Origin of the sequence: Streptomyces sp. NPDC091682, assembly GCF_044756625.1 — a bacterium.
Taxonomy (GTDB): domain Bacteria; phylum Actinomycetota; class Actinomycetes; order Streptomycetales; family Streptomycetaceae; genus Streptomyces.
Genome location: NZ_JBIVTH010000003.1, coordinates 283,009 through 395,815, shown reverse-complemented (window position 1 = coordinate 395,815; position 112,807 = coordinate 283,009). Strand labels below are relative to the sequence as shown.

General features: G+C 73.2%; 101 protein-coding genes, 2 tRNA genes and 1 pseudogene (2 of these 104 running past the window's edge). 48 read left to right on the top strand and 56 right to left on the bottom strand.

Features of this window, described 5'->3' with window-relative positions:
- On the bottom strand, nt 1-1,353 hold the 5' portion of the coding sequence (locus tag ACIQK6_RS09860; RefSeq protein ID WP_329098257.1) for an FAD-dependent oxidoreductase. It extends 30 nt beyond the left edge of the window; only the first 1,353 of its 1,383 coding nucleotides appear in the window; it begins with the start codon at nt 1,351-1,353; the stop codon falls past the left edge of the window.
- Nucleotides 1,354-1,412: 59 nt separating this feature from the next.
- Nucleotides 1,413-2,414: a DUF4349 domain-containing protein gene (locus ACIQK6_RS09855; RefSeq protein ID WP_402694631.1), complete on the bottom strand. Its 1,002-nt coding sequence runs from the start codon at nt 2,412-2,414 to the stop codon at nt 1,413-1,415.
- 154 nt (nt 2,415-2,568) lie between these two features.
- Between ACIQK6_RS09855 and hemG the strand changes: the two genes are divergently transcribed.
- On the top strand, nt 2,569-4,053 hold the full coding sequence (hemG, locus tag ACIQK6_RS09850; protein ID WP_402694676.1) for a protoporphyrinogen oxidase: 1,485 nt from the start codon (nt 2,569-2,571) through the stop codon (nt 4,051-4,053).
- 4 nt (nt 4,054-4,057) lie between these two features.
- A complete protein-coding gene (hemQ, locus tag ACIQK6_RS09845) occupies nt 4,058-4,771 on the top strand; it encodes a hydrogen peroxide-dependent heme synthase (protein ID WP_329098254.1) in 714 nt (237 codons plus the stop codon).
- Nucleotides 4,772-5,114: 343 nt separating this feature from the next.
- Here the strand turns inward: hemQ and ACIQK6_RS09840 are convergent, their stop codons facing one another.
- From ACIQK6_RS09840 to ACIQK6_RS09830, 3 genes are all read right to left on the bottom strand, one after another.
- Nucleotides 5,115-6,185, bottom strand: coding sequence for a TIGR04222 domain-containing membrane protein (locus ACIQK6_RS09840; protein ID WP_329098251.1), 1,071 nt, complete (start codon nt 6,183-6,185; stop codon nt 5,115-5,117).
- The gene (locus tag ACIQK6_RS09835) at nt 6,182-7,537 is read right to left on the bottom strand and encodes a DUF692 domain-containing protein (RefSeq protein ID WP_329098250.1); all 1,356 of its coding nucleotides are present in this window, start codon (nt 7,535-7,537) and stop codon (nt 6,182-6,184) included. Before ACIQK6_RS09835 ends, ACIQK6_RS09840 begins: the two co-directional genes overlap by 4 nt.
- Before the next feature lie 119 nt (nt 7,538-7,656).
- Nucleotides 7,657-8,409, bottom strand: coding sequence for an aminoacyl-tRNA hydrolase (locus ACIQK6_RS09830; protein ID WP_329098248.1), 753 nt, complete (start codon nt 8,407-8,409; stop codon nt 7,657-7,659).
- 71 nt (nt 8,410-8,480) lie between these two features.
- Between ACIQK6_RS09830 and ACIQK6_RS09825 the strand changes: the two genes are divergently transcribed.
- Genes ACIQK6_RS09825 through ACIQK6_RS09815 form a run of 3 tightly spaced genes read left to right on the top strand, consistent with a single transcriptional unit; the run spans nt 8,481 to nt 10,608 of the window.
- Nucleotides 8,481-9,155 (top strand): AIM24 family protein, encoded by a 675-nt coding sequence (locus ACIQK6_RS09825; protein WP_327382691.1) that lies wholly within the window; start codon nt 8,481-8,483, stop codon nt 9,153-9,155.
- On the top strand, nt 9,152-9,961 hold the full coding sequence (locus ACIQK6_RS09820; RefSeq protein ID WP_329107549.1) for an ATP-binding cassette domain-containing protein: 810 nt from the start codon (nt 9,152-9,154) through the stop codon (nt 9,959-9,961). The genes ACIQK6_RS09825 and ACIQK6_RS09820 overlap by 4 nt, the downstream gene beginning before the upstream one ends.
- Nucleotides 9,958-10,608, top strand: coding sequence for an ABC transporter (locus ACIQK6_RS09815; protein ID WP_402694630.1), 651 nt, complete (start codon nt 9,958-9,960; stop codon nt 10,606-10,608). The genes ACIQK6_RS09820 and ACIQK6_RS09815 overlap by 4 nt, the downstream gene beginning before the upstream one ends.
- A gap of 55 nt (nt 10,609-10,663) precedes the next feature.
- On the opposite strand, the gene ACIQK6_RS09810 is transcribed toward ACIQK6_RS09815, so the two are convergent.
- Nucleotides 10,664-11,425: a hypothetical protein gene (locus tag ACIQK6_RS09810; protein WP_329098243.1), complete on the bottom strand. Its 762-nt coding sequence runs from the start codon at nt 11,423-11,425 to the stop codon at nt 10,664-10,666.
- A gap of 93 nt (nt 11,426-11,518) precedes the next feature.
- Complete coding sequence (locus tag ACIQK6_RS09805) at nt 11,519-11,917, bottom strand: VOC family protein (RefSeq protein ID WP_329098241.1); 399 nt, start codon at nt 11,915-11,917, stop codon at nt 11,519-11,521.
- Nucleotides 11,918-12,010: 93 nt separating this feature from the next.
- On the opposite strand from ACIQK6_RS09805, the gene ACIQK6_RS09800 reads away from it, so the two are divergent.
- A complete protein-coding gene (locus ACIQK6_RS09800; protein WP_402694629.1) occupies nt 12,011-13,021 on the top strand; it encodes a helix-turn-helix transcriptional regulator in 1,011 nt (336 codons plus the stop codon).
- 16 nt (nt 13,022-13,037) lie between these two features.
- On the opposite strand, the gene ACIQK6_RS09795 is transcribed toward ACIQK6_RS09800, so the two are convergent.
- The 4 genes from ACIQK6_RS09795 to ACIQK6_RS09780 form a co-directional block, all read right to left on the bottom strand.
- On the bottom strand, nt 13,038-14,024 hold the full coding sequence (locus ACIQK6_RS09795) for a hypothetical protein (protein WP_329098237.1): 987 nt from the start codon (nt 14,022-14,024) through the stop codon (nt 13,038-13,040).
- Nucleotides 14,021-15,298 carry an MFS transporter gene (locus tag ACIQK6_RS09790; RefSeq protein WP_402694628.1) on the bottom strand — a complete coding sequence of 426 codons (1,278 nt, stop codon included), beginning with the start codon at nt 15,296-15,298 and terminating at the stop codon, nt 14,021-14,023. The genes ACIQK6_RS09795 and ACIQK6_RS09790 overlap by 4 nt, the downstream gene beginning before the upstream one ends.
- Nucleotides 15,298-16,665, bottom strand: a complete 1,368-nt coding sequence (locus tag ACIQK6_RS09785) for a discoidin domain-containing protein (protein ID WP_329098232.1) — start codon at nt 16,663-16,665, stop codon at nt 15,298-15,300. The genes ACIQK6_RS09790 and ACIQK6_RS09785 overlap by 1 nt, the downstream gene beginning before the upstream one ends.
- A gap of 237 nt (nt 16,666-16,902) precedes the next feature.
- On the bottom strand, nt 16,903-17,820 hold the full coding sequence (locus ACIQK6_RS09780; protein WP_329098230.1) for a polysaccharide deacetylase family protein: 918 nt from the start codon (nt 17,818-17,820) through the stop codon (nt 16,903-16,905).
- 269 nt (nt 17,821-18,089) lie between these two features.
- On the opposite strand from ACIQK6_RS09780, the gene ACIQK6_RS09775 reads away from it, so the two are divergent.
- Nucleotides 18,090-18,929, top strand: a complete 840-nt coding sequence (locus ACIQK6_RS09775; protein WP_329098228.1) for a hypothetical protein — start codon at nt 18,090-18,092, stop codon at nt 18,927-18,929.
- Between the two features lie 22 nt (nt 18,930-18,951).
- On the opposite strand, the gene ACIQK6_RS09770 is transcribed toward ACIQK6_RS09775, so the two are convergent.
- A complete protein-coding gene (locus ACIQK6_RS09770; protein WP_329098226.1) occupies nt 18,952-20,358 on the bottom strand; it encodes an alkaline phosphatase PhoX in 1,407 nt (468 codons plus the stop codon).
- The gene (locus tag ACIQK6_RS09765; protein ID WP_329098224.1) at nt 20,358-20,918 is read right to left on the bottom strand and encodes a hypothetical protein; all 561 of its coding nucleotides are present in this window, start codon (nt 20,916-20,918) and stop codon (nt 20,358-20,360) included. Before ACIQK6_RS09765 ends, ACIQK6_RS09770 begins: the two co-directional genes overlap by 1 nt.
- Before the next feature lie 259 nt (nt 20,919-21,177).
- Between ACIQK6_RS09765 and ACIQK6_RS09760 the strand changes: the two genes are divergently transcribed.
- Nucleotides 21,178-22,491 (top strand): cytochrome P450, encoded by a 1,314-nt coding sequence (locus tag ACIQK6_RS09760; protein WP_329098222.1) that lies wholly within the window; start codon nt 21,178-21,180, stop codon nt 22,489-22,491.
- Between the two features lie 27 nt (nt 22,492-22,518).
- A complete protein-coding gene (locus ACIQK6_RS09755; protein WP_329098220.1) occupies nt 22,519-23,640 on the top strand; it encodes an amidohydrolase family protein in 1,122 nt (373 codons plus the stop codon).
- Between the two features lie 112 nt (nt 23,641-23,752).
- On the opposite strand, the gene ACIQK6_RS09750 is transcribed toward ACIQK6_RS09755, so the two are convergent.
- Together ACIQK6_RS09750 and zapE are read right to left on the bottom strand one after the other, a co-directional pair.
- Nucleotides 23,753-24,178 (bottom strand): OsmC family protein, encoded by a 426-nt coding sequence (locus ACIQK6_RS09750; protein ID WP_329098218.1) that lies wholly within the window; start codon nt 24,176-24,178, stop codon nt 23,753-23,755.
- Between the two features lie 62 nt (nt 24,179-24,240).
- Nucleotides 24,241-25,296 carry a cell division protein ZapE gene (gene zapE / locus ACIQK6_RS09745; protein ID WP_402694675.1) on the bottom strand — a complete coding sequence of 352 codons (1,056 nt, stop codon included), beginning with the start codon at nt 25,294-25,296 and terminating at the stop codon, nt 24,241-24,243.
- A gap of 84 nt (nt 25,297-25,380) precedes the next feature.
- Here zapE and ACIQK6_RS09740 point away from each other — a divergent pair, with 84 nt between their 5' ends.
- The 4 genes from ACIQK6_RS09740 (at nt 25,381) to msrB (ending at nt 28,669) form a co-directional block, all read left to right on the top strand.
- A complete protein-coding gene (locus tag ACIQK6_RS09740) occupies nt 25,381-26,163 on the top strand; it encodes a pyrimidine reductase family protein (RefSeq protein WP_329098213.1) in 783 nt (260 codons plus the stop codon).
- A gap of 148 nt (nt 26,164-26,311) precedes the next feature.
- On the top strand, nt 26,312-26,779 hold the full coding sequence (locus tag ACIQK6_RS09735; protein WP_402694627.1) for an indole-3-glycerol phosphate synthase: 468 nt from the start codon (nt 26,312-26,314) through the stop codon (nt 26,777-26,779).
- Nucleotides 26,780-26,840: 61 nt separating this feature from the next.
- Nucleotides 26,841-28,238 carry a UDP-N-acetylmuramate--L-alanine ligase gene (gene murC, locus ACIQK6_RS09730; protein WP_329098209.1) on the top strand — a complete coding sequence of 466 codons (1,398 nt, stop codon included), beginning with the start codon at nt 26,841-26,843 and terminating at the stop codon, nt 28,236-28,238.
- A gap of 23 nt (nt 28,239-28,261) precedes the next feature.
- On the top strand, nt 28,262-28,669 hold the full coding sequence (gene msrB / locus ACIQK6_RS09725) for a peptide-methionine (R)-S-oxide reductase MsrB (protein WP_329098207.1): 408 nt from the start codon (nt 28,262-28,264) through the stop codon (nt 28,667-28,669).
- Between the two features lie 96 nt (nt 28,670-28,765).
- Here msrB and ACIQK6_RS09720 read toward each other — a convergent pair whose 3' ends face one another.
- The 4 genes from ACIQK6_RS09720 to ACIQK6_RS09705 form a co-directional block, all read right to left on the bottom strand.
- Complete coding sequence (locus ACIQK6_RS09720) at nt 28,766-30,055, bottom strand: MFS transporter (RefSeq protein WP_329098205.1); 1,290 nt, start codon at nt 30,053-30,055, stop codon at nt 28,766-28,768.
- A gap of 3 nt (nt 30,056-30,058) precedes the next feature.
- A complete protein-coding gene (locus ACIQK6_RS09715; RefSeq protein ID WP_402694626.1) occupies nt 30,059-30,577 on the bottom strand; it encodes a DUF5825 family protein in 519 nt (172 codons plus the stop codon).
- Nucleotides 30,574-32,463, bottom strand: a complete 1,890-nt coding sequence (locus tag ACIQK6_RS09710) for a RiPP maturation radical SAM C-methyltransferase (RefSeq protein WP_329098201.1) — start codon at nt 32,461-32,463, stop codon at nt 30,574-30,576. Before ACIQK6_RS09710 ends, ACIQK6_RS09715 begins: the two co-directional genes overlap by 4 nt.
- Before the next feature lie 115 nt (nt 32,464-32,578).
- A complete protein-coding gene (locus ACIQK6_RS09705; RefSeq protein WP_329098199.1) occupies nt 32,579-32,701 on the bottom strand; it encodes a hypothetical protein in 123 nt (40 codons plus the stop codon).
- 309 nt (nt 32,702-33,010) lie between these two features.
- Between ACIQK6_RS09705 and ACIQK6_RS09700 the strand changes: the two genes are divergently transcribed.
- Together ACIQK6_RS09700 and ACIQK6_RS09695 are read left to right on the top strand one after the other, a co-directional pair.
- Entirely contained in the window at nt 33,011-37,441 is a 4,431-nt protein-coding gene (locus ACIQK6_RS09700) for an Hsp70 family protein (protein WP_402694625.1), read from the top strand.
- The gene (locus tag ACIQK6_RS09695; RefSeq protein ID WP_329098192.1) at nt 37,438-38,811 is read left to right on the top strand and encodes a serine/threonine-protein kinase; all 1,374 of its coding nucleotides are present in this window, start codon (nt 37,438-37,440) and stop codon (nt 38,809-38,811) included. The genes ACIQK6_RS09700 and ACIQK6_RS09695 overlap by 4 nt, the downstream gene beginning before the upstream one ends.
- Nucleotides 38,812-38,840: 29 nt before the next feature.
- On the opposite strand, the gene ACIQK6_RS09690 is transcribed toward ACIQK6_RS09695, so the two are convergent.
- The 4 genes from ACIQK6_RS09690 to ACIQK6_RS09675 all read right to left on the bottom strand — a co-directional run bounded on the left by ACIQK6_RS09690 (nt 38,841) and on the right by ACIQK6_RS09675 (nt 41,609).
- Complete coding sequence (locus tag ACIQK6_RS09690; RefSeq protein WP_402694624.1) at nt 38,841-39,575, bottom strand: hypothetical protein; 735 nt, start codon at nt 39,573-39,575, stop codon at nt 38,841-38,843.
- 25 nt (nt 39,576-39,600) lie between these two features.
- On the bottom strand, nt 39,601-40,131 hold the full coding sequence (locus ACIQK6_RS09685) for a hypothetical protein (RefSeq protein ID WP_329098187.1): 531 nt from the start codon (nt 40,129-40,131) through the stop codon (nt 39,601-39,603).
- Nucleotides 40,101-40,173 (bottom strand) — tRNA-Ala (locus ACIQK6_RS09680). Before ACIQK6_RS09680 ends, ACIQK6_RS09685 begins: the two co-directional genes overlap by 31 nt.
- Nucleotides 40,174-40,235: 62 nt before the next feature.
- Complete coding sequence (locus ACIQK6_RS09675) at nt 40,236-41,609, bottom strand: hypothetical protein (RefSeq protein WP_402694623.1); 1,374 nt, start codon at nt 41,607-41,609, stop codon at nt 40,236-40,238.
- Nucleotides 41,610-41,847: 238 nt separating this feature from the next.
- On the opposite strand from ACIQK6_RS09675, the gene ACIQK6_RS09670 reads away from it, so the two are divergent.
- The 4 genes from ACIQK6_RS09670 to ACIQK6_RS09655 are packed head-to-tail and all read left to right on the top strand — an operon-like array spanning nt 41,848 to nt 45,620.
- On the top strand, nt 41,848-44,247 hold the full coding sequence (locus tag ACIQK6_RS09670) for a nitrate- and nitrite sensing domain-containing protein (protein ID WP_402694622.1): 2,400 nt from the start codon (nt 41,848-41,850) through the stop codon (nt 44,245-44,247).
- Entirely contained in the window at nt 44,244-44,660 is a 417-nt protein-coding gene (locus tag ACIQK6_RS09665) for a roadblock/LC7 domain-containing protein (RefSeq protein WP_202199133.1), read from the top strand. The genes ACIQK6_RS09670 and ACIQK6_RS09665 overlap by 4 nt, the downstream gene beginning before the upstream one ends.
- Nucleotides 44,660-45,034 carry a DUF742 domain-containing protein gene (locus tag ACIQK6_RS09660; protein ID WP_329098179.1) on the top strand — a complete coding sequence of 125 codons (375 nt, stop codon included), beginning with the start codon at nt 44,660-44,662 and terminating at the stop codon, nt 45,032-45,034. The genes ACIQK6_RS09665 and ACIQK6_RS09660 overlap by 1 nt, the downstream gene beginning before the upstream one ends.
- On the top strand, nt 45,021-45,620 hold the full coding sequence (locus tag ACIQK6_RS09655; RefSeq protein WP_329098177.1) for an ATP/GTP-binding protein: 600 nt from the start codon (nt 45,021-45,023) through the stop codon (nt 45,618-45,620). Before ACIQK6_RS09660 ends, ACIQK6_RS09655 begins: the two co-directional genes overlap by 14 nt.
- Here the strand turns inward: ACIQK6_RS09655 and ACIQK6_RS09650 are convergent.
- From ACIQK6_RS09650 to ACIQK6_RS09620, 7 genes are all read right to left on the bottom strand, one after another.
- On the bottom strand, nt 45,610-46,530 hold the full coding sequence (locus ACIQK6_RS09650; RefSeq protein ID WP_329098175.1) for an NAD(P)-dependent oxidoreductase: 921 nt from the start codon (nt 46,528-46,530) through the stop codon (nt 45,610-45,612). The genes ACIQK6_RS09655 and ACIQK6_RS09650 overlap by 11 nt on opposite strands.
- Nucleotides 46,527-47,696, bottom strand: coding sequence for a cytochrome P450 (locus ACIQK6_RS09645; protein WP_329098173.1), 1,170 nt, complete (start codon nt 47,694-47,696; stop codon nt 46,527-46,529). The genes ACIQK6_RS09650 and ACIQK6_RS09645 overlap by 4 nt, the downstream gene beginning before the upstream one ends.
- Before the next feature lie 116 nt (nt 47,697-47,812).
- The gene (locus ACIQK6_RS09640; protein WP_329098171.1) at nt 47,813-49,306 is read right to left on the bottom strand and encodes a class I adenylate-forming enzyme family protein; all 1,494 of its coding nucleotides are present in this window, start codon (nt 49,304-49,306) and stop codon (nt 47,813-47,815) included.
- Nucleotides 49,306-50,061, bottom strand: a complete 756-nt coding sequence (locus ACIQK6_RS09635; protein ID WP_329098169.1) for a glycosyltransferase family A protein — start codon at nt 50,059-50,061, stop codon at nt 49,306-49,308. The genes ACIQK6_RS09640 and ACIQK6_RS09635 overlap by 1 nt, the downstream gene beginning before the upstream one ends.
- Nucleotides 50,058-51,092 carry a 3-oxoacyl-ACP synthase III family protein gene (locus tag ACIQK6_RS09630; protein ID WP_402694621.1) on the bottom strand — a complete coding sequence of 345 codons (1,035 nt, stop codon included), beginning with the start codon at nt 51,090-51,092 and terminating at the stop codon, nt 50,058-50,060. Before ACIQK6_RS09630 ends, ACIQK6_RS09635 begins: the two co-directional genes overlap by 4 nt.
- 126 nt (nt 51,093-51,218) lie before the next feature.
- Entirely contained in the window at nt 51,219-51,425 is a 207-nt protein-coding gene (locus ACIQK6_RS09625; protein WP_329098165.1) for a hypothetical protein, read from the bottom strand.
- A 4-nt stretch (nt 51,426-51,429) separates the two neighbouring features.
- Nucleotides 51,430-53,859: a GTPase-associated protein 1-related protein gene (locus ACIQK6_RS09620; RefSeq protein WP_329098163.1), complete on the bottom strand. Its 2,430-nt coding sequence runs from the start codon at nt 53,857-53,859 to the stop codon at nt 51,430-51,432.
- 301 nt (nt 53,860-54,160) lie between these two features.
- Here ACIQK6_RS09620 and ACIQK6_RS09615 point away from each other — a divergent pair, with 301 nt between their 5' ends.
- Nucleotides 54,161-54,295, top strand: coding sequence for a hypothetical protein (locus ACIQK6_RS09615; protein ID WP_402694620.1), 135 nt, complete (start codon nt 54,161-54,163; stop codon nt 54,293-54,295).
- 342 nt (nt 54,296-54,637) lie between these two features.
- Nucleotides 54,638-56,698, top strand: coding sequence for a phosphocholine-specific phospholipase C (locus ACIQK6_RS09610; protein WP_329098160.1), 2,061 nt, complete (start codon nt 54,638-54,640; stop codon nt 56,696-56,698).
- On the opposite strand, the gene ACIQK6_RS09605 is transcribed toward ACIQK6_RS09610, so the two are convergent.
- Nucleotides 56,685-57,392, bottom strand: coding sequence for a hypothetical protein (locus ACIQK6_RS09605; RefSeq protein ID WP_329098158.1), 708 nt, complete (start codon nt 57,390-57,392; stop codon nt 56,685-56,687). The two genes, ACIQK6_RS09610 and ACIQK6_RS09605, sit on opposite strands and share 14 nt — an antisense overlap.
- 72 nt (nt 57,393-57,464) lie before the next feature.
- Here ACIQK6_RS09605 and ACIQK6_RS09600 point away from each other — a divergent pair, with 72 nt between their 5' ends.
- Nucleotides 57,465-58,220 (top strand): alpha/beta hydrolase, encoded by a 756-nt coding sequence (locus ACIQK6_RS09600; RefSeq protein ID WP_329098157.1) that lies wholly within the window; start codon nt 57,465-57,467, stop codon nt 58,218-58,220.
- 72 nt (nt 58,221-58,292) lie between these two features.
- Here the strand turns inward: ACIQK6_RS09600 and ACIQK6_RS09595 are convergent.
- A tRNA-His gene (locus ACIQK6_RS09595) sits at nt 58,293-58,365 on the bottom strand.
- Between the two features lie 481 nt (nt 58,366-58,846).
- Complete coding sequence (locus ACIQK6_RS09590) at nt 58,847-59,005, bottom strand: hypothetical protein (RefSeq protein WP_329098156.1); 159 nt, start codon at nt 59,003-59,005, stop codon at nt 58,847-58,849.
- A gap of 681 nt (nt 59,006-59,686) precedes the next feature.
- On the opposite strand from ACIQK6_RS09590, the gene ACIQK6_RS09585 reads away from it, so the two are divergent.
- Complete coding sequence (locus ACIQK6_RS09585) at nt 59,687-59,911, top strand: hypothetical protein (protein WP_329098154.1); 225 nt, start codon at nt 59,687-59,689, stop codon at nt 59,909-59,911.
- The gene (locus tag ACIQK6_RS09580; protein ID WP_329098151.1) at nt 59,908-61,032 is read left to right on the top strand and encodes an aminopeptidase P family protein; all 1,125 of its coding nucleotides are present in this window, start codon (nt 59,908-59,910) and stop codon (nt 61,030-61,032) included. Before ACIQK6_RS09585 ends, ACIQK6_RS09580 begins: the two co-directional genes overlap by 4 nt.
- A gap of 3 nt (nt 61,033-61,035) precedes the next feature.
- Here ACIQK6_RS09580 and treZ read toward each other — a convergent pair whose 3' ends face one another.
- Nucleotides 61,036-62,781, bottom strand: coding sequence for a malto-oligosyltrehalose trehalohydrolase (gene treZ / locus ACIQK6_RS09575; protein WP_402694619.1), 1,746 nt, complete (start codon nt 62,779-62,781; stop codon nt 61,036-61,038).
- Nucleotides 62,782-62,891: 110 nt separating this feature from the next.
- On the opposite strand from treZ, the gene ACIQK6_RS09570 reads away from it, so the two are divergent.
- The 3 genes from ACIQK6_RS09570 to ACIQK6_RS09560 all read left to right on the top strand — a co-directional run bounded on the left by ACIQK6_RS09570 (nt 62,892) and on the right by ACIQK6_RS09560 (nt 64,978).
- Nucleotides 62,892-63,455, top strand: a complete 564-nt coding sequence (locus ACIQK6_RS09570; protein WP_329098149.1) for a DUF1707 and FHA domain-containing protein — start codon at nt 62,892-62,894, stop codon at nt 63,453-63,455.
- A 61-nt stretch (nt 63,456-63,516) separates the two neighbouring features.
- The gene (locus tag ACIQK6_RS09565) at nt 63,517-64,029 is read left to right on the top strand and encodes a GNAT family N-acetyltransferase (protein WP_329098147.1); all 513 of its coding nucleotides are present in this window, start codon (nt 63,517-63,519) and stop codon (nt 64,027-64,029) included.
- Nucleotides 64,030-64,132: 103 nt separating this feature from the next.
- On the top strand, nt 64,133-64,978 hold the full coding sequence (locus tag ACIQK6_RS09560; RefSeq protein ID WP_329098145.1) for a 2OG-Fe(II) oxygenase: 846 nt from the start codon (nt 64,133-64,135) through the stop codon (nt 64,976-64,978).
- Nucleotides 64,979-65,013: 35 nt separating this feature from the next.
- On the opposite strand, the gene ACIQK6_RS09555 is transcribed toward ACIQK6_RS09560, so the two are convergent.
- The 3 genes and pseudogenes from ACIQK6_RS09555 to treY form a co-directional block, all read right to left on the bottom strand.
- The gene (locus ACIQK6_RS09555) at nt 65,014-66,333 is read right to left on the bottom strand and encodes a M14 family zinc carboxypeptidase (protein ID WP_402694618.1); all 1,320 of its coding nucleotides are present in this window, start codon (nt 66,331-66,333) and stop codon (nt 65,014-65,016) included.
- A 103-nt stretch (nt 66,334-66,436) separates the two neighbouring features.
- Nucleotides 66,437-66,778: pseudogene (locus ACIQK6_RS09550) on the bottom strand (dihydrolipoyl dehydrogenase); the annotation flags it as partial.
- 143 nt (nt 66,779-66,921) lie between these two features.
- Complete coding sequence (gene treY / locus ACIQK6_RS09545) at nt 66,922-69,192, bottom strand: malto-oligosyltrehalose synthase (protein WP_329098142.1); 2,271 nt, start codon at nt 69,190-69,192, stop codon at nt 66,922-66,924.
- A gap of 82 nt (nt 69,193-69,274) precedes the next feature.
- Between treY and ACIQK6_RS09540 the strand changes: the two genes are divergently transcribed.
- Nucleotides 69,275-70,579: an MFS transporter gene (locus ACIQK6_RS09540; RefSeq protein ID WP_329098140.1), complete on the top strand. Its 1,305-nt coding sequence runs from the start codon at nt 69,275-69,277 to the stop codon at nt 70,577-70,579.
- On the opposite strand, the gene glgX is transcribed toward ACIQK6_RS09540, so the two are convergent.
- A complete protein-coding gene (gene glgX / locus ACIQK6_RS09535) occupies nt 70,564-72,678 on the bottom strand; it encodes a glycogen debranching protein GlgX (RefSeq protein WP_402694617.1) in 2,115 nt (704 codons plus the stop codon). The genes ACIQK6_RS09540 and glgX overlap by 16 nt on opposite strands.
- 287 nt (nt 72,679-72,965) lie before the next feature.
- Between glgX and ACIQK6_RS09530 the strand changes: the two genes are divergently transcribed.
- From ACIQK6_RS09530 to ACIQK6_RS09515, 4 genes are all read left to right on the top strand, one after another.
- Nucleotides 72,966-74,243: an SAV2148 family HEPN domain-containing protein gene (locus ACIQK6_RS09530; protein WP_329098136.1), complete on the top strand. Its 1,278-nt coding sequence runs from the start codon at nt 72,966-72,968 to the stop codon at nt 74,241-74,243.
- 71 nt (nt 74,244-74,314) lie between these two features.
- Nucleotides 74,315-74,647, top strand: coding sequence for a hypothetical protein (locus ACIQK6_RS09525; RefSeq protein ID WP_329098133.1), 333 nt, complete (start codon nt 74,315-74,317; stop codon nt 74,645-74,647).
- A 113-nt stretch (nt 74,648-74,760) separates the two neighbouring features.
- Nucleotides 74,761-75,480 (top strand): 3'-5' exonuclease, encoded by a 720-nt coding sequence (locus ACIQK6_RS09520; protein ID WP_329107541.1) that lies wholly within the window; start codon nt 74,761-74,763, stop codon nt 75,478-75,480.
- Nucleotides 75,481-75,711: 231 nt separating this feature from the next.
- A complete protein-coding gene (locus ACIQK6_RS09515; protein WP_329098131.1) occupies nt 75,712-77,160 on the top strand; it encodes an acyltransferase in 1,449 nt (482 codons plus the stop codon).
- A 102-nt stretch (nt 77,161-77,262) separates the two neighbouring features.
- Here the strand turns inward: ACIQK6_RS09515 and ACIQK6_RS09510 are convergent, their stop codons facing one another.
- Nucleotides 77,263-78,126 carry a phosphotransferase enzyme family protein gene (locus ACIQK6_RS09510; RefSeq protein ID WP_402694616.1) on the bottom strand — a complete coding sequence of 288 codons (864 nt, stop codon included), beginning with the start codon at nt 78,124-78,126 and terminating at the stop codon, nt 77,263-77,265.
- An 84-nt stretch (nt 78,127-78,210) separates the two neighbouring features.
- Between ACIQK6_RS09510 and ACIQK6_RS09505 the strand changes: the two genes are divergently transcribed.
- From ACIQK6_RS09505 to ACIQK6_RS09465, 9 genes are all read left to right on the top strand, one after another.
- On the top strand, nt 78,211-80,406 hold the full coding sequence (locus ACIQK6_RS09505) for an FUSC family protein (protein ID WP_402694615.1): 2,196 nt from the start codon (nt 78,211-78,213) through the stop codon (nt 80,404-80,406).
- 51 nt (nt 80,407-80,457) lie between these two features.
- On the top strand, nt 80,458-81,660 hold the full coding sequence (gene mgt / locus ACIQK6_RS09500; protein ID WP_329098126.1) for a macrolide-inactivating glycosyltransferase: 1,203 nt from the start codon (nt 80,458-80,460) through the stop codon (nt 81,658-81,660).
- A gap of 29 nt (nt 81,661-81,689) precedes the next feature.
- Nucleotides 81,690-82,256 (top strand): DUF1697 domain-containing protein, encoded by a 567-nt coding sequence (locus ACIQK6_RS09495; protein WP_329098125.1) that lies wholly within the window; start codon nt 81,690-81,692, stop codon nt 82,254-82,256.
- A gap of 95 nt (nt 82,257-82,351) precedes the next feature.
- The gene (locus ACIQK6_RS09490) at nt 82,352-83,092 is read left to right on the top strand and encodes a DsbA family protein (protein WP_402694614.1); all 741 of its coding nucleotides are present in this window, start codon (nt 82,352-82,354) and stop codon (nt 83,090-83,092) included.
- A gap of 78 nt (nt 83,093-83,170) precedes the next feature.
- Nucleotides 83,171-84,172, top strand: a complete 1,002-nt coding sequence (locus tag ACIQK6_RS09485; protein WP_329098121.1) for a 2-dehydropantoate 2-reductase N-terminal domain-containing protein — start codon at nt 83,171-83,173, stop codon at nt 84,170-84,172.
- A gap of 408 nt (nt 84,173-84,580) precedes the next feature.
- The gene (locus ACIQK6_RS09480) at nt 84,581-85,408 is read left to right on the top strand and encodes an FAD binding domain-containing protein (protein WP_329098118.1); all 828 of its coding nucleotides are present in this window, start codon (nt 84,581-84,583) and stop codon (nt 85,406-85,408) included.
- Complete coding sequence (locus tag ACIQK6_RS09475; RefSeq protein WP_402694613.1) at nt 85,405-88,122, top strand: molybdopterin-dependent oxidoreductase; 2,718 nt, start codon at nt 85,405-85,407, stop codon at nt 88,120-88,122. Before ACIQK6_RS09480 ends, ACIQK6_RS09475 begins: the two co-directional genes overlap by 4 nt.
- A 4-nt stretch (nt 88,123-88,126) precedes the next feature.
- Nucleotides 88,127-89,098: an antibiotic biosynthesis monooxygenase gene (locus ACIQK6_RS09470; RefSeq protein WP_329098113.1), complete on the top strand. Its 972-nt coding sequence runs from the start codon at nt 88,127-88,129 to the stop codon at nt 89,096-89,098.
- Nucleotides 89,099-89,245: 147 nt separating this feature from the next.
- Complete coding sequence (locus tag ACIQK6_RS09465) at nt 89,246-90,010, top strand: low temperature requirement protein A (RefSeq protein ID WP_329098111.1); 765 nt, start codon at nt 89,246-89,248, stop codon at nt 90,008-90,010.
- Between the two features lies 1 nt (nt 90,011).
- Here the strand turns inward: ACIQK6_RS09465 and ACIQK6_RS09460 are convergent, their stop codons facing one another.
- The 14 genes from ACIQK6_RS09460 to ACIQK6_RS09395 all read right to left on the bottom strand — a co-directional run bounded on the left by ACIQK6_RS09460 (nt 90,012) and on the right by ACIQK6_RS09395 (nt 103,687).
- Nucleotides 90,012-90,770, bottom strand: a complete 759-nt coding sequence (locus tag ACIQK6_RS09460; RefSeq protein ID WP_329098109.1) for a sirohydrochlorin chelatase — start codon at nt 90,768-90,770, stop codon at nt 90,012-90,014.
- Nucleotides 90,771-90,775: 5 nt separating this feature from the next.
- Nucleotides 90,776-91,672, bottom strand: a complete 897-nt coding sequence (locus ACIQK6_RS09455) for an ABC transporter permease (protein ID WP_329098106.1) — start codon at nt 91,670-91,672, stop codon at nt 90,776-90,778.
- Nucleotides 91,659-92,453, bottom strand: coding sequence for an ABC transporter ATP-binding protein (locus tag ACIQK6_RS09450; RefSeq protein WP_329098104.1), 795 nt, complete (start codon nt 92,451-92,453; stop codon nt 91,659-91,661). The genes ACIQK6_RS09455 and ACIQK6_RS09450 overlap by 14 nt, the downstream gene beginning before the upstream one ends.
- A 34-nt stretch (nt 92,454-92,487) precedes the next feature.
- Entirely contained in the window at nt 92,488-93,621 is a 1,134-nt protein-coding gene (locus ACIQK6_RS09445; protein ID WP_402694612.1) for an ABC transporter substrate-binding protein, read from the bottom strand.
- Nucleotides 93,622-93,836: 215 nt separating this feature from the next.
- Nucleotides 93,837-95,186 (bottom strand): GTP-binding protein, encoded by a 1,350-nt coding sequence (locus ACIQK6_RS09440; RefSeq protein WP_329098100.1) that lies wholly within the window; start codon nt 95,184-95,186, stop codon nt 93,837-93,839.
- A 2-nt stretch (nt 95,187-95,188) separates the two neighbouring features.
- The gene (gene cysD / locus ACIQK6_RS09435; protein ID WP_329098098.1) at nt 95,189-96,127 is read right to left on the bottom strand and encodes a sulfate adenylyltransferase subunit CysD; all 939 of its coding nucleotides are present in this window, start codon (nt 96,125-96,127) and stop codon (nt 95,189-95,191) included.
- Nucleotides 96,124-96,669, bottom strand: coding sequence for an adenylyl-sulfate kinase (gene cysC, locus ACIQK6_RS09430; protein WP_402694611.1), 546 nt, complete (start codon nt 96,667-96,669; stop codon nt 96,124-96,126). The genes cysD and cysC overlap by 4 nt, the downstream gene beginning before the upstream one ends.
- A 47-nt stretch (nt 96,670-96,716) precedes the next feature.
- Nucleotides 96,717-97,445 carry a phosphoadenylyl-sulfate reductase gene (locus ACIQK6_RS09425; protein ID WP_329098094.1) on the bottom strand — a complete coding sequence of 243 codons (729 nt, stop codon included), beginning with the start codon at nt 97,443-97,445 and terminating at the stop codon, nt 96,717-96,719.
- Entirely contained in the window at nt 97,442-97,639 is a 198-nt protein-coding gene (locus ACIQK6_RS09420) for a hypothetical protein (protein WP_329098092.1), read from the bottom strand. The genes ACIQK6_RS09425 and ACIQK6_RS09420 overlap by 4 nt, the downstream gene beginning before the upstream one ends.
- The gene (locus tag ACIQK6_RS09415) at nt 97,636-99,342 is read right to left on the bottom strand and encodes a nitrite/sulfite reductase (RefSeq protein ID WP_329098090.1); all 1,707 of its coding nucleotides are present in this window, start codon (nt 99,340-99,342) and stop codon (nt 97,636-97,638) included. Before ACIQK6_RS09415 ends, ACIQK6_RS09420 begins: the two co-directional genes overlap by 4 nt.
- 214 nt (nt 99,343-99,556) lie before the next feature.
- The gene (locus tag ACIQK6_RS09410; protein WP_312847410.1) at nt 99,557-99,640 is read right to left on the bottom strand and encodes a putative leader peptide; all 84 of its coding nucleotides are present in this window, start codon (nt 99,638-99,640) and stop codon (nt 99,557-99,559) included.
- Between the two features lie 214 nt (nt 99,641-99,854).
- Nucleotides 99,855-100,418: a GNAT family N-acetyltransferase gene (locus ACIQK6_RS09405; RefSeq protein WP_329098088.1), complete on the bottom strand. Its 564-nt coding sequence runs from the start codon at nt 100,416-100,418 to the stop codon at nt 99,855-99,857.
- Nucleotides 100,419-100,423: 5 nt separating this feature from the next.
- The gene (locus ACIQK6_RS09400) at nt 100,424-101,686 is read right to left on the bottom strand and encodes a GAF domain-containing protein (RefSeq protein WP_329107539.1); all 1,263 of its coding nucleotides are present in this window, start codon (nt 101,684-101,686) and stop codon (nt 100,424-100,426) included.
- 357 nt (nt 101,687-102,043) lie between these two features.
- Nucleotides 102,044-103,687 (bottom strand): acyl-CoA dehydrogenase family protein, encoded by a 1,644-nt coding sequence (locus ACIQK6_RS09395; RefSeq protein WP_329098086.1) that lies wholly within the window; start codon nt 103,685-103,687, stop codon nt 102,044-102,046.
- Nucleotides 103,688-103,704: 17 nt separating this feature from the next.
- Here ACIQK6_RS09395 and ACIQK6_RS09390 point away from each other — a divergent pair, with 17 nt between their 5' ends.
- Nucleotides 103,705-104,820, top strand: a complete 1,116-nt coding sequence (locus tag ACIQK6_RS09390; protein WP_329098084.1) for a YihY/virulence factor BrkB family protein — start codon at nt 103,705-103,707, stop codon at nt 104,818-104,820.
- Between the two features lie 25 nt (nt 104,821-104,845).
- Here the strand turns inward: ACIQK6_RS09390 and ACIQK6_RS09385 are convergent, their stop codons facing one another.
- Nucleotides 104,846-105,679, bottom strand: coding sequence for a class I SAM-dependent methyltransferase (locus ACIQK6_RS09385; protein ID WP_329098082.1), 834 nt, complete (start codon nt 105,677-105,679; stop codon nt 104,846-104,848).
- Nucleotides 105,680-105,845: 166 nt separating this feature from the next.
- Here ACIQK6_RS09385 and ACIQK6_RS09380 point away from each other — a divergent pair, with 166 nt between their 5' ends.
- Entirely contained in the window at nt 105,846-106,583 is a 738-nt protein-coding gene (locus tag ACIQK6_RS09380) for a helix-turn-helix domain-containing protein (RefSeq protein WP_329098080.1), read from the top strand.
- Here ACIQK6_RS09380 and ACIQK6_RS09375 read toward each other — a convergent pair.
- Both ACIQK6_RS09375 and ACIQK6_RS09370 read right to left on the bottom strand, forming a co-directional pair.
- Nucleotides 106,514-106,915 (bottom strand): VOC family protein, encoded by a 402-nt coding sequence (locus ACIQK6_RS09375; RefSeq protein ID WP_327382610.1) that lies wholly within the window; start codon nt 106,913-106,915, stop codon nt 106,514-106,516. The genes ACIQK6_RS09380 and ACIQK6_RS09375 overlap by 70 nt on opposite strands.
- Before the next feature lie 88 nt (nt 106,916-107,003).
- Nucleotides 107,004-107,498 carry a hypothetical protein gene (locus ACIQK6_RS09370; RefSeq protein WP_329098077.1) on the bottom strand — a complete coding sequence of 165 codons (495 nt, stop codon included), beginning with the start codon at nt 107,496-107,498 and terminating at the stop codon, nt 107,004-107,006.
- Between the two features lie 176 nt (nt 107,499-107,674).
- Here ACIQK6_RS09370 and ACIQK6_RS09365 point away from each other — a divergent pair, with 176 nt between their 5' ends.
- The 5 genes from ACIQK6_RS09365 to ACIQK6_RS09345 form a co-directional block, all read left to right on the top strand.
- The gene (locus ACIQK6_RS09365) at nt 107,675-108,952 is read left to right on the top strand and encodes a sensor histidine kinase (protein WP_329098076.1); all 1,278 of its coding nucleotides are present in this window, start codon (nt 107,675-107,677) and stop codon (nt 108,950-108,952) included.
- On the top strand, nt 108,940-109,593 hold the full coding sequence (locus tag ACIQK6_RS09360; protein ID WP_329098074.1) for a response regulator transcription factor: 654 nt from the start codon (nt 108,940-108,942) through the stop codon (nt 109,591-109,593). The genes ACIQK6_RS09365 and ACIQK6_RS09360 overlap by 13 nt, the downstream gene beginning before the upstream one ends.
- On the top strand, nt 109,590-110,426 hold the full coding sequence (locus ACIQK6_RS09355) for a hypothetical protein (RefSeq protein ID WP_329098072.1): 837 nt from the start codon (nt 109,590-109,592) through the stop codon (nt 110,424-110,426). Before ACIQK6_RS09360 ends, ACIQK6_RS09355 begins: the two co-directional genes overlap by 4 nt.
- 146 nt (nt 110,427-110,572) lie before the next feature.
- On the top strand, nt 110,573-111,880 hold the full coding sequence (locus tag ACIQK6_RS09350) for a helix-turn-helix transcriptional regulator (RefSeq protein WP_329098071.1): 1,308 nt from the start codon (nt 110,573-110,575) through the stop codon (nt 111,878-111,880).
- Between the two features lie 302 nt (nt 111,881-112,182).
- Nucleotides 112,183-112,807, top strand: partial view of a toll/interleukin-1 receptor domain-containing protein gene (locus ACIQK6_RS09345; protein WP_329098069.1) — the 5' portion only. The gene runs 29 nt beyond the window's last position; only the first 625 of its 654 coding nucleotides appear in the window; it begins with the start codon at nt 112,183-112,185; the stop codon falls past the right edge of the window.

Genomic DNA, 112,807 nt, shown 5'->3' with positions numbered 1-112,807 from the left:
CGCCTTGCGGGCCGCCACCAGGACCGGGTCCCAGACCGGGGAGAACGGCGGGGCGTAGCCCAGGTCCAGGGAGACCATCTGGTCCACCGTCATGCCCGCCGTGAGGGCGACCGCCGCGATGTCCACCCGCTTCGCCGCGCCCGCGCCGCCGACGATCTGGACCCCCAGGAGCCGGCCCGTACGGCGCTCCGCCAGCATCTTCACCGTCATCTCCGCCGCGCCCGGGTAGTAGCCCGCCGTGTTGGTGGAGGTGATGGTGGCCGTCACGAACCGCAGGCCGGCCTCCAGCGCGTCCCGCTCGCGCAGCCCCGTGCGGGCGATCTCCAGGTCGCAGACCTTGCTGACCGCCGTGCCCACCACCCCGGGGAAGGTGGCGTAGCCACCGCCCACGCCCGCGCCGATGACCTGGCCGTGCTTGTTGGCGTGCGTGCCCAGCGGGATGTGCCGGGTGCGGCCCGCGACCAGGTCCAGGACCTCCACGCAGTCGCCGCCCGACCAGATGTTCTCGTGGCCCCGGACCCGCATCGAGAGGTCCGTGAGGATGCCGCCCGAGGGACCGAGCGGGAGGTCGGCCGCCCGGGCGAGCGCGGTGCGCGGTTCCACGCCGATGCCGAGCACGACCACGTCCGCCCCGTACTCCTCGCCCGCCGAGGTGGCCACCGCCCGGACCCTGCCCTCCTCATCGGTGAGGATCTTGGTCACCTCGGCGCGGGAGACCGTACGGATCCCCATCCGGTTCATCGCGCCGTGCACCAGGCCGCCCATGTCCGGGTCCAGCGTGGCCATCGGCTGCTCGCCCCGGTGCAGGACGGTGACCTCGTACCCCCGCGCCACCAGGGCCTCCGCCATCTCCACGCCGATGTAGCCCGCGCCCACCACGACCGCCCGGCGGCCCTCGGTGCGCCGCAGGGTGTCCATCAGGCGCTGGCCGTCGTCCAGGCTCTGGATCCCGTGGACCCCGTGCGCGCCGATGCCGGGGAGCCGGGGGCGGACGGGGCGGGCGCCCGTCGCCAGGACCAGCTTGTCGTAGTCCGTCCAAGATTCGGATCCGGTGTCCAGATCGCGGGACCGGACCCGGGAGCCGGCGAGGTCGAGCTCCACGACCTCCGTACGCATGCGCAGATCGATGTCCCGGGCCCGGTGCTCCTCCGGGGTACGGGCGATCAGGTCGTCGCGCTCGGCGACCTGACCGCCGACCCAGTACGGGATCCCGCACGCCGAGTAGGAGGTGAAGTGCCCGCGCTCGAAGGCGACGATCTCCAGTTCCGCCGCGGCCCTCAGCCTGCGGGCCTGTGACGCGGCGGACATCCCCGCCGCGTCACCGCCCACCACCACCAGTCGTTCCGTCGCCATCGTCCGTACCGCCCCTTCACCACCATCGGATGGTGAACACGCTACGGCCGAACGCGCGTTCAGTCCTGCACGTCGGCCTCGGCGTCCGGAGCCGTCCGGGCCGCCGGCACCGTCGCCCGCCACGGCACCGGGGCCGTCTTCGCCGGCGCCGGCCGCCACCGCCGGTACAGCCGGACCAGCAGCAGCACCACCGCGGCCGTCAGCGCGAACGGCAGCACCGCGCCCACCGCCACCGTCAGGTAGCGCACGACCTTGGTGAAGACGTCCCAGCCCCCGCCCAGGGCCCCCAGGAAGGTGGGCTCCTTCTTCTCCTTCTTCTCGGCCGCCGGCTTCACGGCCGGCTCCGAGACCTCCAGCGTGATCGTGCCCAGCGAAGTCTGGTCCTTCAACGCCGTCTGCTGCGCCAGCAGCGACTCCAGGTCGGACTGGCGGCGCGACAGCTCGCTCTCCAGCATCACCACCTCGCTCAGCGCCGAGGCCTTGCCCATCATTTCCCGCACCCGCGCCACGCTGGCCTGCTGCGAGGCGACCCGGCTGCCGATGTCGGCGACCTTCTCCGTGACGTCCTGCGCCTCGACCTTGCGGTGCAGGAGCTTCCCGCTGCCCTCCATCTCGCCGAGCACGGCGTCGTAGCGCTCGCCCGGCACCCGCAGCGTCAGCGTCGAGGTCATCCGACCGTCCCCGCCGCGCTTGGTGGACTCGTTGCCGACGTAGCCGCCCGCTCCATCGGCGGCCGTGCGGGCCGCGGCGAGCGTCTTTTGGACGTCCGCCGTCTCGATGCCGAGCGTCGCCGTCCGGATCACGTTCGGGCGGACCACGGCCGGCGGCGCGGCGTTCTTGCTCGCGGAGGAGGCCGAGGAGCCCGCGGCACCCGCGGACCCGGCCGGCGCCGGGGCCGCCGCGGCGCCCTCCGGGGCCTTGCCGTCGGCGGCGGGAGCCACCGCCGCCTTGTCGGTCGCGGAGCCCTGGCCGCTCGCGCCGCAGCCGGTGAGCGCGAGCGCCCCGGCCAGTGCGAGGGCGGCCAGGGCCGCCGCGGAACGGTGTCTGTCGAAACTGCGCATCGCTGCAAACCCCCGAGGATCGGCTGGTGTTGCCGGTTCGACGTCCAGAGTCCCGTCGCGGGTTTCGAATCCACGGTCCCGGGGTGATCCCGATGCGGTCACGGTCCGGCCTCGGAGATCGGTCTGAGACGATGTGTCCATGCACGAAGCGGACATGCGTACGGATCGGCCGGGCCCTTCGACCCGGTCCACCGGATCCCAGCGGCACGCCGTCGTCATCGGCGGCGGCATCGCGGGCCTCGCGGCGGCCCACCGGCTGCTCGCCGAAGGCGTCCGCGTCACCCTGCTGGAGGCCGGACCCCGGCTCGGCGGCAAGCTGTACGCCGGTGAGCTCGCCGGAGCCCGCGTCGACCTCGGCGCCGAATCCATGCTCGCCCGCCGCCCCGAAGCCGTGGCCCTGGCCGAGGCCGTCGGCCTCCGCGACGCCGTGCAGGCACCCGCCACCGCCACCGCCCACCTGTGGACCCGCGGCGCACTGCGGCCCATGCCGCGCGGCCACATCATGGGCGTCCCCGGCGACCTGGGACCGCTCGCCGCCTCCGGAGTGCTCTCCGCCGAGGGACTGGCCCGCATCGAAGCCGAGCGGACGCTGGCACCCACCGAGATCGGCGACGACGTCGCCGTCGGCGAATACGTCGCGGCCCGCCTCGGCCGCGAGGTCGTCGACCGGCTGGTGGAACCGCTGCTCGGCGGGGTCTACGCGGGCGACGCCTACCGCATCTCCATGCGGGCCGCCGTGCCCCAGCTCTTCGAGGTCGCCCGCACCCACGCCCTCCTGGGCGACGGCGTACGGGAACTGCAGCGCCGGGCGCAGGCCTCGCCCCAGCAGGCCGGTCCGGTCTTCGCCGGCATCGACGGCGGCATCGGACGGCTCCCGATCGCCGTGGCCGACGCCTGCCGCGCCGCGGGGGCCCGGCTCGTCACGGACGCCCCCGTCCGCGAGGTCGTCCGTACGGCCAAGGGCTGGCGGGTGGTGGCCGGCGCCGAGGCCGTCGAGGCCGACGCCGTGATCCTCGCCACCCCGGCCGGCGCCGCCGCACGGCTGCTGGACGGGCTCGCCCCGGCCGCCGCGACCGAGCTGCGCGGGGTCGAGTACGCCTCGATGGCCCTGATCACGATGGCCTTCCGCCGCTCCGACCTGCCGGCGGCCGTCTCCGACGGCGGCGCCAGCGGATTCCTCGTACCGCCCGTCGACGGCCGGACCATCAAGGCCTCCACCTTCTCCAGCAACAAGTGGGCCTGGGCCGGTACGGATCCCGACCTCTTCCTGCTGCGCACCTCGGTCGGCCGCTACGCCGACGAGGGCGACCTGCAGCGCGAGGACGGCGAGCTCGTCGACATCTCCCTGGCCGACCTCGGCGAGGCCGTGGGCCTCGCCGCCCGGCCGGTCGCCTCCACCGTCACCCGGTGGGACGGCGGACTGCCCCAGTACCCGGTCGGCCACCTCGACCGGGTCGCCCGGATCCGCACCGCCGTCGCGGCCCTGCCGGGCCTCGCGGTGTGCGGCGCGGTCTACGACGGAGTCGGCATTCCGGCCTGCGTCGCGAGCGCCGGCAAGGCCGCGGACGCGGTGATCGCCGCCCTCGGTGCGCGTACGGCACCCCTGGCACCGACCACTGATCAGCGCACGGGACAATAGGCACATGACTGCACCAGAGAAGATTCCCAACGCGGGGAAGAAGGCGAAGGACCTCAACGAGGTCATCCGCTACACCCTGTGGTCCGTCTTCAAGCTGAAGGACGTTCTTCCGGAGGACCGCACCGGCTACGCCGACGAGGTCCAGGAGCTCTTCGACCAGCTGGGCGCCAAGGACATCACCGTCCGCGGCAGCTACGACGTGTCCGGCCTGCGCGCCGACGCCGACGTCATGATCTGGTGGCACGCCGAGACGGCGGACGAGCTGCAGACCGCCTACAACCTGTTCCGCCGCACCAAGCTGGGCCGCGCCCTGGAGCCGGTGTGGTCGAACATGGCCCTGCACCGCCCGGCCGAGTTCAACAAGTCGCACATCCCGGCCTTCCTGGCCGACGAGGTCGCGCGCGAGTACGTCAGCGTGTACCCCTTCGTGCGCAGCTACGACTGGTACCTGCTGCCCGACGAGGACCGCCGCCGCATGCTCGCCGACCACGGCAAGATGGCCCGCGGCTACCCGGACGTGCGCGCCAACACCGTCGCCTCCTTCTCGCTGGGCGACTACGAGTGGATGCTGGCCTTCGAGGCGGACGAGCTGTACCGCATCGTCGACCTCATGCGTCACCTGCGCGCCTCCGAGGCCCGTATGCACGTCCGTGAAGAGGTGCCCTTCTACACCGGGCGCCGCAAGTCCGTCGCCGATCTGGTGGCCGGGCTCGCCTGATACCTCCCCTGGGGGGAAGGACCGGAGGACGACCACACCGTCAGGTGAGTTCCTCCGGTGGATCGGGAGGCTGGTCCGAAAGACGGCCCCTGCCCCCGAAACGACGCAGCCGGAGACCCCGCCCGGAAGTTCAGACGACTGGCGGCAGCAGCACCCTGTGGGCGCTCGCTGCCCGGTCGTCCAGCGACACCGGTGCGGGCTCCGGATGCGGCGCACATACGACCCGCCACCCCGGGGTGGCGCACACGGCGCCGAGGTGGGTGCCGTACGAGGCACCCACGAAGCTCGGCTCCCGCGTTCCCGTTGCCGCGGATTGCGCCCCCGGTTGCCGTACGCCCGCCGGTCAGGAGCTGCTGCCGCAGCTGGAGCTGGACGAACTGCCGCAGCTCGACGAACTGCCGCAACTGGAGCTGCTGCTGGAACAGCTGGAGCTGCTGCTCGAACAGCCGGAGCCACCGCTGGAACAGCTGGAGCCGCTGCCCGAGGAGCCGCAGCCGCCACTCGAGGAGCCGCAGCCCGAACCGCCGCCGCAGCTCGAGCCGCCGCCACCGCCCCCGTCGTTCCCGGCGCACCAGACGATCGGCAGCACCTCCGCCCCCGACGTGTGCGAGGAGCCGCCCGTGCCGTGGAAGCGCGTGCGCGACTGGGCCGCGGCCAGCCGGGTACCGCGCACGGCGGGCACCAACTGCTGTCGCAGGTACGGGTCCCGCAGACCCCGGAGCCCGAACAGCGCGGTCTGCACGTGCGGGGTCCGGTCGTTCAGGTGGGCGGCGCGGATCGCGCGCAGCGCCCGTGCCCCGGCCCCGGTGACCCGGCTCTTGGCCCGGGACGCGCAGATCAGGCCCACGACGATGCCGCCCACCAGGACGACCGCCACCTTCCCGATGAAGGGCACTCCGGAGCCGGGATCGAGGGCGAGCGCCACGACGGTCAGCACCAGCGACACCGGGAACAGCAGCAGCGCGCAGACGACGGCCTGGACCAGCCCCCAGCGACGCAGACGGCGCTGCCCGGATCCGGGCGGGGTGATCAGCCCGCGGTCGGCCAGCCCGTCCCCGATCTCCTGGACGGCCGGGTCGCACATGGCGCCGTAGCGCACTTGGTAGAGCCACCCCGAGGGCGCTCCCTGGTGGGCCTGGAGGACGGCCCGCTCGGCGGGGTCGGTGGCCCGTGCCCCGGGGCGTACCTGGACGATGCCCGGGCCGCCGGCCACCAGCCGGCCGTCGCCGAGCATCGAGACGAGGGCGGCGTCCACGACGGTGCCGGGGCCGCCCACCACGAAGGCGGCTTCGGACAGGTCGTGCAGGGCGGGCGAGGGGCCCGCGGACGAGGAATGGGACCGGCGGAGGCCGACCACCAGCAGGAGGGAGGAGACGAGGACGGCGATCCAGATCGCCAAGGCGAGGAGGTTCACGCGGCTCTCCCCGCCAGCGTCCGGGCCCAGCGCACGATCCGGCGGGGCGGCCTGGCCCCGGCCCGGTCCCGCCACCAGGTGGTGAGCCGGCGCCGCGCGGCCGGATCGGCCGGCAGGTCCCGGATCAGCAGGTCTTCGGCGAAGTCCAGCGCGTCCCGGCGGTATCCCGAGGTCATCGGGCGGCCCTTGGCGTAGGAGAGGAAGGCCTCGCGGTACGGGTCCGGGCCGCCCAGGATCACGGGCAGCTCGGGAGCCAGCTTCGCCACCACGTCGGCCCGCTTGGCGGCCAGCGCCCGGGCCTGCACCCGGATGCGCCGGCGGTCGAAGCCCTCGGGTACGGGGGTCCCGGCCACCAGCGCCGACAACAGCGCGGCCTGCCCGAGCGCGACCCGGGTCCGGACCGACTCCTGGACCGGGCCCGGGTCGGTGCCCTGCTCGACGTGCCGCTCGGCGCGCTGCTCGGTGCCCGGCGCGGTGCCCTGCTCGACGCCCGCCGGGTCGGACCCGGCGCTGGTCGCCTCCCCGGGCGCGGCCGGTCCGGCCGTCACCACGGCCCGGATCGCGGCCAGCTCGCCCGCGAGCTCGGCCTCCGGCGGGAAGTCGTCGTCCCGCTCCAGCAGGACGCCCGCCGGTTCCACCCGGGAGCGCAGCTCGGCCAGCAGGTCGAGCACCACCGGCGGGACCGGGTGCGCGTGGGTGTCGTGCCAGACACCGTTCCGCTCGATGCCGCCCGCCACGTGGACGTACGCCAGCGCCTCCAGCGGTATCGCGTCCAGTACGGCGGCCGGGTCCTCGCCCCGGTTGACCCGGTTGGTGTGCAGGTTGGCCACGTCGATGAGCAGCCGGACCCCGGTCCGCTCGACCAACTCCGTGAGGAACTGCCCTTCCGTCAGCTCCTCGCCCGGCCACGAGAACAACGCGGCGATGTTCTCCAGCGCCAACGGGACCGGCAGGGCGTCCTGTGCGATCCGCACGTTCTCGCAGAGCACGTCCAGCGCATCGCGGGTGCGCGGTACCGGCAGCAGGTGCCCCGCCTCCAGCACCGGCGAGGAGGTCCGTACGAAGGCGATGTGCTCGGTGACGAGCGGCGCCCCCAGCGCCACCGCCCGCTCGGCGAGCGCCGCCAGCTTCGCCTGATCGGGGCGGTCCGCGCCGCCGAGGCCGAGCGAGACCCCGTGCGGCACGACGCGCGTGCCCCGCTCGCGCAGCCGCACCAGGGACTCGGGCAGGTGGCCGGGGCATACGTTCTCGGCCACCACCTCGACCCAGTCCAGGCCGGAAAGCCGCTCGATGGCGTCCGAGATCTCCGGCCGCCAGCCGATGCCCACCCCCAGGTGTGCCATGGGTTTCATGTCCCCTCGCCCCCTCTCTTCGCACCGTGTGCGGATGTCATGGCCCCGACGGAGTCCCGCCAATCGCAGGAGGGGACGTTCAGAGGAACATTTGAGGTTCCCGCCGGCCGGGAAGCGCGTCAGAGCCGGGCCCGCAGCGCCGGGTGGTCGGCGACCACCGTCGCGCTGCCCGGCGCGATCTCGGTGAACCCGGCGTCCCGGACCACCGGCAGCCCGCTGCCGCCCAGCTCGGCCCACCGCTCGCGCGGGGCCGTCCGTACCGCCAGCCGGAAGCCGGAATCCTGCCAGGCGGTCCGCTCCGCCTCCGTCAGCTCCCACCACGCCAGCTGCGCCGCGTGCCCGGCCTGGGCCATGGCCTTGCCCGCCGACATGTCGAGGCCGGGGTTGAGCCACAGCACCGGCAGGCCCGGCTCCGCGGTCGTGGCGACCGGCTCCGGATCGTCCAGATCGGTCCCCGACACCTGGAGCTTGGCCAGTTCCTTGGGCCAGCCGTCGAGGGGCACCGGCGGGAAGACCCGTACCTGCGCGCCGTCCCCGTGCACCGTGACGCCCGGCAGGGTCTCCGCCTTGCGCCACTCCGCCCCGCGCGCCCGCCGGACCACCTTGCGGATCCGGGCGTCCTGCCAGTCGCGGACGGCCCCGGCCCACTCGCCCTCGCCGTGCGCCCGCTCGTCGGTGAGCAGGACCAGCACGGCACGGGCCGCCGTCTCCAGGGCGTCCGTCCGGGCGGGCGGCTCCGCCTTCTCGATCCGCACCACCAGCGGCAGCACGAACTGCGGGGCCTCGTCGCGCAGTACGTGCTCGGCCCGGAAGGGGCTGTCCGCCCCGACCGCGGGGACGTCGGAGATGTCGTTCGTGTGCTGGCTGCTCATCCTGCCAAGGATGCCAGCCTCCGCCTTCAGGATGATGCCCCGGGTGGCCGGCCCGGGCGAGGATCGAAGCCATGAAGAGTGATCTGTTCGCGTCCGAGAACCTGGCCCGGGCCGCCGTCGTCCCCGGCATGACCCTGCAGAACGCCAAGTCCGTGAAGTACAACGTCAACGGCGAAATGCTGGCCCGCCAGGGTTCGATGGTCGCCTTCCGCGGCAACCTCCAGTTCGAGCGCAAGGGACAGGGCATAGGCGGCATGCTCAAGCGCGCCGTGACGGGCGAGGGCCTCGCACTCATGTCCGTACGCGGTCAGGGCGAGGCCTGGTTCGCCCACCGGGCGGACAACTGCTTCATCATCGAGTTCGAGCCGGGTGACGCCCTCACCATCAACGGCCGCAACGTGCTCTGCTTCGACCCGACCCTGTCCTACGAGATCAAGATGGTGAAGGGCGCCGGCATGACCGGCGGCGGCCTCTTCAACAGCCTCTTCACCGGCACCGGCAAGCTCGCCGTCGTCTGCGACGGCCACCCGATCATCATCCCGGTCACCGCCCAGACCCCGGTCTACGTGGACACGGACGCGGTGGTCGGCTGGAGCGCCCAGCTGGAGACCGGCCTCCACCGCTCCCAGTCGGTCGGCTCGATGATCCGCGGCGGCTCCGGCGAGGCCGTCCAGCTGAAGCTGAGCGGCGAGGGCTTCGTCATCGTCCGCCCCAGCGAGGTCACCGAGACGGCGGCCGCACACTGAACCTGACCGACGTGGGCCGCCGCTACGGACGGCGCCGACCCTGGGTGCTGCGCGGAATCACGCTGGAACTCCCGCGCGGCGCCCTCGTCCGCGTCGAAGGCGGCAACGGCGGCGGCAAGTCCACCCTGCTGCGGCTCGTCGCCGGGATCGAGGCCCCGTCCGAGGGTCGCGTCACCGGCCGCCCGCCCCGCACCGGCTACGTGCCCGAACGCTTCCCGGCGGCGCTGCCGCTCACGGCCGCCGACTACCTGACCCGGCTGGGCCGGGTGCACGGGCTGCCGCGCGCCGAGGCGGCCCGCCGGGCGGCCGACCGGCTGGAGCGGTTCGGCGCCGCCGCGTACGCCCGCACCCCGATGGCCGAACTGTCCAAGGGCAGCAGTCAGAAGGTCGCCGTCGCACAGGCCCTGCTCGCCGAACCGGGGCTGCTCGTCCTCGACGAGGCGTGGACCGGGCTGGACGGCTCCGCCCGGGCCGAGCTGGACCGGGCCGTCGCCGAACGCACCGCCGCCGGAGGCACGGTGGTGTTCGTCGACCACGACCCGCGGCGGCTCGCGGGCGCGGCCGACGCCCACTACCGGGTCGAGGGCGGTGGACTCGTACCGGCGTCCACGGTGGCCGGGCCCCGCGTACGGATCCACGCGGTCGGCCCGCCCGGCCACGTACTGCCCCCGCACCTCGCCGCTTCACCGGCAGCCGGCGGGGGAGTGCAGCTCACCGTGGACGCCGCACGCTCCGACGCGGTCCTGCGCGACCTGCTCACCGCTCGGCCGCCCTGGCACATCCGCGCCGTGGAGGAACTCCCGTGACCGCCCTGCTCCGTTACCAGGGCGCCCTGCTGCTGCGCTCCCAGCGCTGGCTCGCGCCCCTCATCACCTACGCCGCCCTCGTGGCCGTCGGCATCCGGCCGGGCGACCCGGTACTGGACTCCCTCGGCCTCGTGGCCGCCGGCCTGGTCCCGGCCACCGCATGGCTGGTCCGGATCTGCGTGAGCGTCGAACCGGACGCGGCCCGCGACTGCACGGCCGCCGCGGCCGGTCCCGTACGGGTCCACGCGGCGGCCCTGCTCACCGCGTTGGCCGGGGCGCTGCTCGCCGGCGCCGCGGCGGCCGCGGTCGCCCTGCTGACCGGTGACCGGGCCGGCGCCGACCCCGGCGCGGCAGCCCTCGCCGGAGCCCTCGCGGTGGCGGCCTGCGCACTGACCGGGGCGGCCGTGGGCGCCCTGTGCAGCAGGCCGTTGCTCCGGCGTCGGGGCCATGCGGTCCTGGCCGGGACCCTCGGCTCCCTGCTCGCCCTGGTCCTCGCGGTCTCCCCGGCCCGCGGCGCGGTGTCCGCCCTGGTCACGGCGGGCCACTCGGCAGCGGTGCCGCTCCCGTTCACGGCCCTGGCCGGCGCGCTCCTCCTGGCCGCCGGAGCAGGCACCACGGCCAGCCTGGCGGCGGCACGACGGCGCTAGTCGCTTCGCCAGCACGGGCCCCGGGTGCCTTCCCACCCACCGGAAGGCAGTCCGCTCAGCCCCGGTCGGAGCTGGAGCGTCCCGTCGGCCCGTCACGGTGATGGTCCTCGGGGCCGTGCTGTAGCTGGCCGCGGCGTCGCTGTTCCTGTGCGGCACGGAGCATCTGGACGCGGTGCCCTTCCGCTTTCCGGACGGCAGACGCGTTGCTCTTCTCGTAGAGGGCGGCAAGTGTCGCGAGCTCCTTGCCGATGTCGTCCAGCTTGTCCTCCACCCTGCGCAGAGGACTGCTGAGGATCAGCGTCTCGGCGTACGTGCCGAAGTCGACCACGTGCTCCATGTCTTCCACCGGGCCGTACGGCCCTTCGCACCGGACGGTGAAGGCGTAGGCCGTCGGAAGGTCGGTGTTCTGGAAGCGCTCCTGCTCGTCGAGAAGAAACTCAAGTCGTCGTCGTGGCGGAAGCACGGGAAACGTCCGGGAGAACACCCGAGCGAGCGCCTCCGTCAGGTCCTCGCCCCATCCGGATTCCAGCGGGGGATCGACCTCGATCCGTACGTTGCGGGCGATCGTGGAGCCGATGTTCTCGACGACGATCACGAGGGTGCCCGACGCGCCCGGCTGGATGTCGACGAGGACGTGGGGTTCGTTCTTTTCACGATGGACCGCCTCGGCATGCTCCAGCTGCTGCCGTGCGACACGAACCTGCTCTTGAGCAGCCGCCACCTGGCCGCTCGCGTGCCTGGCCCGTCTCGTGCTGATGCCGGCTGCTGCCACGGCCACAGCCCCGGAGCAGACGGCGATCCAATCTCCTACGTCCATGGCGGGAACCTAGCGCGAGGTCCTGCACCTGCGCCGCGGGGGTCGACCCAGGACCCGCCGCAACCTCGCCGGGGTGAGCTGCTGCGTGTGGCGTCAGCGTGCGAACTTTTCGATGGCCGCCGGGGTGACGGGGGTGAAGAAGTTGACGAGATTGCCGTCGGGGTCGCGGAACAGAAGCGACCGGTTGCCCCAGGGCATCGTGGTGGGCTCGGTGACGAAGTCGGTGACGAAGCCGGTCAGGTTCTGGTGAACGCGGTCCACGTCATCGACGAGGAACTCGGTGATCACGCTGTGATTGTCCGCCGGGCGGGCAGAGCCCGGGGCGAACAGCGGGACGGTGCGGGTGCCGGCGATCGCGAGGGTGGCGCCGGCGGCCTGGAGTTCGGCGAAGTCCTCGGTGGCCCACGTCGCCCGCGCCCCTGTGGCTCGCTCGTAGAAGTCGACGAGGCGTGCGACGTCGCTGGTGATGATGCGGATCGAGACGAAGTCCATGGGAATCTCCTTGGCTGTGCTGGCGGCGTGCTCGTCGCAGGCTAGGAGAAATAGTGGACAGAATCGGTCCTGTATTCGCGTTAGGCTGCCGACATGCCTCGACCAACCGGCCGCGTGCTGACACTCCTGGAGCTGCTGCAGTCGGGCGGCACCCGGACGGTGGCCGAACTCGCCGACCGGCTCGGCGTCGAAGGGCGCACCGTGCGCCGGTACGTGGACCAACTGATCGACCTCGACGTGCCCGTGGAATCGGTGCGCGGCCGCTACGGCGGGTACCGGCTGGCTCCCGGGTACCGCCTGCCTCCGCTCATGCTCAGCGACGACGAGGCGCTGGCCGTGGTGCTCGGCCTGGTCGCGGGCCGCCGAGCAGGGCTGACGACGGCGGGGCGCACGGCAGGCGAGACTGCGTCGGCGAAGATCCGGCGGGTGCTGCCCAAGCACGTCGCTCGTCGGCTCGACACGCTCCTGGAAGCCCTCGCCTTCACGGAGCAGCCCGGCGAGTTCGACACCCCGGACGCCGGGGTCCTGCTCACGATCGCCGATGCGGTGCGCCACCACCGACCGGTCTCGATCCGCTACACCGACCGTGACGGACGGCGCAGCGAACGCACGCTGCACGCGTACGGGATCGTCGCCCATGCGGGCCGGTGGTACGTCACGGGCAAGGACGCCCAGATCGGCGAGGACCGAACCTTCCGGTTCGATCGCATCGCAGACGCGCGGACCCTGCCCGGCTCGTTCGAAGCTCCAGTGGGTCCCGGTCCGGAACGGCGCGTGTTGTCAGGGTTCGCCACGGCCGAGTACCAGCACGAGGTGACCTTGCGGATCCACGGGACAGTCGAGCAGATCCGCGCCCGCCTTCCGGCCAGCGTCGCGAGCCTGGAGGAGCACGAGTCCGCGGCCGGCGAGGACCGCGCGGCCGAGCGCTGGCTGCGCGTCGAGCTGCGGGCGGAGCGGCTCGACTGGTTGCCCCCGGTACTCGCCTCGCTCGACCGGCCGTTCGTCATCGAGCGCCCCGATGAACTCCGCGACCTCGTCATCGCGCTCGCCGATCGCCTCACGTCCTACGCCGCCGAGCCCGACCCCGAGGAACCAACGTCATGAGACGGCCTAGCCCCTTTCAGCGCACGGTCGCGGGGGAAGAGCCGTTCGGGACGAGGAGGGCGGGCTCGCCCGTGCCGTCCGCGCGGGTCGACCAGATGTCGCTCGTGCGGCCGCCTCGGCCCGGCAGGGCGTAGGCCAGGGTCGTGTCGTCCAGCCAGGCGGCCTGGTCGTCGACGCTCTGCGACTCGGCCAGTGGGTGTTCGCGCAGCGACGCCAGGTCGAGGACGTACAGCCGCCAGGGGGCCCGGGGGTCGTCGGAGACCTTCTTCTTGAAGGCGATGCGGGCGCCGTCCGGTGACAGCGAGGGGCATTCGACGTTGTCCCGCAGCGTCTTCGCCGACCAGGCGCGCAGGTCGCCCTCGACGAGGTGGGTGGTGCCCCGGGTGGAGACGGTGGCGTAGAAGCGGTTGTCGTCGGCGGCGAAGGTCACACCCCAGTAATTGACGTCCGAGTCGTGGTGGCGGGCCCCGTCGAGGGTCAGCGGGATCTGCTCGATCGACTTGATCAGATAGCCGGTGCGCAGGTCCAGGACCGCCGTCCGGGTGGAGAACGCGGTGGTGTTGTAGGAGTCGCCGGTCGTGAACGTGGTCCACGACAGCACTTGGCCGGAGGGCGAGACGCGGGCCCGGTTCGGGATGCCGGGCACGGTCACCTTGCGGACCTCCCGCATGCGCCGGTCGAGGACGAGGGCCTGCGTGCGGGCCGGGACCCCGGGTAGCCCCCGCAGGCACAGGGCGTGGTCCCCGGCGGTGTGGAAGCGGTCGCAGGACGGGCCGCCGGTCACCCGCGGCAGGCCCGGGCTGCCCTGGCGCGCGACCCGCCCGCCGACCGCGTCCCGGAAGTAGAGGCCCGGCTCCGAGGTGCCGAAGGAGGCGTCGGCCTGCTGCTCGGACGGCCGTTCGCGGTGCCGCGCGTGCAGGACGTAGCCCAGCGAGCCGCCCGCCAGCAGCAGGACCGCGGTGACGACGAGGGCGAGGCGCAGCCGGCGGGACGGGGGGTTCACGGGGCCTCCGGAGCGGCGGTCGGGGCGGTCGGGGGAGCGGTGGGCAGGATGCGCGCGGCGGCCACGAGCGCTCCGGCCAGCGCGAGGGCAGCGGCCCAGAGGGCGGGCCGCTGCCCCCAGAGGGTCCACGCCGCCCCGAATCCGGCGGCGCCCAGCAGCCGGGCCAGCGCCTGGCCGGTCTGCAGCACCGCGAGCCCGCCGGCCCGCCCGGCCGCGGGCAGCGCGGGAGCGGCGAGCGCCATCAGAACCCCGTCGGTGCCCGCGTAGAAGAGGCCCAGCAGGGCGAGCACCCCCACGACGGTCGGCGGGGAGACGGGGGCCAACAGCAGGACGTACGCGCCGAGCAGGGCGCAGTGGCCGAGCAGGAAGGCCGTCCGGCGCCCGGCCCGGTCGGCGGCGCGGTCGGCGAGCCGGCCCACGGGGACGGCGAGCAGCAGGTAGACGGCGGCGGCCCCGAGCGGCAGCAGCGTGAACAGGGCGGGCGGCAGGTCGAGTCCGCGCAGGAGCAGCAGGTAGAGGAAGGCGTCGCCGATGGTGGTGGCGCCGAGCAGGGCCGAGGCGCAGAGCACGCGGCGGAACGCGGGGTCGCGCAGGACCGACCGGCGCGGCGGGTGGGGCCCGGCCGCGGGAGCGGGAGCGGCAGCCGGCCCGGGCACCGCCGGGACGTACACGACGAGCAGCAGCACACCGAGCAGGCCGGTGCAGAAACTGACGGCGAACACCGCGTCGTAGGCATCGGCGGTCGCCCAGAGCACGGCGAACGCGGCGAGCGGCCCGAGCAGGGCGCCCGTGGTGTCCATGGCACGGTGCACGCCGAAGGACCGGCCGAGGCTCTCCGGGGGCCCGCTGAGCGAGATGAGGGCGTCGCGCGGGGCGGTACGGATGCCCTTGCCCAGCCGATCGGCGGCGAGCGCGGCGGCGATCGCGCCCGTGGCGCCCCCGGCGAGGAGCAGCCCGAGCCGGGAGAGCGCGGAGAGCAGGTAGCCGGCGCCGGCGACCCGCTTGTGGTGGCCGCGGCGGTCGGCGAGCCGCCCGCCGAGCAGCCGCACGAGGGCGGTGGCCCCGTTGAACATCCCGTCCAGGAAGCCGAACTGGAGGGGGGTCAGGCCGAGGCCCAGGACGAGGTAGAGCGGCAGTACCGCCGCGACCATCTCGGAGGAGACGTCGGTGACGAGGCTGACCGCGCCGAGCGCGAGGACGGCGGCGGGGACGCGCCGCCGGGCCCCCGGGAGGCGGGGCGGCGCGTCCGGGCGGCCGTTGGCGGCCAGGTACATCAGTGGCAGCTGTACTTCGGGCTGGTGTCCTTGACCTTGCCGTCGGTCGCCACGTAGGTCCACCCGAAGCCGGAGTCGGTGAAGTCCAGCTTCACCACGCCGTACGGTCCGCTGATCCGCTTCTGGCTGTTGGGCTGGACCTCCTCGATCGGGTAGGGCTCGGCGCCGCCCATCCCGCCGACGATCTCCACGATCCCGTCGGCGGTCGCCCGGCCCTCGGGGTCCTGCGGGGCGAACCGCTCGTAGTGGTGGTCGTGCCCGTTCAGGACCAGGTCGGCCTTGGCGGCGTAGAGGATCTTCCAGACGGGCTTGGAGACGGGGTCGTTGCCGTGCCCGCCGGAGGAGTACAGCGGGTGGTGCCAGTAGGCGGCGAGGCACGGCTTGGTGGTGGCGGCGAGGTCGGCCTTCAGCCAGTTGAGCTGGGCGGCCTGGTCGAAGGAGTTGGAGTCGAGGGCGACGAAGTGCCAGTTGCCCTCGTCGAAGCTGTAGTAGCTCTTGCCCTGCGGGTAGGCGATGCTCCCGAAGTACGACTTGTACCCGGCGAGCGGGCCGGCCGGGTCGTACGTCTCGTGGTTGCCCGGGACCGGGCGGGTCTTGGCCTTGAAGGCGCCCCAACTCTTGTCGTAGTAGGCGCGGTAGTCGGAGAGCCGGGCGTCGTCGTACTGGTTGTCGCCCATCGTCAGGTAGAACTTCGGGTCGATCCGCCGGGCGAGCGCGGCGGTCTTGGGGTGTGCGCAGCCGCTGTCGGACGCCGTGCACTGCGCGGCGATGTCACCGGCGGCGACGACCGTGAAGGAGCCGCCCGGCGGCGGCCCGTCCCCGGCGGTTCCGTACACCTCGGCCTCGAAGAGGGAGTAGCCGTACGAGGTGCCGCGCGCGGTGGCCTGGACGCGCAGGTAGCGGCCCTTGCCGGACAGGCCGGTCCAGTCGTCGACGCCGCCGTTGCCGGCGCTCTCGCTGGCGAGCACGGTCCAGGCGGCGCCGTCGGCGGATACCTCGACGCGGTACGCCTTGGCGTGGGCCGCCTCCCAGGTGAGCCGCACCCGCGAGACGGTGGCCCCGGCCCCGAGGTCGACCCGGATCCACTGCGGGTCCTTGCCCTCGGCGCTGGCCCAGCGGGTGGCCGGGTCGCCGTCGAAGGCGTTCTTCGCGCCCAGCGAGGAGGACTCGGTGGAGGAGGCGGTGGCGGGCATCCCGCGGGATATGAGGGGGTCGGCGGCGGCCCCGGCCCGTCCGGGCCAGGCGAGGAGGAGCCCGCCGACGAGGGTGAGCGCGGCGAGGCCGGTGAGGGCCGTGAGGAGGAGGGTGCGGAGTCTGCCGCGTAACAGAGGGGGGTGAGCGGAGGCGTTCAGGCGGTTCGGGCGCATACCTGGGACTCCCTGCCTTGAGGGGCTGCGAGAGCTGGACACGGGCGCGGGGCGCCGACCCGCCCGCGGGACGGGCAGGGGGCGGCCGCGCGGCGGCCGGGTCAGAGCTCTCGCTGAGCGCGTCATGCCCGTGGGAGCGGGCACCGCGCCAAGCCGCCGCCCGGGACACTAACAGGAAGGAAAGTTTCCTACCAGTGTTCCGGCAGCATTCCGGCGAGGAACGGGCCCGGGCCCGCACTACTTGCCGATCAGCTCGGACACCTTCACGAAGCGGTAGCCGCGCTTGCGCAGTTCGGGGACGATCCGCTGGACGGCTTCGTCGGTGACCGGGGCGGCGCTGCGCGTGCAGTGCATGACCACGACCGAGCCGGGCTTCACGCCGGCGAGCACCTGTTCGGCCACGGCGCCCGGGTCCTTGGCGAAGGCGTCCCCGCTGACCACGTCCCACTGGACGGCCGTGACCTTGGCCGTGGACAGGGCCCGCAGCGCCTGGTCGTCGTAGCAGCCGCCGGGGAAGCGGAAGTACGGGACGGTGTTGACCGCGCCCGCCTGCCGGAAGGCGGCGAAGGCCCGGTCCACGTCGGCGCGGCCGGCCGCGGCGTCGAGCGCCGGTAGCCCGTAGCAGGGGGACTTGAAGGCGTGGTGGCTGTACGAGTGGTTCGCGATCTCGAAGTTCGGGTCGGTGTCGATCGACTTGACCTGGTCCGGGTACTCCTCGGCCCAGCGACCCGTCATGAAGATGGTCGAGGGCACCTTGAGGGTGCGCAGGGTCGAGATCAGAGCGGGGTTGTCGAAGCGTTCCCCGTCCGCGGCGCGCGGTCCCTGGTCGGAGGTCATGTCGGCGTCGAAGGTCAGCGCCACGGTCTTGTCCGTCTGCTGCTTCGCCCGTTCGAAGACGGGGGTCAGGCCGTTCGGGCCGGGCGCCATGGTCGGGGGCTTGGCGGGCGCACCGGCCTGCGGGGACGCGGCGGGTGCTCCGGAGGAGGCGGGCGCTCCGGGGGCGGCGGCCGAGGCCGAGGGGGCGGGGGAGCCCATACGGGCCTCGCGGCCGGCGTCCGGCGCGCCGGCGCCGCCCCCGCCCCCGCATCCCGCGAGGGCGGCGCCGAGCACCGCCGTGGCAGCTGCGACAGCTACTTTTCGTACGGAATTGGTCACGTACGCAAAATATATGACTAACTGATGAGAAGAATGCGCGACAGGCGGTGGGGCGTCTTCCGGTGCCCGCGCAACGGTGCTGCCCGCGACACCCGCGACACCCGCGACACCCGCGACCCGCGACGCCCGCGACCCGCGACGCCCGCGACCCGCGACGCCCGCGACCCGCGACACCCGAGATGCCCGCGCCACTGCCGGGCCGTGGACGAGCGGGACGCGCATGAAGTCCCACGGGCGAGGGGAGGGACAGGGGGACCGCAGGGGGGACCATGGACAGCACGTCACCCGAATCGCGCACCTTGCTGAGCAGATTCCGCATCACCCTGGCGATTTGCATCCTCCTGGGGGGACTGAGCCTGGCCCTGGTCTCCAACGGCCGTGACGGGTTCGGCTGGTCCGTGCTCAACGAGCTCGCCGTCTTCGCCGCCGCCGGTGTCGCCATCCCCTTCTACTACGACCTCTTCCTGCGGGACGCCGAACGGCAGCGGTTCCTCGCCGAGATGAACCAGCTGCTCGATGACCGGTTGCCCGTTGGTGAGGGCGACCGCGGCCTGACCGTTCACGCCCAGGGGCGTCCTTCGCCGACCGAGAAGGCGGCGTTCATCGCCGGCGCGAATTCCGAGATCGTCGAAGTCGGAATTTCGCTGCGCAGCCTGGCGAGCCTGTTCGTCTCACGTCCCGAGCGGGACTTCACCGGACCGGTACGCCGACTCCTGAGTCAGGGCGTGAACATCACCTACGTGATGGCGGACCCCGAATCGGTGCTGCTCGGGGAGTACGGCCGGAGCATAGGCGACCCCCACTTGCCGCAACGGGCGGCCGAATCCGCCCGCCAGCTGGTGGAGATCGCCCGGGGGTTCGAGTCCGAAGGACACCCCGGAGCGCTGAGGGTGCGCTTCACCCGGCAGCTGCCCACCGCCTACATCAGCATCGTGGACCCCGAATCGGAGACGGGCCGCTGCCGGACCTCCCCCTATCTGGCGGGCGTGCGCAGGTCCGACTCGCCCGTGCTCGACATCGCGCGGAGCACGCAGCCCGAGCTGTTCGAACGCTATGCGACCTATGCGCGGACCGCCCTGGGCGACAGCACTCCCGTGGACTTCCCCTGAGCGGCCGCACGGTGGTCTTCCGCTACGCGCCGGACGGTGCCCGGTGCCAGGGGCCCGTCACCGCGAACGTGGTTCCCGGGGCGTAGGCGTTCACGTACATCGTCCGCCCGTCGGGGGAGAAGGTGACCCCGGCGAACTCCCCCCACTCCGGGGCCCCCGGCGCTCCGATGTCCTCGGCGTTGCGGGCCATCGGGTAGACCTCACCGCCCACCGTCACCCCGAACACGTACTGGGCGCCGCCGCCGTCCTCGCACACCATCAGTCCGCCGTCCGGCGCCAGGCAGATGTTGTCGGGGGAGTCCCCGGGCAGCGCGGTGTCGGCGGCCGGGCCGAAGAGCACGTCCAGGCGGATCGTGGAGCGCCGCGGGTCGTGGAACCACACCTGCCCGTGGTGGTCGGCGGCCGCGCCCTCGCCGCTGCGCGCGAAGCTGGACACGAAGTGGACCCCGCCGTCGCCCCAGTAGCAGCCCTCCAGCTTCTGCGCGTGGGTGATCCCGCCCGGCCCGAAGTCTTGGAGCCGGATCGGCGTCCCGGCCGCCGACGGGTCCGGTACGGGCACCCACTCCACCGGGAACACCGCCCCGGGCTCGTCCACCACCGCCAGGTCCGCGAGCCCCGGCACCCGCAGGGCCTCCAGCCGGCCCCCGGCCCGCAGCGAGCCGAGTCCGCCGAGCGGCCGCTCCGGCAGGAACCGGTAGAACAGCCCGAAGGGCCGGACGAAGGCGTCCTCGGTCTCGTAGACGACCCCGCGGTACGGGTCCACGGCGACGGCCTCGTGTGCGAAGCGGCCCATCGCGGTGAGCGGGACCGCGCCCGAGCGGTGCGGGTCGGCCGGGTCCACCTCGAAGACGAAACCGTGGTCGCGGGCGTAGCCGGAGGTGCCCGCCCGGTCCTCGGTCTCCTCGCAGCTCAACCAGGTGTTCCAGGGGGTGCGGCCGCCCGCGCAGTTGACGGCGGTGCCGGCGAGGGCGACGCGCTCGCCGGTGACCCGCCCGGCCGCGTCCAGCTCCAGGGCGGTGCAGCCGCCGAGTGCCCGGGGGTCGTAGGTCAGTCCCGGGACGGCGGGGACGCGCAGGGCGGCGGTGGTGCGGTTCTCGTGGTTGCGGACGAGGCGCACGCGTCCGCCGCCGGCCCCGAAGGCGGCCATGCCGTCGCAGTTGGCGGGCACGGGCCCCTCACCGGAGCGCAGCGGCCCGCCGGCCCGGGAGAGCACCCGGTAGGTGAACCCGGCGGGCAGGTCGAGCAGCCCGCGCGGATCGGCCACGAGCGGCCCGTACCCGCGGTCGGTGCGGGGGGTCCGCGGGGCCCGGGCGGCGGCCCGCGAGCCACCACCGGTGAACAGCGCGCCGAGCGCCCCGCTGAAGGCGATCGCGCCCGTGGCGAGCAGACCGCGCCGGGTGACGGGCCCCGCCTGCCCCCGGGGCGGCATCAGAGCGACGGCTTGGGGCGGGTGGTGCCCGGAAGGCAGGTCACCGCCCGGTTGAAGGTTTCGAACAGGCCGTCGGGATTCTTCTTCCAGAGCCACAGGTGCAGGGCGTAGTGCACCGGCTGACCGGGGAAGTTGCCGGGCTTGGGGCCCTTGAAGGGGATGCCGAACATCGTGGGGCGGTCGTCGTCCGTCGTCAGCTTCTGGTCCCGGTCGTAGCGCAGCCACTGGACCGCGACGAGCCGCTTGCCACCGCGCCCGTCATCCTCGTAGAACAGCGCGGCGGGCTTGGCCGGGTCGAGGGAGTTGTCGTACTTGTGATTGAAGTGCGGGTAACCGAGCGCGCCCGGGCCCGCCTTGTCGACGACGCAGTACTGATCGGGCTTGTAGCCGTCCGCCACGGCATTGGCGTGCACCTGATACCGGGCGGTCGCCGCGTACGTACGGGCCAGGTCGCCCTGGGCCCGGCCGGGGCCCGAGTCCGCGGCGGCGAGCGGAGCGGTGGCGGCCGCCAGGGTGAGCGAGGCGGCTGCGGTGAGGGCCAGGGCGAGACTACGGGCCATGCGCGGGCTCCTTGTGACGGGCTGGCGAGGGGCACCAGCAGCCCTTCCCCGGGCCGCCGGGCCCGCCACACACTCGGCCCGGACGGGTGACCGCCGATCGGCTGACGGTCGGCCGGACCCGCATCCGGGCCCCACCCGGGCCCGCTCCGGCACCCGGCGCCACCGGCTCACTCGAACGGGAAGGGTGCCGTTTCGCGACGCATCCGCGCGGGGAACCGGTGTTGTCCCCAGGAAGCGAGTGCGACGGAGGGTGCGGACCATGGCGCAGCAGGATGCGGCACCGGACGGCGGCGGAGCGCTGCACGAGATCGTGTCGGCCGTGTCCAGGGGAGCGCCGGAGTACCGGCAGTGCCCCCATCCGATGTACGCCGCCCTGCGCGAGCAGGACCCGGTGTGCCGGCTGACCCCTCCCCACGGGATCGAGACGTACCTCATCACCCGGTACGACGACGCCCGCGACGCGCTGTCGGACCCCCGGTTCAGCAAGAACATGCACGGCGCCATCGACACGTACCACGCCGTGTACGGCAGCTTCTTCGACGCGCTCGACGACAACGTGCTCTTCTCGGACCCGCCCCGGCACACGCGGCTGCGCCGCGTCCTGCGGAGCGCCTTCACCCCCCGGCGGGTGGAGCAGATGCGCCCGAGGATCACCGAGATCGCGGAGAACATCCTCGGCGCATGCCGGAAGGCGGGCACGGTCGACCTCATGGCCTCGTTCGCGTTCCCGTTGCCCGTCGCGGTCCTGTGCGAACTGATGGGCATCCCGCAGGAGGACCGCCCGGAGATCCTGGAGCAGTTCGCAGAGGTGACCCGCTCCCGGTTCGACCCCAGCAGGAGGGCGGAGCTGAAAGCGGCCGAGGAGCGCCTGCAGCACCGGCTGGAGCGGCTCATCTCGGACACCCGCGCGCACCCGTCGGACTCCTTCCTCAGCGACCTCCTCCAGGCGGAGGAACGGCTGGAGGATCCCGAACTGGTCGCGTCGCTGTGGGTCCTGTTCTTCGCCGGCCACAAGACCACCGCCTACCAGATCGGCAATTCCGTCCTCAACCTGCTGCACCGCCCCGATCAGGCGGCGCTGCTGCGCAAGGACCCCGCGCTCATCCCGCGGGCGGTCGAGGAGATGCTGCGCTTCGAGGGATCGGTGGAGACGTCGACCTTCCGGTACGCGGCACGGGACGCCGAGATCCGGGGCACGCAGATCCCCGAGGGCTCCCTCGTACAGATCGCGATCTCCTCGGCCAACCGGGACCCCGAGAAGTTCGAGTTCCCCGACGAGCTGGACGTGACGCGCGAGGGACTCCAGGGCACGCACCTGGGCTTCGGGCACGGGACCCACTACTGCCTGGGGGCGCCGCTGGCGCGGCTCGAACTCGAGATCGCGCTGGCCACCCTCCTGCGGGAGTTCCCGGACATGGAGCTCGCGGACGCACAGGAGACCGGGCGGGCATGGCTCAAGGGCCCGGTGCCGGCGTTCCGGGGCCTCGAACACCTCCGGCTCGTCCTGGAGCCGCGCCGCCCCGGCGCCGACCCGGGCGAGGCGTCCCTGGCCTCCGTGGCCTCCGGCAGGTAACCCAGACCCGATGGGCGGTGGATCGGCATGACGGATTCCGTGAGCACCTCCGCACTGCGCCTCCTGGGGACGCCGGCGGACGAACTGCGGATCGCCGCGGTGGGCACCAGCGCGGTCATCCGGGTCGCGCGCGGTTCCTCCGCGCCGGGCACGGGCGCGGCGCGCGCGGCCCATTCGAAGATCGACGTACATCATCACTTCTGCGCGCCGCAGTGGCGCGACTGGGCCGCGCACCACGGACTGGTCAAGCCGGAACGGCTGCCCCCGTGGACCCGGCTCGGCACCGACGCGGCGATCCGCTTCATGGACGACGTGGGCATCACGACCGCCGTCCTCAAGCCGATGCTGCCGGCGCGCTACCGGTCGTCGGCGCAGCTGCGCGAGGCCATCAACATCACGCTGCAGTCGATGATGGAGGTGGCGCAGTCGCATCCGGGACGGTTCTCGTACTACGTGCCGCTGTTCCTGGACGACCCGGAGGCCTCGTCCTGGGCCGTGCGCCGGGGGCTCGGGCAGCTCGGGGCCGTCGGGGTGAACGTGACGGCCAACTACGGGGGCGTCTACCTCGGTGATCCCGCCTACGACCGGCTGTTCCACGAGTTGAACGAGTTCTCCGCCGTGGTGGACACCCACCCGCACAACCTCCCTGACGGCCCGTCCGGTCCGCCCGGCGCCTCCGGTCCGCCCGGGGGGTCGACGGTTCCGGGCATCCCGAACTTCATGTGCGACTTCCTGCTGGACACCACGCGGGCCGCCGTGAACATGATCAGTCGGAGGACGCTCGACCGCTTCCCGAACATCTCCGTGGTCCTGCCGCACGCCGGAGGCTTCCTGCCGTACATCGCGACGCGCTTGCAGGCCCTCGGCCGGTTCTGCGAACCGCGCGTCGAACCCGCCGCCGTCCGCGACCACCTGAGCCGCTTCTACTACGACACCGCAGGCCCCATGGCACCCGCCGCGACCCTGCTGGAACACGTCCCGGCCGACCACGTCCTCTTCGGCACCGACTGGCCCGCCGCCCCCGCCGACACGGTGACGGACCTGGCGCTCCCCGCCCTCGAGGCCGACCCGGCCTTCACCCCGGAGCAGCTGCGGGGGATTTACCACGACAACGCGATGCGCCTGATCCCGCAGTTGGCGACCGCCTGACGGGTGGGCGTCGCGATGTGGGGCGGTGCGGGGTGCCCGGGTGGGGCAGGAACACGAAAGGGGCGCGGGCCGCACGCGCGGCCCGCGCCCCCCCTCGCCGTAGCGGCGCCGATCAGGCGAGCTTGGCGCTCAGCGTGATCGTGGTACCGGTCAGCGCCTGGCTGACCGGGCAGTTCTTCTTGGCGTCCTCGGCGGCGGCGACGAAGCCGTCGTTGTCCAGCCCCGGGACCTCGCCCTCCACCGTGAGGTGGATGCCGGTGATGCCCTCACCGGGCTGGAAGGTGACGTCCGCCTTGGTCTCCAGCCGGGTGGGCGGGGTGCCCGCGCCCGCGAGGCCGTGGGACAGAGCCATCGAGAAGCAGCTGGAGTGGGCGGCGGCGATCAGCTCTTCCGGGCTGGTCTTGCCGTTCGGGGCCTCCGAGCGCGCGGGCCAGGAGACGTCGTACGAACCGATGCCGGAGGAGTCGAGGGTGACGACACCCTTGCCCTTGAGCAGGTCGCCTTCCCAGACGGTGTGCGCTTGACGCGTGGTGGCCATGGTGATCCCTTCGAAGATGTGGGAAACGGCCGGGCTCCCGAAGGGACCCGGCGTCCCCAAACCTACTGGGAGACCAGGGGCTTCGCGTCGCGCGCCAGCGCGGTGAGCCGCGATATGGCGCGGAAGTACTTCTTCCGATAGCCGCCGTTCAGCATTTCCTCACTGAACAGTCGGTCGAAGGGGACCCCGGAGGCCAGCACCGGGACCTCACGGTCGTACAGCCGGTCGGCCAGTACCACCAGGCGCAGCGCCGTCGACTGGTCGGGCACCGGGCCGACGTCGGTCAGGCAGACCGCCGTGAGGCCGTCGGTCAGCGCGCCGTAGCGGCTCGGGTGCACCCTGGCCAGGTGTTCGAGCAGGCCGGGGAAGTCGTCCAGGCTCGCGCCCTCGGTCGCGTACGCGGCCTTGGTGACCTGCTCGTCCGAGAACGGCGCCGGAGCCTCCGGCAGACCGCGGTGGCGGTAGTCCTGGCCGTCGATCCGCAGCGGCCGGAAGTGCGCCGACAGCCCCTGGATCTCGCGCAAGAAGTCGGCGGCGGCGAAGCGGCCCTCGCCGAGCTTGCCGGGGAGCGTGTTGGAGGTGGCGGCCAGCGCCACGCCCTGCTCGACCAGGCGGCTGAGCAGCGAGGACACCAGTACGGTGTCGCCCGGGTCGTCCAGCTCGAACTCGTCGATGCACAGCAGCCGGTGTCCGCCGAGGGTCTGCACGGTCTGCTGGAAGCCGAGCGCGCCGACCAGGTTGGTCAGCTCCACGAAGGTGCCGAAGGCCTTGAGCGCGGGTTCGGCCGGGGTGGCGTGCCACAGGGAAGCCAGCAGGTGGGTCTTGCCGACACCGTACCCGCCGTCGAGGTAGACCCCGCGCGGGGCGGTGGGGGCGGCCGGCTTCTTGGAGAACCAGCGCTTCTTGCCGGCGCCGCTGGCGTGGGCACCGCCGAGCCCTGCGGCGAAGCCGCTCAACACGGTGACGGCCTCGGACTGGCTGGGCTGGGTCGGGTCCGGGTTGTACGTGTCGAAGCGCACCGAGTCGAACCGGGGCGGCGGCACCATCTCGGCCACCAGTCGTTCGGCGGGCACCCGCGGCTCGCGCGCGCAGAGGGCCTGGGGCCCCGCGTCGGCTATGGGGGGCCGGCCGGAGGTGTAACCGGAGGTGGAGAGAGATGTCGACACAGCTCTCAACTCTACGGGGCGTGGCACACTGCACCGATGCGACGCCTGTTCCCTGTGACCGATCAGACATCAGCCCCGCCCCGGGACCGGGCCGACCGGGAGTGGTCGCTCGACGAACTGGCGGATGCCTACGCCTACCCCGCACTGGCGGCGGACGGCCACTGGCTCCGGGCCAACATGGTCTCCACCCTGGACGGCGGTGCCCAGCACGAGGGCCGCTCGCAGCCGATCTCCAGCGAGAGCGACATGCGGATCTTCGGCACCCTGCGGGCGCTGGCCGACGTGGTGGTCGTCGGCGCGGAAACGGTTCGCCAGGAGGGCTACCGCCCGGCCCGCGCCCGGGAGGCCTTCGCCGCCCGTCGTGCCGCCTCCGGACAGGGCCCCGCCCCCGCCATCGCCGTGGTCACCGCCAGCATGGACCTGGACTTCTCGCTGCCCCTGTTCACCTCCCCGCTGGTGCCGACCCTGGTGGTCACCGGGGCCGCCGCGCCCGCCGCCCGGGTGGCCGAGGCGGCGCGGGCCGGGGCCGAGGTCGTGGTGGCCGGTGACGGTGCGGGCGTGGACGCCGCCCGGGTGGTGCGGGAACTCGCCGGGCGGGGGCTGCGCCGCCAGCTCACCGAGGGCGGGCCCCGGCTCCTGGGCCAGTTCGTGGCTGCCGACGCCCTGGACGAGCTGTGCCTGACGATCTCCCCGATGCTCGTGGCGGGAGGCGCCCAGCGGATCGCCGGCGGCCCGTCCGTCACGGTTCCGCACCGGCTCGCGCCCGCCTGCGTACTGGAAGAGGCCGGGTTCCTCTTCACCAGCTACCGTCGGATCTGACAAGGCGCGGAATTTGTCGTTCCGCTTCGCTTCCGCTGGGCACATAACTGGGCAGGAATGTCTGCGCAGGGCCCCGTGCGACAGCGGGGCAGGATGGTTTCCGCAGGGGTCGGCCGGCCGGCCTCGGCCCATGAAGGAGAGGGCGTCCGTGTTCACGAGCGTATTGATGATCGAGCAGCCGCTGACCGCGGTGGACGTGGACTTCGTCACCAACCTGCACGGGGACGACGCGGTTTCCTTCATCGTCCTCATGCAACCCCGGGGCGACCAGGACCGACTGCTGCGCGCCATCGACGACGTAGCGCTCGGTGAGCTCCCGGAGGCCATCCGTGAGGGCGACGAACCCGAGGGCGAGGACGCCCTCGGCCCTGCCGCGCACGCCCTCGCGCACTCCCTGAACGCGCTGCGCGCCAAGGGAGCCAACGCGGTGGGGCAGATCGTCGAGGACCACCCGCTCGACAAGCTGAAGACCATCGTGGACGAGCACGACGCCGACGAGGTGATCGTCTTGACCGCCCCGCACTTCGTCGAGGAGTTCTTCCACCGGGACTGGGCCTCGCGCGCCCGCCACAAGGTCGGCGTTCCCGTGCTCAAGCTCTTCTCCCACAACGAATAGGCTTGGGGCCAGTCAGAGTCCCACGCGCACCCGCACGACACACGATCCTGGAGCGACCTGAATGAAGCCCGGCCTGCCGACCGCCATGGAACGGCCCCACTTCATCGGCATCGGCGGCGCCGGCATGTCCGGCATCGCGAAGATCCTGGCCCAGCGCGGAGCGCAGGTGGCCGGCAGCGACAGCCGGGGCGACTCCGAGACCGCCGAGGCGCTGCGCGCCCACGGCGCCACCGTCCACGGCGGACACGCGGCCGAGAACCTTGCCGCCGGTTCCACCTGCGTGGTCGTCTCCAGCGCCATCCGCGCCGACAACCCCGAGCTGGCCCGGGCCGCCGAGCTCGGCATCCCCGTCGTGCACCGCTCCGACGCGCTGGCCGCCCTGATGGACGGGCTGCGGCCGATCGCCGTCGCCGGCACGCACGGCAAGACCACCACCACCTCGATGCTGGCGGTGTCCCTCTCGGCCCTGGGCCTGGACCCCTCCTACGCCATCGGCGGCGACCTGGACGCCCCCGGCTCCAACGCCCACCACGGCGAGGGCGACATCTTCGTCGCCGAGGCGGACGAGAGCGACCGCACCTTCCACAAGTACACCCCGCAGGTCGCGATCATCCTCAACGCGGAGCTCGACCACCACGCGAACTACGCCTCCATCGACGAGATCTACGAATCCTTCGAGACCTTCGTCGGCAAGGTCGTGCCCGGCGGCACCCTCGTCGTCGCCCACGGCCAGGAGGGCGCGGCCGAGATCGCCCGCCGGGTCGCCGGCAAGGAGGGCCTCACCGTCGTCACGTACGGCGAGGAGGAGGGTGCCGACGTCCGGATCACCAAGATCACCCCGCGTGGCCTGACCAGCGAGGTCACCGTGGTCCTGGACGGCCGGATGCTCACCTTCACCGTCTCGGTCCCCGGCCGCCACTACGCGCACAACGCCGTCGCGGCCCTCGCCGCGGGCGTGGCGCTCGGCATCCCGGCGCACAACCTGGCGAGCGCGCTCGGCAAGTACACCGGCGTCAAGCGCCGCCTCCAGCTCAAGGGCGAGGCCGCGGGCGTCCAGGTGATCGACTCCTACGCCCACCACCCCACCGAGATGACCGCCGACCTCGAGGCCATCCGCGGAGCCGCCGGCGACTCCCGGATCCTGGTCGTCTTCCAGCCGCACCTCTTCTCCCGCACCCAGGAGCTCGGCAAGGAGATGGGCCAGTCCCTGGCCCTCGCCGACGCTTCCCTGGTCCTGGACATCTACCCGGCCCGCGAGGACCCGATCCCCGGCGTCACCAGCGAGCTGATCATCGCGGCCGCCCGGGCGGCGGGCGCCGACGTCACCGCCGAGCACGACAAGGCGGCCGTCGCCGACGCCATCGCGGGAATGGCGAAGCCCGGTGATCTCGTTCTCACCATGGGCGCGGGCGACGTCACGGACCTCGGTCCGGCCATCCTCGCCCGGCTGTCGAGCTGAAGGTACGAGGGAGCGGGAGAACCATGTCCTACGAGGTCGAGAAGACGGACGAGCAGTGGCAGGCGGAGCTGACCCCGTCCGAGTACCAGGTACTGCGGCTGGCGGGCACCGAGCCGGCCTTCCGCGGTGAATACACGGACACCAAGACGGAGGGCGTCTACTCCTGCCGCGGCTGCGGGTCCGAGCTGTTCCGCTCGTCGGAGAAGTTCGACTCGCACTGCGGCTGGCCGTCCTTCTTCGACCCGAAGGACACCGACGCGGTCGAACTGATCGCGGACACCTCGCACGGGATGGTCCGCACGGAGGTCCGTTGTGCCAAGTGCGGCTCGCACCTGGGCCACGTCTTCGAGGGGGAGGGCTACCCCACCCCGACGGACCAGCGGTACTGCATCAACTCGATCTCGCTGCGGCTGACCCCGACGGAGGGCTGACAGGCCCGCACCCGAGCCCCGGACCCCGACGGGTCCGGGGCTCGGGCGCACCCGCCGGCAACCGCCTGTGCCGCGCGGACTCCGACGGGGCCGCGGTCACGGGGCGGTCGGCCGTACGCCGGTGTCGGTGCGGTGCGGCAGCCAGAAGCAGGCCGCGGCCAGGAGCGCCGCCGTCGCGGCGCCGGTCAGCACGGGGACGTTCCCCAGCCAGGCGGCCAGCGCGCCCGCGGACAGGGCCCCGACCGGGACGGTGGTCAGCAGCGCAGCCTGGGCGAAGCCGGCTACGCGGCCCTGGAGGTGGGGCGGGGCGATCAGCTGCTGGGTCGTTGTCATGGAGATCGCCCACACGGTCGCCGCGATGCCGAAGACCAGTTGGTAGGTGAGCAGTAGGGGGAAGGCGAGCCCCAGCGACGCCGCCGGGACGAGGAAGATCGCCAGGGCTGCCACCACCGCGCAGATCCGCGTCGCCCGGTACAGCTCGACGGACGTCGCGAACCGGCCGGCGAGCAGGACTCCGGCCACGGTGGCCACGCTGAAAGCGGCGTACACCATCCCCAACTGCCATGCGGGCAAGCTGAGTTCGCGGTTCGCGTACACGACGAAGAGTGCGTCCGCAGCCCCGCTGCCGAGGTTGAACCCGGCGCCCGCGAGCACCTGTCGGCGCAGTACCGGTTCCGCCCGGACCACCGCCAGCCCTTCACGGAGCGCGGCGAGCCGGGGGCCCCGGCGTCCGGCGGGCTCGGCCGGCTTGTTCAGCGAGGCGGGCAGGGCGAACAGCAGCACGGCCTCGACCGCATAGGCGGCGCTGCCGGCCAACAGGGCGGAGGACGCCCCGACGAGACCGACGAGGACGCCGCCCAGGGCGGGGCCGCCGATCATGCCCGTCGTACGGGCGCCGGTCAGGGCGGAGTTGCCGGTCAGGAGCTGCTCGGGCCCGACCACTCGGGGCAGCGCCGCCTGCAGCGCCACCGAGAGGGTCCAGGTCAGCGCACCCGAGAGGGCGGCCACCAGGTACAGGTGCGGCAGACCGAGGCTCCCGAGCGCCCCGGCGAGCGGCACCGAAGCGACGACCACCACCTGCAGCGAGGTGAGCGTGACGGCCAGGGTGCGCAGCCGGGCCCGGTCGGCGAGCACACCGGCGAGGGGGCTGAGCACGGCGCCGGGAAGATAGGTCAGGGCCAGCAGCGCGGACGCCCCGAACGGGCCCGCGTCCAGTTGGGTCACGGCCAGCATCGCCAGGGCCAGCGCGGTGATCTGCCGTCCGACGGAGCTGGCCGCCTGTTCGCCGCAGAGCAGCAGGAACGGGCGGTGCCGCCGCAGCGCACCCCACGGCGTGCCGCCGCGGACGGCGGCCGCGGCGGGGGGACGGGTCGGCGACGAGGTCACGGGTCAGACGCTCGTGCAGGGGACGGGCCAGCGGTTGAGGCGCGGTGGCAGTGCCACGGCCCACCCCTGCGTGACCAGGACGAGACGTTCGTCCGCGAGCAAGGACACGGCCTCGCGGTGCGGGGCGTCGAGCGCGTCGAGGGCCGTGGGTTCCTGCACGGTGAGGAAGGCGCCGAGCAGTGAAGGCTGGTCGATGGTGAACCGGGCCGAGGCCGAAGGGTCCCTGCGGTCCATGACCGTCACGAAATCCGGCCCGCGGCGGTGGTACAGCAGGCCGTACGCGTACCGGGACCGCCACACGGCCGCCCCGTCGGACCCGCCCGGAGGGGCGGTCCGGGGAGCCGGTGGCGGGAGGTGGTGCAGCAGCCCGGTGTCGAACGGCAGGACGTCGTCGTCCGGGACCCAGCGCACCGTGAGCGCCTGACTCTGGCAGTCGCGCAGGAAGCGCACGGCGTCCGCCGCGCCGCGTCCGCCCGCGCCCAGCGGCAGCGGCTGGTCCACCACCACCTGCCCGCCGGTCACAGGGCCGCCACCTCGGGGTCGGCCCCGGCCCCGGCCCCGTCCGTGACGGCGACCGTGCGGACCGGAGCGTTCCGCAGGGGCAGCGACACGTACGACCGTCCGTCGAAGAACAGCAGCCCCCGGGACACGCCCTCTCCGAGCCATTCCGTGAGCCGCTCGGAAGCGACCGGACGTCCCTCTTCGGCGAGGAGCCGGTGCAGGGCGGGCCCGGAGCGGCCGTGTTCCAGGTGCCGGAAGGCGGCGGCCTCCCAGCCGCTGAGCCGATGCGTCCGGGCCGGCCATCCGCGCCGCCGGTCGTGCACCAGTAGCTCACCGTCCGCGCCGGGTTCCATCAGCAGCGTCGAACCGGCGTGCCCGGCCCGCCACTCCGCGACGGCCGTTGCGAGCCGTTCCTCCGCCGGGCCGCCGATTCCGCGGGGCGGGGTGTCGAAGAGGTACACCAGGTCGGCCAGTTCCTCCTCGGGGAGGTCGTACACGTGGCCGTACATCTCGGCGGGGGTCCGCTCGGCGAACCCGAGGGCGGGATCGGCGAAGTGCGGGCTGAACCGCTCCAGCTGGATGCGGAACGCGCCGCCCGGTGGCTGCAGGTGGACGAGTGCGGGGATCTGGTCGACGACCGGGTCGTAGTCGTCCGCCGTCTCGCCCGGGAACCCGTACAGGTAGTTCCACGTGCACGTGAGCGACCGGTCGGCGCATTCCCGGAGCGTGCGGACGTTGCGGGACCCGGTGACGCCCTTGTCCATGAGGCCGAGCACGCGGTTGTTGAGGCTCTCGATCCCCGGCTGGATGTGCACCGCTCCTGATCGGGCCAGGAGCGCCAGTTGGTCCGCGGTGAGGTTGGACTTGACCTCGTAGTGCATCAGGAGGTCCCAGCCGCTGTCGGCGGCGAGCGGCAGGAAGTCCGTGAAGTACGCCATGTCGATGATGTTGTCGACCGTGACGACGTCGAGGATCCGGTGCCGCCGGACGAGCCGGTCGACTTCCGCCCACAACTGCTCACCGGGCTTGGCGCGGAACGCCATCGCCGAGCCGTTGAGACCGCAGAACGTGCAGTGGTGCTTCTCGCCCCACCAGCAGCCGCGTGCGCCTTCCACGACCAGTTTCGGACGGACGTACTCGGCCACCGGGGAGGCGTCGAGCTCCGCCTGCCAGATGTCGTAGTCGGGCGAGGCGATGTCACGCGGCGCCACCGTACGGCGGGTCTCCTCGTTCGCCCGCGAGGTCCCGCCGTCCCACCAGCACAGGCCCGGTACGTCGACGGGCGGGGTCCCGGAGTCCAGATGGGCCAGCAGGGCGGGGAACGCGTACTCCCCCTCCCCGCGCACCACGTGGTCGACGAAGGGATGGTTGCGGTGCAGGGCGTGGCCCATCGGCCCGTCGCAGTTGCTGCCACCGAAGACCACGGTGAGGCCGGGCCGGCGGCGCTTGAGCTCGGCGGCGAGCGCGAGCGAGGACACGTTCTGCATGAACGTACTGGTGAACCCGACGACGTCCGGGTCCTCGTCGAGGATCTCCGAGGCGCTGCGGGAGACGAAGTCCGCCGCGTGGACCCGCATGGCGTGCGCCTTGTCCACCGGGATGCCCCGCCGCTCCGCGTACGCGCCGAGCCGTGCGACGCCCCAGTCGGGGTCCCCGTAGAGCACGCCCGAGAAGACCCAGTCGCCGAGTCCGTCGAAGATCGAGTCGCTGCCCACCTCGGCGTGGTCGGCCGGGCGCAGCAGTCCGTCCGTCCGCTCCAGCAGGAACTCCGCCCAGCGCAGCGAACCGTGGAACTCCCGGACCTCGTCGAAGGGCCGGGTGCGGGTCAGGAGCGAGTGCAGCAGGCCGATCTGGAGCGAGGGCAGGTCGATCGACTGCCAGGGCATGGTCACCAGATGAACGCGCATGCGGTCCTCCCCGCCCGGCCGCGGCCCGTCCGCCGGGCCGGCCGATCGCCCGTCCCGCGGGGGACCCCGGCGCCCGGTGTCCGCACTGCCGCGCCGGGCGCCGGCTCCCGCCCGGTCAGGACGACGGTCGCTTGTCGATGGTGAGCCGGTCGCGCTTCCTGGTCTCGTCGCGGACGGCCACCTTCTTGATCTCCGGCTTGGTCCGGGTGTCGTCTTCTGGTGCCCTGTCGTTTTCCACGGTGCCTCCCGTTCCTCAAGTCCGCCGACCCTAAAAGCCGTTACTCGCGGTACGCAAGGGGTGATTTCGGCCGACGGGGCAGTGCGCCCTCCTTCGGGGCCTCGAGTTCGCCGAGGCGCCGGGCCGGATTCGAACCTGCGTCCAGCCGGAGGTTGCGGGCAGTCCTGCAGTCCCATCTCCCTTTGTCCCCACGGTCGTTAGCATGTGAGATCAGGGCTCGGCCCGGTGATCGCAGGGGGATGAGGACAGGTGTGGCTCAACAGGTCTTCGGACGGCAGGCCCCGCAGCCTACGCAAGGCGCTGAAGGCGGTGGAGCAAACCTTCCGGCCCGCACTGCTGACCGGAAGGGATCTGGACCTGGCCGCCGAGGCCTTCGGCCGGGCGCTCGTGGAGGCGCTCGACCATGACCCGGCGCTGGCGGCCGACCTGCTGGAGCGGCCGGGCCGTCGACTGCCCGCCGAGGGGTACGCGGCGGCCCTGGGGCCGACCCGACGGGCAGCGCTGCACGAAGCCGTCGGGCACGGGGACCGTACCGTCCTCACCGTGATCGCCGAGGCGGCGGGCCGCGCCGGAGACCTCGCGCTGGAACGTGAGGCCGGGGGCCGGCTGACGGCGCTGGCGGGTGAGCAGGACAGCGCCGACGGCCTCGTCTCCCTGCTCCGGCGCCGCCAGGACGCAGGTCTCCTCGACGTCGGCATGACGACGCAAGCCTTACGGGCGTACACCGCGAGGACCTCGCTCGCCCAGGACGCCGCGCTGTGGAGCACCTTCTTCGACCACCTCGCCGACCCCCTGGTGCCGGACCTGTACCCGGTGAAGCTCTTCCTCGGCCGCGGCGGCGATGCCGTGCGGCTCGCGGACAATCCCGTACGCAAGCGCGAGGCGCTCGACTGTTGTGCGACCTCGCAGCGCCTCGACGACGTCATGGCCGCACTCGAACTGGCCCGGACCGAAGGCTTGTCCGAGCGGGTTCGGGACTTCCACGAGCGGGCCGGTGAACTCCTCCTCGCCGCGGGCCGGCCCGCCGAGGCACTCGCGCACTGCGAACAGGCCGGCCGACACGATCTGGTGAGCCGCTGCCACGAGCAACTCGGCGACTACCTGGCCGCTCTCGCGACCTGCCCCGCGGAGGAGCCCGACCGGCTGGCCTCCCTGGCCGCCGCCTGCCGCCCGTACATCGACGACCAGGTGCAACGGGGCGACCGGATCGCCGCCCTCGGGCTCGTCTCGGACATCCTCGGCCAACTGGAACGTGCCCCGGGTCCGACGGACCTGATCGTCGACCGGAAGGCCGAACTGGAGGGGGTGCGCGCGGCCGTCGTCGCGGTCGAGCGGCGTCGTCTGGACGATCTGCTGCGGCAGGCGCCCGCGCCGGACCGCCGGGCCGTGCACCTGGAGTGGAGCCGGTTCGAGGAGGCGGCCGGGCAGACCGCGGTAGCGGCGGGGCACGCCGAGGACGGCGGTGATCTCTACCGTGCGCACACCCTCTTCCGGAAGGCCGAGCGGTTCGGCGACGCCGACCGCGTCCTCAAGAGCGAGGACTCGGCCGAGGGCCGGGCGGCTCGCGCCGCGGCCCGCGAGGCCGGCGGCGACCTGCTCGGCGCGGCCCGCCTGCACGAGCAGGACGGGCGGTACGAGGAGGCCGTCGCCCTCTACGGCCGGGCGGACGACGCCTCGGCGGCCGCCCGCTGTCTGATCCACTGGAAGGGCGGGGAGGCGATCGAGGACCCGCGGCTCGCCCCGTTCCTGCGCCGGACGGGCGACATCGCCGAGCTCGTCGAGCGATGCCTGGACGCCCTGGAGCACAGGGGGCGCGACTCGGCGGCCGCCGGGATCCTGAAGTCACTGGTCGAGCAGGACGACGCGGCCGTCCCCGAGCTGCAGCGGGAACGGGTGGGCCGGGCCCTGCAGGCGATCGGCGCCGTCGGCCGCAAGGTGTTCGAGGAGCGGGTGGCCGAGTGGGCGCAGCGGGCCCGCGCCGAGACGGACGCCCGCTTCGCCACGGTCTGGGGTCTCGACCTCGGCACCCACTCGTGCGTGGCCGCCCTCTACGACGCGCACAGCGGGCAGCCGGTGATCTGTCCGGACGGAGTGAACCCCCAGTTCGCCTCCACCTTGACGGTGACCAAGGGGGGCGAGGAACTCGTCGGACTGACCGGCGACCAGATCCTCGCCTCCTGGGTGGTCGGCCACATCAGCGCGTCCAAGCGGCGGATGGGCGACGGCATGTCCTACACCATCCTCGACCGCTCCTACCGGCCGGAAGAGGTCGCCGCACGCCTGATCGCGCACGCCCGTACGCTGGTGGAGAAACACCTCGCCGGGCAGGTACGGGAACGGCTCGGCGAGCTGGCCCGCGAAGCGCTCGGCCAGGTCCGCGACGAATGGCTGGAGTGGGCGGCCGAGCACCACGACCTCACGCTGAAGCGGGACGAGGTGATCCTCACCATCCCCGCGTACTTCCTCAACAACGCCAAGCACGCCACCCGCAGCGCGTGCGAGATCGCCGGGGTGAAGGCCAGGCGCCTGATCCACGAACCGACGGCGGCCTGCCTGGCGGCCGCCGCCCAGCGGCGGTTGAGCGGCGAGGTCACCGTCGTGGACCTCGGCGCGGGCACCCTCGACGTGAGCGCCATGGAGGTCTGGGGCAACCGCTACCAGGTCCGGAACATCCTCGGCGACAACGAGTACGGCGGGTACGACTTCGACCGCATCGTGGCCGACGAGCTCGCGCGGCGGCTCCGCGCCCGCGGACTCGAGGTCCCGGCGACCGGCCGGGCCCGCCGACGGCTCGAACTGGCCGCCGAGCACCTCAAGATCGCCCTCTCCTCCCAGCGCGAGGCCGAATACATCCTCAACGCCTACCTCGGGCAGCCGGAAGTGCGCCTGGAGCTGACCCGCGACGAGCTCGCCGTCCTGCTCGCCGACTCGCTGCGCACCCTGCGCGACGTCTGCGAGCGGATGATGGACGAGCGCGGCCTCCCGCCCGACCACCTCGTCCTGGTCGGCGGCCCGATGCTCTCGCCGCTGATCAGCGGGACCGTGGAGGAGGTCTTCGAGGCCGAACGCACGGTCCTGTTGGACGCCCGGACGGCCGTGGCCCGCGGTGCCGCGCTGGAAGGGGCGGTGCTCTCCGGCCTCCTCGAGGACGTCCAACTGGAGGACGTGACCCCCTTCGACCTCGGGATCGCGGTCGCCGAGGCCGACGGCACCACGGGCTTCTCCGTCCTGATCGAGCGGAACACACCCATTCCGACCCAGGCGGCGAAGACCTACACCACGACCCGGGACCTTCAAACGGAGGTGGAGGTCAAGGTCTACATCGGCCGGATCGAGCCACGTGCGCTGGTGGGGGTCCTGCGGCTGACGGGCATCCCGCCGGTCGCGCAAGGAGTACCGCAGATCGAAGTGACCTTCGGCTTCGACAGGAGCTGCGTCCTGACCGTCACGGCGCGCGATACGGTGACCGGGAACAGCAGCTCGGCCGAGTTCACCGAGACGACCCTGCTCGCACCGAGCGAGATCGAGACGATGTCGCGGCGGCACTCCGTCCAGCGCGAACTGGAGGAACTCGGGCGCGCCCTGCGCCGGCTGGTGGAGGAGGCGATCGAGCTCGGCGACTGCGAGCCGCTCTGCCACGAGTTCCGCGAGCGCCTGCGCGCCCACCGGCCCTCCCGCCAGGCCCTGGACCCGGCCGTGCAGGGCATGCTCGCCGAGATGTACGGCCCGCAGTCGGCCGAGCTGGAGGGCGAACTCCTCTCCCTGCGCGCCCCGTTGCGGGACCTGCTGACCACCGCGCAGGACCACCTCGCCCAGCCGGTCCTGGCGGAACGGGCGGCCGCGGGACAGCACCTCGCCCACCAGCTCGGGGTGCACCTCGACGCCATGCGGCAGGGCATGGCCCGGCTGAGGCGCTGGAACGGCGTGCTCGCGGCACTCGCCGCGGTGGACAGCGACCCGCTGACGCGCTTCCGCGCACTGCACGACGCCGGTGACCACGGTCGGGCGCTCCAGGCGCTGGAGGAACTGACCGAGCCGCTCACCGCCCCCGACGATCTCCGGCGACGGCTGCACTGCCTCGCCGGCGCCGGGGACGTAGCGGGCTACCGGCGGACGCTGCTGGCCGACGCGGCTCGGCTGCGCGCGGTCGTGCTCGATCCGGAGGAGCTCGGGGCGTTCGTGGCGTCGGCCAGGTCCGCCCTGGTACGGGTGGCGGACGGCAGCGGCCAGGAGGGCAGCGGGTTCCTGATCTCGGACCGCCACGTCCTGACCAGCCGGCGGTGGTCGGCGCAGGACCCCCAGGGGATGACGGTGCGACTGGTCGAAGGGGAGCGGGCCGTGCGCCGGGTCTTCCTAGCCGACTCCTCCGCCATCGATACGGCCGTGCTGCTCCTGGCCGAGCCGGTGCAGGCGGCGCCGCTGCGCCTGGGCTTCCCCCGGCTCGTCCACATCGGCGACCTCGTCTGGGCCCCCGCCCCGGACGAGGCACTGCTGCCCGGCATCGTCGAGAAGTTCGAGGTCTTCCCGGAGCATCGGCTCCAGTTGTTCAAGACCGATCTGGGACTGCCCCCCGAAGCGTCCGGCGGCCCCCTGCTCAACGAGCTCGGCGAGGTGATCGGCACGCTGGTCGTGCGCGCGGAGACGGAGCCCGCCTTCGCCGTCACCACCGACTCGCTGGCCGCCCTGCTCGCGAGCGCCGGATTCGGTCTGACGGGCGCGGCCGGCGGAGACGGGAGGTGAGTGCGGTGACCGGCGCCGCGGACGGCCGGCTGCTCGACGGGCGCTACCGGCTGCGCGCGGCGCTGGGGGCGGGCGGGATGGGCGAGGTGTGGCGCGCCCACGACGAGCTGCTCGACCGGGAGGTCGCGCTCAAGCTGATCCACCCTGCCGCGGCGCAGGACATGCACTTCCGGGCCCGGTTCGAGCGCGAGGCCAGTTTCACCGCACGGCTGGCCGGAGACCCGCACATCGTCACGGTCTACGACTTCCGGAAGGACCCCTGCTACCACGTGGTGATGGAGCTGGTCGAGGGCAGCTCGCTGGACACCTTGGTCCGCGACGGGGCGCCGCAACCCCTGATCGACGTACTCGCATGGGCCCGCCAGATCTGTGCCGCGCTGCACACCGCGCACGCGAAGGAGATCGTCCACCGGGACCTCAAGCCGTCGAACGTCATCCTGACCCGGACCGGAACCGTCAAGGTCGTGGACTTCGGCATCGCCGCGCTGCTGCCCGGAGCCGCCCCGGGCAGCCGGGGCCTGACCAAACTGACGGAGATCGGGCACTTCCTCGGCAGCCCGCCCTACGCCTCCCCGGAACAGATCCGGGGCGTGGCGGTCGACGCCCGCGCCGACCTCTACTCGCTCGGCTGCCTCCTGTACGAACTGGTCACGGGCGCAACGCCGTTCGGAACCGGGGCGGTCCATACCGTCCTCGCCCGACACCTCCACGAACCTCCGCCCTCACCGACGGAGCTCCGTCCCGACCTGCCCGCCGGCCTGGAACGGCTCATCCTCGACCTGTTGGCCAAGGACCGCGAGGCCCGGCCGCCGGACGCCGCGGCCGTCAGCGGCCGGCTCCGGCAGCTGGAGGCGCCCCGTGGCTACACGCCCACGCGGGCCGACCCGCTCGCCGACCCGCTCGCCGCAGCGGCGGCCCCGCGATCGCCGGACGGCGGGACGTCCCCGGCCACCGCGCTGCACCTCGCGCGGGTCTTCGACTTCCGGGGGCCCGACGGCGAGCCGGCCATCGCACCCGACCGCGAGCACGTGACCTCCGCCGAGGAGTGCGCCGCGCTGCTCAGGTTCCTCCGGGAGGCTCCCGTGGCCCTGCACGGCCTCGTACCGGAACCGGACCGCCTTGATCCGGCCCGGAGCAGGGTGGTGCCCGCCGGTTTCCGCACCGACGGCCTCTGGGTCTGGTCCGACCAGATCGCCTACTACCTCGAACGCTACCGGTGCGCCCCGGACCCGGCCCTGCGCCACCACCTCGCGCAGCGCGCCCCGCAGCGGCCGGACGTTCCGGTACGGCTCCTGAGCGCTGCCGGGAAGCTCGTACGGGGCGAGCCCCGGGGATCGCTGACCGGCCGACCGGCCGCCGATGCCCGGTAGTCCGCCGCCTCGACCCGAAGGACCCGGGCTCAGGTCCCCGGGCGGCTGCCGAGGGCGGCGGCCAGGGCCCGGGCCTGGTCCGGCGTGATGCCGAGGGCGAGCGGTACCCGGCGGGGGCTGTACGGGGACGAGCAGACGGCGATCGGATGGTCGCCGGTCACGGTCCACCGGGGTCCGCCGGCCGGGTCCGGCTCGCCGAGCAGCATCGCGGCCAGAGCGCCGGTGGCCTCCGGCCGGATCCCGCAACGGGACAGCGCGCGGGCCACGGTGTCGTATGCCTCGCCGGGCAGGTCGGCGTCGCCGAGCACGGGCAGCAGCAGGAGGAGGCGCTCGGACGGATCGGTCAGCCCCGCACCGCCTTCCCTGGTGCTCGTGGCGAGCGCGAGGAGCTCGGTCCAGGACAGGCCCGGGCCGGCCCCGTCGGCACCGCACTGGCCGAGATGGCCGAGGCGCCCCCACTCTGGATGGTGGACGAAGAAGTCGACGTCGTTCTGGTCCTCCTCGTTGGCGTAGACGGCGTAGACCGTGTGCCCGCCGTCGCAGCAGACCCTCAGGACGGGCCAGGGCTGCTCGGGGTCGCCGAGCCGCTCCACCATGGCGTCGTAGGCCGCCGCGTCCACCCCGTACGGTTCGACCGGTTCACCGGGATCGCCCATCGTCAGCAGGACGTGAGCCAGCCAGAACGCGGGGTCCTTCGCGAGGTCCTCACTCGCGACCAACTCGCTGCCTTGCAGGTACTCGGGGACGTGCACGCCGATGCTCATGCGAGGAGGGTAGGCCGACGCGGGGTCAGACGATGACCCGGACGGCGTCCGGTTTGGGGAAGGGCATCCGCACCCAGCCCGCCGGCCAGCCCCCGTCGTAGGAGTCCCCTGGTTCGATCCCGAGCAGTCGGGGGAAGCGCCACAGCCACCACTGCTCCTCGCCGCCGCGGCCGGGCCACTCGATGGTCGCCGCGCGGAACCGCCCGTCGAGTTCGTCGAGCACCGGCTGCCGGGCCGGTCGGAACTGCGTGGGCAGGAGGGGCCAGACGCGGGCCAGTCTGGTCCGGCACCAGATCTCGTAGTCGAAATCGTCGAGGCACCACGCGTAGCCCTCCTCCACGCCCGCCACCTGGTGGGCCCAGTGATCGAGCAACGCGGAGAACGTGCAGGGCTGGCCGCCGTCCCAGCGGTCGGCGTCGGCCGCGACCATGGCCGCGTGCACGGCCGCGTCCTCGTGCTCCTGCGTGGCCATGCGCATCCCGTCCGTGCGTCCGAAACCGGTGAAGCAGGTGAAGCAGGTGAGGGCGGCGAGGGCAGGATTCGAACCTACGTCCACCCGGAGTGCGAGCCGGGCGCTCCTCCACAGAGCTTCCTCGCCGCCGGCCCCGATCATCCGTACGCCACGGCTCCCGGGTCAACGGGATTTCGCGGCCCCGGGAGTCACAGCCATTCCTCGGCCGCCGCGCGCTTGCCGCGGCCCGAGAACACCCCCGCCGACCGCATCGCGCTCGCCATCAGCGGGTCGGCGACGGCCACGCCGTGCACCAGCTCCGGCGTGCGCTGGAAGCGAACGGCCTCCGCCGTCGGGCGGGGCGCGGTCCAGCCGCCCGAGACCGGATCCACACCGTGCCGGGCGCAGGCCGCCTCCACCAGCGAACGCGTGCACTCCTTCTCGCCCCGCAGGACCTCCCAGGGCCGCGGCAGATTCGCCCACACGTACGTGTCGGGGTGCAGCCCGCCGCCGCTCCTGCGGTGCCAGGCGGCCACGTCGGCCGCCATCAGCCGCGGGACCTTGCCCGGGCAGACCCGGTCCAGGACCTCCTCCTGGCCCAGTTCGGTCATCAGGGCGAACCAGTGCGCGCGGGCGGTGCCCCAGGCCTGCGCCGCCTGGTTCCACGTCGAGGAGTCGTCGCCCCGCCGCACCACCATGCTCGCCGCCTCGAAGCCGGAGCGGTTCCACGCGTCCTCCAACAGCTCGGCCACCTCGCGCAGGAAGCGGTTCCACCGCACCAGCAGCCGGATCAGCTCCTGGTCGGACAGGTGCCCGAGCACCTCGCGGGTCGGGTGGACGTGCGCCACGGCGAACCAGTCGGTCCGTTCGGGCGCCGCGCGCAGGCGCCCCAGGAGCGCGTCGGCGACCTCGTCGTACGGGCGGCGCTGCGCGGTGTTGGTGAAGACGCTGCGCATGTGGGCGCGGGCGGTGAGGTACGCAATGAACGCGGCGGTGTCGGGGTCCGCGCCGAACACCTCGTACGGCAGCGCGTGCGCGAGCGCGCCCTTGCCGGTCATCGTGATCTCGCGGCGGCGTTGTTCGTGCAGGAGCCGGGCCAGCTTCGCCTCCATCCGCCGCAGCAACCGGAACCGTTTGTTGTACTGACGCTTGGACAGCTCGCCGATGCCGACTTCGTCCCGCTCCATCCGGTTCAGCCGGTCCAGGCCGAAGTCGTTCTCCCCGTACCGGCGGTGGATCTCCTCGCCGGCCCGGCGGATGACCGCCTCGATTTCGGCCGGATCGTCCCCGGCCCCTTCGGGGAGTTCGGGAACGGACGCGAACAGCGTCGTGGCGCGGGCGAGCTGGCGCTGCGCGCCGACGGGCGCGGCGAACTCCTCCAGCATGGAGGTGTATCCGTGCCAGATCCTGCGCAGGGAGTGCTGGGAGGCCTTCTCCAGGGCCTCGGAGGTGGCGGGATCGGGAGCGACCTGACGGGCGGCGAACAGATCCTGGATCAGCTGGGCGATGTCCTCGGGGCGTCTGCGGAGCCCCAGCGAGGCGTGCAACTCGCGGACCAACTGCTCGGCACGGTGCGACGGCATGGGCCTCACCCTGCCACCGGACACCCCGTGACCTCCACCGGTTAACCGGCGGCCGCGACCCGCGGCAGCGGCCTTGGTGTCGAGTACGTCGCAGTTCGATTCCGATCCGATCTCTGGCCTGCGATGATTTCCCGGAACTAGCACGCTTCGGCCCCTGCAGACACCTATCCGAATCTCCGCCGTGTCTGGTTATGATCGGCCTCCCGCCGTCCCCCGCTCGCGAGGACCGATGTCTCCCATGGAACCCGAAGGCATACGTCGGCAGTCGACGACCCGTCGGCGGCGTACCGTGCGCCTGCGCACCCTGCTGATCTGGCTGGCGGTGGTCCCCACCGTCGCGATGGGCACCCAAGTGACGGTGACCGCGGAACGGTTGCTGGCCCAGGCGGACAAGCTGCGGTCCGACGTGGCGGCCGCCGAACAGGTCGGCGCGCCGCTCTACACGCTCATGGTCGACATGCAGGCCGAGCGGACGGCCACCGCCGCCCGGTGGGCGGGTGCCGACAGGTCCGAGGGCGAACTGCGCGCCCGCCGCGATGCCACGGACCTGGCCGCGGCCGAGTTCCGCCGACTCGCGGTCGATCCCTCGCGGTCCTTCGTTGACGTGACCAGGCTGTTGGAGAAGCTGGCCGATCACCGGCAGCGCGCGGACACCCGCAGCGGTTCCGCCGACAGCACCCTGGCCTACTACTCCGATGTGATCGGCAAGGTCATCCAGGTCTACCAGCAGGAGTTCAGCCACGCAGAGGACGCCGAACTCGCCCAGGCGAGCCGTCCCGTGGTGTCGATGCTCCAGGCCACCGAGATGGTGGCGCGCGAGGACACCGTCCTGGCGCTGGCCGGGCCGTCCGGGGACCTGAGCTACGTCGGCTACGACCAGTTCGTCAGTGCCCTGGGCGCCCAGCGGTACCTGCACGAGGCGCTGATCGTGCCGCACCTGACGGCCCGGGACCAGCGGTCCTACGAGCGGGTCGTCGGCTCCCCGGACTGGCAGACCAAGACGCGCATCGAGAGCGCGGTCCTCTCCGGGCACAAGGACATCGCCACGGGCATCAGGCTGCCCGCCGAGACCAGCGGCTGGTCCCCCGCGCACGCGACCTTCTCGGTGCAGATGACCACGCTCAACATCGACCTGGCGCGCTCGGTGCTGGCCCGCGGCGAGGCCAAGGCCGACGACCTACAGGCCGAGGTCGCCTGGCTGATCCTGGGCAGCGCCGGCGGACTGCTGGCCGTCGTGATCGTGGTCGTCTTCACCACCCGGTCGGTGCTCCGCCGCATGAACGACCTGCACGAACGCACGGTGACCGTGGCCGAGGAGACCCTTCCCGAGGTCGTCGCCCGGCTCCGGCGCGGGCAGTCCGTGGACCCCGGGGCCCTGCCGACCGTGACCGGCGACCGGGACGAGGTCGGACGCATCAGCGACGCCTTCGCCCGGGCCGTGGCGGTGTCCGTCGACGGACACCGCGAGCTCGCCGCCGAGCGCCACGGATTCGGCCTGTTCGCCTCGGGCATCGCCTCGCGCACCGGGAACCTGGTCAGCCGCCAGCTGAGCCTCACCGAGGACCTCCAGGACACCTTCGGCCACGACGAGGCACTGCTCGCCGAGCTGATGCGGGCCGACCAACTGACGGTCGGCATGCGGCGGCAGATCGAGAACCTGCTCATCCTGGCCGGCGGCGAGGTCCCCGACCCGCACACCGAGCCCATGCGCGTCGCCGACCTGCTGCGCGAAGCGGCCGCGGAGGTCGAGGACTTCCGGCGCATCGAGCGGCAGGCCCTGGACGAGACCAGCGTTGAACCGAGCGCGATCAGCCAGATCAGCCACTTGCTCGCGGAACTACTGGACAACGCCACCCGGTTCTCCCCGCCGAAGTCCAAGGTGGTCATCCGCGCCGAACTGGTGACGGACGGGCTGTCGGTCGAGATCGAGGACCGGGGTCCGCGGGTGAGCCCCGAGCGCTACGAGGAGATGAACGGGCGCCTGCACGAGGCCCCGCCGTACTCCGTGCTGGCGCAGAACGCGCACCGGCTCGGGCTCTTCGTGGTCGGGCACCTCGCCGACCAGCTCCGCGCGACCGTGACCCTGCGCCGCTCGGTGTACGGGGGCACCACGGCGGTGGTGATCCTGCCCAGGCAGCTGCTGGTGGCGACCGATGAGCAGGCTCCCCGCGAGATCGAGCCGCAGGCCCGGGTCCTGGAGCTGCTCCCGGCTCCGGCTCCGGCTCCGGCTCCGGCTCCGGCTCCGGCTCCGGCTCCGACCTTGGCCCTGGCCGCCGCCGTGCCGAGCCTGCCCGCGGCGCCCGAGCCCGCCCCGGCGCCCGAGCCCGCCCCCGAGCCCGAGCCCGAGCCGCTCGTACACACGAGCGCCGGGCTGCCGAGCCGTCGTGCGAAGGCACCCGCGGCCGTGCCCGCAGCGCCCGCGGCCGTGCCCGCACTCGTACCCGCACCCGCGGCCCGCCCCGCCCTCCCGGAGCGCGTCCCGCAGACCCACATCGCCGAACAGCTGCGCGAGCCCCGCGCGCAGGAAAGCGTCGTCCGGCCCGACAACGCGACACCCGAAGAGGTGGCCGATGCCTGGGCGGACTACGAACAGGGGACCCAGACAGTGGAAGAAGAGCTCCGACGGGATCAGCCATGACCACCTCACCGAACACCACGGCAGCCAACGACGCGATCTACAGCGTCCTCGACAACAACCTGAGCAGGATCGCCGGCGTCCAGGGAGCCGTGCTGCTCTCCAACGACGGCATCAAGCTCAGCGCCTACCTGCTCGACGAGCCCCAGGCCGAGCGCATGGCGGCCGCGGCCTCCGGCATCGCGTCCACCATGAAGGCGATATCCCGGGAGATCGACGGCGGTCGCGTCATCCGCCAACTGGTCGAGATGGACGACCGGTACCTCTGCATCGTCGGATGCGGCGAGGGCAGCACGCTCATCGTGGTGACCTCCCGCAAGGCGCGGCTCGGGGAGCTGGGCGGCGAGGCCGTACGGACCGCCCAGGCGCTCGGCGAGTGGCTGGGCACCCCCGAGCGCGGCCAGCCGTCCGCGTAATGCCGCAGGACGAGCCACGATCGCAGCCCCCGGTCCGCCGCCGGACGCGGCTGTACGCCCTGACCGACGGGCGTACGGCCGCCGCGCACACCGTCCTCACCATGGACACCACCATCACGGCGGCGGCCGACGGCGAAGTGGACGGGACCCTGCCCACCGAGTGGCAGGAGATCCTCGCCCTGTGCGCGCCGCCGGGCGGGCGGGCGGTCGCCGAGATAGCGGCACGGATGCACATCCGCCTCACCCCGATGACGCTGCTCCTCGGTGAACTCGCCGACCGCGGGCTGATCCACCACCGGCCGCCCCTGGCGGTCGCCGAGACCACCGACGTCCACCTGCTCATGAGAATCAGGGACAGCCTTGCCCGGATATGACACGACCGCCCCGCAGGAACCGGCCCCGGTCAAGATCCTCGTCGCCGGTGGGTTCGGGGTCGGGAAGACGACCCTGGTGGAGACGATCTCCGAGATCGAGCCGCTGCGCACGGAGGAACGGCTGACGTCCGCCGGCATCGGCGTCGACGATCTCGACGGCATCGAGTCCAAGACGGTGACCACCGTGGCGATGGACTTCGGCCGGCTCACCCTCACCGACGCCGGTGTGGTCCTCTACCTGTTCGGCACGCCCGGCCAGGAACGCTTCTGGTTCATGTGGGACGACCTGCTGAACGGGGCGCTCGGAGCGATCGTGCTGGTCGACACCCGGCGCCTGGACCGCAGCTTTCCGGCCGTGGACTTCTTCGAGAGCCGCGGACTGCCCTTCGTGGTCGGCGCCAACTGCTTCCACGGCGAACAGCCCTACACCGCCGAGGAGATCGGAGCGGCGCTGCACCTGCGGGATCCGAGCACGCCCGTCCTCATGCTCGACGCACGCTCCCGTACGGACGTCCGCGGCTCCCTGCTCGCCCTGCTCGACCTGCTCATCACCAAGGCGCAGGCCCCGGCGGGCGTCAGCGGCTGAGCCCCGACCGGGCTCCGGTCACCGAGGCCAGGTGGTCCGCCAGGTTCCGGTGCGGGGCCCAGCCCTGGGCCCGGGCCCGGGCGAGGTCCAGGACCACCGGGTGCGCCAGCTGGTCCACCGCGTACCGGCTGAGGGCCGGTTCGGACCCGGACACCGCCGCCACGGCCTCCGCGACCCGGGCCGCCGCGGCGGCCAGCGGCAGCGGGAGGTGCCGGATCCGGGCCCGGACGCCGTGGGCGCGCAGGACCGCGGCGACCGCCGCGTCGCGGCCGTACGGCTCCCCGTCGGCGATGTTGTACGCGCCCGGCACCCAGCCCGCCGCCGTCAGGCAGGCCCGCGTCAGGTTCTCCACCGCGGTGAGGCTGAGCGGCACGTCCGGGCCGGGCAGCAGCAGGGTGCCCGCCCGGACCCGGGAGAGCAGCCGGGGCAGCAGCGTGGTGTCGCCCGGCCCGTAGACGGCCCGGGGGCGCAGCACCACCGCCCCGGCGGCCAGCGCCAGGGCCTCGCCCGCCGCCTTCGTCCGGCCGTAGGCGTTCAACTGCCCGGCGCGCGGGTGCTCCTCGTCGACCAGGCCGCGGCCCGGCCGCGGATCGTAGACGCTCGCACTGCTCACCCACACCACGGGCCGCCCGCCCGCCGCTCCGAGCAGCCGCTCGGTGCCGTCCACGTTGACCGCGCGCATCAGCGCCGCGGCCCGCGAGCCGGGGGCCGGATCGCCGACGGCCGCCGCGCAGTGCACCACCAGGTCCACGCCCGCCAGGTCCGGCGGCTCCGCGGCGGCGTCCCAGAAGCGGTGCGTGCCCACCGGGCCCGGTCTGCGGCCCAGGCACACCACCTCGGCCCCGGCCGCCGCGGCGGCCCGCGCGACGTGCCCGCCGCAGAAGCCGCTCGCACCCGTGACCGCGATCACGCCCCGGCCCCGTAGGCCCCGGCCCCGTAGGAACCGGCCGCGCGGCCCCCGGCCCGTACGGTGAGCACGCGCCAGCCGGGCAGTGCCGCCCCCCGGTCCACCCGGGCCCGCGTCACCACCGGCCGGTACGGGGCCAGCGCACCGAGGACGTCGGCCAGTTGGGCCCGGGCCAGCCGGGCCCCGGGACACGCGTGCGGTCCGGCACCGAACACCAGCCGGTCCACGGCCGGACCGGCGGGCCGCAGCGCGTCCGGGTTGCGGCGGTGCGCCCCGGCCGCGTGCCGGGCCACCAGCACCAACCGGTCGCCGCCGCGCACCGGGCAGCCGCCGACGGCGCCGTCCGCCGCGGCCACCCGGGGCAGCAGCGGCGAGGCCGCCGTGACCCGCAGCAGCTCGTCGGCGAGCACCGGCCGCAGGGCCCCGTCCGCCGCCTGCTCCCACAGTCCCGCGTCGGCGCACCAGGCCACCGCCCGGGGCAGCGCGGCGACGGTGGTGTTGACGGCGGCGACCGCCAGCATCGCCGGCAGGGCCTCGCCGCCGGGCCCCAGCAGCAGGCGGAGCCGATCGGCGGCGCGGGCCGCGGCGGCCTCGGCGCGCGGGCGGCGCGGCCCCGGCAGATGGCTGCGTACGGCGGCTGCCGCTGCTTCGGCCGCGGCCCCGGCGACCTCCCGCGGGTCGGCGCCGGACCCCAGCAGGGCGCACACCACCGACCCGGAGAGCTCCCGCGCGAGGTCGACGAGGTCCACCTCGCCGCCCCGGTCCAGCGGCGCGAGACGGCGTACGAGCAACGGCTGCCAGAGCGAGCGGAGGTCCTCGACCACGGCACTGCCCAGCGAGCCCGCGAGGCCCCGCCGGTCCATCCGGTGCCCGTCGCCCTCCTGGTCGAAGAGCACGCCCCCGGACCCGGACCCGGACCCGATCCCGCCGTCGCGCAGGGCCGTCCGCGCGGCGGCGCCCGTCGTACCGGCCGCCGTTCGGTCGAGCGGCAGCCGGGTCAGCGCCTGGCGGTAGGCCTCCGGGCCGTGCACCAGCAGGGTCCGGCCGAGCCGGCGCACCGGACGCCCGCGGGTGGCGGCGAGCAGCCCGAACAACAAGGGATGGCTGTGCAGATAGACCCGGCGGTCCCGGCGGCGGGCACGGGCGTGGGCGTGGGCGGTGGTGCTCATCGGGGGGCGAACCTCCGTGGAATCGGCGGACCGGGTAGGAGCGGTCGGGGAGGGCTCCGGGGGCGCGGCCCCGGAACCGGCCGTGACGCGGGTCCCCGGCCCGGCGGCGCGGGCCGTCACCGCGCGCGGCCCAGTCGGCGCGCCGCCAGCGCGGCCGTCGCCGCCCGGTCCGGTTTGCGCGAGCGCCCCGACAGCGGGATCCGAGTGAGTAGCAGGGCGTCGGGCCGGGCCGTGCCCATCCGCCGGACCGGCTCCGACAGGGCGGCGCGCAGGGCCCGTTCGTCCGCGCCGCGCTGCGGCTGCACGACGGCGACCAGCCGTTCGTCACCGTCGCCGGCCGGGATTCCGACGAGCACGGCCAGTTCCACGCCCGGCACGTGCAGGGCGGGCTCGTACAGCCCCGGGTAGATGTTCTCGGCCCGGCGCAGCACCATGTCCTTGCTCCTGCCTTCGAGGACGATGCGGCCCGCGCCGTCCAGCCGAGCCCGGTCGCCCGTACGCACCCACGGGTCGGGCTCCTCCCCGAGGTAGCGGTGGCGGGCCGCGGGGCCGGACAGCAACAGCTGTCCGTTCCCGTCCGGCTCGGCGCGTACCCCGGGGAGCGGCGCCCCGACCAGGTCGCCGGACTCCCCGGCCGCCTCGAACGCGGACTTCTCCCGCGCCTCGACCGCGGCGGCCGGGAACAGCTCGGTCAGCGCGTACACCCCCCAGGCCTCGGCCGCGCCCGCCGCGCGCACGCGTTCCAGCAGCCCGGCGCCGGCCGGTGCCGAGCCCGTCCACACCCGGCCGTGGAAGCGGGCGCCCGCGCCCAGCGCGTCCCGCAGCCGGGGCGGGGTCAGATAGGTGTCCTCGGGCCGCAGCCGGTGCAGCTGACGGGCCAACACCCGGGAGTCGCCCGCGGGGAGGGCGACGGCCGCGCCGCGCGCCAGCGAGGGGACGAGGACGAAGAAGGTGCCGCCGAGCACCGGCCGGTCCCCGCACGCGTCGAAGAGGGTGGAGACCGTGCTCATGCCGGCGGCCAGGCTCGCCCGGGTGTGGACGACGGCCCGCGGCAGGGAGGTGGTCCCGGAGGTGAACACGATCACCGCGTCGGCGTCCCCGTCCAGGTCGGCGCCCGGCGCGGGCACGCCCCGGCGGGGCGCGCCCAGGTCCAGCGCGGGCGCGCAGCCCGGCAGCCGGGGCCCGACCGTGGCCACCGGGCCCAGCCCGGCCAGGTCAGGCAGCGCGAGGTGGGCCCGGCGGGCCAGCGGCCGGGCCCAGCCCGCCACCGCCTGCGCGGTCGCGTCGGCCAGCACCAGCGCGGGCCGGGCCAGCGCGAGGCGGGCGCGCAGCACGTCGGGTCCGGCGCCCGGGTCCAGTACGGCCCCGCGCAGCCCGAGCCGCCACAGCGCGAGCAGGACGGCCAGGGCGCGCGGCCCGGGGCGCACGGCGACGCCGACGGTGTCCCCGGCGCGCAGCCCGCGCGCGTGCAGGGCCGCGGCGAAGGCGTCCGCCAGCCCGGCGAGTTCGCCGCGGGTGGCGCGCACCCGGGGCGCACCGGTGCGGGTGGCGGTGAGCACGGCGGGCCGCTCGGGGCGGCTGCGCAGCGCGCGGTCGAGGTGGTCCAACATCAGCGGGGGTCGTCCGTTCCGTGCGTGCCGCTGCCCTGGTCGAGGTACCAGCGGGCGGTGCCGGCGATCCCGTAGGCCCGCAGCCGCCGCGTGGAGTTCTCCACGACCATGTCCCGGCAGTGCGTGATCCGGTCGCTGTGGCGGCGTACGGCATTGAGGAAGAGCCGGTCGGTCGGTGAGGGGCGCCGGGGCATTCCGCCGACGCCCAGGTACAGCTCGGCGGTGATGGCCATGTTGTTCCCGGCGTGCATGCGGTACGGCGCCCGGTAGCCGCGCCGCCGGGCGTGCTCGGGCCGCAGCCGGCCGAAGAGCGCGGCGAGGGCCACCAGCGCGCCGAACCCGGCCCGGCCCAGCGGTCCGTGCTCGTCGCGGCGGGCCACGATCCGCCCGCACACCAGCCCGGGGCTGCGGTGCAGCGCGCTGCGGGCGGCGCCGGTCCAGCCGGGCCGCGGCAGGCAGTCGGCGTCCGTCCGGGCGAGCAGGGCCGCGCCGCGGCCGATCGCGTACCGGAACCCGGTGTCCACCGCGGAGCCGACCCCCTTCTCCGGCTCCTCGATCACCTCCACCGGGAAGGGCGCGCCGGCCGCGAACGCGCGGGCCACCGCGCCCGTACCGTCCGTCGAGGCGTTGTCGACGACCAGCAGGGTGAAGTCCCGGTCCCGCTGGGCGGCGAGCGCCCGCAGGGTGTCGGCCAGCCGGGCCTCTTCCTCGTGCGCGGGCACGACCACCCACATCGGCGCGGTCGCGGCGCTCACGACTTCTCCCAGACCATCGTCATGATGCTGATGCCGCCGCCGAGACCCACGAACAACACCCTTTCCCCGGGCACGAGTTCCCCGAAGACCCGGTCCAGCTGGAGGCCGATGCTCGCGCTCGCGACGTTGCCGAGCTCGGGCACCGTCACCACCAGCTTCCCGGCGGGCACCCCGGTCAGTTCCGCGAACCGCTCCAGATACGGCACCGTCACCTGGTGCACCAGTACCTTGGCGAAGCCGTCCCAGTCCATGCCCGTGCGGTGCAGCGTCCGGTCGATGACCGCGGTGCCCACCTTCTCGAAGACGCCCCGCAGTTCGTGCCCGTCGCCGCGGAAGTACGTGTACGCGTCCCCGCGCGGGTGCCGTGACCCACCGCCCGGGATGCCCCCGACCCCCCAGTGCTCCGAATGGGTCTCGGTGTCCACGTCGACGATCCCGCCGCGCTCCACGGCCTCCACGACCACCGCCGCCCCCGCGTCGCCGAAGGTGTACCCGGCGAAGCCGTTGCGCAGTTCGGCGAGATCGGCCGGGTCCTTGCGCACGGCCCGGCTCGGCGTCTCGCCGGTGACCACCAGGGCCCGTCGCGCCCGCCCGGCAAGGATCATGGAGCGGGCGAGGTCGATCCCGTTGACGAAACTGTTGCAGGCGTTGGTGACGTCCAGGGCGTGGGCCCGCGAGCCCAGCTCCGTCTGCACGATGTGCGCGGTGGCCGGCTCCACCAGGTCGCGGGAGGCGGACGCGAACAGCAGCAGGTCGACGTCGAGCGGACCGAGTCCGGCGGCCGCCAGGGCCCGGCGGGCGGCGCCCACCGCGAGGGTGGAGGCGTACACGCCCTCGCCGGCGACCCGGCGGGAGACGATCCCGGTGGCCTGGGTCAGCAGCCTCGGAGGCAGCGCCAGTCCACTGCGGCGCGCCACCTCCCGCTGAAGGGCGTCGGAGGACAGCACCTCGTCGGGCAGCAGGCTGCCGACGGCGGTTATCCCGGCGCGCAGCGCGGCGCGCGGCAGCGGATCAGATGGCTGAAGGAACATGCACACACGATGACAAGCCGGCCGCGCCGGGGCCTGAGTACGGATGCTCAGTTCGGCGCCACCGGCTGCACGGCCCGCCTGAGTACGGCGAGCACCCGATTCGCCTCCCGGCCAACCCCGCGACGGTCAGGGCCCGTTTACCTGAGGTGAGGCGGGACCGGCGTACGGGGTGATCCGCGGGTCGGTGCCGCCCGGCGGACGCGTCCGGAAGGCGGCCCGGGCGGCCGACAGGGCCGGCGCCAGGAACCGCCACGGCCCGTACCCGAGGCACACGGCGACCGCCACCACCCCGATGAGCGTGGCGAGGACCCGGGCGATCGGCTCCGGATCCACGAGATCAGCCCCCGTTCCCACCGGCGCCGGCACGGCCGGAGCGGCGCCCTGCGAAGCGTTCGCGCAGGCGGCCGAAGGCACTCGGCCGCTGCCAGCCGCGGAACTCGTCGGCCCACCGCCCGTCCAGCCGGGTCAGCGACTCCGCCACCTCTGCCAGCTCCTTCGCCGCCAGGCTCCGTACGGCCGGCCGCAGCACCCCGTCGAGCAGGTCCGTGCGGGCCTCCTGCCAGGCCGGGCCGGCCTGCGGCTGAGAGGACCACGCCGTGAAGCAGTCCGCGACGAAGCCCGGATCCAACCGCAGCCGATCACGGACCGCCGGTGTGCGCGCCGCCGCCCGGTAGGCGGCCAACAGCTCCGCGTCGTTGCTCTCGATCAGCGCCCGCAGCTCGCTGTCCGGCCGGTCCCCGGCCAGCAGCCGGGCGCACAGGGCCGCGTACGCGCTCTCCCGCGGGCCCGGCTCCGGATCCAGCGACCGCAGGTCCAGCGCCCGGCGGACCCAGCCCGCGCCCGCCGAGCCCGACCGCAGGTTCCGAGCCAGCTCCAGCATCAGCAGCGACGGCCGTAGCCGGGCCGGGATCTCCTCCTGGAACTGCCCGAGGAGCTCCGGTGCCAGCTGCTCGGCCCCGGTGTCCCCGGCCGGGGCCCGCACGGCCGCCCGTACGAGCAACTCCCAGGTTCCGGCCTCCCGGTGGGCCTTCGGCCCGGTCGCCATCAGCACCAGCGCGGCATCGCCCGCCCCCGGCGGGTCCCCCTCCCACACCAGCCGCATCGCGGTCCGCAGCACGAGTGGCTCCGCGTACAGCGAGACGCCCGAGCGGGCCAGCAGGGCGTTCAGGGCTCCGACCCGGTCCGGGGCGGGCTCGGCCACCGCCGCGGCCTCGGCGCACATCCGCAGGTGCGGCCGCGCATCGGCCGCGGTCAGCCGCAGTCCGGTCCGGTCGAACAGGTGCCGTCCGGCGGCCGGATCGCCCGCCGCGAGCGAGTCCAGCCGGTCGAGCACGAGGGCACGCAGCCCGGGCAGTTCGGCCAGCGCGGCCCGCACGCCCGCCCCGTACGCACGCTCCGGATCGGCGAGCAGCGCGAGCGCCAACTGCCGGGCCGTACCGGGCAGCAGGTCGCCCACGTCCACCCCGAGCACCGAGGCCACCCGCAACAGGCCGGCCGAGTGGGCCGGTTCGGTCGCCGTGCCGCCCAGCGCCGCACGCAGGCCCGGTTCCAGTTCCGCCGCCAGCCGCCCGCGGACGGCCGCGCCCAGGGCGCCCGCGGTGGGCAGGGCCGTGGGCGGCGCCCCGGTCCGTACGGCCTCGGTCAGGGTCATGACCACCAGCGGTTCGCACACCGCGGGCGGGGCCCAGCCGTCCAGGGCCGCGAGCAGCCGCCCGGCCGCGGCGACCTCCACCGGGTCCCGGTCCCCGGCCGGGCGGCCCAGCGCCAGCGCCAGCGCGTGCAGCCGTACGTCGTCCAGCGCGTTCCGGTGCCCGGCGGCCCAGTCGGCGGCCGCGATCCGGCCGGGGGAGGGCAGGGCGATGTCCGCGGCCAGGGCGAGCGCGGCCAGCGGGCCCGCGTCGTAGGGCCCGGTGGTCAGTCGCCGCACCTGGGCGACCAGGTCCTGGCGCTGCGCCTGCCAGACGCGGGCGGCGGTGTCGGCCCACACGTCCGGCTCCCCGGCGGCGGGGGCGGCGGCGCGAGTGGCGTCGTAGATCCGGTAGCGGTGCTCCTGCCCGGCGAGGACGGGCCCGTCCTCGGGCACCACCCCGATGATCTGCTGCCGGGCGAGCTGCGGCCGCCGGGTGTAAGTGGTGAAGGTGAGCCACTGTCCCCGCTGGTGCGGCAGCACACTGCACGCGAGCATGATCCAGCGGGCGACGGCCTCGCTGTCCGCCTCCACGAGCACGATCTGCGGGGCGTCCGGGTCCTCGCCGAGCCGGCGCACATCGGCGAAGAAGGCGGCCAGCCAAGGTGCGCGGTCGGCGACGAAAGCGGCCAGCGCGGCCCGGTCGAGGCGGCCCGGAGCGGGTACCGCGGCCAGCGCGGGAGCGCCGGCCTCCGGGGTCGTGGCGGCCCACTGCGGCGAGCCCCAGGCGGTGATCGGCAACTCGCCCACGGCCGGGCCGGAACCGGCGGGTTGCGGCAGGTGCACCGCGTGGGCGTGGAAATTGCCCCACCGGCCGCTGTGGTCGGCGCCCGTGTACACCGAGCGCGCCAGCAGCCGGCTGCCGTCGGCCAGCACGTTCAGGCTGAGCGCCTGCGGAAAGCCGGCCAGCTCCCGCGGCCCCGGACGCGGCGGCGCGTCCCGGGGCGGCTCGTAGCCGATCAGCTGCTCCGCCTCGCGCAGCAGGGTGGCCGGCACCCCGGGGCTGACGGCCGTGAACCGGAAACCGGAGCCGTCGGGACCGGGCGGCGCCGAGGTGTAGTGCAGTTGGGCGAGATTCATGACGTCCCCTCGGAGCCGTTACGGCCACCCCGGCCACGACCACCAGTGCCACGGCCGCCCGGGCCCGTGAAGTCGGTCCATATCGTGTCGAGTTCGGTGCTGCAGGTATGGGCGCCGCGCACCCCCGTGGCGGACATCTGGCATCGGTACGGGGACCGGTCGAAGCAGTAGGGGCAGACGACGGAGGTCATGTCAGCGGACCACCAGGGAGGGGAGAGGAGGCTCTTCGAGCCGGACGGAGGCGGCGCCGCCGCCGAGGAGAAAACCGCGCAGGGAGTACGGGCGGCCAGGGGCGACGGCGGTGTCGACCGGGCGCTCCACCGTGCCGGTGCCGGTGCCGGTGCCGGTCCCGGCGCAGCGACCGCAGCACGCCGGCGCCGACGTGCCGGAGCCGACCGGGCCCGGCGACGGCGAAGATCTCGTCGAGCACCCGTAAGCGGCCGCCGGACGGGACCAGTAGTTCGCCCAAGTGACTTAATCCGATGGTCTGTTGTGCGGCGAGGAGTTCCCCGTACGCTCCCACGAGCGGCGACAGCGGCAGTCCGGAGAGCGCGCGGGGCAGCCCGATGGCGTGCCCGAAGTCGGTCCCGGCCATCGCCCTGCGCCCCCCGTGCAGTGTGTGCGAGGTCATTTCAGCAGATGTGCAGGTCGTCCGTGGGCTCTTTCGTTCTCCAGCTGTACGGCGCAGTGTCACGGAGCGATCTCCGTCCAGTACCCCGGGCCCGCTGTCCTTGGGGCGCCCCTCGACTCCCCCCTCACCCACAGAGGTCGTCACCCCATGGCAGAACTCAACCGTCGCAGGTTCCTGCAGATAACCGGTGGCGCCGCCGCCCTCACGATGCTGAACGACAGCATCGCCCGGGCCGCCGCCATCCCGGCGCAGGGCACCACCGGAACGATCCAGGACATCGAACACGTCGTCGTCCTGATGCAGGAGAACCGGTCCTTCGACCACTACTTCGGCGCGATGAAGGGGGTCCGGGGCTTCGGTGACCCGCGGCCGGTCCTCCAGGACAACGGCAAGCCGGTCTTCTTCCAGTCGAACGGGACGAAGGACGTCCTGCCCTTCCACCCGCAGGTCCAGGACCTCGGCATGCAGTTCCTGGAGGGGCTCAACCACGACTGGGCCGGCGGCCACCAGGCGTACAACAACGGCAAGTACGACAAGTGGGTCCCGGCCAAGACGGCCACGACCATGTCGTACATGACCCGGAACGACATCCCGTTCCACTACGCCCTCGCCGACGCCTTCACGGTGTGCGACGCCTACCACTGCTCCTTCATCGGCGCCACGGACCCGAACCGCTACTACCTGTGGACGGGGTACACCGGCAACGACGGCGTCGGCGGCGGCCCGGTCCTCGGCAACCAGGAGGCCGGCTACGGCTGGAAGACCTACCCCGAGCGGCTGGAGGCGGCCGGCATCTCCTGGAAGGTCTACCAGGACATCGGCGACGGCCTGAACGCCGCCGGATCCTGGGGCTGGATCAACGACGCCTTCCGCGGCAACTACGGTGACAACTCGCTGCTGTACTTCAACACCTACCGGGGCGCCCAGCCCGGCAGCCCCCTGTACGAGAAAGCCCGTACGGGCACGAACGTCAAGGCGGGCGACGGCTACTTCGACCGGCTGCGCGCGGACGTGACGGCCGGCACGCTGCCCCAGGTCTCCTGGATCGCCGCCCCGGAGGCGTTCAGCGAGCACGCGAACTGGCCGACGAACTTCGGCGCCTGGTACATCTCGCAGGTCCTGGACGCGCTGACGGCGAACCCGGCGGTGTGGGCGAAGACCGCCCTGTTCATCACCTACGACGAGAACGACGGCTTCTTCGACCACGTGGTCCCGCCGTACCCGCCGGCCTCCTCGGCCTGGGGCCTGTCCACGGCCGACGTGTCGAAGGACCTCTACGCCGGTGGCGGCGGCTACGCGGCCGGACCGTACGGGCTCGGCCCGCGCGTCCCGATGATCGTGGTCTCCCCCTGGAGCAAGGGCGGCTACGTCTGCTCCGAGACCTTCGACCACACCTCCGTGATCCGCTTCATGGAGAAGCGCTTCGGGGTGCAGGAGCCCAACATCTCCCCGTGGCGGCGCGCCGTCTGCGGTGACCTGACCTCGGCCTTCGACTTCACCCGGGCCGATGCCGCGCCCGCCGCACTGCCGTCCACGGCCGGGTACGTCCCGCCGGACAAGGACCGCCACCCCTCCTACCACCCGACCCCGCCGGTGACGGGCGTGCTGCCCCCGCAGGAGGCCGGGTCCAAGCCGACCCGCGCGCTCGGCTACAGCCCCTACGTGGACGGCGCACGCACCACGTCCACCGGCAAGTTCACCCTCACCTTCGCCTCCGGACCGACCCTGGGCGCCCACTTCCACAGCACCTCGGGCAACCGCACGGACGGCCCCTGGCCCTACACGGTCGAGGCGGGCAAGACGCTCGTCGACACCTGGTCCACCAGCAGCTCCACCGGCAACCAGATCAACCTCACGGTGTGGGGCCCGAACGGCTTCCTGCGCACCTGGAAGGGCCCGGCGAAGAAGGCCGGCCCCGAGGTCACGGCCCGCCACTCGGCGGCCACCGGCAACCTGGCCCTGACGCTGACCAACTCCGGGACGGCGGCCGTCAACCTCACGGTGACCAACACCTACGGCGGCGCGGCCCAGACCCTCAGGGTGGCGGCCGGCGCGACGGTCTCCCACACGGTGGACCTCGTCGCCTCGGGCCGCTGGTACGACGTGAAGGTCGTCTCCGACGCCGACGCCACCTTCTTGCGCCGCTTCGCCGGACACGTGGAGACCGGCGCCCCGGGCGTTTCGGACCCGGCCATCAGGACCGTCTGATCCGGTCCTCCGGTGCGCGCAGCAGCCGCCGTTCCAGGACCGCGAGGTCCGCGGGACGGTGGCTGCGGGCGTGCCGCAGCAGGCGGTCCCGCGCGGTGTCGGGCACCCGGCGCCGCTTCGGGTGCCGGGTGGTGAACGCTTCGCTCGCGAAGAACCGCACGGCCCCGTCCAGGCCGGCCCGGTCCGTCTCCCGCACTCCCCAGGCGAGTTGCTCCGTCGCAGCTGCGGCCAGCAGCCGCGCGGGGGCCCGTTCCGCGAGGAGCCACGCCGCGTCCCGGGGCTCGTCCCGTACGGCGCCCAGCCAGCTGAACAGCGTTGCCGGCGGCACCCCGTGCGGCGCCCGGGGCCCTTCCTCGCCCGCGGCGAGGGCCGCGGCGTACTCCCGCAGCTCCGCGGGCGCCGCGGCCACCCACCGCGCGCGGTGCCGGGCGGGGATGCCGCCCTGGGACAGCGGGTCGAGCAGGCGCCGCGCCTGCGGTCCGCGGTGTTCCGCGTGCAGGTCCTCCCGGCACATGCAGTCGAACGTGTCGTCGACGGGGTGGTCGGCGGCGTCCTGCCGCCGGGCCGCCTCCACCGCGCCGATCTCGGTCGGATCGCTGATCACGTACGTCCCGGGATGGTGCGGGTGGCGCGCTCCGTCCGGTCGCGAGAAGTCCCCCGTGATCAGGGGCTGCGGGCGCGGTATCGGGTTCACGGTGTGATGGTAGATCCGTTGGGCAGAACCTCCGGCGTCGGTTTTCTTCGCCACGTCACCGAGGGAGAACGCATGGCCATCGCCCATCGCAGGATCGGCACCGGACCCGTCCGCGTCATCGTGCTGCACGACTGGTTCGGCACCTCCGCGAACTGGGGTTCCGTACTGGACCACCTGGACCCCGAGGGCTTCAGTTACGTCTTCCTCGACTACCGCGGCTACGGCGACCGCCGCGACGTCCCCGGCCGCCACACCCTGGCCGAGATCGCCGACGACGTCCTCGAACTCGCCGACCAGCTCGGCTGGGACACCTTCTCCCTCCTCGGCCACTCCATGGGCGGCAAGGCGGTCCAGCAGGTCCTCGTCCGTGCCCCCGAGCGGGTGGAGAAGCTGATCGGGCTCGCCCCGGTCCCGGCCGGGCCCTACGTGATGGACGACGCGAACCACGCCCTCTTCCACGGCGCCGCGACCGATCCCGAGAAGCGCCGCGTGATCCTCGACCTGGTCACGGGCAACCGTGCGAGTCGGTACTGGCTCGACGGGATGGTCGCCCACTCGCTGGCCGTCTCCCGCCCCGAGGCCTTCGCCGGCTACCTCGCGAGCTGGCAGCCGCTCGACCTGTCCGCCGCAGTGAAGGGCAACACCGTCCCGGTGCTCGTCCTCGTCGGGGAGTACGACCTCGCGATCACCGCGGATGTGATGAGGGACACCTGGCGGGCCTCCTACCCGGACTGCCGGATCGTGACGGTCCCGGGCTCCGGCCACTACCTGCCGCACGAGACCCCGGTGGCCTTCGTCACCGCGGTGGAGGCCTTCCTGCGGATCTAGCCGGGCGGCGAACCGGGCACACGAAAAATCCCGTGGGGTACGAGGAGACCTCGTACCCCACGGGATCGACAGGGTGAGTGACGGGACTTGAACCCGCGGCCACCTGGACCACAACCAGGTGCTCTACCAACTGAGCTACACCCACCACGAAGGGCGGCGGACCGCCCGTTCGATGTGCAAGCACAGCATAGCCGATCAGAGGGGTGCTCCCGCGACGCCTTAATGGGTGGTGGGCCCGCTTCCGGCCGGGCCGGAAGGAGGCCCGGGGGCGGGGGCGGCCCGGACGAGCAGTGGTAGCGCTCCATCGACCGCTCCGCACCGAGCGCGGCCTCGGCCAGCGAGCCCGGCGGGCACCGTACGAGCCCCGCCGGTGGGATCCTGGGTCATGGATCCGCACCTGCTCCGCACCTTCCCCGCTGTCCCGTCTCGCGAGATGTTCTCGTTGTCGCAGGTGACCTTGGTGGATTCGCCGATGGTCTCGCATGACGTTGCCGCTGACGCGTTGAGGTACGCCACCGGTCTCATGTGATGTCACTGAGCTTCGTTCTTCTGCGGCGCCGCAACTGCTCGCTGACCGCGTCAGTTCAGCCGACAGACCCCAACGGCCTTGGCCGGAAGCACTGCGGTCAGAAGACCATCCAGTCATCGCCGAAGAGCACATTGAGGAAGAACGACACTCCGAGGCCGACCAGCGCGAAAAGGATCAGCATCAGTACCGTGACGACTGCGAACTGGCCGCAGGGATGCTTCAGGAGGCGGTTCCAGGTTTCACGCCTGATCTTCATGTACCCACCTTCGCCTACTGCGACGGGGTACATGCGGCAAAAACGAAAGGCCCCGGGCCTTGATGGCTGCCAGCCGAGGGTGCCTCTCTGGTCCTCGTGATCGTAGGTTTCGGGCAACAAGCTGGCTATCGCGGCTACCCAGATCGGCAGCCGTCTGCACAGCCTGCTGACTCCGCTCCCTCCGGCTCTGGAGTGGTCGGCGCGTCGTACTGCGGCCCCGAAACCCGCGCTCTGGTTCGAGGTCGCGGTACGTCCGCGATCCGGGGGCGGGCCGTGGGTGTCGGAGCCGCCTCCCCGCTCTCCGTCGGCTCCCGGCTGCTCGCCGCGCTGCCCGCCACCGGGGTCACCCTGCGGGTACTGCCCCGGTCGAGGTGCCCGCCGCCGTCGCCACCGGGGCCTGTGACCTAGGGGGGCTTGCCGATCAGGCCGGGCTCGCGGCGCCCGGCACGCACGCTCGCCGCGTTCTCGTCGGCCGCCGACGCTCCGCGTCGACTCCCTCCTCGGCCTTGCGATCTTCCCCTCGGCCCTGGCGGGCCTGGGGAGGCCCCATGGCACCGGACACCGCCCCCTGAGCCGGCCCGACCGACAAGACACCCCCTCGGCCTGGTCGACGACCTCGCCGACGCGCGCTGGCTCGACGCCCCCGGCGTCGGGCTGCCGCTCACCGCCGCCCGCGCCTCCGTGCGCCACGACGGCACCGACCTGCTCGCGCTGTGCGCCCTCGCCGCCGCCGGGCACGGCCCCGTGCTGCTGCCGCGCCGCGTGGCGCAGGCCGCCGGTGCGGGGGTCGCCCTACCACTGTCGGCCCCGCGCCCGGTGCACCGCACGGAGCTCCTCTCCCCGAGCAGCCCGACCGGCGTGGCCGCTGCCCTCGCCGCACGGCTCGCGGCAGGATCACCCGTATGACACGTGAACCCGCACCCTTCACGGCCGATGACTACGCCGCCCGGATGGCCGCCGCCGCCCAGACCGCCGCCGACGCGGGACTCGCCGGGCTGCTGATCGCCCCCGGACCCGACCTCACGCACCTCACGGGGTACCGGCCCACCGCCGAGACCGAGCGGCTGACCCTGCTCGTCCTGGCCGCCGGGCAGGACCCGGTGCTCATCGTGCCCGCGCTGGAGGCCCCCGACGCGCAGCGGGCCCCGGGCGCCTCCGCGCTGACCCTGCGGGACTGGGCCGACGGGAAGGACCCGTACGCCGTCACCGCCCCGCTGCTGGACTTCCGCGGGCGCTTCGGGGTGAGCGACAACACCTGGGCGCTGCACCTTCTCGGCCTGCAGCGGGAACTGCCGAACAGCTCCTACGCGCCGCTCACCGACTGCCTCCCCATGCTCCGCGCGGTCAAGGACGAGCGGGAACTGGAGCGCCTCGCCGCAGCTGCGGCCGCCGCCGACGCCGCCTACGCGCAGGTCCTCCACCTCCCCTTCGCCGACCGGCGGGAGAGCGACGTCGCCGAAGACCTGGCCGGCCTGCTGCGCGCGCACGGCCACTCCCAGGTCGACTTCACGGTCGTCGGCTCCGGCCCCAACGGGGCCAATCCGCACCACGAGGCTGGTAACCGCGTCATCCGCCGCGGCGACATGGTGGTCCTCGACTTCGGCGGCCTGCGCTTCGGCTACGGCTCCGACATCTCCCGCACCGTGCACGTCGGCGAGCCCACCGCCGAGGAGCAGCGGGTCCACGACATCGTCCGCGAGGCCCAGCAGGCCGGCGTGGCCGCGGTCCGGCCGGGGGTCTCCTGCCAGGAGATCGACCGGGCCGCCCGCGCCGTGATCACCGAGTTCGGCTACGGGGACCGCTTCATCCACCGCACCGGCCACGGCATCGGGGTCACCACCCACGAGCCCCCGTACATGGTCGAGGGCGAGGAGCAGCCGCTGGTTCCCGGCATGTGCTTCTCCGTGGAGCCGGGCGTCTACCTGCCGGGCCGGTTCGGCGTCCGCATCGAGGACATCGTGACCGTCACCGAGGACGGCGGGCGCCGCCTCAACAACGCCCCGCACGAGCTCGCCGTCGTGGAGTGAGCCCTACGGGGCCAGGACGACCGCCGTCTCGCCGGGCACGTGGATCCGCCCGTCGGGACCCGGGTGGTCGACCGGCTCCCAGGAGGCCAGCACCCGTACTCCGTTGCGGCCCAGCGCGATCGTCACCGGGTCCGGGGAGAGGTTCACGGCCACCCGGACGTCGCCCCGCCGGAAGGTGAGCCAGCGGCGCTCCTCGTCGTGGGCGACCCGGACCGCCGCCAGGTCCGGGTCGCGCAGGTCGTGATGGGTGCGGCGGAGCGCGATCAGGGTGCGGTACCAGTCCAGCAGGCGGGCGTGGCCGGCCTGTTCGGGCTCCGCCCAGTCCAGGCGGGAGCGGTCCCGGGTGGCCGGGTCCTGCGGGTCCGGCACCTCCTCCGCCTTCCAGCCGTGCGCCGCGAACTCCCGGCGCCGGCCGGCCCGTACCGCCTCGGCGAGGTCCGGGTCGGGATGGTCGGTGAAGTACTGCCAGGGCGTCCCGGCCCCCCACTCCTCACCCATGAAGAGCATCGGCACGAACGGCCCGGTCAGGGCCACCGTCGCGGCGCACGCCAGCAGCCCGGGGGAGAGCGAGGCGGAGAGCCGGTCGCCGAGCGCCCGGTTGCCGATCTGGTCGTGGGTCTGGGTGTAGCCGAGGAAGCGGTGGGCCGGGGTCCGACGGTGGTCCACCGGGCGGCCGTGGGTACGGCCGCGGAAGGAGGACCAGGTCCCGTCGTGGAAGAAGACCCGGGTCATGGTCTTGGCGAGGGCGGCGAGCGGGGCTGCGGCGAAGTCGGCGTAGTACGCCTGGGACTCGCCCGTCAGCGCGCAGTGCAGGGCGTGGTGGAAGTCGTCGTTCCACTGGGCGTGCAGGCCCAGGCCCCCGGCGGCGCGCGCGGTGGTGGTGCGCGGGTCGCAGCGGTCGGACTCGGCGATCAGGAACAACGGGCGGCCGGTGTCCGCGGCCAGTTCGTCGACGGCCGCGGAGAGTTCCTCCAGGAAAGTCAGCGCCCGGTCGTCGGCCAGGGCGTGCACGGCGTCGAGCCGCAGCCCGTCGATCCCGTAGTCGCGCAGCCAAGCCAGCGCGCTGCCGAGCAGGTAGGCGCGCACCTCGTCGGAGCCGGCCGCGTCCAGGTTCACCGCGGAGCCCCACGGGGTGCGGTGGGTGTCGGTGAAGTACGGGCCGAAGGCAGGCAGGTGGTTGCCGGACGGGCCCAGGTGGTTGTGGACCACGTCCAGCACCACGCCCAGCCCCGCCCCGTGGGCGGCGGCCGTGAAGCGGGCCAGACCGGCCGGGCCGCCGTACGGTTCGTGCACCGCCCAGGGCGCCACCCCGTCGTACCCCCAGCCGTGCCGGCCGGCGAAGGAGCAGACCGGCATCAGCTCCACGTGCGTGACGCCGAGGGCGGTGAGGTGTCCGAGCCGGGCGGCGGCCGCGTCGAAGGTGCCCTCGGGGGTGAAGGTGCCGATGTGCAGCTCGTACAGGACCGCGTCCTGGAGCCGGGTGTGCGGCGGTGGCACCGGCCGCGGTGCGAGGGCCGCCAGATCGACCACCGCCGACAGGCCGTCGGGCCCGTCGGGCAGCCGGCGCCCGCGCGGGTCCGGCCGGGGGCCGTCGCCGTCGAGCAGGAACCCGTAGCGGCTCCCGTCGGCGGCCGGGGCCCCGGCGGTCCACCAGCCGTCCCGGTCCGGATCGCGCGCCATGTCGTACGTCGCCCCGTCAAGCAGCATGGCGACGTGACCTGTCAGTGGTGCCCACACCTCGAACTGCACGGACGGTCCCCTCGTCGGCGGCGGTGTCCAGCATGCGTATCGTGCCCATCATCGGGGGCGTGGCGGGGGAGTTCTGGACACTCCGGCCCCGACGGGCCGACAATCACCCTGTGACGTCCAGTTTCGAGATCCCCGCCTTCCCCGCGCCGCGGCTGTCCGACGCCGAGCGCGACCGGGCGCTGGGCCAGCTCCGGGAGGGCGCGGCCCTCGGCAAGCTGTCCCACGACACCTTCCTGCGCCGGATGGAACTCGCCCTGGTCGCCCGCCGCTCCGAAGACCTCGCCGTGCTCACGTCCGACCTCCAGTCCCGGCAGGGGTCCGAAAGCCCCTGGACCCGTCGGCTGTTCGGCTGGGTCGGCCGCGTCTCGGCCGTGTCCGTCGGGGTCCGGCGCGCCTGGAACGCCGAGCGCCTGCCCAAGCTGCTGCTGCCGCATCCGAGCGCGGCGGCCCTGCGGATCGGCCGCGACCCCGGCAACGGGCTGCGGCTCAGCCACGAGACGGTCTCGCGGGCGCACGCGGAGCTCAGACTGCAGGGCGGGGTGTGGGTGCTGAAGGACCTCGGCTCCACCAACGGGACCACGGTCAACGGGCACCGGGTGACCGGCTCCGCAGTGGTCCGCGACGGGGACCAGGTCAGCTTCGGGAACATGGCCTTCCGGCTCTCGTCCAGCTGAGGGAACCCTCCGCGGGTGCCCCGCCGGTCCGCCGCCGGGGGCCGGCGCGCAGGATGGGGTCATGGAACACACCTCCGTCGTCCGCCGCGCACGCGTCGGGGACCTGCCCCGCCTGGTCGAACTCGTCCACGAGCACGTGGCGTACGAGAAGTCGGTGCCGCGCCCGCCGGACCTCGCCGAGCGGCTCGGCCCACAGCTCTTCGCCGAGGACGCCCGGCTGTGGGTGCTCCTCGGCGAAGCCCCGGACGGCACGGTCGCCGGATACGCCGCCTGCTCCGCCGAGTTCTCCTTCTGGGACGCCCGGCACTACCTGCACATGGACTGCCTCTACCTGGCGGAGGCGGCCCGCGGCCACGGCCTCGGCACCGCCCTGATGGGCGGCGTGACGCGCCTGGCCCACGAGCTCGGCCTCGACCAGGTCCAGTGGCAGACCCCGGACTGGAACGAGGGCGCGATCCGCTTCTACGACCGGCTCGGTGCCACCGGGCGGCCGAAGTACCGCTATTCCCTGGGGGTGGAGCCCTCCGGGGGCCAGGACGGGACACCCCCCGGGCCCGGTTCCGCTTCCTGCTGACCGGGCCGCGCCGGCCGCCCCGACGCGGGCGTGCGCCCTGCACTTCTGTGCGCCCCCTCGTGCTCCTTCGGCGCGGGCGGCCGCCGTCGTACGGTTCCGGGCTATGAGCGGATACACGATGGAACCAGCCACGCCGATGGAAATCAGCCCGCGAGTCGTGCCGCCCTCCGACCGGTGGTCCCCCGCGCTCGCGGTACCGGCACCGGTCTGCCGTTTCGAGAACTTCCTGGGGGAGGAGCGCGCCGCCGCCCTCTTGGAGTACGCGATATCGCGGGGGGAGGACTTCACGGCGGGGACCGTCCTGGATCCCCTGACCGGACAGGTGTCCCGCAAGGGGCACGACTCGCTGGTCCTTCCCGTGACCAGCGAGGTGTTCAGCGCACACCTGGCCGACTGTCTGCCGCTCGTCCAGGAGGTCCTCGGCCACCGGGCGTCGCTCGCACGGTCGTTGACCGTCCTGACGGCGCACGGTGAAGGCGGGCACTTCGGCCTGCACACGGACGCCTCACGCGTTCGGGACGTGGGCACGGCGCTGTCCGCCGTGTACTACCTGCACCGCAGGCCGCGCGGGTTCGGCGGCGGCCAACTCCGCCTGTACGACACCGTGGTGGAGGAAGGCAGGGCGAGGCCGGGGGAGTCCTACCGCACGATCGAGCCCGAGCACGACACCATCGTCTTCTTCCCCTCCGGCGCCTTTCACGAGGTCGTGCCGTCCACCTGCCCGAGCGGACGGTTCTCGGACCACCGGTTCACCCTCACGACGTGGATCTCCGGCGGGGAGCCCGCCGCGGGACCGGACGCCGACCGGCCGTACGTCTGGCAGTGGCTGGCGGACGCGGCCGAGGGCACCCGCCCCCTCCACGACGCCGAGGAGGACCACGACGGGGCCAGGCCGGTGGCACTGCCGCCACCCGGCCCCGACGCCCTCCCGGGCCCGTCCAGGCCCTGACCGCCGCTCGCCGCCCACCCGGCCTGCCCGCCTGCTCAGCCCGTGCGTTCGGCGCGGTCGGCCGCGACGAGGCGGTCGTAGGCGGCCAGGACGATCCGTGACTGGTGTTCCACCTGGGTGGCCACCGGGACCCAGCGGGCCCCGAAACGGGCCGCGAAGTCCTCGCACCACCCGGTGACCAGCCGGTCCAGCCCGGGCGCCGCCGGATGCCCCTGGGCGCGCAGCACCCGCAGCAGCATCGCGGCGGCGCGCAGCGACAGCCGTCGCCCGAAGGCGTCGATGCTGGCGATGTACGCCGCCGTGGCCTCCGCGGGAGCCGCGGCCGTCCATTCGGCGGCGATCCGGGGGATCAGCGCGAGCGTCCAGTCCACCGCGCGCAGCAGGGGCGCCGCGGCCGGGTCCCCGGACGTCTGCGGACCCGGCCGTACGTCGTCGCGGCCCCGGACCGCGGCGACGAGCGCGGCGTCCGCGGTGAGCCGCTCGGCCAGCATCCGCAGGGCGCCGGGCGGGTCCGGGTGCGGGGTCGGATCGTCCACCAGGTCGGAGGCCCACATGGGGACTTCGACGATGGCGGTCGTGCCGGCGTAGCGGTGGGCGTGGTACCAGGTGCTCAGCCGGGTGTCCTCGGGGTGGAAGGCCCCGGCAGCCTCGCTGCCCGGCTGCGGGATCACGAAGATCCCCGGCCCGGGGGAGGGCCAGCCCGCCGCGTCCGAGGCCCCGTTCTCCACCGGGATGCGCAGCTCGGCGGCCGATGTGCCGAACGGCTCGGCGAGGCCGGGCACGTCCCGGGTGAGCTGCACCCAGGAGCCGCCGAGGTCGGTGGCGTGCAGGGAGGCCTGCAGGACGGGCCGCAGTTCGTCGATGAGCGCCATCAGGACCAGGGTCTCGGGCGGCAGTCGGTCCGGGGGCAGTAAGGACGGGGCCCACTCGGGCTGTTCGGGGCCGGGCGGCCGGAAGAAGTTCCGGTGGTAGTCCAGCAGCGAGTACGGGTGGGGGGTGCGGTGCAGGTCCGCGCCGTCCGGGTCGGCACAGAGCAGGAAGTGCCAGCCGCAACTGGCCCGCGGCGCCGGGTCGTCGAGGACGCGCCGGGCGAGCGAGAGGGCGGTGGCGCCGCCGACGGGCTCGTTGGCGTGCGCCCCGGCGACGACGAGGACGTTGCGGTCGGCCCCGCCGCCCGGGGCGCCGCCCGTGGCGGCGACGGACAGCACCCACAGGGGCTGCCCGGCCCGTGAGGTGCCGGCTTGCCGCAGCCGGACCTCGCCGGGGTGTTCGTCCGCCAGAGCGCGGGCGGCGAGCCCGAGTTCCCGCGGTGTGGGGTAGCGCATGTCACGGTGGAGGGTCACAAGGGATGCCATGCCCCGGGGGCCCGCCGCCTACTGCTCCGCGGGCGCCGCAGTTCCCCGAACTCCGGGGGAAACCCCTGGCCAAGGCCCGGGGGCGCGGCACCGGAGGTCCGGGCTACCGCTGGTGCAGACCGCGGCCCGCCAGGCTGAGGAAGGCCTCCCCGACCGCCTCCGACAGCGTGGGGTGGGCGTGGACGTGCCGCGCCACATCGCCCGGTTCCGCGTCCCAGCCCACGATCAGCTGGCTCTCCGCGATCATCTCCGACACGTGCGGACCCACCAGGTGCACGCCGAGCACCCGCCCGTACCGCTCCGCGACCACCTTCACCGTGCCGCCCTGCCCGTGCACCATGCCCTTGGCCACGGCGGTCAGCGGCATCGTGTTCACCACCACGTCGTCGTACGCCGCCTCGCGGGCCTGCGCCTCCGTCAGCCCGACGGCGGCGGTCTGCGGGGCTGGTCATCGTCGTCCCCTTCGACGATCCGCTGGCCGGAGCCGTGGCCGCCTTCGCGGAGCTGATCGGCGCCCGGGCCGCCGCGCCGGAGCCGGGCCCCTGCGGGCCGCCGCACTGAGCGGCGGCCCGCCCCGGCTCCGCCGGATCACCGGCGCAGCCAGACACCCACCGGGTGGCCGTCCAGCAGGGCGGCCACCTCGGCCGGACCGCTGTGCGACGCGGTGCGATCCGCGCGCGGGGAGGCGGGGGCGAGGCGGGTCCACGTGCCGGGGGGCAGGTGCAGGTGGGTGTTCCGCCAACCGCCCGACGCGGTCAGCCGGTGGGAGAGCCGGGTGGCCGCCACCAGCAACCCGGGGGCCCGGGTGAAGGCCAGCAGGTGGTCGGCGGCCGGGCCCCGAGCGAGGACCGGCGCGTAGCCCCGGAAGAGCTCCGGCCGGTCCCGCCGCAGCCGCAGCAGGGTGGCCGTGAGCTGGAGCTTCTCCTCGGCCGGGTCCCCGGGGGTGGCCCCCGCGTCCAGGTGGGCCAGTGCCCGACGGGGGAAGCGGGCCGGACGCCGGTTGTCGGGGTCCACCAGGGCCCGGTACTCCGTCTCCGCACCCTGGTAGACCTCCGGAACCCCCGGCATCGCCAGGTGCAGCAGGGTCATGCCGAGGAGGTTCGCCCGGGCCGCCCCGGCCAGCTCCGCCGGAAGGTCGACCGGGGCTGTGACGTACCCGGCCACGCCCGCCTCGTACTCCTCGTCCCGTTCGGTCCAACTGGTGTGCAGGGCCGCCTCGCGGACCGCCTTGAGCAGGGCGTCGGCCAGCCGCGGCCCGGCCTCGGGGACCCGGCCGAGCCCGAGCGCGGTCTGCCGGGCCACCCAGGCCAGCTGGGGGTCAGGCCCCTCGGGGCGACCCATCAGCTCCGGCGCCTGGGACAGCGCCGCGATCCGGGCCCGGACGTCCGCGCTGCGCTTGGTGTCGTGCGTGGACAGGACCGTCCCGGCCGCGGGCCACTCGCGGGCCAGATCGGCGCAGTACGCGTGGAACTCCGCCGCCGACACGGCCGGCCGCCCCGGCTCCCCGCCGACCTCGGTGGCCGACAGCAGCGGCGCGTACCGGTAGAAGGCACGGTCCTCCAAGGACTTGGCGCGCAGCGCCGCCGAGGTCTGGGCGAAGCGGGCGGCGAAGGCCGGATCCCGCAGCAGTAGCTCCCGTACGGCGGCCACCGCACCGGAACCTGCCGCCGCGGACGCCTGCTCCAGCGCTTGCGGCGGCAGGTCCACCTCGCCGGGATAGGGCCGGTAGACGGGGAAGGCGATCAGCAACTCCCGTACGGCCGAGACGAGTTCCGGACCGGCCTGACGTTCCAGCGCCCCCAGTTCGGCGGCCAGGTCACCGGTCAGCACCTCCCGGGCGGACGCCCGGGCCGCCTCCGGCCAGCGGGGCAGCCCGGTGGCCTCCCCGTACCGGGCCGCCAGCTCCGCGGCGCCCTCGGGGTCGGTGAACACCCCGTCCACCCGGTGCAGGGCGTCGTAGCCGGTGGTCCCCGCCACCGGCCAGGCGGACGACAGCCGCTCCTCGCGGGCCAGGATCTTCTCGACCACCACCCAGCAGCCGTCTCCCGCAGCCGCCCGCAGCCGCCGCAGGTACTCCTCCGGGTCCGCCAGCCCGTCCACGTGGTCGATCCGCAAGCCCTCCGCAACCCCGTCCCGGACCAGCTCCAGCACCTTCGCATGGGTGGCCGTGAACACCTCGGGGTCCTCCACCCGGACCCCGATCAGATCCGAAATGGTGAAGAAGCGACGGTAGTTGAGCGAGGAGCTGGCTTCGCGCCACCAGGCCGGCCGGTACCACTGCGCGGCGAGCAGCTCGGGCAGCGCCAGCCCCGAGGTCCCCTCCCGCAGCGGGAACTGCTGCTCCCCGTAGTGCAGCAGCTCCCCGTCGACCCGCAGCTCGCAGGACTCCACCGGACCGGCCAGGACCGGCAGCAGGACCTGCCCGCCGCCCGCCTCCCAGTCGATGTCGAACCAGCGGGCGTACGGCGAGCCGGGGCCCTCCCGCAGCACCTCCCACAGGGGCCGGTTCAGCCGCAGCGGGGTCGGTACCGCCATGTGGTTGGGCACGATGTCGAGGACCAGCCCGAGCCCGTGCGCCCGGGCGGTCCCGGCCAGGGACCGCAGGCCCGCCTCGCCGCCGAGCTCGGCCCGCACGCGGGAGTGGTCGGTGACGTCGTAGCCGTGCGTCGAGCCGGGCACCGCCTCCAGGACCGGGGAGAGGTGCAGGTGCGATGCGCCGAGCGAGGCGATGTGCGGTACGGCCGCCTCGGCCGCCGCGAAGGGGAACTCCGGGCGCAGCTGGAGGCGGTAGGTCGACGTCGGAGTGACGGATGTCGGAACGTCAGATTCCGATTCGGGGGTCGCGTGCGGCTGGCTCATGAGAACGTACGTACCCAACCTGTCGGATTCCGTGCCATGACCCAATGCATCCGAGTGACTGCACCGGGTTAGTGTCGATCAAGTGGTTGGAACCGTCAGCACCTATCGAAAAGTCATCGCCCTGACCGGGCCCCTACTTCCGCTCGTCTCTTTCCTCGCCCGACTGCCCGTCGCGATGTCCCAGTTCGGCAGTTTCCTGCTGGTCGCCCAGACCAGCGGGTCCCTCGCCACCGCGGGCACGGTCGGCGGCGCCCTCTCCATCGGGCAGGTCCTCTTCGGGCCCGTCCTCGGCTGGCTCGCCGACCGCCACGGGCAGCGCCCGGTCGTCCTTGCCGCGGCCGCCGTCAACGCCGCGGCCACCGCCGCCCTCGTCGCCGGCGCCCTCACGCACCTGGCCACCGCCGCGCTCGCCGCGATCGGCGCCCTCACCGGAGCCTCCGTACCGCTGATCGGACCGCTCGCGCGCACCCGCTCGGTGGCGCTGGCACACCGGGCCGAGGCCGACGAAGGCGTCGTCGGCGCCGTCCACGCACTCGAAGGCACCCTCGACGAGGTCTCCTTCGTCTTCGGGCCCGCCCTCGTCGGACTCGCCGCGCTCCTCGTGCACCCGGCCGTCGCCCTCGCCGGCGCGGCCGGCCTCGTCGCCGTCTTCGGCACCGGCTTCGCACTGCACCCGACCGCCGCCGTCACGGTCGGGTCGCCCGCGCGGGACCGGCTCCCGGGAAGGCGGGTCCGGCCGCCCGGCGTGGTCCACGCCGTACGCGGTTCCCTCGCCCTCCAGGGCGCCATGTTCGGCGCCTGCCAGGCGGGCATCACCGCCCTCACCCTCCGGCTCGGCGTCCCGGACCAGGCCGCCGTCGTCTACTCCGCCATGGGCGTCGTCAGCGCGGTCGTCGGCATCTCGCTCGGCGCGCTGCCCGCCCGCTTCGGACTGCGGCTGCGCTGGCGGGTGGCGACCGGTGCGGCCCTGGTGCTCTCGGTGCCCCTGCTGTTCACCGACCGCCTGTGGCCGCTGTACGTCGTCGTCACCGTGCTGGGAGCCGCCTACGCACCCCACCTGATCACCGCGTTCGCACTCACCGAGCGGGCCGTGGAACCGGCCCGGCTCTCCACCTCGATGGCCTTCGCCGCCAGCTGCCTGGTTGCCGGGCAGGCCACGGCACTCGTCGTCTGTGGGCGCCTCGCCGAGGAGTACGGGCCCGCCGGAGCCTTCGCCGTGGCCGTCGGGGCGGCCGCGCTCTGCCTGCTCCTCGCCCTCGTCACCCGGCTGCCCGCCGCCCGGACGCACACCGCCGGGGCGCGCGCCCCCGAGGCGCGCGTCCCGGGCCCGCAGACCGGCTCCACCGCGGCGACGGACGGGAGCGGCGCCACCTACGCCGGGCGCTGAAGCACCACCAGGCACCGCCCCGTCAGCGCCACCCGGTCACCCGCCGCGTACTGCGGCCCGGTGCCGGGTGGCAGTACGTCCGCCCGCGCCGTGTCCACCACCAGCCGCCACTGCGCGCCGTGCCCCGCCGGAACGGTGAAGTCCTGCGGCTCCGCAGCCGCGTTGAACATCAGCAGGAACGAGTCGTCGGTGATCCGCTCCCCGCGGGTGCCCGGCTCGGAGATCGCCTCCCCGTTGAGGAAGACGGTCAGCGCCCTCGCGTGCTGCGCCTGCCAGTCCCGCGCCCGCATCTCCTCCCCGTGCGGGGTGAACCAGGCGATGTCGGACAGCTCGTCGTGCGTGCCCTCGACCGGACGCCCGTGGAAGAACCGGCGCCGCCGGAAGACCGGGTGGTCGCGGCGCAGCCACACCATCCGCCGGGTGAACTCCAGCAGGGAAGGCGCCGGTTTGCCCGGCTCCGGCCAGCACACCCAACTCAACTCGTTGTCCTGGCAGTAGGCGTTGTTGTTGCCCTGCTGGGTGCGGCCGAACTCGTCGCCGTGGCTGAGCATCGGCACCCCCTGCGACAGCATCAGGGTGGCGGTGAAGTTGCGCATCTGGCGCTCGCGCAGCTCCAGGATATCCGGGTCCTCGGTGGGCCCCTCCACCCCGCAGTTCCACGAGCGGTTGTGGGTCTCGCCGTCCCGATTGCCCTCCCGATTGGCCTCGTTGTGCTTCTCGTCGTACGAGACCAGGTCGTTTAGGGTGAAACCGTCGTGGCAGGTGGTGAAGTTGATCGACGCCAGTGGGCGCCGCCCGTCGTCCTGGTAGAGGTCCGAGGAGCCCGTCAGCCGCCCCGCGAACTCCGCGAGCGTCCGCGGCTGCCCGCGCCACAGGTCCCGTACGGTGTCCCGGTACTTGCCGTTCCACTCGGTCCACAGCGGCGGGAAGTTGCCCACCTGGTAGCCGCCCTCGCCCAGGTCCCAGGGCTCCGCGATCAACTTCACCTGGCTCACCACCGGATCCTGCTGGACCAGGTCGAAGAACGAGGACAGCCGGTCCACCTCGTGGAACTGGCGGGCCAGCGTCGCCGCCAGGTCGAAGCGGAAGCCGTCCACGTGCATCTCGGTGACCCAGTACCGCAGCGAATCCATGATCAGCTGGAGCACGTGCGGGGAGCGCATCAGCAGCGAGTTCCCGGTGCCGGTGGTGTCCGTGTAATGGCGCGGATCGTCCGCCAGCCGGTAGTACGAGGCGTTGTCCAGCCCCCGGAAGGACAGCGTCGGGCCCAGGTGGTTCCCCTCGGCGGTGTGGTTGTAGACCACGTCGAGGATCACCTCGATGCCCGCCTCGTGCAGGGCCCGGACCGCCGACTTGAACTCCAGCACCTGCTGACCGCGGTCGCCCGAGGCATAGCCATTGTGCGGGGCGAAGAAGCCGATGGTGTTGTAGCCCCAATAGTTGCTCAGCCCGTCGTTGACCAGCCGGTGGTCGTTGACGAACTGGTGGACCGGCATCAGCTCCAGCGCCGTCACCCCGAGCTTGGCGAGGTGGCCGATGACCGCCGGGTGCGCCAGCGCCCCGTAGGTGCCGCGCAGCTCCTCGGGGAGGTCCGGATGGTGCATGGTCAGCCCCTTGACGTGGGCCTCGTACAGCACGGTGTGGTGGTACTCGTGACGCGGAGGCCGGTCGTTGGCCCAGTCGAAGTACGGGTTCACCACCACCGAGCTCATCGTGTGCGGGGCGGAGTCCAGGTCGTTGCGGGAGTCCGGCCGGCCGAAGTGGTAGCCGTACACCGCCTCGTTCCAGCTGACCCGGCCGCTGATGGCCCGCGCGTACGGGTCCAGCAGCAGCTTTGCCGCGTTGCAGCGCCGTCCGCGCTCGGGCTCGTACGGGCCGTGCACCCGGAACCCGTAGCGCTGGCCCGGCATGACGCCGGGCAGGTACGCGTGGCGGACGAAGGCGTCCGTCTCGCGCAGCTCCACGGCGGACTCCGACCCGTCGTCGTGCAGGAGACACAGCTCGATGCGTCGGGCGGCCTCCGAATAGACCGCGAAATTGGTGCCGGCGCCGTCGTACGTGGCACCCAGCGGATACGCCTGTCCCGGCCAGACCTGCATAGATAACGACTCTTCCCTCGTTGCCCGAAGATGTCCCGGCTGACCCGGCGTGGACCCAAGCCCCTGCCAGATCTTCCCCGAAAGAGGGGCCGCAAGCGCGGACTTGGGAGGGGTCCTACCGGGTGACCCGCAGAGCTGATATGCGGGTCAGCGGACTGTGTGCGCATCGGATAATGGGTCAACGGACAGTCCCCGTACGGGCCGTCGGGCTGCACCCGGCCGTGTGCGCGGAGTACCCTTCCGTGATCACTGGAGACGGGCGTCCAGACGCAGAAGGCGGTGCACGGGTGAGCTCGGGAGGTCTGGAGCTGCCCCCTGGTGACGGCAGTCACGAGGGTGGTCCGGCGGACGACCCGGGGGGTGTCCCCGGCGGGACGCCCGCGGGGATCCCGGCCGGGGCGGTCTCCCTGGCGGGCGGGCCGGCGGCGGCCGGGAGCGCGGGGGCCGGCGTGGAGCTGGACTGGGGCGCGGAGGCCTGGAGCGAGGTCCGGACCCGGGCACAGCGGGCCGGCCGTGCCTACATCTGGCTGAACCTCATCGAACAGCGGCTGCGCGCGGTGGTCGGGGCGGTGCTCCGGCCGATCTACGAACCGGTGCACGGCGCGGACGACTGGGTCGTCGCGGCCGCCGGGCCCGCCGGGCAGGAGTGGGTGCAGCGGGCCGTGGCCGTGCGCGAGGTCAGCCGGCGCAAGGGCTACCTGCTCGACTCGGCCGACGACAACGTGCTGAGCTTCCTGACCCTGCCCCAGCTGCGGGAACTGATGGTCCAACACTGGCCGTGCTTCGAGCCGTACTTCGACGACCGGCGCGAGATCGAGCTGGCCCTGGACGAGCTGGAGGTCACCCGCAACGTCGTCTCCCGCAACCGGGCGCTGTCACGGCCCGTGCTGGAGCAGGCGGAGCGCGCCTCGGCGCGCCTGCTGGAGGTGCTGGGCGGGGTTTCCGGCAGCCCCTCCGCGGAGCGGCTGCCGATCGACGCCGTCGAGGACCTGGTGGGTGACCGGTACGCGGACGTCATCTCGGTCCACCCCGACCGGGTACGGCTGCAGCGCCAGCTCCCGGCCGAGGACCTCTTCGGGGGCGCGCGACGGCTCGACGCCATCGGCATAGGGCTCAACCTGCTGGTCCAAAACTTCTCGGGGCGAAGACTCGTCCGGCTCACGGAGGCCGGGTGCCGGGTGCGGCTGCTGTTCCTGAACCCGGCGAGCAGCGCCGTGAAGCGGCGCGAGCGGGAACTGGGACTGCGCAAGGGCGAGCTGAGCCGCTCGGTGGAGATGAACATCTTGCACGTCCGCCGGGTCCGGGCGGGTCTTCGGGACCCTTCCCGCTTCGAGATCCACGTCTTCGACGAGACCCCGCGGTTCACCGCCTACCTGGTGGAGGGGCAGTCCTCGGGCATCGCGGTGGTCCAGTCGTACCTGCGGCGGGCGCGCGGCATGGAGTCGCCCGTCCTGGTGCTGCGGGGCGGCGGGCGCGAGGTGCCGAAGGACACGGAGCACGGACTGTTCACGACGTACCGGGAAGAGTTCGAGTCCATGTGGGGGGACTCCCGGCCGGTGTCCTGACCGGGGCACGGGCAACGGGGCACGACGGGGCACGACATACGGGGCACGACCTACGAGGGGGGCGGGGAACGGTGCTGGAGCCATGGCCCGAGGGGAAGTACGCGGATCCGGAGAAGGCGCGGGAGCGGTACGAGGCGGGGCTGAGGGAGGGCCGGGAGGCCCGGGCGGAGCTGTTCCGCTTCGACCCGGGCGAAGGGCACATCGGACTGTGCGTGGTGCTCGTCGCCGCCGTGGTCGTCGGCTGGTTCGGGGGTCCGGCGGCCGCCGCCCTGTGGGTCGGCGGGCCCGTCGCGGTCGTCCACCTCCTCGCGTCGGTGTTCGCCTGGCGGGCCGGCCTGCGCGGCCGCGCGCTGCTGGGCCGGGCCTACCGGCAGACCTTCGGCTGGCTGACCCTGGGCATCTGATCCACGCCCCGGCGGCCCCGGGAGCCTGGCTGTCAGTGGCCCGTGGCAGGCTGAAACCCGTTGACCGAAGGCGTTGTACGGGGGAGGGGCACGGGGTGGAGGACTGGCACGGCATGGGGGACTGGCACGGCGGTGTGCTGATCGGATTCGACCTGGAGACGACCGGCACGGAGCCGGGGGAATCGCGGATCGTGACGGCGGCCCTGGTCGAGGTGCGGGCCGGGGCGGTGCGCGAGCGGCGCGGCTGGCTCGCGGACCCGGGGATACCGATCCCCGAAGGAGCCTCGGCGATCCACGGGATCAGCACGGAGCGCGCGGTCGCCGAGGGGCGTCCGGTGCGCGAGGTCGCGGACGAGGTCGCCGAGGCCCTGGCCGGCCACTGGCGCGCCGGCGCGGTGGTGGTCGCGTACAACGCGGCCTTCGACCTGACCCTGCTGACGGCCGAGCTGGCCCGGCACGGGCTGCCCTCGCTGGCCGACCGGCTGGGCGGGGCGCAGACCGGGCCGGTGGTGGACCCGCTGACCATCGACCGGGCCGTGGACCGCTACCGGCGGGGCAAGCGGACCCTCGAGGCGGTCTGCGGGGTGTACGGGGTCACCCTCGACGACGCGCACGACGCCGGGGCGGACGCACTGGCCGCGGTCCAGGTCGCCCGGGCGATAGCCGAGCGGCATCCGGAGGTGGCCACGCTCACCCCGGCCGACCTGCACGCGCGGCAGAGCACCTGGCACGCCCGCTGGGCCCGGGACTTCCAGTCGTACCTGCGCCGCCAGGGCACTCCGGACGCGGTGATCGACGAGGCCTGGCCGCTGCGGGGCCTGGTCCCGGCCTGATCGGCAGGACACCCCCCAGGGGTGTAGTCAAAGTCATCTTGTGTCGTCGATCACGGTGTCGCGATGCGTCGCCCGCACCCTCCGATGACGACGGGGAACGGGTGCGGCCGCCGCTGCCTCGGCCCGTGCGGGGGCGGCCGCGGCGGAACGGCAAGACGGTCTTGAAGGACCGGAACCCGCACACGGGGCCCTGGCGCGGCCGGGTGCTGCGCATGGGCTAGTGTCCGCCGGATGATTACCAAGGGATTGCCGGCTCGGTGGGGAGCATGGAGGGCCGGGCGGGGAGAACGCGCCGCCGCGCCGGGAAGCCGGCTCGGCTGGCTGGACGCGCTCCGTGGGATCGCCGCGCTGGCCGTGGCGGCCCACCACTTCGAGATCATGAGGTTGGTCCCCAACGGCGGCGCCATCGCGGCCCACTTCGACCTCGGCTTCTACGGGGTCATCGCGTTCTTCATCGTCAGCGGATACATCATCCCGGCTTCGCTGGAGCGCCGCGGTGACGTCCGGGCCTTCTGGATCGGCCGGATCTTCCGGATCTACCCGGCGCTGATCGTGACCATGCTCCTCGCCGAGTTCCTCCTGCCGAACGACTACCAGGTCCTGAGCTTCGACGACTACAACCACGACAAGCTCTGGTTGGCGGGCAACGGCCTGATGCTGTCGGACATGCTGGGCGTGGTGAATGCGCTCGGCATCACGTGGACGCTCACGTACGAGATGCTCTTCTACTTCTTCGTCAGCAGCCTCTTCACGGTCGCCTGGCACCGGCGCACCACGCCGATCGCCGTCGCGGCGGCGGGGGTCGCGCTCGTTTTGGGCGTCTGGGTTCCGTCGTACAGCCTGACCCACACCGATGCGGAGCTCAACCACCTCGTCGCTGCCGCCGTGCTCGTCGTGGTCACGGGCGTGGCCTGCATGATGAGCGGCAATGCGGCGCTGGCCCGGATCGGTGGTCTGCTGCTGGGCGGGTTCGGCCTGCTGCTGGTGTTCACCAACGGTCGGGTGCCCGCGTTCGAGACCTTCACCATCCTCGCGACGATGTTCGCGGGCACGGTCATCTATCGGGCGCAGCACGGGCAGATCGAGCGCATCGAGGCCTGGATGTCCGTCGGTTTCGTGGTGGCCGCGGGCGCCATGGTGGGGTGGATGTACAACCGGGACACGGTGGCGAGCGCGACCTCGACCTTCACCTGGCCGGCGTGGACCAACGCCTACCTGGCGGCGTGGGCGTCGTTCGGGCTCTTCCTGCTGCTGCGGAACCGGCGGCTGCCGCGCGTGCTGACCTGGCTGGGCGCGGTGAGCTTCTCGGTCTACCTGCTGCACTGGCCGGTGAAGAAGTTCCTGCTGTGGCAGCTCGGCTGGGACACCAACTACTACTACCGCCACCTGGCCGCCATGCCGTTCGTCGAGCGGTGGTCGTGGGTGGCCGGGTACACCGCGGTGCTGCTGGTGGTCTCCTGGGTGGTGTACCGGCTGGTGGAGGTGCCGTTCCAGAATCTGGGCCGCAAGCTGACCAAGGCGATGACGCGCCGCTGGCCGCCGCAGTCCCTGGAGCCGGCGGTGCCCGCCGCGGCCGCCGCCGTCGTTCCGGCGCAACCCTCCGTGGCGGCGGAACCGGTACTGGCGGGCGCGGGCGCGGGTCCGGGCTCGGGCCCAGGTGGTCAGGGGAAAGCGGTCTGACCCAGCGGCGCCGAACCCACAACGCTGCCGCCCCGGCACGGGCCGGGGCGGCAACCGCTGCGCGAGTGCCCGCTCCGGGCGGGCCTGACCGGCAAGACCGGCCTAGAAGGAGTGCCACTGCGTTTCCCGGTCCCCCTCCCTGAGGGAGGCCACGCGGCGGCGGAATTCGGCCAGGGCCCCCGGGTCGGCCGGGGCGTGCTGGGCGACCCAGGCACAGCTGGCCGTTTCGCGGGCGCCGCGCAGGACCGCGCAGCCCTCCCAGTCGCGGACGTCCCACCCGTACGCCGCCACGAAGGCCTCGTACTCCTCGGCGGGCAGGCCGTACCGGTCGCGGGAGAGCGCCATCACCACCAGGTCGTGCTCGCGCAGATCGGCCGACACGGTCTCCAGGTCGACCAGGGCCGGGCCGTCGGGGCCCACGTGGACGTTGCGGGGCAGGGCGTCGCCGTGGACCGGGCCCGGGGGCAGCCGCGGCGTCAGGGCCGCCAGCTCACCGGCGTAGGCGTCCCGGCGGGCCCGCAGATAGGCCGCGTCGGCCGGGTCGACGGCGCCCCCCGCCAGCCGCAGCCAGCGCTCGACGCCGCCCAGCAGGTCCCGCGCGGGCAGGGCGAACGGCGGCTCGGGCAGGGCGTGCACCAGGCGCAGCAGCGCCGCCAGGTCCCCGGGCCCCGCGGGCCGCACCGCGTCCGGGAGCCGGTGCCACAGGGTCAGCGGGTGCCCGTCCACCAGGCGCGGCTCCGGCTCGGCCGCGCGGACCGCCGGGATCCCGGACGCGGCGAACCAGCCGGCCACCGCGAGTTCCCGCTCGGCCCGCTCCACCAGCGCAGCCTCCCGGCCCACCTTCACCACCAGGTCGCCGACGGCGAAGACCGCGTTCTCGCCGAACGCGAGGAGGACCGCCTGACCGGGCGCGCCCCCGGTCAGGCCCGCTGCCGCCAGTACGTGCCTCGCGCGTTCCTCGTCCATGCCGCCGCTCTCGTTCCTCGCCGTGGATCCGCTGCTGCCCGCCAGTATGTGGTGGCTTCCGGCAGGTGGCCCGATCCTGGAGTCATGTGCGCCGAACACGACGGACGCGCCGACCGGGGCCCCTCGGTCGTGACGCGGCGCGCCCTGCGCACCACCCTCGCCGCGTGCGCCTCGTTCTTCGTGTGCCTGTACGCACTGGACCGGCCGGTGGCGGCGACGTACGCGCTGTTCGCCGCGGTGTCGATGGCGGCCCTCTCCCACATCCCCGGCACCGGGCGCCAGCGCGCGGCCGTCATGGTCAGGGCGACCCCCACGGCCTGGGTGCTGCTGACGCTCGGCACCTTCCTCGCGATCCGGACCTGGAGCGCCGTGGTCGGCATGCTGCTGATCGGCTTCTTCCTGGCCTTCGTGGCGGCGGCCGGGCCCCGCGCGGCGGGCGCCGCGCCCGGGCTGCAGCTGCTCTACATCCTGCCGTGCTTCCCGCCCTATGCCCCCGGCACCCTGGGTGAACGGCTCCTGGGAGCCACCTTCGGCCTGCTGCTGCTGATCCTCGCGGAGCTCTTCGTCCTGCCCGAGGAGCCCGGGCCCACCTACCGGCGGCTGGCCGCCGGAGCGTCCGACACCGCCGCCCGCTGCGTAGCCGAGCTGGGCCGCGCCCCGTACGCGCTGTCCGCCGCCTCGGCGGAGACGGCCCGGGCGGCCGGCGAGTCGCTGCGGCCCTTCCGGACCGACGAGGCCGAGCGTCCCGCCGGGCCGGGCCTGCGGGACCGCGCCCTGTCCCATGTGGGCCTGGCGGCCCGCACGCTCCTCGCCCGCCTCGTGATCATTCCGCCACCACCTCCGCCCCCGGGTCCGGTGCCGATGGCGCAGGAGTCCGAGATCCTGACCGCGGTCGGCCGGGCCGTCAGCGAGAGCGCCGCCCTGCTCGACGGTCGCGCCGATGAGACCGAAGCGGCCGACGCCCTGCGGCGCCTACGGGAGCAGGCCGCCGCGTCGGCCGCGCGGGAGGCGCCCGCGACCGCCGCGCGGGGGCGGCGCCGGGCGGCGCTGCTGGAGGTGACGGACGCGGCGGTGGCCCTGGCGACGGCGTCCGAGCTGGCGGTACGGGGCCGGCGCGCACGGATGCCCGAGGACGTCGACTCGGGCCGGTTCTGGTACGCGGGCAAACGTGCACCGAGCCTGTGGTGGCACCGGCTGGCGGGACACGCCGGGCCGCGCTCGGTGTACTTCCAGAACGCCGTCCGGATCGGCCTCGCACTGGCGGCCGCCCGCACGATCGCGGGGGTGGACTCGTTGCCCCACGGCTTCTGGGCGATGCTGGCCGTCCTCAGCCTGACCCGGACCACCGCCGCCCAGACGCGGGCGACCGTACGCGTGGCGATCACCGGCACCCTGCTCGGCGCCCTGGCCACGGGGCTGCTGCTGGCCCTGATCGGCGGACACACCACCGTCTACGCCGTCGCCCTGCCGTTCGTGATGCTCACCGCCTTCCGGGTGGGGCCGGTCCGGGGCGTGGGCTGGGCCCAGGGTTTGTTCACCCTCACGGTGGCCTTCGTCTTCGCCCAACTGGCACCGGTGACCTGGCAGCTGGCCGAGGTCAGGATCCTGGACGTGATCATCGGCAGCCTGATCGGCGTCGTGTTCGGGGTGCTCGCCTGGCCGCGCGGGGCGCAGCGGGAGCTGCACCGGGCGGTCGCCCTGCTGCTGGCGACGGAGGCCGAAACGGTCGAGCGCACCACGGCGGCCGTGGTGGAGGGCGGGCCGGGGCACGTTCCCGACGACGGGCCGCTCCAGCACGCGCTGACGATGGCGGAGTCCGCGTTCGCGCAGCACCAGAACGAGCCCCGGACGTCCGAGAACCCCCGGACGGACTGGCACGCGGCCATGATGTCGGGCCACCACGTGCTGTGGGGCTCGCGTCGGCTGTTCGTCCGCGGAGGTCCGGCGGTGGGGCCGGCGAACAGCGTCCGGCTGGACGGCCGGGCGGCCGGGGTGGCCACGCGGATGCGGGAGGTGGCGGATCAGGTGGGTGCGGCGCCGGCGGAGGCCGCGAATCCGCTGGGCGGGCGGGCGCCCGGCCGGTCGGCGGCGGAGGGGCCGCCGGGGGTTTCCTCGCCGCGGTTCTTCGCGGCACTGGCCTGGCTGGACTCGCTCGACGTCGACGTCGACCGCATGACGGGATCGGATCACCCGTCCGGGCCGGACGCCCCGTCCGGCCCGAACGGGGCGTCGGGTGCGGCCGGTGGGACGGGTGGGGCAGGAGGTACCGGGTCGTCCTGAGTCGCGGGAAACAAGTTGCACGAGACGTATCGTCTCGCCTATCGTTCGATCATGACCGCAGCCAAGCCCGCCCACATCGCCATGTTCTCCATCGCCGCCCACGGGCACGTGAACCCGAGCATCGAGGTGATCCGCGAACTCGTGGCGCGGGGCCACCGCGTCAGCTACGCCGTCCCCGCCTCCTTCGCCGAGAGGGTCGCGGAGACCGGCGCCTCGCCCGTCGTCTACACCTCCACCCTCCCGACCGACGACGAGCCGGAGGCCTGGGGCACCGAGCTCATCGACCACCTGGAGCCGTTCCTGAAGGACGCGGTCCAGGCGCTCCCGCAGCTCGCCGCCGCCTTCGAGGGCGACGAGCCGGACCTCGTGCTCCACGACATCACCTCCTATCCGGCGCCCGTGCTCGCCCACCGCTGGGGCGTCCCCGCCGTCTCGCTCTCCCCGAACCTGGTCGCCTGGGACGGATACGAGCAGGAGGTGGCCGGGCCGATGTTCGCCGAGCTGAAGGCGTCCGAGCGCGGCCGGGCGTACTACGCGGCGTTCGCGGCCTGGCTCACCGAGAACGGCCTCGGGGACGACGTCGACCGCTTCCAGGGCCGCCCGCGGCGCAGCATCGTCCTCATCCCCCGGGCGCTCCAGCCGCACGCCGACCGCGTCGACGGGTCCGCGTACGCCTTCGTCGGCGCCTGCCAGGGCGACCGCAGCGCCACCCAGGGCACCTGGCAGCGGCCCCCGGCCGCCGAGGGCAAGAAGATCGTGCTCGTCTCGCTCGGCTCCGCCTTCACCAAGCAGCCGGCCTTCTACCGCGCCTGCATCGAGGCCTTCGCGGACCTACCCGACTGGTACCTCGTCCTCCAGATCGGCAAGTTCACCGACGAGGCCGACCTGGGCCCGGTCCCCGCCGACGTCGAGGTCCACCGCTGGGTCCCCCAGCTGGACATCCTGCACCGGGCCGACGCCTTCATCACCCACGCGGGGGCCGGCGGCAGCCAGGAGGGGCTCGCCACCGCCACCCCGATGGTCGCCGTCCCGCAGGCCGTCGACCAGTTCGGCAACGCCGACATGCTGGCCTCTCTGGGCGTGGCCCGGCACGTTCCCATGGCCGACGCGGACGCGGCCACCCTGCGCGAGGCGGTCCTCGCCCTCGTCGCCGACCCCGCCGTCGCCGCCCGCGCCGAGGAGATCCGGGCCGGGATGGCCGCCGAGGGCGGCACGCGCCGGGCGGCCGACCTCATCGAGGCCGAACTGCCGTAGGCGCGACGGACGCCCCCTAGGGTGCCCCCATGACGAAGAAGGCCACGGTGACGAAGAAGTACGCGGCGCTGCTGCGCGGCATCAATGTCGGCGGCAACAAGAAGGTCCCGATGGCGGAGCTGCGCTCCGTGCTGGAAGGACTCGGGCACGGCGACGTGCAGACGTACCTACAGAGCGGCAACGCCGTCTTCAGCAGTGCGGGGACCGACCCGGTGGGGCTCGCCCGGGAGCTGGAGACGGCCATCGAGGCCCACTTCGGCTTCCGCGCGGCGTGCCTGGTGCTGGACGGGGCGTACCTGCGCGCCGTCGCCGAGGCCTGTCCGTTCCCGGCCGCGGAGCTGGAGGGCAAGCAGCTGCACGTCACCTTCTGCTCCGAACAGCCCGGCCCGGAGCGGTTCGCCGCGCTCGACGGGGCGGCGTATCTCCCCGAGGAGTACCGGATCGGCGACCGCGTCCTCTACCTCTACGCCCCCGACGGCCTGGGGCGCTCCAAGCTCGCCGAGGCCCTCGCCAAGCCCGCCGTCGTCAAGGGCCTCGACGTGACCACCCGCAACTGGAACACCGTCGCCAAGCTCGTGGAGCTGACCGCGACCTGACCCGGGGTCCGATGCCCCGTGCCGGGCCGTACAAACACGTGTGCGCCCCGGGCCGGTGAACGTCTAGAGTCCGGGCATTCATCGGAGGGGAAGAGATGCAGTTCAGAACGGTCAGACGGTTGGCGGCCGCGGTCGCGTGCGGTGCGCTCGCGGTGGCCACGGCCGGCTGTGGGCAGGGGACGTTCGCCAAGCCGCCGGCGACGTACGCGGGGATCCCGGACCTGCCCGAGGCCCTGGCGGCGGACGGTACGACTATCACGGTGGGGGACCCGCTCGCGAAGACGGTCGTCCGGCTCTACGAGGACCCGCGGTGCCCGGTCGTGCTGGACTTCGAGGCGACCGGCGCCAGGGCGATCCTCGCGCAGACCTTCAGGCGCCAGGTGAAGACGGAGTACACCTTCGCCTCGTTCAAGGACGTCAGGCTGGGCGGTGACGGCTCCAAGCGCGCCGTCAACGCCCTGCGCGCCGCGCTGGACGGGCAGAAGTTCGCCGAGTACCACGCCGTGCTGATCGGGAACCAGACGACGGTCGAGGAATCGGGCGGCTTCACCACGGAGCGTCTGCTCGCGCTCGCCGAACAGGTGCCCGGGCTGCGCGGCGAGGCCTTCGACACCGCGGTGTCCACCATGAAGTACCAGGACTTCGTCACCGCCTCGCAGGCGGCGTACCAGCGGACGGGGGACGACCCGATGGGACCGGGCACCCCCGCCGTCGCGATCAACTCCAAGCTGGTGACGGAGGATTTCCGGGACTCCCTCTTCGAGGTGCAATTCACGGAGGATCTCCTGAACATCGTCCGGAGGGATCCCTTCGGCTGGCAGAACCACCACGCGTAGGGCGCCTTCTCCCGCAGGCGCGGCAGTTCGCCGTGCCCCGGGGGCGACCCGGCGGGCCGGATGTGCCAGGCTCGTGGCATGCGGTACATCATCATCGGCGCGGGCGCGGTCGGCGCCACCATCGGCGGACGGCTCGCGGAGTCGGGAGGCGAGGTCGTACTCGTCGCCCGCGGCGCGCACGCGCAGGCCCTGCGGGACGACGGGCTGCGGCTCACGACGGCCGACGGGACCCGGGTGCACCGGCTGCCCGTGGTCACCGGCCCGGACGAACTGGGTGAACTGCGACCCGACGACGTGCTGTTGCTGTCCGTGAAGACCCAGGACGCCATCGCCGCGCTCGATGCGTGGGGCGACGCGGAGGTCGTGGGCGGCGGTACGGCCGCGCAGCGGCTCCCGGTGCTGTGCGCACAGAACGGCGTGGAGAGCGAGCGGCTCGCGCTACGGCGCTTCGCGCGCGTGTACGGGGTGTGCGTATGGCTGCCCGCCACCTTCCTGGAGCCGGGCGCGGTCTCGGCGCTGTGCGAGCCGCTGACCGGCGTCCTGCACGTGGGCCGGGCGGCGGGCGGCACCGACGCCCTGTCCCGGGCCGTCGTGGCGGACCTCGGCAAGGCCGGCTTCGGGGCGCCGCAGGCCGAGGACGTGATGCGGTGGAAGCACGCGAAGCTGCTCGGGAACCTGGGCAACGCGATCCAGGCGACGACCGGACCGGAACCCGACCCGGCGAAGGCGGCGCTGCTCCTACGGGCCGTCCGCGAGGGCAAGGCGGCCTTCGTCGCGGCGGGCATCCCCTACGCCTCGGACGCCGAGCAGGCGCTGGCGCGCGAGGGCAAGGTGAACCAGCCGGCAGGGGTGCGGGGCGGCTCGTCCTGGCAGAGCCTGGCACGGGGTACGGGATCGGTGGAGGCGGACTACCTCAACGGGGAGATCTCCCTGCTGGGCCGGCTGCACGGGGTGCCGACCCCGGTCAACGACGTGCTGCGGCACGCGGCGAACATCTTCGCCCGCCAGGGCCTGCCGCCGGGCGCGATGTCCGTGGAGGACCTGACCGCGCTCGCGGACGAGGCGGCGGCCCGGGCCTAGGTCCTGTCGTCAAAGTAGCGCGGGCCCGGGGGCACCTCCCAGCGGTAGCTGGGGGAGGGACTTTGACGACAGGGCCTAGCCGGTTCCCTTCGGAGGCTGCGCCGCGTGGCCCGCGCCCGGAGCCGGCACCCCGCGGCTGCGCTTGGCGGTGCGGGCCCGGTCGGGGATACGCTGAAAGGGAGTCCCTACGTCCGCCGGTTCTCGGCGAAGCGACCGACCGCAGCGACCGGATTCGAACCGGATTCGAACCGGATCCGACCGAGGGTCGAACCGGCGGTGTCCCGTGGCAGACCCCGGTCCTCGACGTGCATGTGATGCGGTCGGCCGAGGTCGTGACGCCGCCCGCGCGCACCGGAGGTCGGTGGACGGGCCGTCACACCGCTGCCGTCGTGAGGGAGCGCGATCCCCGTGGACCTCAACACGATCACCGAAGTCGTCCGGCGTCCCCCCGACCGGCCTGGCGCCGACTGGCGCGAGGGCGATGCCTGGCTCGCGGGCGGGACATGGCTGTTCTCGGTGGAACAGCCGGATCTGCGCCGCCTGGTCGACCTGACCACCCTGCGGTGGGACCCCCTCGTCCCGACCGGCAAGGGCCTCGAAATCGGTGCCACCTGCACCATCCGCGAGTTCTACGCCTTCCGGCCCCCGGCCGACTGGACCGCCGGCCCCCTGTTCGGGACGGCCTGCGAGGCGTTCCTGTCCTCGTTCAAGGTCTGGAACGCGGCGACCGTGGGCGGAAACATCTGCATGTCGCTGCCGGCCGGCCCCATGATCACGCTGACGGTCGCACTGGAAGCGCGCTACGAACTGTGGGCCCCCGACGGGACGACGCGCACCGTCGACGCCCTCGATTTCGTGACGGGCAACCACGAGAACGTCCTCGCCCCCGGGGAGGTCCTGCGACGCATCGAGATCCCGGTCCACGCCCTGCGCAAACGCGCCGTGCACCGCCGGTTCACCCTGACCCGACTAGGCCGCTCGACGGTGTTCCTCGTCGGTACGCACACGCCCGGGAACGACGACCTGCTGCTCACCGTCACCGCCGGCACCACCAGACCCGTGCGCATGGTCTTCGACACCCTGCCCGACGCCCCGACCCTGCAGCAGAGCATCGACGTCATCCCCACCGACGTCTGGTTCGACGATCCCAACGGCACTCCCGGCTACCGCCGCCATCTGACGAAGCACTTCGCCGAGGAGATCCGCCGCGAACTCGCGTCCGGGAGCCCGACATGACGTACCGCGTGAACGGCAGGAGCTTCGGCGAGGAGCCGGCGCCCGGACAGTGCCTGCGCACCTTCCTCCGCTCGCTCGGCCACTACGGCGTCAAGAAGGGCTGTGACGCGGGGGACTGCGGTGCCTGCACGGTATGGCTGGACGGCAGCCCCGTACACAGCTGCATCACCCCCGCCTTCCGCGCCGACGGCCGCGAGGTGACCACCATCGAGGGGCTGGGCTCGCCCGGCAACCTGCATCCGATGCAGCGGCAGTTCCGTGACGCCCCCGGATTCCAGTGCGGCTTCTGCACCGCCGGAATGATCATGACCTCGGCGACCTTCACCGAGTCCCAGAAGGCCGATCTGCCGCGGGCGTTGAAGGGCAACCTCTGCCGCTGCACCGGTTACCGGGGGATCGAGGACGCCGTGCGGGGCGTCGTCGGCGTGGAGAGCGCCGCGCCGGGAAGGGCCGTCGGGGCGAGCGTCGGAGCCCCCGCGGCCAACGACGTGGTGACCGGCCGCGCCGAGTTCACGATGGACACCCACATGGAGGGCATGCTGCACGTGAAGGTGTTGCACTCACCGCACGCCCACGCCCGGATCCTGTCGATCGACAAGAGCGCCGCCCTCGCGGTTCCCGGCGTACACCGGGTCTACACCTGGGAGGACGTGCCGCGCAGACGCTTCACCACGGCGATCCACACCGACCACCTGGTCGACCCGGACGACACCCTCATCCTCGACCGGACGCTCCGCTTCGTCGGCCAGCGCGTCGTCGCGGTCGTCGCCGACACGCCCGGCGCAGCGGAGGAGGGCTGCCGCAGCGTCGTCGTCGAGTACGAGCCGCTGCCCGCGGTGTTCGACCCCGAGGAGGCCATGGCCGACGGAGCTCCGCAGATCCACGGGGCGGACGACCCCTTCGTCCGCGACCCCGTCCACAACGTCCTGCTCGAGATCCATTCGCACGTCGGAGACGTGGACGCGGGCTTCGCCGAGGCCGACGTGATCCACGAGGGCACCTACTCGTCCCCGCGCGTGCAGCACGCGCACCTGGAGACCCACGGCTCGATCGCCTGGATGGAGGACGGACGCCTCAACGTCCGCACCAGCTCGCAGTCGCCCTCCATCGCCAAGGTCAAACTCGCCCACCTGTTCGCGCTGCGCCCGGACCAGCTCCGCGTGTTCTGCAAGCGCGTCGGCGGCGGGTTCGGCGGCAAACAGGAAGTCATCTCCGAGGACCTGGCCGCGCTCGCCGCACTGGACACCGGGCGGCCCGTGTGCTTCGAGTACACCCGCGAGGAGGAGTTCACCACGGCCTCGCCGCGCCATCCGATGACGCTGACGGTCAAGCTCGGCGCGAAGGCCGACGGCACGCTCACCGCCTTCCAGGTCCGCAACGTGTCGAACACGGGCGCCTACGGGAACCACGGCGGCGAAACCCTGTTCGCGGGCGGCGCGGCCGTCATGATCTACCGCTGCCCCAACAAGAAGTACGACGCCTACTCCGTCTACACCAACACCGTTCCGAGCGGCGCGCTGCGCGGGTACGGGATGACCCAGCCGGCCTTCGCCGTGGAATCGGCGATGCACGAACTGGCCCTCGCCCTCCACATGGACCCGCTCGAACTGCGCCGCCGCAACATCGTGCGGCCGGGCGACCCGCTCGTCGCGATGCACGAGGGCCCCGACGACGTGACGTTCGGCGAGGACGGCCTCGCGCAGTGCATCGACCTGGTGGACCGGGCCCTGGCCCGGACGGCCGGAGATCCGCACCTCGGCCCGGACTGGCTCATCGGGACGGGCGCCGCGGCCTCCCTGCACGAGACCGCACCCCCGACCGAGCACATCTCGGAGGCCTGGGTGACGCTCGGCGACGACCTCGTCTACGAGCTCGCCGTCGGCACGGTCGAATTCGGCGAGGGCACCTCGACCGCCCACGTCCAGATCGCCGCCCACCAGTTGGGCACCACACCGTCGCGGATCCGCCTCGTGCAGTCCGACACCGACCGCACGGGATTCGACACCGGAGCCTTCGCGAGCGCCGGACTCTTCGTGGCGGGCAACGCGGTGCTGCGGGCGAGCAACGCCGTGCGCGACCGCATCCTGGAGTTCGCCGCCGCCCACACGGGCATCCACCCCGTGATGTGTGCGATGGACGACGACGGCGTCGTCTGCGGGGACCACCGGGTGTCGCTGGCCGAACTCGTCGCGCTGGCACGGGCGCGCGGCATCCGCTTCACCGCCGCCCGCAAGGCCTACGGATCGCCCCGCAGCGCCGTCTCCAACGCGCACGGGTTCCGGATCGCGGTCCACCGGGTGACCGGTGAGATCCGCGTCCTCCACAGCGTCCAGGCGGCCGACGCCGGCGTCGTCATCAACCCCGCGCAGGTACGGGGGCAGGTGGAGGGCGCCGTCGCCCAGGGCATCGGCTTCGTACTGACCGAGAACCACCGGCTCGACGCGAACGGCGCCGTGGTCAACCCGAACCTGCGCAACTACCGCATCCCCACCTTCGCCGACGTCCCGCGCACCGAAGTGCTCCTGGTGGGCTCGGCGGACTCCGTCGGACCGATGCGGGCGAAGGGCATGGCGGAGTGCAGCATCAACCCGGTGGCCCCCGCACTGGCCAACGCACTCCAGGACGCCACGGGGATCCGCTACCGGTCGCTGCCGCTGACACCGGAACGGATCTACGACCGGATCGGCGCGAAGCAGTCGCACGCGAAGGCCTGAGCCCATGGACACCGAGAAGCAGCGGGAAGACGCCGAGGCCACGGCGATCATCGCCCAGAAGGTACTGCCCGGACGGGAGCAGGAGTACGAGAGGTGGCAGCAGGGCGTCAACGCCGCCGCCGCTGAGTACGACGGGTACCTCGGCGTCGAGGTCGCCCCGCCGACCACCCTGCAACCCGAATGGGTCGTGGTCTACCGGTACGACTCGATACCCCACCTGCAGGCGTGGATCAACAGCTCGACCCGGCAGGAGCTCCTCGAAGTCGGCGACGCGTACCTCGACGGCCCCGGAACCCAGCAGGTGGTCAGCGGCCACGCCCCCGCACAGGATCCGCTGGTGACCGTGGTGATCACCCACCGCGTTCACCCGGAGCACGTCGAGGACTTCCTCGCGTGGCAGCGCCGGATGACCGAGGAGGAGAGCAGGTTCGAAGGCTTCCGCGGAAGCGAGTTCTTCCCGCCCATCGAAGGGGTCCAGGAGGAGTGGACCACCCTGTACCGGTTCGACAACGCCGAACACCTCGACGCCTGGCTGACCTCGGACCGCAGGCACAAGGTCCTCGCCGAGGGAAAGGAGTTCGACTTCAAACTGCGCACGATTGACAACTCCTTCGGCAGCTGGTTCGCCTTCGAGGAGAACGGCAGGGAGGCGCCCCCGCCCTCGGTCACCAAGACCGCCATCGCGGTCTGGGTCGGCCTGTACCCGACCGTGGTCCTCCTGGCGCTCGCCACGTCACCGCTGAAGATGCCGCTCTGGCTGGGCCTGCTCGTGGGGAACCTGCTGTCGAGCCTCGTCATGAGCTTCTTGACGATGCCCTACTACGTGAACCCGCTCCTGGGGCGGTGGCTGCGCCCGTCGCCGGACGAGGCGCCGGCCAGGAGCAACCTCATCGGCATCGGGATCGTCACCCTCCTGCTCGCCTTCTGGGTCGTGGCCTTCTACCTGGTGACCACCCGGATCTGGACCCTGCCCTGACCCCGCCCGGGCCGGGGTGCGCCGCGGACACCGCGGACGCTCTTGGCCCGTCCGGATGACCCGGCGGTGCGCCGGTGCTGGGAGCGGCGGGGGCGGGGGCGGGGGCAGGCTCGGAGTTCGTACGCGAACCCCGGACGGAAAGCCCCGATGAGTGCGTTGGATGCGGCGGCGCCGCGCGAGCGGGAGAGCCGCCACGCCGCCTGGCTCGAGCTGTTCTTCGACCTCGTCTTCGTGGCCTTCGCCGCCCAGCTCTCGCACGAGCTGCACGGCGACCCGGGACTGCGGGACTTCGCCGTCTTCCTCGGACTCTTCTTCCCGCCCTGGTGGATGTGGATCAACCTGACGGTCTCGGCGAACCTCTTCGAGGACGACGGCGCCCGGCGCCGGCTGCTGATGCTCTTCGCCATGCTCTGCCTGGCCGCCATGGCCGCGGCGGTACCCGAGGCCGACAGCACCCGCGGCGCGGTGTACGCCCTGGGGTACGCGGGAACCCGACTGGTCCTCCTCGGCCTCTGGTGGCCCGCCACCCGCTTCCCCGCCCCGCACCGGGTCCCCCGCTGGCGGCCGCTGAGCTACTGCCTGCTCTCCGGGCTCCTGTGGGCGGCCTCGGCGGCCGTTCCCGCGCCCTGGCAGTACGCCGTGTGGGCGGCCTTGATCGCCGCCGAGATGGTCTTGCTGCTCACCGCCCGGGGCCGCGGTGTCCCGGGACGGCTCGACACCGGGCACCTGGTCGAGCGGGTCGGGCTGTTCGTCATCATCGTGCTCGGCATCGCCGTTCCGGTCCTGGTCGCAGCGGTCTCGGACGCACTGGCGCCCTGGCTGGTGGTCCTGCTGCTCGCCGCCGAAGCGATCGTCCACCTGCTGTACGCCCGGGCCCTGTCGGCCCGCCGCCGCAGGGCTGCGACGGCCTGAGCTACGCCGTCAGGGCCGGCAGCCGGGCCGCCGCCGCCGTCGCGGCCGCGTCGAAGCGGCGCAGCAGCAGCCGGGCTAGTTCCGGGGCCGCGCCCAGGACCTCGGCGACGACGTCCGCGCCCGCGGCGCCGGCGCCGGCCGCGATGCGGTCCGGGAGACGGCCGGGGGCGATGACGTACGGGGCCACGGCCACCCGCTCGAAGCCCTCGGCGCGCAGGGCCCGTACGGCGTCCTCCGTACGGGGCAGTGCGGCGGAGGCGAACGCAGGCCGCACGGCACACCAACCGGTGCGCCGCCACTCCCGCGCGGTTTCAGCGATCGCTGCGATCGCCTCCGGGTCGGAGGAGCCGGCGGACGCGAGCACCACGGCGGTGGTGGCGCGGTCCGCCGGGGTGAGGCCGGCTTCGGTGAGCCGGCGTTCCAGGGCGGTCAACAGGAGCGGGGACGGCCCGAGGACGTCCGCCACCCGCACCGACAGCCCCGGCAGGCGCGAGGTCGACTCGGCGAGCGCCGCCGGGATGTCGGACTTCGCGTGGAAGGCGCGGGTCAGCAGCAGCGGGAGCGCCACGACCTCCCGTACGCCGGACAGGTAGAGCGAGGACAGGGCCTGCCCCACCGTCGGGGTGTTGAAGTCCAGGAAGGCCGTCTCCACGCGCAGCCCCGGCCGCAGCGCCCGCACGCGCCCCGTCAGGGCGTGCACGGTCGCCGCGTGCCGCGGGTCGCGGCTGCCGTGGGCGATGACCAGGAGGGCGCGGTCCATGGCGATCAGCTCTTCGCCAGCAGGCCGCGGCTGCGCAGCACCCACCGCTCGACCGGGCTGAAGATCAGCAGGTCGATGGCGATGCCGACGACCAGGATCAGGATGATCGCGAGGAACACGCCCGGCAGGTCGATGTTGTTGCGGCCGTTCTCCAGGAGCTGGCCCAGGCCCAGGCCCAGATCGGGCGAGGAGGCGATGATCTCGGCGGCCATCAGCGAGCGCCAGGAGAAGGCCCAGCCCTGCTTCAGTCCGGCCAGGTAGCCGGGCAGCGCGGCCGGCATGACGATGTGCCGGGCCCCGGCCAGACCGGTGGCCCCCAGGGTGCGGCCGGCCCGCAAGTACAGCGGCGGGATCTGGTCGATGCCGGAGACGAGGCCGTTGGCGATGGACGGGACGGCGCCCAGCAGGATCACCGTGAACATCATCGCGTCGTTCAGGCCGAACCACAGGACGGCCGGCGGCACCCAGGCCACCGACGGCAGCGACTGCAAGCCCTGCAGGATCGGGCCGATCGCGGCGCGGACGAACTTTACCCGGGCGACGAGCAGGCCCAGCGGCGTGCCGATGGCCAGGGCCAGCAGGAAGCCGAGCAGACCGCGGGAGACGCTGGTCCAGACGACCTCCAGCAGCGTGCCCTTGAGCCACATGTCGGACAGGCTGTCCCACACCGCGGACAGCGCGGGCAGCTTGGTCTCTTCGGTGACGTGCGTCGCGACGAGGACCTGCCAGACCAGGAGCACCAGGCTCACGGCCAGGACCGGCGGGAAGACCTTCTTGACGAGGATCTCCCGGACCGGGGTGCGGTGGGTCTGGACCGCGTCGAGGGCGTCGAGGCCCGCCTCCAGGCCGGCCAGGTCGTCGGTCCTGCCCGTGGCCTTCGAAGTGGTGTCAGTGCTGGCCATGGCGGCGGATCTCCCCACGCAGGTGTTCAGTGATCTCCAGGGACAGTTCCGCCACGTCCGCGTCCTCGATGCGGCGCGGCTGCGGGATGTCCACGGTCCATTCCTTCGCGACCCGGCCGGGCCGGGAGGAGAGCAGGACCACGCGCTGGGCGAGGCGGACGGCCTCGCGCACGTTGTGGGTGACGAAGAGGATGGACAGCCCCGTCTCCGCCCAGATGCGGGTGAGTTCGCCGTGCAGCACGTCCCGGGTGATGGCGTCGAGCGCGGCGAACGGCTCGTCCATCAGCAGCAGCCGGCTGTCCTGGGCGAGCGCCCGGGCCAGGGCCACGCGCTGGCGCATGCCGCCGGACAGCTCGTGCACGCGCTTGCCGTACGCGCCGCCGAGGCGGACCAGCTCCAGCAGCCGCTCCGCCTCAAGGCGGCGGTCGGCCTTGGCCACCCCGCGCAGGCGCAGGGCGAGTTCGATGTTCTTGCCCGCGGTCAGCCACGGGAAGAGGGCGTGCTCCTGGAACATCAGCGCCGGACGGCCGCCGGGGGTCTCGATGGACCCCGCGGACGGCTTGTCCAGGCCGGCGACCAGGTTCAGCAGCGTGGACTTCCCGCACCCCGAGGCACCCAGGAGGGTGACGAACTCGCCGGGAGCGACATCGAGGCTGATGTCGTCCAGGACGAGCTGCGATCCGGCCGGGCCGGAGAAGGACTTCGAGACGTGCTCGATGCGGGCGGCGTGGGTGCGCTCCAGGGCGGAGCCCTCGGCAGCCTTGGCAAGCGTGGTGGCCATGGTCGTCACCTCCTGGGATTGCGGGATCGCGGGGTTACTTGGCGCCGAGACCGGCGTCGGAGACCTCGGGCTTGCCGGCGGCCTTCAGCACCTTGTTCAGGAGCGTCAGGTCGTAGATCCCGGCCAGGTCGGGCTGCTCGATGAGCTTGGCCTTGACCGCCCACTCCGACTGCGTCTTCAGCGTGGCGGCCAGCGGGTCGTCGGTGATGGCGATGCTGGGCCACGCCGGGTCGATGACCTTCGCGTCGAGCGGCTTGCCACCCTCGGCCGCGAGGCGCGCGTTGGCGGAGGCCTTGGCCTCGTCCTGGTTGGCGTGGATCCACTCGTTGGTCTTCACCGTGCCGCGCAGCACGGCCTCGACGACGTCCGGGTGCTCCTTGAGGAACTTCTGCGACACGATGATGTTCGTGATCACGAACTTCTTGTCGGGCCACAGGGCGGTCTCGTCGAGGAGGACGGAGCCGCCGTCGGAGACGAGCTTGGAGGCCGTGGGCTCCGGCACCCAGGCGCCGTCGATCGAGCCCTGCTTGAACGCGTCCGGGGTCACCTTGTTGTCGGTGCGGACGACGGAGACGTCACCCTTGCCGGATTCGGGGTCGACCTTCCAGCCCTTTTCGGAGATCCAGTTGAGGAACGCGACGTCCTGCGTGTTCCCCTTCTGCGGGGTGGCGATCTTCTTGCCCTTGAGGTCGTCCAGGGTCTTGATCTTGTCCGGGTTCACGACGAGCTTGACGCCGCCGGAGGCGGAACCGGAGATGATCCGCAGGTTCGAGCCCTTGGACTTCACGTAGCCGTTGATGGAGGGCGAGGGGCCGATGAAACCGATGTCGAGAGAGCCGCCGTTGAGGGCTTCGATCTCGGACGGGCCGGCGTTGAAGGACTGCGGCTTGATCTTGGTGCCGTTCAGTTCCTTCTCGATCAGGCCTTCCTGGAGTCCGACCAGCGCGGTGGCGTGCGTCAGGTTGGGGAAGTACCCGATCCGCACCTCAGGGGCCGAGAGCTTCTTGCCGGCGTCGGCCGCGTCGGCGGCCTTCGGCTCGTCCTTCTCGGCCTCGGAACCGTAGCCGCAGGAAGCGAGCGCACCGATCAGGAGGGGCAGGGCGGCGGCGGCGACGATGCCGCGGCGGAGCGTGGAGCGGGAGGTGGTGCGGTTACCGGTGGCAGACACGGGAGGACTTCCTCTCGTGACGGCGTCATCTCATGACGCGCGTCTTCGTTTGTGGAGCGATGGCGGGTACGGCTGGTGGGGGGTGTGGGCGCGCATGCGGTGCGCGTACGTCATCGCGCACATCGCGCAACCCCTCCCTGGCCGCTGCCGAGGGCGCCGCTGCCCACACGGCCGCCCTCCTTCGCGAAGGTGGAGTAGATGTCGGGGAGCATGGGTTAGAAGTCCCAACCTTCCTCGTCGGTCTGGACGGTGGTCTCGGCCGTGGAGGCGAAGGATTCGCCCGCCATGCCTGCCGCCAGGGTGGTTCCGTCCGCGGGGTCGATCAGCAGGAAGGAGCCGGTGCGGCGCGAGTCGGCGTACGCGTCGAGCGCGAGGGGCTCGGCGGTGCGGACGACGACGCGGCCGATGTCGTTGGCCACCAGCTGCCCGGGGTTCGGGTGCTGGGACAGGTCGTCCAGGGTCAGCCGCGAGGGGATCTCCTTGACGATCGCCTTGACCGTGCGCGTGGTGTGCTTGATCAGCACCCGGGCGCCGACGGCCAGCGGCTGGTCGGCCACGTGGCAGACCGTCGCCTCGACGTCCTGCGTGGTGGCCGGCGCGTTCGCGGAGGGCGCGATCAGGTCGCCGCGCGAGATGTCGATGTCGTCCTTCAGGCGCAGCGTCACCGACTGCGGGGCCCAGGCGATGTCCACGCTCTCGCCGAGCGCGTCGATGCCCTCGATGACCGAGGTCCGGCCGGACGGCAGGACGGTCACGGCCTCGCCGACGCGCAGCACGCCGGAGGCGATCTGGCCCGCGTAGCCGCGGTAGTCGGGGTGCGCGGCGGACTGCGGACGGATCACGTACTGCACCGGGAAACGTGCCGGGCAGGCGGTGAGGTCGTGGCTGACCGGGACGGTCTCCAGGTGCTCCAGCACCGTGGGGCCGCCGTACCAGTCCATGTTGGCGGAGGCGTCGACCACGTTGTCGCCGGCCAGGGCCGAGATCGGGATCGCGGTGATCTCCGGGACGCCGAGGTCGGAGGCGTACGCGGTGAACTCCTCGGCGATGGCCGCGAAGACCGACTCCTGGTAGCCCACCAGGTCCATCTTGTTGACGGCCAGGACCACGTGCGGGACGCGCAGCAGCGCGGCCACGGCCGCGTGCCGGCGGGTCTGCTCGATCACGCCGTTGCGGGCGTCGACGAGGACCACGGCCAGGTCGGCGGTGGAGGCGCCGGTGACCATGTTCCGGGTGTACTGCACGTGCCCGGGGGTGTCCGCGAGGATGAACCGGCGGCGCGCGGTGGCGAAGTACCGGTACGCGACGTCGATGGTGATGCCCTGCTCCCGCTCGGCCCGCAGGCCGTCGGTCAGCAGCGCGAGGTCGGGGGCCTCCTGGCCACGCTGGGCGGAGACGGCCTCGACGGCCTCCATCTGGTCGGTCAGGACCGACTTGGAGTCGTGCAGCAGCCGGCCCACCAGGGTGGACTTGCCGTCGTCGACGGAACCTGCGGTCGCGAAGCGCAGCAGGGTGGTCGCTGCGAGGTCGGCCAGGTGGGCGACCTGCTCGGTGGTGCTGCTCATGTCTAGAAGTACCCTTCGCGCTTGCGGTCTTCCATCGCGGCCTCGGACATCTTGTCGTCGGCGCGGGTCGCGCCCCGCTCGGTGAGGCGGGAGACGGCGATCTCGGCGATCACGGCGTCCAGCGTGGCGGCGTCGGAGTCGACGGCGCCGGTGCAGGACATGTCACCGACGGTCCGGTAGCGGATGAGACGCGTCTCGGGCGTCTCGCCTTCCTTCGGGCCGCCCCACTCGCCGGCCGTCAGCCACATCCCGTTGCGCAGGAACACCTCGCGCTCGTGGGCGAAGTAGATCTCCGGCAGCTCGATGCCCTCGCGGGCGATGTACTGCCAGACGTCCAGCTCGGTCCAGTTCGAGAGCGGGAAGACCCGCACGTGCTCGCCGGGGGCGTGGCGGCCGTTGTAGAGCTGCCACAGCTCGGGGCGCTGGCGGCGCGGGTCCCACTGCGAGAACTCGTCGCGGAGGCTGAACACCCGCTCCTTGGCGCGGGCCTTCTCCTCGTCGCGGCGGCCGCCGCCGAAGACGGCGTCGAACTTCAGCTTCTGGATCGCTTCGGTCAGCGGCACGGTCTGCAGCGGGTTGCGGGTGCCGTCCGGGCGCTCGCGCAGCTTCCCCGCGTCGATGTACTCCTGGACGGAGGCCACGTGCAGGCGCAGGCCGTGCTTCTCGACCGTACGGTCGCGGTACTCCAGCACCTCGGGGAAGTTGTGGCCCGTGTCGACGTGCAACAGCGTGAACGGCACCGGTGCCGGCGCGAACGCCTTCAGCGCCAGGTGCAGCATGACGATGGAGTCCTTGCCGCCGGAGAACAGGATCACCGGCTTCTCGAACTCGCCCGCCACCTCGCGGAAGATGTGCACGGCCTCGGACTCGAGGGCGTCGAGGTGTGACAGCGCGTAGGGCGCATCCGTCTCGCCGTGGACGTGTGCGACGGTCGTCGTCATGCCAGACCCCTCTCGGTGAGCAGCGCGTGCAGGGCCGAGGCCGACTCCTGCACGGTCTGCGTGTGCGACTCGATGCGCAGGTCCGGGGAGTCCGGTGCCTCGTACGGGTCGTCGACCCCGGTCAGACCGGAGATCTCGCCCGCCGCCTGCTTGGCGTACAGGCCCTTGACGTCACGCTCCGAGCAGACCTCGACCGGGGTGGCCACGTGGACCTCCAGGTACGAGGTGCCCTCGACGGCGTGCCGCCCCCGGACGGCCTCACGGCTGTCCGCGAACGGTGCGATCACCGGCACCAGCGCCTTGACCCCGTTGCTCGCGAGGAGCTCGGCGACGAAGCCGATCCGCTGCACGTTGGTGTGCCGGTCCTCGCGGGTGAAGCCCAGGCCCGCGGAGAGGAACTCGCGGATCTCGTCCCCGTCGAGCACCTCCACCCGGTGGCCCTCGGCGCTCAGCCGTTCGGCCAGCGCGTAGGCGATGGTGGTCTTGCCCGCGCTCGGCAGCCCGGTCAGCCACACGGTGGCGCCCTGGTCGCTCACGCTCATCTGCTCTGTCTCCGTACGTTCTTCGACAAGTTCTTCGACGGTCGTCATCAGCCGTGCAGTCCGCACTCGGTCTTGCCCCGCCCGGCCCAGCGGCCGGCCCGCGCGTCCTCGCCCTCGGCGACGCGCCGGGTGCACGGGGCGCAGCCCACGGAGGCGTAGCCGTCCATCAGCAGCGGGTTGGTGAGTACGCCGTGCTCGGCGACGTACGCCTCCACGTCGTCCTGGGTCCAGCGCGCGATCGGGGAGACCTTGACCTTCTGCCGCTTCTCGTCCCAGCCGACCACCGGGGTGTTCGCCCGGGTCGGGGACTCGTCGCGGCGCAGGCCCGTCGCCCACGCGCGGTAGGCCGTCAGGCCCTCTTCCAGCGGCTTGACCTTGCGCAGCGCGCAGCACAGGTCGGGGTCCCGGTCGTGCAGCTTCGGCCCGTACGCGGCGTCCTGTTCGGCGACGCTCTGACGCGGGGTCAGCGTGATGACGTTGACGTCCATCACGGCCTCGACCGCGTCACGGGTGCCGATGGTCTCCTCGAAGTGGTAGCCCGTGTCGAGGAAGACCACGTCCACGCCGGGGAGGACCCGCGAGGCCAGGTGCGCGACGACCGCGTCCTCCATGGAGGAGGTCACGGCGAACTCCTTGCCGAAGGTGTCGACCGCCCAGCGCAGGATGTCCAGCGCGGAAGCGTCCTCCAGGTCCCGGCCCGCACGCTCGGCCAGGTCTTGGAGCGCCGCAGCCTCGAGCTCCCCGGCTGTGGGACTCGCGTCTTGAGTGGTGGTCATATTCCGTCCCCTCCCGCTGACCCTGCTGATCCCGCTGAATCCGACTGAACGCCCCGGGCCAGCAGCCCGAGGTACTTCAGCTGGAAGGCCCGGTTGCAGGCCCTGCATTCCCACGCGCCGTGACCCGACTCGTTGGGGAACAGGTCCTCGTCGCCGCAGTAGGGGCAGTAGAACGGTGCCGCGCGCTCGCTCACGAGAGGCTCTTCTCGTCCGCGCGGGCGACCCACGCCGCGAAGCGCTCGCCGTCCTCGCGCTGCTCCTCGTAGTGCTTGACGACCCGCTCGACGTAGTCGGGCAGACCGGCGGAGGTGACCTTGAGGCCGCGGACCTTGCGGCCGAAGCCGGCCTCGAGGCCGAGGGCGCCGCCGAGGTGGACCTGGTAGCCCTCCACCTGGTTGCCGTCGTCGTCCAGGACCAGCTGGCCCTTGAGGCCGATGTCCGCCACCTGGATGCGGGCGCAGGCGTTCGGGCAGCCGTTGATGTTGATGGTGAGCGGCTCGGCGAAGTCCGGCAGGCGGCGCTCCAGCTCGTCGATCAGCGAGGCGCCGCGCGCCTTGGTCTCGACGATGGCCAGCTTGCAGAACTCGATGCCGGTGCAGGCCATCGTGCCGCGGCGGAACGGGGACGGCTTGACCCGCAGGTCCAGCGCCTCCAGCGCCCCGACCACCGAGTCGACCTGGTCGGCCTCGATGTCGAGCACGATCATCTTCTGCTCGGCGGTGGTGCGCAGGCGGCCGGAGCCGTGCTGTGCCGCCACGTCGGCGATCTTGGTGAGGGTGGCGCCGTCCACGCGGCCCACGCGGGGCGCGAAGCCGACGTAGAACTTGCCGTCCTTCTGCTGGTGGACGCCCACGTGGTCGCGCCACTGGCCGCTCGGCTGCGCGGGCGCGGGACCGTCGGTCAGCTTGCGCTTCAGGTACTCGTCCTCCAGGACCTGGCGGAACTTGACCGGGCCCCAGTCGGCGACGAGGAACTTCAGGCGGGCGCGGTTGCGCAGCCGGCGGTAGCCGTAGTCACGGAAGATCGAGATGACGCCCTCGTAGACGTCCGGGACCTCGTCGAGCGAGACCCAGGTGCCCAGGCGCACACCCAGCTTCGGGTTGGTGGACAGGCCGCCGCCGACCCAGACGTCGAAGCCGGGGCCGTGCTCGGGGTGGTCCACGCCCACGAACGCGATGTCGTTGATCTCGTGCGCCACGTCGAGGAGCGGTGAACCGGAGATCGCGGACTTGAACTTGCGGGGCAGGTTGGAGAAGTCCTTGTTGCCGACAATGCGGCGGTAGATCTCGTCGATGGCGGGGGTGCCGTCGATGATCTCGTCCTGGGCGATGCCGGCGACCGGCGAGCCGAGGATGACGCGGGGCGTGTCACCGCAGGCCTCGGTGGTGGACAGGCCCACGGCCTCCAGCCGGCGCCAGATCTCCGGGACGTCCTCGATCCGGATCCAGTGGTACTGCACGTTCTGGCGGTCGGTGAGGTCGGCGGTGCCGCGCGCGAACTCCTCCGAGATCTCGCCGATCACGCGGAGCTGCTCGGTGGTCAGCCGGCCGCCGTCGATGCGGACGCGCAGCATGAAGTACTCGTCGTCCAGCTCCTCCGGCTCCAGGATCGCGGTCTTGCCGCCGTCGATCCCGGGCTTGCGCTGGGTGTAGAGGCCCCACCAGCGCATGCGGCCGCGCAGGTCGTTGGGGTCGATCGAGTCGAACCCGCGCTTGGAGTAGATCGTCTCAATGCGTGTCCGCACGTTGAGACCGTCATCGTCCTTCTTGAACTGCTCGTTGCCGTTGAGGGGCGTGTGGTGTCCGACGGCCCACTGGCCCTCGCCGCGGTGACGGCCGGTCTTGCGGCGCGCGGCGGCTGCGGCGGCGGGCGCGGGCGTTTCGGGGGTGGCGGCCATGGCGGTACGTCCTTCTTCGGCGGCTCGAGGCAAGGGCAGGGGAGGCGACGGCGCTCCCCTGCGGGCTCGGCGACTCCGAGCGGGTGTGGCTGATTCCCGCTCCGCGCCGGGGTTGCCGGCGGGCAGGGCGGTACTACGACCTCAGGGGGCAAGCGGGTGATCGGCGCGTCCGCGGCGGCGGGGACGACGGCGATATGCGGCGTGGCTGGTTCCGTCAGCGCGCCGGACAGATGGCGCTGGACATGCGGCCGAGGTCGACGTGCCGCCGACTCACCAAGGCAATTCCAGCTCCATTCATGGCGGAAGCGTGTCATGTGCCGATTGGAGGAGTCCACTACTGTCCACGATTCGGACGAACTCGTCTCGAATCATGGGATGGCGTGACGGGGGTCACCTATCGAAGCCGGGCGGGCATCGCATTTCGGCCGCGCCCGGGGTTCGGTGCGCGGGGTACGGGGCGGAGCCCCGGGGTCGGCGGAGCCGGCCCGCTCGGCCGACCGACCCCGGAGGGGCTACGCGCCGGGCCACGGGCCGGGGGTCGGGGTTTCCACCTTGGACTCCGTCTCCGTCTTGAAGACCTTGAAGCCGCGCCGCTCGTAGTTGCTCATCGCCGTCGGCCCGTCCTGGCTGCAGGTGTGCACCCACACCCGTCGGGTCGGCTCCAGCTCCGGCCAGCGCTCCGCGAGGGACCAGGCGCGGGCGACGCCCACCGACAGCAGGTGCCCACCGATGCGGCGGCCGCGGAAGTCGGGGAGGAGGCCGAAGTACATGATCTCCACCACGCCGTCGTCCTGCGGGTCGAGCTCCACGTACCCGGCCGGCGTGCCCCGGTCGTACGCGACCCAGGTCTCCACCCCCGGTCGGTCCAGCTGCTCGACCCACTGCGCGCGGGTCAGGGAGAGCCGGTCCGTCCAGTGGATGTCGCCGCCCACCGAGGCGTACAGGAAGCGGCTGAATTCGGGGGAGGGGACCTCCGCCCGGGCGATGGATATCTCCGGTCCCGCCGGAGCCGCCGGGACGAGGTCCGCCGGAGAGGTCATCTCCAGCGACCAGGTGGTGAGAGTGATGGTGCTCATGCAGCTCAGGGAATCATGCCGGGCCCCGTGCGGCCCAGGCGGGCCCGGACCACCGCGGGCGCGGTCGAGTGCGGGAGCAGTGCGGCCGGGTCCTCGGGGCGGATCAGCTCCACCTCCACGTCCTCCGCGAACCGGTACGGCCGGTGGGTGAGGACGCTCCCGAGGTGGCGGCGTACGCGGGACAGCTCCGCACGGACCGTCACCGTGCGCGTCGGATCCCCGAACAGCTCGCCGGCCAGCTCCGCCGCCGAGCGCCCCCGCGGGCTCTGCGCCAGCAGGAACAGCAGCTCCGCATGGCGCGGACTCAGCTCCTGCGACCAGCTCCCTGAGGGTCCGTACACCGTCACCGACCAGCATCCCGCCCGGCTGAGGTCCAGGACGATCCGGGTCACCGCCGTGCTGTGCCGGTCCTGGGCGACCCGCAGCAGCCAGCCACCGGGCAGCGGCTCCACCACGCACTCCCCGAGCCGCGGCACCCGCATGCGGCCCGGTCCGAAGGCCTTCGGCAGCGGGATGCGCTCCGCCGGGGCCAGCCCCGTCACCGCCGCCGTCCAGCCGCTCGGGTCCACGGCCAGCGCCCGCCCCGGCAGCCGGGCCAGCAGCGGGGCCGCCACCATCCGCAGCCGCTCCAGCGACTCCAGGTGCCGCAGCCGCAGCTCCCGCTCCGCGAGCCGGGCCACCGAGCTCACCCACGCCAGCGTCGCCGGGTGCATGGTGGCCAGCGGACCGCTGACGTCGACCACGCCCAGCAGCCGCCCGTCGCGCGGGTCCCGTACGGGCGCCCCCGCGCAGGTCCAGTCGTGGTGGCTGGAGACGAAGTGCTCGGCCGAGAACACCTGCACCGGGCGCCGGGTCACCAGGGCGGTGCCCACCCCGTTCGTGCCGACGACGGCCTCGTCCCAGTCCGCGCCGACCGCGAAGCCGAGCCGGTCCGCCTTGCGCAGGATGGAGGAGTGGCCCTCCCGCCACAACAGCCGCCCGTCCGCGTCGGCGACGACCATGATGTGCAGGGCCTCGTCCAGGGCCGGCAGCAGACCCTCGCGCAGCACCGGCAGGACCTCCCGCAGCGGCGACACGTGCCGCCGCTCCTCCGTCTCGGTGGCCGACAGCACCCGCGAGCGCGCGTCCCGGTCCGGGTGCACCCCGCCGGCCAGCATCCGGCGCCAGGACTCCGCGATCTCCGGCCGGGGCGCGGCCGGGGGACGGTCCCCGGCCAGTGCCGCCGCCCGCACGCCCTTGAGCAGACGTGCCGCGGCCCGCGCGTCCATGGCCGAGATGCGTGCCGCATCGACCGTGCTGCCTGTGGTGTCGGCCACCGGAACCTCCCCGTGCGAACAGGACGTACGACGCGGGCCGCCCGGGCGGTCCGCGGTGCTGCTTCCCCCGGGCACTGCGACGGACGGCTGCCGACTCCAAAGGTTGCAACGGTATGCAACTCTCGCCAAGTCCCGGTCGGTCGACCGAAACTGTCCGGACGCCGCAGAGCGGCGTGCCGGCTCCTCCTCGGGGCTTCGGATCAGGGGTGGTGCCGAGTCGGCGCGGCGCCACCCTTGTACCGGTGATGGGCCCGGATCTCGGCTGGGAGCGGTTTGGGGACCGCCGTGGAGCCCGACGGGGGCTCTCTCCTAGCCCGCGATCCGCGCCCGTTCCACCACCGCGCGCAGGTCAAGGCTGTGCGGCAGCGTGCCGAAGGCCGCGCCCCAGTCGCCGCCCAGCCGCGAGGCGCAGAAGGCGTCCGCGACCTCCGGCGGGGCCCACCGCACCAGCAGCGATCCCTGGAGCACCAGCGCCATGCGCTCCACCACGCGGCGGGCTCGTGCCTCGATGCCCTCCAGATCGGCGAGATCCGTCAACAGGTCCTTGATGGCCGAATCCAGCCGGTGGTCGGCACCCCGGGCCAGGCCGACCTCCTGGAGGAAGGCGTTCAGCGCCTGGGGCTCGCGCTGGAGGGCGCGCAGTACGTCCAGCGCCTGCACGTTGCCCGAACCCTCCCAGATGGAGTTCAGCGGGGATTCGCGCAACAGTCTGGGCAGCCCCGACTCCTCTACGTAGCCGTTGCCCCCCAGACATTCCAGGGCCTCCGCCACCATCGGCGTACAGCGCTTGGTCACCCAGTACTTGGCGGCGGGAACGGCGAGACGCAGGAAGGCCTTCTCCTGCTCGGTCGCGGCGTCGTTGGCGGCGGCCAGGCGCAGGGTCAAGGTGGTGGCCGCCTCCGACTCCAGGGCGAGATCGGCGAGCACGTTGCGCATCAGCGGCTGGTCGATGAGCGGCGCTCCGAAAGCAGAGCGGTGCTCCGCGTGGTGCACGGCCTGCGTCAGGGCCTGCCGCATCAGCGAGGCCGAGCCGATGACGCAGTCCAGCCGGGTCGCCGCGACCATCTCGATGATGGTCCGCACCCCGCGGCCCTCCTCACCGACCCGCCGCGCCCAGGTCCCGTCGAACTCCACCTCGCTCGAAGCGTTCGACTTGTTGCCCAGCTTGTCCTTCAGCCGCTGGATCGCGAAGACGTTGTGCGTCCCGTCCGGCAGCACCCGCGGCACCAGGAAGCAGGTCAGCCCGCCCGGAGCCTGCGCCAGCACCAGGAAGCCGTCGCACATCGGCGCCGAGCAGAACCACTTGTGCCCGGTCAGCAGGTACTCGCCGGACGCGTCCAGCGGTACCGCGGCCGTCGTGTTCGCCCGTACGTCGCTGCCGCCCTGCTTCTCCGTCATCCCCATGCCGAAGAGCACACCGCCCTTCTCGGCGGCCGGCCGCAGCCCCTGCTCGTACACGTGCGAGGTCAGCCGCGGCTCCCATTCGGCAGCCAGCTCCGGATCGGTGCGCAGCGCCGGCACGGCGGCGTGCGTCATCGAGATGGGGCAGCCGTGCCCCGCCTCGGCCTGCGACCAGATGAAGAACCCGGCGGCGCGGCGCAGGTGTCCGGCCGGACGCCCCCAGGCGTCGGTGAGCCCGGACGTCACGGCGTGCCCCAGCAACCGGTGCCAGGACGGGTGGAAATCGACCTCGTCGATCCGGTTCCCGTACCGGTCGTGCGTCCGCAGCTTGGGCGGATTCTCGTTCGACTGCACTCCCCATTCCTGGGCCTGCGCGGAACCGGCCGCCTGCCCGAGGTCGGTGAGCTCCTCCCTTACCTCGTCGAGGAGTTCGGGATCCGCGGCCGCGAGGTGACGCTCGACGCCCTCGGTGAGGGCCCGATCGCCGCCGTAGACGTCGTACCCCACCAGGGGCGGGGCCTGGTTGCTGACTGTGTGGGTGGTGGCTGCCATGCGGATACCGTAAGGACGTGCAGCCAGCAAAAGAAACACCCGAGCGGATCCCAGGACGGCTCCACCGGGCCCGTGCCCTCTACCGCAACGTCTCGATGCGGAAGATGGGCTGGCTGCTGCTGAAGGACACCGTCAACTCGTGCATTGAGTACCGGATCCTCGGGCTCGCGGCGGAGGCGGCGTTCTTCACGCTGCTCTCGCTGCCCCCGCTCTTCCTGGGCCTGCTGGGCCTGCTCGGCTACGTGGACGGCTGGACCGACACCCGTACGGTGGAAAGCATTGAGGAGAACATCCTTGCGGCGGTCGGCACGGTCCTGTCCGACCGGGGCGTCAACGACATCGCCAGACCACTGCTGGACGACGTCACCCGCAGCGGTCGCCCCGACCTGATTTCGCTCGGTTTCGCCTTCGCCCTCTGGTCGGGATCCCGGGCCGTCAACGTCTTCATCGACACCATCACCGTGATGTACGGGCTCGACGGCCATCGCGGCATCGTCAAGACCCGGCTGCTGGCCTTCCTGCTCTACGTCATCGCCCTGCTGATCGGCGCGATCGTGCTGCCGCTGATGGTGGTGGGCCCGGACGCGGTCGTGCGGCTGGTGCCCTGGGGCACCGAAGTGATCGCGGTCCTGTACTGGCCCACCGTCACCCTGCTGTCCATCGCCTTCCTCACCACGCTCTACCACGTGTCCGTGCCCGTGCGCTCGCCGTGGATCGAGGACGTGCCGGGGGCGCTGGTGGCCCTCGCCATGTGGGTGCTGGGCTCGTTCCTGCTGCGGATCTACCTCACCAACACGGTGGAGGGGCCGACGATCTACGGATCACTGGCCGCGCCCGTGGCGGTGCTCCTGTGGATCGGCATCTCGGCCTTCGCGGTGCTGGTCGGGGCCGCCGTCAACGCCGCGATCGACCGGGTGTGGCCCTCCGTGGCCACGGCGGCGGCGCGCGAGGCGAACGAGCGGGCCCGGGAAGAGGAGGCCGCCCAGCTGATCGCGCGGGCCGCCGCCTGGCGGGCGATGGCGGAGGGCGAGTCGGAGGACGACGAGGACGACGGGATGCCGTCGGAGTTCCCGGAGCGGTGGTCGAAGTTCCTGCCGCCCGAGGACTACCACTCCCGGCTGCGCAAGCACTGAGGGCCCGACCGGTGGCGGCGAAACGCTACGCCGGACCCTTCACGCCCCAGGCGGTGAGCAGGCCGGGGGAGAGCGCGGCGCAGTCCGGCGAGTCCAGGTAGCGGATCGCCGCGTCGATCTCCGCGTCGTCGACCAGCCCGGTGGCCGTCATCGGTCCCCGCGCGCGTTCCCACGTACCGGCCCAGAACCGGCTGATGGGGCTTCCCGGCAGCAGCGGGGGGACGAGGACCTCGGCCCCCACGGACAGCAGACCGGCCTCCTGCAGGTGCGCGGGATACTCCGGCACCCAGGAGACGTCGGTGCCCAGGCTGTCCCCGAGCCCCTGCCACATCGCCCGCACCACCCGCCCGTACGTGGTCGTCGGCGCGGCGGGGGTGGTCAGGTCGACCGCGTCGCCGAGGACCAGGACACCGCCCGGGGCGACCAGGGAGGCGAGCTTGCCGATCATCCGCGGCCAGTTCCGCAGGTGCATCAGCACGAACCGGGCGTGCACCAGCTGGAACCGTCCCGGATTGAAGTCCAGGGCGGTGACGTCCGCCTCCAGCGCAGTGAGCCCGGGCGCCGGGTGGGCCCGCAGGAAGGCCGTGTCCCGGTCGACGGCGAGGACCTCCGAGACCCCGGCCCGCTCCAGCAGGAGCCGGGCGACCGTCCCCGTTCCCGCGCCCACGTCCAGGCAGCGCCAGCCCGGCCCGGCGCCCAGCGCGCGCAGCCGTGCCAGCGTGAAGTCGTCGTAGGCGAGCGCGCCGAGGTCGATGCGGTCGTCCTCGCCCGCCAGCTCCGGCCGGAACACCGCCTCGCCGTAGCGGCCGCCGGCCACCGCCTCGGGACGCGGCGGCGGGTCGTCGTCGGGCAGGTTCACGTCCGGACCTCTTCACGGGGCGGGGAGGGGGATGCGGCGGACGCGGCGGATGCGGCCCGCATCGGCCGCATCCGCCGCCCCACCGATCCTCCACCGGCGCCCGCCCGCCCCACCGAGGCGCGCCGGGCCTGATCCGAAAGAGACTCCCGGTCCTTAACCTGGAGCGGTGTACGAGGAAGCCGTGTCCGAGGTCGTCCCCGGGGCCGTGCTGTGGCGCGCCGCCGCGGGCGGCGGCGCGGTGGTGCTGCCCGACGGCTGCATGGACCTGCTGTGGGTCGACGGGCGGCTGCTGGTGGCCGGACCCGACACCGGGCCGCATCCGGCCGGGGAGGTCCCCGGCGGCGCCTTCGCGGGGATCCGGCTCGCTCCCGGCACGGCGCCCGCGCTGATCGGCGTACCGGCGCGCGAGCTGCGGGACCGGCGCGTCGAGCTCACCGACCTGTGGCCCGCCCGTGCGGTACGCCGGGCGTCCGCCCTGGTCGAGGGGTACGGGGACGCGCGAGCGGGACTCGAAGCGCTGGCCCGGACCCGCGCCGCCGATGCCGGTGCGCCCGACCTGCTGATCGCCGAGGTCGTGGCCCGGCTCCGGGCGGGCGAGGCGGTGGCCGCGATCGCCCGCGCCGTCGGCCTCGGGGAGCGGCAGCTGCACCGGCGCTCGCTCGACGCCTTCGGGTACGGCCCCCGGGCGCTCGGCCGCATCCTGCGGCTGCGCCGGGCCCTGGCCCTGGCCCGCGCGGGCCTGCCGTACGCCGAGGTCGCATGCGTCGCCGGGTACGCCGACCAGGCGCACCTCGCCCGTGAGGTGCGGGCGCTGGCCGGGACGCCCCTGCGGGCCTACGCCGCCGGAGCCGACGGGGCGAAGAGCGAGACCCCGCAGCCGTCGGGGTCGAGGACGACGGCGTAGCGCTGGCCCCAGAAGGCGTCCCAGGGCTTCAGGTGTCCGGTGTGCCCGGCGGCGGTCAGCTCGGCGTACAGCGCGTCCACCTCGGCGGGGGAGTCGCACAGGAAGGCCAGGTCCCGGCGGCCGTCGCCGGTGGGCGGGGTCCACGACGGGTCGAAGGAGCGGACGGTGTCCTCCGTGTCCCACGCGATCCGCAGGCCCCCGGGCAGGACGGCCTCCACGTGCGGCAGACCGTCGGCCTCGGCCGGAACGTCCAACCCGAGGCGGCGGTAGAAGGCGAGCGAGGCGGCCATGTCGGAGACCACCATGCCGATGAGGTCGAGTCGAGGAGTCATGGCAACAGGCTAGGCGGGCACCGGGCGGCCGTCTTGAACGAATCGGACACCGGACGCGCCGTGTCCCGCCCCGGCACGCACCCCTGCATCAGCGCGGTCGGCGCACCGCCACCACCGCGCAGGCGACCGCCAACGGCAGCTCCGCGCCCGCCGCCAGCAGCAGCGCCATCCCCTGACCGCCGGTCCCGGCCGAGGTCGTCACGTCGAACCAGGCGTCCATCACCAGCAGCGCGGCCGTCGCCGCCGCGAGCGGGGACGCCCGGGGATCCTGCCTGCGCAGCAGCGCCCCGGTCCCGGTCAGCCCGGCGGCCAGCGCCAGGTCCAGGCCGATCCACGCCGTGGACCAGTGCGAGACCTCGGTGGTCTGCGGCATCGTCTTCGCCAGCACCACCACCCAGGGCAGCAACATTACTCCGGCGCCGGTGAGCACGGTGGCCGTCCGCGGGGCGCGGAGGACGCGGGCGGCGCGGAACGTGCGAGCGGTGCGGAACGTGCGGGCGGCGCGGAGGATGCGGGCGGTGCGGGCGGTGCCGAGGGCGCGGGGGGTGCGCCAGGCGCGGGGCTGCGGGGCGGCGAGGGCCATGGCGGGGGTCTCCTTCCGGCCCGGCGGTCCGTCCGCCCGGGCACACCACCAGCCTCGCCGGACGGGCCCGCCGGATCAGTAGCCCCTCGATCCGGATCGGGGGTGGCACCAGGTACACCCCCGTACGGGTGCCCGCGTCATGGCAGGCTCATGATCACTGCGACTACCGTACGGACATGGCAATTCGCGGGGGCGCGCCGAGGCGTGGCTACATCTGGATCACGGCGCACGCCCCGTGGTCGGCATGGGCCTGGCGCAACACCACCTTCACCGCCGCCGCGATCCCGGCCGCCCTGCCCGTGCTCCTCTGCCTCGTCTGCACCGTCACGGCGCCCGGGCCCGGTATGATCCCGCCCCTGCTGGTCCTGCTGCTCGGCCCGCTCCTCACCCGGCTCCAACGCAGCCGGTTCCGGGTGTTGCTCGGCCTTGACGTGCCCCGGGTCGCACGGGAGGGCGGCCGGCTCACCCCGCTCGCTCTGGTGCGGCGGCTGCGCTCCGAGGCGACCTGGCGCCAGTACGGCTACCACCTGCTGGTCAGCCCGCTCGCCGCCGTCGCCGGCGCGCTGGTGGTGCTCGCCTGGGCCTTCGGCGTCACCGCCGCCTGCGTCTACGGGTGGATCTGGATCCTGCCCGCGCAGACCCGAACTCCCGGCTGGAGCAACGACTACGACGCCATCACCGGTGGCGGCGTCCTGCTGCTGTTCGCCGCGCCCTGGCTCGCGGCCCTCTTCGCCCGGCTCGACGCCGTCGCCGCGGCCTCCCTCCTCGGCCCCAACCGGGCCCGCGAACTGGAGCGGCGGGTCGAGGACCTCGCGGAGAGCCGGGCGGGGGTGCTGGACGCCGCCGACCTCGAACGCCGCCGGATCGAACGGGATCTGCACGACGGAGCCCAGCAGCGACTGGTCGCCCTCGCCATGAACCTCGGCATCGCCCGCGCCACCCTCCCCGACCTGCCGCCCGAGGCCAAGGCCGTCATCGACGAGGCGCACCGCGAGGCGAAGGAGGCGATCGAGGAGCTGAGCAGCCTGGTACGGGGCCTGCACCCGGCCGTCCTGGAGGACCGCGGGCTCGACGCGGCGCTCTCCGGGATCGCCGCACGGGCCCCGTTCCCCGTCGAACTGAGCGTGGACATCGGGCAGCGGCCCGGGGCCACCGTGGAGGCGGTCGCCTACTTCGTGGTCTCCGAGACCCTGGCCAACGTGGCCAAGCACGCCCGGGCGCAGCGCTGCCGGGTGCACCTCGTACGGGGTCCGGCGGCCGACGGACCCGCACCGGGCGGGGACCGGCTGCGGATCACCGTCACGGACGACGGCGTGGGCGGCGCCGACCCCGCCCGCGGCACCGGCCTGGTGGGCCTGCGCAAACGGGTAGGGTCCGTCGACGGAACGATCAAGATCGAAAGCCCCTTCGGGGGTCCGACCGTCATCACCGTGGAGTTGCCGTGCGGGCTGTGATCGCCGAGGATTCCGTCCTGCTGCGCATAGGACTCGTCAAAGTCCTCGAAATGGCCGGATTCGAGGTGGTCGCCGAGACCGGCGACGCCGAGGCCCTGCTCGCCGCCGTCGAGGAACACCGCCCCGAACTGGCCCTCGTGGACGTGCGGATGCCGCCCGATTTCACCGATGAGGGCGTCCGGGCGGCCCTGATGATCCGCCAGGAGAGTCCCGGCACGGCGGTGCTGCTGCTCTCGCAGTTCGTGGAGGAGCGCTACGCCGCCGATCTGCTGGCCACCCAGACCGGCGCCGGCATCGGCTACCTGCTCAAGCAACGCGTCGCCGATGTGGAGGAGTTCATCGACGCCCTGCGGCGCGTCGCATCGGGCGGCACCGCGCTCGACCCGCAGGTGGTCGCCCAGCTCCTGCTGCGCCGCGGCGGACCCGACCCGCTGGGCCGGCTTACCCCGCGCGAGCGCGAGGTGCTGGCCCTGATGGCCGAGGGCCGCTCGAACGCCGGGGTCGCGGCCGAACTCGTCGTCAGCGAAAGCGCGGTGGCCAAGCACATCAACAACATCTTCGCCAAGCTCGACCTGCCACCGGCCGACGGCGACCACCGCCGGGTCCTCGCGGTCCTGCGCTTCCTGGACGGCACGCCGTGACCCCGGCCGCCGCCGATGGGCCCCGCCGCAGGCACCGCCTGGCCTGGATCATCGCCACCGCGCTCAGTGCGGCCCTCGTGGTGGTACCGGCCATCTGGCAGGTGTGGTCCTGGGAGAGCGCACGCAGCAGCACCCTGTACGGAGGCAGTGACGGCCGCCCGGTGACCGCGCTGGAGATCGTCGGAGGCGACGCGGACATCACCGTCACTCCCCGCGCGGACCACGAGGTCGGCTACCGGGCCGCGGTCAGCTGGTCCCTCAAGGCTCCCACCATCGAGCAGAGCCGGCTCGGCGACACCCTGCGGCTGACCCCGCACTGCCCCGGCGAGGACTTCTGGCCGGTCGGCGGGGCGGGCTGTTCCGTCCAGTTGGCGGTCACCGTACCCGTGGACATCCCCGTGAAGGTGACGACCCGGTCCGGCCGGATCGCGCTCAGCGGACTGGGCGGCACCGTCGACACGAAGGCCGACTCCGGCCAGGTCGAGATCGACGGGCTGCGCGGCGCCCTGCGCGCCGAGGTCGGCTCGGGCCACCTGCGCGCCACCGGCCTGACCTCGCCCCGGGCCGAGATACGGGTCGGTTCGGGCCGGGCCGTCACCACCTTCGTCACCCCGCCCGACGAGGTCACGGCCCGCGTCGGCTCCGGCCGCCTGGCCCTCACCGTGCCGGAGGCCACCCGCTTCAAGGTCCGCTGCGAGACCGGAGCCGGCCGCTGCGAGGTGCCGGACGCCCTGCGCGACGCCACGTCGCCCCGCAGCCTGGACATCGAGGCGGGCGTCGGCCGCGCCCGGGCGGCGTACCCGGACGGGCCCTGGGCGGACGCCGGCGCGTAAGTCCGCTACGTCGCATTTCGATCGAACGGATTGGCGACCGAGCTGCCGCTATTCGGACATATAATCGCAGATGTCAATTTAATAGATGATCTTCATTCGAGGTGTGGCAAAATCCGCTCAGCAACGGAGCAAGGCGGGGAGCCACCATGTCACCAGCCCGGTCGGACTTCGGCGCAGAACTGCGCCGTAGAAGGAACGAGTCCGAGAAGTCACTGGTCCAACTGGCCGGCGAGGTCCACATCTCGAAGTCGTACCTGAGCAAGATCGAGCGCGGACTCGCCACGCCCTCGGGCAGGATCGCCCGATCGCTCGACGTCAAGCTCCACGCCAAGGGGGAGCTCGCCGCGTTGCTGGCACCCGGATCCGCCGAGGAGCGGAACGGGGACTTACCTCCCTCGCCGCACCTGGACGCGGCTCCCTGGTCGTTCCTCCTGTACGACGGCGGAGAGGGCGACTTCACGTCCCACGGCCCGCTCGCCGAGCCGCCGGGAAGGGCGCCCGCGGTCGTGGCGCACAGCGTCATCACCCCCGGCTCGCAGGGTGCGCTGGAGGAATCGGTGCTCCCCGTGTTCCACACCCTCTTCCACGCATACCGCCGGCTCGGCCAGCTCTCCGGTCCGGGCGCGGTGATCCCGCTGAGCACCGCGGCGACCGCCACCCTCCGCGGTCTGGGCCGGGGCACGTCGCGCGCGCACCGGGGCGCCGCCCTGCGGCTCGCCGCGCGTTTCGCCGAGTACACCGGCTGGATGTGGCAGGAAGCCGGCGACGATCGGGCCGCACAGTGCTGGACCGACCATGCGGCCGGGCTCGCCGAGGCCGGCGGTGACCAGGAGCTCGTGGCCTACGCGCTGCTGCGACGGGCCGAACTGGCCCTGTATCGGGACGACTCGCTCGCCACCGTCGAACTCGCCCGTGCGGCCGGTGCGCGGGCCCGCGGCCCGCGCATCAAAGCGCTGGCCGCGCAGCGAGAGGCCCAAGGGCATGCGCTCCTCGGTGACGAGGACGCTTGCCGCCGGGCTCTGGACCGCGGTGCCGACCTCGTGCACGAGCCGTGGGCGCGGGCGGACGGCGCTCCGGCCCTCGGCGGCACGCACCTTCCCGACCTCACCGCCTTCGTCACGGGCTGGTGTCTGCGGGAACTCGGCCGACCGGAGCAGGCGGTCGCCCTGCTCGACACTGGCAGGGACGCCATCGCGCCGCACGCGGCACGCGCCAGGGCCCGCCACAGTGCGCGCCTGGCCCTCGCCCTGATCGATGCCGGTGAGGTCGAGCGCGGCTGTGCGGTGGCCGAGTCCGCCGCACGCGACGTCATGACGACCGATTCGGCCACCGTCCGGACCGACGTGAGACAGCTCCGGTCGGTGCTCACCAGCCGCAGCAGGCGCGCCGTGGTCCGTGACGTCCTCCCCGTCATCGCCGCCAGTCTGAGCGGCAACCCCGTACCACACGCATAGGGCGGCCCAGAAGACTGACCCACTTCCACGACGTCCCCGTTCAGGGCTCACCAGGTCCACCGCGCGCGGAACCTCCGCACGCGAACGGACGACACCACCACCTCGAACCCATGCGTGCCCCCAGTGGACCGCGTGTGTCCTGTTGCCGGCAGAAGTGTCCCCAGGCAACACCGTTGACCACCCTCTGGGCGGCTGAAAACGTCAGGTTGACGCACCCTCCTCAGCCGCCCGGCGACCCATGCGCCCGCCCGAGGGCGAATGCGCGGACCGCCCGCCTCTTCCATCGCAGAACGAGGACCAACATGGACCCCTACGTCTTCATCAACTTCCGTCGCGCCGATACCCGTAACATCGGTTCGCACATCGACACCAAACTCCGCAACGAGTTCGGCAGCCGTGCTGCGTTCCGGGACCAGCGCGACCTCCCCAAGGGCATCGACTACCGCGAGGAGCTCGAACGGGGAATCAGGAAGTGCGACCTTCTGCTCGTGGTCATGGGAGCCCACTGGGCATCCGTGCGGGACGAAGCAGGCCGCCGTTGCATCGACCGCGAAGACGACTGGGTCCGCAAGGAGATCGCCCTCGCCCTCGCGTACAAGCTGCCCGTCATGCCCGTTCTGGTCGACGGCGCGAAGCTCCCGAGCGTCGATGAGCTGCCGGACGACATCCGGGCCCTGAGCTATCGGCAGGCCGTCGACTTCCGCCCCGACCAGGAGCAGATCGACTTCCCCCCGCTCCTCGACGCGATCCGCCGGGCGGTCCCCGAGCTGAGTTCCGTGCGGCGCAGCCGCGAGGACGGCGGCGCGGGGGCCGACAGCGGAACCACCGTCACCTTCGATCGGGTGAAAGGCACCAGCATCATCATCGGCGGCCGGCAGAACACGATCAACGACCAACGCGGCACCGCCGCGGCCCCGGCGTCCGACC

What these genes read in the sequence shown, in the direction of transcription:
- ACIQK6_RS09665 (WP_202199133.1), top strand. Translation starts at nt 44,244, where the DNA reads ATGACCACCTCACCGAACACCACGGCAGCCAACGACGCGATCTACAGC.
- hemQ (WP_329098254.1), top strand. Translation starts at nt 4,058, where the DNA reads ATGACTGCACCAGAGAAGATTCCCAACGCGGGGAAGAAGGCGAAGGAC.
- ACIQK6_RS09560 (WP_329098145.1), top strand. Translation starts at nt 64,133, where the DNA reads ATGAGCGGATACACGATGGAACCAGCCACGCCGATGGAAATCAGCCCG.
- hemG (WP_402694676.1), top strand. Translation starts at nt 2,569, where the DNA reads ATGCGTACGGATCGGCCGGGCCCTTCGACCCGGTCCACCGGATCCCAG.
- msrB (WP_329098207.1), top strand. Translation starts at nt 28,262, where the DNA reads ATGTCCTACGAGGTCGAGAAGACGGACGAGCAGTGGCAGGCGGAGCTG.
- ACIQK6_RS09770 (WP_329098226.1), bottom strand. Translation starts at nt 20,358, where the DNA reads ATGCCGCCCCGGGGGCAGGCGGGGCCCGTCACCCGGCGCGGTCTGCTC.
- ACIQK6_RS09460 (WP_329098109.1), bottom strand. Translation starts at nt 90,770, where the DNA reads ATGGACCGCGCCCTCCTGGTCATCGCCCACGGCAGCCGCGACCCGCGG.
- ACIQK6_RS09830 (WP_329098248.1), bottom strand. Translation starts at nt 8,409, where the DNA reads ATGAGCAGCCAGCACACGAACGACATCTCCGACGTCCCCGCGGTCGGG.
- ACIQK6_RS09455 (WP_329098106.1), bottom strand. Translation starts at nt 91,672, where the DNA reads ATGGCCAGCACTGACACCACTTCGAAGGCCACGGGCAGGACCGACGAC.
- ACIQK6_RS09515 (WP_329098131.1), top strand. Translation starts at nt 75,712, where the DNA reads ATGATTACCAAGGGATTGCCGGCTCGGTGGGGAGCATGGAGGGCCGGG.
- ACIQK6_RS09465 (WP_329098111.1), top strand. Translation starts at nt 89,246, where the DNA reads ATGAGTGCGTTGGATGCGGCGGCGCCGCGCGAGCGGGAGAGCCGCCAC.
- ACIQK6_RS09620 (WP_329098163.1), bottom strand. Translation starts at nt 53,859, where the DNA reads ATGAATCTCGCCCAACTGCACTACACCTCGGCGCCGCCCGGTCCCGAC.
- ACIQK6_RS09640 (WP_329098171.1), bottom strand. Translation starts at nt 49,306, where the DNA reads ATGTTGGACCACCTCGACCGCGCGCTGCGCAGCCGCCCCGAGCGGCCC.
- ACIQK6_RS09450 (WP_329098104.1), bottom strand. Translation starts at nt 92,453, where the DNA reads ATGGCCACCACGCTTGCCAAGGCTGCCGAGGGCTCCGCCCTGGAGCGC.
- ACIQK6_RS09835 (WP_329098250.1), bottom strand. Translation starts at nt 7,537, where the DNA reads ATGAAACCCATGGCACACCTGGGGGTGGGCATCGGCTGGCGGCCGGAG.
- ACIQK6_RS09750 (WP_329098218.1), bottom strand. Translation starts at nt 24,178, where the DNA reads ATGGCCACCACGCGTCAAGCGCACACCGTCTGGGAAGGCGACCTGCTC.
- ACIQK6_RS09610 (WP_329098160.1), top strand. Translation starts at nt 54,638, where the DNA reads ATGGCAGAACTCAACCGTCGCAGGTTCCTGCAGATAACCGGTGGCGCC.
- ACIQK6_RS09470 (WP_329098113.1), top strand. Translation starts at nt 88,127, where the DNA reads ATGGACACCGAGAAGCAGCGGGAAGACGCCGAGGCCACGGCGATCATC.
- ACIQK6_RS09375 (WP_327382610.1), bottom strand. Translation starts at nt 106,915, where the DNA reads ATGACTCCTCGACTCGACCTCATCGGCATGGTGGTCTCCGACATGGCC.
- ACIQK6_RS09810 (WP_329098243.1), bottom strand. Translation starts at nt 11,425, where the DNA reads ATGGACGTAGGAGATTGGATCGCCGTCTGCTCCGGGGCTGTGGCCGTG.
- ACIQK6_RS09800 (WP_402694629.1), top strand. Translation starts at nt 12,011, where the DNA reads ATGCCTCGACCAACCGGCCGCGTGCTGACACTCCTGGAGCTGCTGCAG.
- ACIQK6_RS09710 (WP_329098201.1), bottom strand. Translation starts at nt 32,463, where the DNA reads ATGCGCGTTCATCTGGTGACCATGCCCTGGCAGTCGATCGACCTGCCC.
- ACIQK6_RS09410 (WP_312847410.1), bottom strand. Translation starts at nt 99,640, where the DNA reads ATGAATGGAGCTGGAATTGCCTTGGTGAGTCGGCGGCACGTCGACCTC.
- ACIQK6_RS09485 (WP_329098121.1), top strand. Translation starts at nt 83,171, where the DNA reads ATGCGGTACATCATCATCGGCGCGGGCGCGGTCGGCGCCACCATCGGC.
- ACIQK6_RS09565 (WP_329098147.1), top strand. Translation starts at nt 63,517, where the DNA reads ATGGAACACACCTCCGTCGTCCGCCGCGCACGCGTCGGGGACCTGCCC.
- ACIQK6_RS09675 (WP_402694623.1), bottom strand. Translation starts at nt 41,609, where the DNA reads ATGCCGTCGCACCGTGCCGAGCAGTTGGTCCGCGAGTTGCACGCCTCG.
- ACIQK6_RS09505 (WP_402694615.1), top strand. Translation starts at nt 78,211, where the DNA reads ATGTGCGCCGAACACGACGGACGCGCCGACCGGGGCCCCTCGGTCGTG.
- ACIQK6_RS09415 (WP_329098090.1), bottom strand. Translation starts at nt 99,342, where the DNA reads ATGGCCGCCACCCCCGAAACGCCCGCGCCCGCCGCCGCAGCCGCCGCG.
- ACIQK6_RS09580 (WP_329098151.1), top strand. Translation starts at nt 59,908, where the DNA reads ATGACACGTGAACCCGCACCCTTCACGGCCGATGACTACGCCGCCCGG.
- ACIQK6_RS09690 (WP_402694624.1), bottom strand. Translation starts at nt 39,575, where the DNA reads ATGAGCATCGGCGTGCACGTCCCCGAGTACCTGCAAGGCAGCGAGTTG.
- ACIQK6_RS09400 (WP_329107539.1), bottom strand. Translation starts at nt 101,686, where the DNA reads ATGGACGCGCGGGCCGCGGCACGTCTGCTCAAGGGCGTGCGGGCGGCG.
- ACIQK6_RS09825 (WP_327382691.1), top strand. Translation starts at nt 8,481, where the DNA reads ATGAAGAGTGATCTGTTCGCGTCCGAGAACCTGGCCCGGGCCGCCGTC.
- ACIQK6_RS09405 (WP_329098088.1), bottom strand. Translation starts at nt 100,418, where the DNA reads ATGAGCACCATCACTCTCACCACCTGGTCGCTGGAGATGACCTCTCCG.
- cysC (WP_402694611.1), bottom strand. Translation starts at nt 96,669, where the DNA reads ATGAGCGTGAGCGACCAGGGCGCCACCGTGTGGCTGACCGGGCTGCCG.
- ACIQK6_RS09425 (WP_329098094.1), bottom strand. Translation starts at nt 97,445, where the DNA reads ATGACCACCACTCAAGACGCGAGTCCCACAGCCGGGGAGCTCGAGGCT.
- ACIQK6_RS09765 (WP_329098224.1), bottom strand. Translation starts at nt 20,918, where the DNA reads ATGGCCCGTAGTCTCGCCCTGGCCCTCACCGCAGCCGCCTCGCTCACC.
- ACIQK6_RS09645 (WP_329098173.1), bottom strand. Translation starts at nt 47,696, where the DNA reads ATGAGCACCACCGCCCACGCCCACGCCCGTGCCCGCCGCCGGGACCGC.
- ACIQK6_RS09670 (WP_402694622.1), top strand. Translation starts at nt 41,848, where the DNA reads ATGGAACCCGAAGGCATACGTCGGCAGTCGACGACCCGTCGGCGGCGT.
- ACIQK6_RS09440 (WP_329098100.1), bottom strand. Translation starts at nt 95,186, where the DNA reads ATGAGCAGCACCACCGAGCAGGTCGCCCACCTGGCCGACCTCGCAGCG.
- ACIQK6_RS09805 (WP_329098241.1), bottom strand. Translation starts at nt 11,917, where the DNA reads ATGGACTTCGTCTCGATCCGCATCATCACCAGCGACGTCGCACGCCTC.
- ACIQK6_RS09790 (WP_402694628.1), bottom strand. Translation starts at nt 15,298, where the DNA reads ATGTACCTGGCCGCCAACGGCCGCCCGGACGCGCCGCCCCGCCTCCCG.
- cysD (WP_329098098.1), bottom strand. Translation starts at nt 96,127, where the DNA reads ATGACGACGACCGTCGCACACGTCCACGGCGAGACGGATGCGCCCTAC.
- ACIQK6_RS09855 (WP_402694631.1), bottom strand. Translation starts at nt 2,414, where the DNA reads ATGCGCAGTTTCGACAGACACCGTTCCGCGGCGGCCCTGGCCGCCCTC.
- ACIQK6_RS09520 (WP_329107541.1), top strand. Translation starts at nt 74,761, where the DNA reads ATGGGGGACTGGCACGGCGGTGTGCTGATCGGATTCGACCTGGAGACG.
- mgt (WP_329098126.1), top strand. Translation starts at nt 80,458, where the DNA reads ATGACCGCAGCCAAGCCCGCCCACATCGCCATGTTCTCCATCGCCGCC.
- treY (WP_329098142.1), bottom strand. Translation starts at nt 69,192, where the DNA reads ATGAGCCAGCCGCACGCGACCCCCGAATCGGAATCTGACGTTCCGACA.
- ACIQK6_RS09590 (WP_329098156.1), bottom strand. Translation starts at nt 59,005, where the DNA reads ATGAAGATCAGGCGTGAAACCTGGAACCGCCTCCTGAAGCATCCCTGC.
- ACIQK6_RS09755 (WP_329098220.1), top strand. Translation starts at nt 22,519, where the DNA reads ATGACGGATTCCGTGAGCACCTCCGCACTGCGCCTCCTGGGGACGCCG.
- ACIQK6_RS09475 (WP_402694613.1), top strand. Translation starts at nt 85,405, where the DNA reads ATGACGTACCGCGTGAACGGCAGGAGCTTCGGCGAGGAGCCGGCGCCC.
- ACIQK6_RS09630 (WP_402694621.1), bottom strand. Translation starts at nt 51,092, where the DNA reads ATGTTCCTTCAGCCATCTGATCCGCTGCCGCGCGCCGCGCTGCGCGCC.
- glgX (WP_402694617.1), bottom strand. Translation starts at nt 72,678, where the DNA reads ATGCAGGTCTGGCCGGGACAGGCGTATCCGCTGGGTGCCACGTACGAC.
- ACIQK6_RS09600 (WP_329098157.1), top strand. Translation starts at nt 57,465, where the DNA reads ATGGCCATCGCCCATCGCAGGATCGGCACCGGACCCGTCCGCGTCATC.
- ACIQK6_RS09350 (WP_329098071.1), top strand. Translation starts at nt 110,573, where the DNA reads ATGTCACCAGCCCGGTCGGACTTCGGCGCAGAACTGCGCCGTAGAAGG.
- ACIQK6_RS09775 (WP_329098228.1), top strand. Translation starts at nt 18,090, where the DNA reads ATGGACAGCACGTCACCCGAATCGCGCACCTTGCTGAGCAGATTCCGC.
- ACIQK6_RS09395 (WP_329098086.1), bottom strand. Translation starts at nt 103,687, where the DNA reads ATGGCAGCCACCACCCACACAGTCAGCAACCAGGCCCCGCCCCTGGTG.
- ACIQK6_RS09490 (WP_402694614.1), top strand. Translation starts at nt 82,352, where the DNA reads ATGCAGTTCAGAACGGTCAGACGGTTGGCGGCCGCGGTCGCGTGCGGT.
- ACIQK6_RS09785 (WP_329098232.1), bottom strand. Translation starts at nt 16,665, where the DNA reads ATGCGCCCGAACCGCCTGAACGCCTCCGCTCACCCCCCTCTGTTACGC.
- ACIQK6_RS09740 (WP_329098213.1), top strand. Translation starts at nt 25,381, where the DNA reads ATGCGACGCCTGTTCCCTGTGACCGATCAGACATCAGCCCCGCCCCGG.
- ACIQK6_RS09760 (WP_329098222.1), top strand. Translation starts at nt 21,178, where the DNA reads ATGGCGCAGCAGGATGCGGCACCGGACGGCGGCGGAGCGCTGCACGAG.
- ACIQK6_RS09660 (WP_329098179.1), top strand. Translation starts at nt 44,660, where the DNA reads ATGCCGCAGGACGAGCCACGATCGCAGCCCCCGGTCCGCCGCCGGACG.
- ACIQK6_RS09495 (WP_329098125.1), top strand. Translation starts at nt 81,690, where the DNA reads ATGACGAAGAAGGCCACGGTGACGAAGAAGTACGCGGCGCTGCTGCGC.
- ACIQK6_RS09365 (WP_329098076.1), top strand. Translation starts at nt 107,675, where the DNA reads ATGGCAATTCGCGGGGGCGCGCCGAGGCGTGGCTACATCTGGATCACG.
- ACIQK6_RS09370 (WP_329098077.1), bottom strand. Translation starts at nt 107,498, where the DNA reads ATGGCCCTCGCCGCCCCGCAGCCCCGCGCCTGGCGCACCCCCCGCGCC.
- ACIQK6_RS09555 (WP_402694618.1), bottom strand. Translation starts at nt 66,333, where the DNA reads ATGGCATCCCTTGTGACCCTCCACCGTGACATGCGCTACCCCACACCG.
- ACIQK6_RS09510 (WP_402694616.1), bottom strand. Translation starts at nt 78,126, where the DNA reads ATGGACGAGGAACGCGCGAGGCACGTACTGGCGGCAGCGGGCCTGACC.
- murC (WP_329098209.1), top strand. Translation starts at nt 26,841, where the DNA reads ATGAAGCCCGGCCTGCCGACCGCCATGGAACGGCCCCACTTCATCGGC.